The 108,779-nt window shown below is 36.9% G+C and carries 106 protein-coding genes and 1 pseudogene (1 of these 107 cut by a window edge); 72 read left to right on the top strand and 35 right to left on the bottom strand.

Going from position 1 to position 108,779, the window contains the following annotated elements; genetic code table 11:
* The 5 genes from G440_RS21425 to G440_RS0117330 form a co-directional block, all read left to right on the top strand.
* Positions 1-279, top strand: a 279-nt coding sequence (locus tag G440_RS21425) for a hypothetical protein (protein ID WP_026452453.1), incomplete at its 5' end; no start/stop codon positions are given.
* Positions 280-692: 413 nt separating this feature from the next.
* Complete coding sequence (gene parS / locus G440_RS0117345; RefSeq protein ID WP_026452452.1) at positions 693-1,205, top strand: type II RES/Xre toxin-antitoxin system antitoxin; 513 nt, start codon at positions 693-695, stop codon at positions 1,203-1,205.
* Positions 1,205-1,687 carry an RES family NAD+ phosphorylase gene (locus G440_RS0117340; RefSeq protein WP_026452451.1) on the top strand — a complete coding sequence of 161 codons (483 nt, stop codon included), beginning with the start codon at positions 1,205-1,207 and terminating at the stop codon, positions 1,685-1,687. Before parS ends, G440_RS0117340 begins: the two co-directional genes overlap by 1 nt.
* A gap of 469 nt (positions 1,688-2,156) precedes the next feature.
* On the top strand, positions 2,157-2,609 hold the full coding sequence (locus G440_RS0117335; RefSeq protein ID WP_026452450.1) for a GNAT family N-acetyltransferase: 453 nt from the start codon (positions 2,157-2,159) through the stop codon (positions 2,607-2,609).
* Between the two features lie 120 nt (positions 2,610-2,729).
* Positions 2,730-4,583, top strand: coding sequence for a MutS-related protein (locus G440_RS0117330; RefSeq protein WP_026452449.1), 1,854 nt, complete (start codon positions 2,730-2,732; stop codon positions 4,581-4,583).
* Between the two features lie 318 nt (positions 4,584-4,901).
* Here the strand turns inward: G440_RS0117330 and G440_RS0117325 are convergent, their stop codons facing one another.
* Entirely contained in the window at positions 4,902-6,173 is a 1,272-nt protein-coding gene (locus G440_RS0117325) for an alkaline phosphatase family protein (protein ID WP_034259835.1), read from the bottom strand.
* Between the two features lie 331 nt (positions 6,174-6,504).
* Positions 6,505-7,449, bottom strand: a complete 945-nt coding sequence (locus G440_RS0117315; protein WP_026452447.1) for a 2-hydroxyacid dehydrogenase — start codon at positions 7,447-7,449, stop codon at positions 6,505-6,507.
* A gap of 509 nt (positions 7,450-7,958) precedes the next feature.
* On the opposite strand from G440_RS0117315, the gene tnpA reads away from it, so the two are divergent.
* The 5 genes from tnpA (at position 7,959) to G440_RS0117285 (ending at position 13,679) form a co-directional block, all read left to right on the top strand.
* Positions 7,959-8,411, top strand: a complete 453-nt coding sequence (gene tnpA / locus G440_RS0117310; RefSeq protein WP_026452446.1) for an IS200/IS605 family transposase — start codon at positions 7,959-7,961, stop codon at positions 8,409-8,411.
* 727 nt (positions 8,412-9,138) lie between these two features.
* Positions 9,139-10,434, top strand: coding sequence for an NfeD family protein (locus tag G440_RS0117300; protein WP_034259833.1), 1,296 nt, complete (start codon positions 9,139-9,141; stop codon positions 10,432-10,434).
* 25 nt (positions 10,435-10,459) lie between these two features.
* Positions 10,460-11,290, top strand: coding sequence for a slipin family protein (locus G440_RS20315; RefSeq protein WP_084426862.1), 831 nt, complete (start codon positions 10,460-10,462; stop codon positions 11,288-11,290).
* Positions 11,291-11,895: 605 nt separating this feature from the next.
* Positions 11,896-12,891 carry a UDP-3-O-(3-hydroxymyristoyl)glucosamine N-acyltransferase gene (gene lpxD, locus G440_RS0117290; RefSeq protein ID WP_026452444.1) on the top strand — a complete coding sequence of 332 codons (996 nt, stop codon included), beginning with the start codon at positions 11,896-11,898 and terminating at the stop codon, positions 12,889-12,891.
* Positions 12,892-13,091: 200 nt separating this feature from the next.
* On the top strand, positions 13,092-13,679 hold the full coding sequence (locus tag G440_RS0117285) for a hypothetical protein (RefSeq protein WP_026452443.1): 588 nt from the start codon (positions 13,092-13,094) through the stop codon (positions 13,677-13,679).
* Between the two features lie 110 nt (positions 13,680-13,789).
* On the opposite strand, the gene G440_RS0117280 is transcribed toward G440_RS0117285, so the two are convergent.
* From G440_RS0117280 to G440_RS0117265, 4 genes are all read right to left on the bottom strand, one after another.
* Positions 13,790-14,386 carry a TlpA family protein disulfide reductase gene (locus G440_RS0117280; protein WP_026452442.1) on the bottom strand — a complete coding sequence of 199 codons (597 nt, stop codon included), beginning with the start codon at positions 14,384-14,386 and terminating at the stop codon, positions 13,790-13,792.
* Between the two features lie 95 nt (positions 14,387-14,481).
* Positions 14,482-14,901 (bottom strand): hypothetical protein, encoded by a 420-nt coding sequence (locus tag G440_RS0117275; protein WP_026452441.1) that lies wholly within the window; start codon positions 14,899-14,901, stop codon positions 14,482-14,484.
* Positions 14,898-15,305, bottom strand: coding sequence for a DoxX family protein (locus G440_RS0117270; RefSeq protein ID WP_026452440.1), 408 nt, complete (start codon positions 15,303-15,305; stop codon positions 14,898-14,900). Before G440_RS0117270 ends, G440_RS0117275 begins: the two co-directional genes overlap by 4 nt.
* 109 nt (positions 15,306-15,414) lie before the next feature.
* On the bottom strand, positions 15,415-15,765 hold the full coding sequence (locus tag G440_RS0117265; RefSeq protein WP_026452439.1) for a hypothetical protein: 351 nt from the start codon (positions 15,763-15,765) through the stop codon (positions 15,415-15,417).
* A 360-nt stretch (positions 15,766-16,125) separates the two neighbouring features.
* Between G440_RS0117265 and hpf the strand changes: the two genes are divergently transcribed.
* Positions 16,126-16,425 carry a ribosome hibernation-promoting factor, HPF/YfiA family gene (hpf, locus tag G440_RS0117260; protein WP_026452438.1) on the top strand — a complete coding sequence of 100 codons (300 nt, stop codon included), beginning with the start codon at positions 16,126-16,128 and terminating at the stop codon, positions 16,423-16,425.
* 10 nt (positions 16,426-16,435) lie between these two features.
* Complete coding sequence (locus G440_RS0117255; RefSeq protein ID WP_026452437.1) at positions 16,436-17,272, top strand: universal stress protein; 837 nt, start codon at positions 16,436-16,438, stop codon at positions 17,270-17,272.
* Positions 17,273-17,483: 211 nt separating this feature from the next.
* Here the strand turns inward: G440_RS0117255 and deoD are convergent, their stop codons facing one another.
* The 5 genes from deoD to G440_RS0117230 all read right to left on the bottom strand — a co-directional run bounded on the left by deoD (position 17,484) and on the right by G440_RS0117230 (position 20,609).
* Positions 17,484-18,185: a purine-nucleoside phosphorylase gene (deoD, locus tag G440_RS0117250; RefSeq protein ID WP_026452436.1), complete on the bottom strand. Its 702-nt coding sequence runs from the start codon at positions 18,183-18,185 to the stop codon at positions 17,484-17,486.
* Positions 18,169-18,840 carry a deoxyribose-phosphate aldolase gene (gene deoC / locus G440_RS0117245; RefSeq protein WP_026452435.1) on the bottom strand — a complete coding sequence of 224 codons (672 nt, stop codon included), beginning with the start codon at positions 18,838-18,840 and terminating at the stop codon, positions 18,169-18,171. The genes deoD and deoC overlap by 17 nt, the downstream gene beginning before the upstream one ends.
* Positions 18,840-19,142: a thioredoxin gene (gene trxA, locus G440_RS0117240; protein ID WP_026452434.1), complete on the bottom strand. Its 303-nt coding sequence runs from the start codon at positions 19,140-19,142 to the stop codon at positions 18,840-18,842. Before trxA ends, deoC begins: the two co-directional genes overlap by 1 nt.
* Positions 19,143-19,263: 121 nt before the next feature.
* A complete protein-coding gene (locus tag G440_RS0117235) occupies positions 19,264-20,130 on the bottom strand; it encodes an RsiV family protein (protein ID WP_026452433.1) in 867 nt (288 codons plus the stop codon).
* Positions 20,131-20,204: 74 nt separating this feature from the next.
* Positions 20,205-20,609: a hypothetical protein gene (locus tag G440_RS0117230; protein ID WP_026452432.1), complete on the bottom strand. Its 405-nt coding sequence runs from the start codon at positions 20,607-20,609 to the stop codon at positions 20,205-20,207.
* A 112-nt stretch (positions 20,610-20,721) separates the two neighbouring features.
* On the opposite strand from G440_RS0117230, the gene G440_RS0117225 reads away from it, so the two are divergent.
* The 3 genes from G440_RS0117225 to G440_RS0117215 all read left to right on the top strand — a co-directional run bounded on the left by G440_RS0117225 (position 20,722) and on the right by G440_RS0117215 (position 23,976).
* On the top strand, positions 20,722-21,957 hold the full coding sequence (locus tag G440_RS0117225) for a PAS domain-containing sensor histidine kinase (protein ID WP_026452431.1): 1,236 nt from the start codon (positions 20,722-20,724) through the stop codon (positions 21,955-21,957).
* 1 nt (position 21,958) lies between these two features.
* The gene (locus G440_RS0117220; protein WP_026452430.1) at positions 21,959-23,011 is read left to right on the top strand and encodes a response regulator; all 1,053 of its coding nucleotides are present in this window, start codon (positions 21,959-21,961) and stop codon (positions 23,009-23,011) included.
* A gap of 125 nt (positions 23,012-23,136) precedes the next feature.
* A complete protein-coding gene (locus G440_RS0117215) occupies positions 23,137-23,976 on the top strand; it encodes a universal stress protein (RefSeq protein WP_026452429.1) in 840 nt (279 codons plus the stop codon).
* 187 nt (positions 23,977-24,163) lie between these two features.
* Here G440_RS0117215 and G440_RS0117210 read toward each other — a convergent pair whose 3' ends face one another.
* On the bottom strand, positions 24,164-24,481 hold the full coding sequence (locus G440_RS0117210; RefSeq protein WP_342663976.1) for a hypothetical protein: 318 nt from the start codon (positions 24,479-24,481) through the stop codon (positions 24,164-24,166).
* Between the two features lie 56 nt (positions 24,482-24,537).
* On the opposite strand from G440_RS0117210, the gene G440_RS0117205 reads away from it, so the two are divergent.
* The 8 genes from G440_RS0117205 (at position 24,538) to G440_RS0117170 (ending at position 31,263) form a co-directional block, all read left to right on the top strand.
* Positions 24,538-25,383, top strand: a complete 846-nt coding sequence (locus G440_RS0117205) for a universal stress protein (protein WP_026452427.1) — start codon at positions 24,538-24,540, stop codon at positions 25,381-25,383.
* Between the two features lie 147 nt (positions 25,384-25,530).
* Entirely contained in the window at positions 25,531-26,379 is an 849-nt protein-coding gene (locus G440_RS0117200) for a universal stress protein (RefSeq protein ID WP_026452426.1), read from the top strand.
* 41 nt (positions 26,380-26,420) lie between these two features.
* The gene (locus G440_RS0117195; RefSeq protein WP_026452425.1) at positions 26,421-27,272 is read left to right on the top strand and encodes a universal stress protein; all 852 of its coding nucleotides are present in this window, start codon (positions 26,421-26,423) and stop codon (positions 27,270-27,272) included.
* Positions 27,273-27,316: 44 nt separating this feature from the next.
* On the top strand, positions 27,317-28,168 hold the full coding sequence (locus G440_RS0117190; protein WP_026452424.1) for a universal stress protein: 852 nt from the start codon (positions 27,317-27,319) through the stop codon (positions 28,166-28,168).
* 7 nt (positions 28,169-28,175) lie between these two features.
* Positions 28,176-28,334 (top strand): hypothetical protein, encoded by a 159-nt coding sequence (locus tag G440_RS21280; RefSeq protein ID WP_157418056.1) that lies wholly within the window; start codon positions 28,176-28,178, stop codon positions 28,332-28,334.
* Positions 28,335-28,697: 363 nt separating this feature from the next.
* Positions 28,698-29,288: a YceI family protein gene (locus G440_RS0117180; RefSeq protein ID WP_026452423.1), complete on the top strand. Its 591-nt coding sequence runs from the start codon at positions 28,698-28,700 to the stop codon at positions 29,286-29,288.
* A 37-nt stretch (positions 29,289-29,325) separates the two neighbouring features.
* Positions 29,326-30,621 (top strand): hypothetical protein, encoded by a 1,296-nt coding sequence (locus tag G440_RS0117175; RefSeq protein ID WP_026452422.1) that lies wholly within the window; start codon positions 29,326-29,328, stop codon positions 30,619-30,621.
* Positions 30,622-30,684: 63 nt separating this feature from the next.
* The gene (locus G440_RS0117170; RefSeq protein ID WP_026452421.1) at positions 30,685-31,263 is read left to right on the top strand and encodes a YceI family protein; all 579 of its coding nucleotides are present in this window, start codon (positions 30,685-30,687) and stop codon (positions 31,261-31,263) included.
* 140 nt (positions 31,264-31,403) lie between these two features.
* Here G440_RS0117170 and G440_RS0117165 read toward each other — a convergent pair whose 3' ends face one another.
* The 12 genes from G440_RS0117165 to G440_RS0117110 all read right to left on the bottom strand — a co-directional run bounded on the left by G440_RS0117165 (position 31,404) and on the right by G440_RS0117110 (position 42,128).
* The gene (locus G440_RS0117165; RefSeq protein WP_026452420.1) at positions 31,404-32,246 is read right to left on the bottom strand and encodes a restriction endonuclease; all 843 of its coding nucleotides are present in this window, start codon (positions 32,244-32,246) and stop codon (positions 31,404-31,406) included.
* 316 nt (positions 32,247-32,562) lie between these two features.
* On the bottom strand, positions 32,563-33,684 hold the full coding sequence (locus G440_RS0117160) for an ABC transporter permease (RefSeq protein ID WP_026452419.1): 1,122 nt from the start codon (positions 33,682-33,684) through the stop codon (positions 32,563-32,565).
* Positions 33,684-34,790 carry an ABC transporter permease gene (locus G440_RS0117155; protein WP_026452418.1) on the bottom strand — a complete coding sequence of 369 codons (1,107 nt, stop codon included), beginning with the start codon at positions 34,788-34,790 and terminating at the stop codon, positions 33,684-33,686. Before G440_RS0117155 ends, G440_RS0117160 begins: the two co-directional genes overlap by 1 nt.
* A gap of 144 nt (positions 34,791-34,934) precedes the next feature.
* Positions 34,935-35,321 (bottom strand): GxxExxY protein, encoded by a 387-nt coding sequence (locus G440_RS0117150; RefSeq protein ID WP_026452417.1) that lies wholly within the window; start codon positions 35,319-35,321, stop codon positions 34,935-34,937.
* A gap of 194 nt (positions 35,322-35,515) precedes the next feature.
* Complete coding sequence (locus tag G440_RS0117145) at positions 35,516-36,244, bottom strand: ABC transporter ATP-binding protein (protein WP_026452416.1); 729 nt, start codon at positions 36,242-36,244, stop codon at positions 35,516-35,518.
* Positions 36,244-37,146, bottom strand: coding sequence for an ABC transporter ATP-binding protein (locus G440_RS0117140; protein WP_026452415.1), 903 nt, complete (start codon positions 37,144-37,146; stop codon positions 36,244-36,246). Before G440_RS0117140 ends, G440_RS0117145 begins: the two co-directional genes overlap by 1 nt.
* A 184-nt stretch (positions 37,147-37,330) precedes the next feature.
* The gene (locus G440_RS0117135; protein ID WP_026452414.1) at positions 37,331-37,819 is read right to left on the bottom strand and encodes a hypothetical protein; all 489 of its coding nucleotides are present in this window, start codon (positions 37,817-37,819) and stop codon (positions 37,331-37,333) included.
* Entirely contained in the window at positions 37,816-38,211 is a 396-nt protein-coding gene (locus G440_RS0117130) for a hypothetical protein (protein WP_026452413.1), read from the bottom strand. The genes G440_RS0117135 and G440_RS0117130 overlap by 4 nt, the downstream gene beginning before the upstream one ends.
* Positions 38,212-38,349: 138 nt before the next feature.
* On the bottom strand, positions 38,350-39,063 hold the full coding sequence (locus G440_RS0117125) for a VIT1/CCC1 transporter family protein (protein ID WP_026452412.1): 714 nt from the start codon (positions 39,061-39,063) through the stop codon (positions 38,350-38,352).
* Between the two features lie 95 nt (positions 39,064-39,158).
* A complete protein-coding gene (locus G440_RS0117120; protein ID WP_026452411.1) occupies positions 39,159-40,043 on the bottom strand; it encodes an HlyD family secretion protein in 885 nt (294 codons plus the stop codon).
* Positions 40,044-40,260: 217 nt separating this feature from the next.
* Positions 40,261-41,517: a TolC family protein gene (locus G440_RS0117115; protein ID WP_026452410.1), complete on the bottom strand. Its 1,257-nt coding sequence runs from the start codon at positions 41,515-41,517 to the stop codon at positions 40,261-40,263.
* Positions 41,514-42,128 carry a TetR/AcrR family transcriptional regulator gene (locus G440_RS0117110; protein WP_026452409.1) on the bottom strand — a complete coding sequence of 205 codons (615 nt, stop codon included), beginning with the start codon at positions 42,126-42,128 and terminating at the stop codon, positions 41,514-41,516. The genes G440_RS0117115 and G440_RS0117110 overlap by 4 nt, the downstream gene beginning before the upstream one ends.
* A 233-nt stretch (positions 42,129-42,361) precedes the next feature.
* Between G440_RS0117110 and G440_RS0117105 the strand changes: the two genes are divergently transcribed.
* Entirely contained in the window at positions 42,362-42,994 is a 633-nt protein-coding gene (locus G440_RS0117105) for a putative periplasmic lipoprotein (protein ID WP_157418054.1), read from the top strand.
* A gap of 49 nt (positions 42,995-43,043) precedes the next feature.
* Here the strand turns inward: G440_RS0117105 and G440_RS0117100 are convergent, their stop codons facing one another.
* Positions 43,044-43,871: a universal stress protein gene (locus G440_RS0117100; protein ID WP_026452407.1), complete on the bottom strand. Its 828-nt coding sequence runs from the start codon at positions 43,869-43,871 to the stop codon at positions 43,044-43,046.
* Positions 43,872-44,092: 221 nt separating this feature from the next.
* Here G440_RS0117100 and G440_RS0117095 point away from each other — a divergent pair, with 221 nt between their 5' ends.
* The 8 genes from G440_RS0117095 (at position 44,093) to G440_RS0117060 (ending at position 51,414) form a co-directional block, all read left to right on the top strand.
* Positions 44,093-44,596: a c-type cytochrome gene (locus G440_RS0117095; protein WP_026452406.1), complete on the top strand. Its 504-nt coding sequence runs from the start codon at positions 44,093-44,095 to the stop codon at positions 44,594-44,596.
* 72 nt (positions 44,597-44,668) lie between these two features.
* Positions 44,669-45,244 carry a fasciclin domain-containing protein gene (locus tag G440_RS0117090; protein ID WP_026452405.1) on the top strand — a complete coding sequence of 192 codons (576 nt, stop codon included), beginning with the start codon at positions 44,669-44,671 and terminating at the stop codon, positions 45,242-45,244.
* Positions 45,245-45,275: 31 nt separating this feature from the next.
* Positions 45,276-47,246, top strand: coding sequence for a Sec-dependent nitrous-oxide reductase (gene nosZ / locus G440_RS0117085; protein ID WP_026452404.1), 1,971 nt, complete (start codon positions 45,276-45,278; stop codon positions 47,244-47,246).
* A 209-nt stretch (positions 47,247-47,455) separates the two neighbouring features.
* On the top strand, positions 47,456-48,067 hold the full coding sequence (locus tag G440_RS0117080) for a hypothetical protein (RefSeq protein WP_026452403.1): 612 nt from the start codon (positions 47,456-47,458) through the stop codon (positions 48,065-48,067).
* A gap of 129 nt (positions 48,068-48,196) precedes the next feature.
* Positions 48,197-48,634, top strand: coding sequence for a nitrous oxide reductase accessory protein NosL (locus G440_RS0117075; RefSeq protein ID WP_026452402.1), 438 nt, complete (start codon positions 48,197-48,199; stop codon positions 48,632-48,634).
* Between the two features lie 54 nt (positions 48,635-48,688).
* Complete coding sequence (locus G440_RS0117070) at positions 48,689-49,942, top strand: nitrous oxide reductase family maturation protein NosD (RefSeq protein ID WP_084426859.1); 1,254 nt, start codon at positions 48,689-48,691, stop codon at positions 49,940-49,942.
* A complete protein-coding gene (locus G440_RS0117065; protein WP_026452400.1) occupies positions 49,929-50,639 on the top strand; it encodes an ABC transporter ATP-binding protein in 711 nt (236 codons plus the stop codon). Before G440_RS0117070 ends, G440_RS0117065 begins: the two co-directional genes overlap by 14 nt.
* Positions 50,632-51,414: an ABC transporter permease gene (locus tag G440_RS0117060; protein WP_026452399.1), complete on the top strand. Its 783-nt coding sequence runs from the start codon at positions 50,632-50,634 to the stop codon at positions 51,412-51,414. The genes G440_RS0117065 and G440_RS0117060 overlap by 8 nt, the downstream gene beginning before the upstream one ends.
* Positions 51,415-51,585: 171 nt before the next feature.
* Here the strand turns inward: G440_RS0117060 and G440_RS0117055 are convergent, their stop codons facing one another.
* Positions 51,586-52,308 carry a Fic family protein gene (locus G440_RS0117055; protein ID WP_026452398.1) on the bottom strand — a complete coding sequence of 241 codons (723 nt, stop codon included), beginning with the start codon at positions 52,306-52,308 and terminating at the stop codon, positions 51,586-51,588.
* A gap of 291 nt (positions 52,309-52,599) precedes the next feature.
* Positions 52,600-53,013 carry a DUF6326 family protein gene (locus tag G440_RS0117045; protein ID WP_026452397.1) on the bottom strand — a complete coding sequence of 138 codons (414 nt, stop codon included), beginning with the start codon at positions 53,011-53,013 and terminating at the stop codon, positions 52,600-52,602.
* Positions 53,014-53,355: 342 nt separating this feature from the next.
* Between G440_RS0117045 and G440_RS0117035 the strand changes: the two genes are divergently transcribed.
* From G440_RS0117035 to G440_RS20840, 6 genes are all read left to right on the top strand, one after another.
* A complete protein-coding gene (locus G440_RS0117035) occupies positions 53,356-55,158 on the top strand; it encodes a hypothetical protein (protein ID WP_026452396.1) in 1,803 nt (600 codons plus the stop codon).
* Positions 55,159-56,777: 1,619 nt separating this feature from the next.
* Positions 56,778-57,170 carry a hypothetical protein gene (locus G440_RS0117030; RefSeq protein ID WP_026452395.1) on the top strand — a complete coding sequence of 131 codons (393 nt, stop codon included), beginning with the start codon at positions 56,778-56,780 and terminating at the stop codon, positions 57,168-57,170.
* A gap of 2 nt (positions 57,171-57,172) precedes the next feature.
* Entirely contained in the window at positions 57,173-58,435 is a 1,263-nt protein-coding gene (locus tag G440_RS0117025; protein WP_026452394.1) for a hypothetical protein, read from the top strand.
* 4 nt (positions 58,436-58,439) lie between these two features.
* Positions 58,440-59,348: a hypothetical protein gene (locus G440_RS0117020; RefSeq protein WP_026452393.1), complete on the top strand. Its 909-nt coding sequence runs from the start codon at positions 58,440-58,442 to the stop codon at positions 59,346-59,348.
* 362 nt (positions 59,349-59,710) lie between these two features.
* On the top strand, positions 59,711-60,268 hold the full coding sequence (locus G440_RS0117015; RefSeq protein ID WP_157418052.1) for a hypothetical protein: 558 nt from the start codon (positions 59,711-59,713) through the stop codon (positions 60,266-60,268).
* A 199-nt stretch (positions 60,269-60,467) separates the two neighbouring features.
* Positions 60,468-61,004 carry an HNH endonuclease gene (locus tag G440_RS20840; RefSeq protein WP_026452391.1) on the top strand — a complete coding sequence of 179 codons (537 nt, stop codon included), beginning with the start codon at positions 60,468-60,470 and terminating at the stop codon, positions 61,002-61,004.
* Positions 61,005-61,463: 459 nt separating this feature from the next.
* On the opposite strand, the gene G440_RS0117000 is transcribed toward G440_RS20840, so the two are convergent.
* Positions 61,464-61,646, bottom strand: coding sequence for a hypothetical protein (locus G440_RS0117000; protein WP_157418050.1), 183 nt, complete (start codon positions 61,644-61,646; stop codon positions 61,464-61,466).
* A gap of 1,309 nt (positions 61,647-62,955) precedes the next feature.
* Here G440_RS0117000 and G440_RS20305 point away from each other — a divergent pair.
* The gene (locus G440_RS20305; RefSeq protein ID WP_051285452.1) at positions 62,956-63,603 is read left to right on the top strand and encodes a DUF6266 family protein; all 648 of its coding nucleotides are present in this window, start codon (positions 62,956-62,958) and stop codon (positions 63,601-63,603) included.
* A 69-nt stretch (positions 63,604-63,672) separates the two neighbouring features.
* Here G440_RS20305 and G440_RS0116985 read toward each other — a convergent pair whose 3' ends face one another.
* Complete coding sequence (locus G440_RS0116985; protein WP_026452389.1) at positions 63,673-63,900, bottom strand: helix-turn-helix domain-containing protein; 228 nt, start codon at positions 63,898-63,900, stop codon at positions 63,673-63,675.
* A 335-nt stretch (positions 63,901-64,235) separates the two neighbouring features.
* On the opposite strand from G440_RS0116985, the gene G440_RS0116980 reads away from it, so the two are divergent.
* From G440_RS0116980 to G440_RS0116945, 8 genes are all read left to right on the top strand, one after another.
* Entirely contained in the window at positions 64,236-65,846 is a 1,611-nt protein-coding gene (locus G440_RS0116980; protein WP_026452388.1) for a type I restriction-modification system subunit M, read from the top strand.
* Positions 65,847-65,849: 3 nt separating this feature from the next.
* On the top strand, positions 65,850-68,768 hold the full coding sequence (locus tag G440_RS0116975) for a P-loop NTPase fold protein (RefSeq protein ID WP_026452387.1): 2,919 nt from the start codon (positions 65,850-65,852) through the stop codon (positions 68,766-68,768).
* Between the two features lie 3 nt (positions 68,769-68,771).
* The gene (locus G440_RS20300; RefSeq protein WP_051285451.1) at positions 68,772-69,866 is read left to right on the top strand and encodes a restriction endonuclease subunit S; all 1,095 of its coding nucleotides are present in this window, start codon (positions 68,772-68,774) and stop codon (positions 69,864-69,866) included.
* A gap of 37 nt (positions 69,867-69,903) precedes the next feature.
* On the top strand, positions 69,904-72,906 hold the full coding sequence (locus G440_RS0116965; RefSeq protein ID WP_026452386.1) for a type I restriction endonuclease subunit R: 3,003 nt from the start codon (positions 69,904-69,906) through the stop codon (positions 72,904-72,906).
* Between the two features lie 31 nt (positions 72,907-72,937).
* Positions 72,938-74,209, top strand: a complete 1,272-nt coding sequence (locus G440_RS0116960; RefSeq protein WP_026452385.1) for a PDDEXK-like family protein — start codon at positions 72,938-72,940, stop codon at positions 74,207-74,209.
* 38 nt (positions 74,210-74,247) lie between these two features.
* A complete protein-coding gene (locus G440_RS0116955; protein ID WP_026452384.1) occupies positions 74,248-75,975 on the top strand; it encodes a hypothetical protein in 1,728 nt (575 codons plus the stop codon).
* Positions 75,976-76,172: 197 nt separating this feature from the next.
* Positions 76,173-78,155 (top strand): McrB family protein, encoded by a 1,983-nt coding sequence (locus G440_RS20835; RefSeq protein WP_051285450.1) that lies wholly within the window; start codon positions 76,173-76,175, stop codon positions 78,153-78,155.
* Positions 78,145-79,410: an McrC family protein gene (locus G440_RS0116945; RefSeq protein ID WP_026452383.1), complete on the top strand. Its 1,266-nt coding sequence runs from the start codon at positions 78,145-78,147 to the stop codon at positions 79,408-79,410. The genes G440_RS20835 and G440_RS0116945 overlap by 11 nt, the downstream gene beginning before the upstream one ends.
* A gap of 47 nt (positions 79,411-79,457) precedes the next feature.
* Here G440_RS0116945 and G440_RS0116940 read toward each other — a convergent pair whose 3' ends face one another.
* The 3 genes from G440_RS0116940 to G440_RS0116930 are packed head-to-tail and all read right to left on the bottom strand — an operon-like array spanning position 79,458 to position 83,458.
* Entirely contained in the window at positions 79,458-81,050 is a 1,593-nt protein-coding gene (locus tag G440_RS0116940; protein ID WP_026452382.1) for an efflux MFS transporter permease, read from the bottom strand.
* 3 nt (positions 81,051-81,053) lie between these two features.
* A complete protein-coding gene (locus G440_RS0116935) occupies positions 81,054-82,115 on the bottom strand; it encodes an HlyD family secretion protein (RefSeq protein ID WP_026452381.1) in 1,062 nt (353 codons plus the stop codon).
* Positions 82,115-83,458 (bottom strand): TolC family protein, encoded by a 1,344-nt coding sequence (locus G440_RS0116930; protein WP_051285449.1) that lies wholly within the window; start codon positions 83,456-83,458, stop codon positions 82,115-82,117. Before G440_RS0116930 ends, G440_RS0116935 begins: the two co-directional genes overlap by 1 nt.
* Positions 83,459-83,528: 70 nt before the next feature.
* On the opposite strand from G440_RS0116930, the gene G440_RS0116925 reads away from it, so the two are divergent.
* The 3 genes from G440_RS0116925 to G440_RS0116915 all read left to right on the top strand — a co-directional run bounded on the left by G440_RS0116925 (position 83,529) and on the right by G440_RS0116915 (position 87,126).
* Entirely contained in the window at positions 83,529-84,341 is an 813-nt protein-coding gene (locus tag G440_RS0116925; protein ID WP_245574885.1) for an AraC family transcriptional regulator, read from the top strand.
* Positions 84,342-84,588: 247 nt separating this feature from the next.
* The gene (locus tag G440_RS0116920) at positions 84,589-85,350 is read left to right on the top strand and encodes a YebC/PmpR family DNA-binding transcriptional regulator (protein ID WP_026452378.1); all 762 of its coding nucleotides are present in this window, start codon (positions 84,589-84,591) and stop codon (positions 85,348-85,350) included.
* A 345-nt stretch (positions 85,351-85,695) separates the two neighbouring features.
* Positions 85,696-87,126 carry a phage tail sheath family protein gene (locus tag G440_RS0116915; RefSeq protein WP_084426878.1) on the top strand — a complete coding sequence of 477 codons (1,431 nt, stop codon included), beginning with the start codon at positions 85,696-85,698 and terminating at the stop codon, positions 87,124-87,126.
* 95 nt (positions 87,127-87,221) lie between these two features.
* On the opposite strand, the gene G440_RS0116910 is transcribed toward G440_RS0116915, so the two are convergent.
* Both G440_RS0116910 and G440_RS0116905 read right to left on the bottom strand, forming a co-directional pair.
* Positions 87,222-87,614: a hypothetical protein gene (locus G440_RS0116910; protein WP_034259816.1), complete on the bottom strand. Its 393-nt coding sequence runs from the start codon at positions 87,612-87,614 to the stop codon at positions 87,222-87,224.
* A 140-nt stretch (positions 87,615-87,754) separates the two neighbouring features.
* On the bottom strand, positions 87,755-89,809 hold the full coding sequence (locus tag G440_RS0116905; RefSeq protein WP_026452375.1) for an acetate--CoA ligase family protein: 2,055 nt from the start codon (positions 89,807-89,809) through the stop codon (positions 87,755-87,757).
* Positions 89,810-90,004: 195 nt separating this feature from the next.
* On the opposite strand from G440_RS0116905, the gene G440_RS20290 reads away from it, so the two are divergent.
* Genes G440_RS20290 through G440_RS0116880 form a run of 5 tightly spaced genes read left to right on the top strand, consistent with a single transcriptional unit; the run spans position 90,005 to position 94,853 of the window.
* The gene (locus G440_RS20290) at positions 90,005-90,436 is read left to right on the top strand and encodes a c-type cytochrome (protein WP_051285447.1); all 432 of its coding nucleotides are present in this window, start codon (positions 90,005-90,007) and stop codon (positions 90,434-90,436) included.
* On the top strand, positions 90,426-91,751 hold the full coding sequence (locus G440_RS0116895; RefSeq protein WP_026452374.1) for a cbb3-type cytochrome c oxidase subunit I: 1,326 nt from the start codon (positions 90,426-90,428) through the stop codon (positions 91,749-91,751). Before G440_RS20290 ends, G440_RS0116895 begins: the two co-directional genes overlap by 11 nt.
* Positions 91,748-92,683: a quinolinate synthase NadA gene (gene nadA / locus G440_RS0116890; RefSeq protein ID WP_026452373.1), complete on the top strand. Its 936-nt coding sequence runs from the start codon at positions 91,748-91,750 to the stop codon at positions 92,681-92,683. Before G440_RS0116895 ends, nadA begins: the two co-directional genes overlap by 4 nt.
* Positions 92,683-94,260: an L-aspartate oxidase gene (gene nadB, locus G440_RS0116885; protein ID WP_026452372.1), complete on the top strand. Its 1,578-nt coding sequence runs from the start codon at positions 92,683-92,685 to the stop codon at positions 94,258-94,260. Before nadA ends, nadB begins: the two co-directional genes overlap by 1 nt.
* On the top strand, positions 94,257-94,853 hold the full coding sequence (locus G440_RS0116880; RefSeq protein WP_026452371.1) for a thioredoxin family protein: 597 nt from the start codon (positions 94,257-94,259) through the stop codon (positions 94,851-94,853). Before nadB ends, G440_RS0116880 begins: the two co-directional genes overlap by 4 nt.
* A 25-nt stretch (positions 94,854-94,878) precedes the next feature.
* On the opposite strand, the gene G440_RS0116875 is transcribed toward G440_RS0116880, so the two are convergent.
* Positions 94,879-95,136 (bottom strand): hypothetical protein, encoded by a 258-nt coding sequence (locus G440_RS0116875; RefSeq protein ID WP_026452370.1) that lies wholly within the window; start codon positions 95,134-95,136, stop codon positions 94,879-94,881.
* 68 nt (positions 95,137-95,204) lie between these two features.
* Between G440_RS0116875 and G440_RS20285 the strand changes: the two are divergent.
* The 17 genes and pseudogenes from G440_RS20285 to G440_RS0116785 form a co-directional block, all read left to right on the top strand.
* Positions 95,205-96,469, top strand: a pseudogene (locus G440_RS20285) (acetyl-CoA hydrolase/transferase family protein).
* 113 nt (positions 96,470-96,582) lie between these two features.
* The gene (locus tag G440_RS0116865) at positions 96,583-97,011 is read left to right on the top strand and encodes an RrF2 family transcriptional regulator (protein ID WP_026452369.1); all 429 of its coding nucleotides are present in this window, start codon (positions 96,583-96,585) and stop codon (positions 97,009-97,011) included.
* Between the two features lie 104 nt (positions 97,012-97,115).
* Positions 97,116-97,550 (top strand): RrF2 family transcriptional regulator, encoded by a 435-nt coding sequence (locus tag G440_RS0116855; protein ID WP_026452368.1) that lies wholly within the window; start codon positions 97,116-97,118, stop codon positions 97,548-97,550.
* A 92-nt stretch (positions 97,551-97,642) separates the two neighbouring features.
* Complete coding sequence (locus G440_RS0116850) at positions 97,643-99,445, top strand: cbb3-type cytochrome c oxidase subunit I (RefSeq protein WP_026452367.1); 1,803 nt, start codon at positions 97,643-97,645, stop codon at positions 99,443-99,445.
* Between the two features lie 12 nt (positions 99,446-99,457).
* Entirely contained in the window at positions 99,458-100,471 is a 1,014-nt protein-coding gene (locus tag G440_RS0116845; RefSeq protein ID WP_026452366.1) for a cbb3-type cytochrome c oxidase subunit II, read from the top strand.
* Positions 100,472-100,474: 3 nt separating this feature from the next.
* Positions 100,475-100,744 (top strand): hypothetical protein, encoded by a 270-nt coding sequence (locus tag G440_RS0116840; protein WP_026452365.1) that lies wholly within the window; start codon positions 100,475-100,477, stop codon positions 100,742-100,744.
* A gap of 3 nt (positions 100,745-100,747) precedes the next feature.
* A complete protein-coding gene (locus G440_RS0116835; RefSeq protein WP_026452364.1) occupies positions 100,748-101,170 on the top strand; it encodes a hypothetical protein in 423 nt (140 codons plus the stop codon).
* A 58-nt stretch (positions 101,171-101,228) separates the two neighbouring features.
* Complete coding sequence (locus G440_RS0116830) at positions 101,229-101,525, top strand: cupin domain-containing protein (RefSeq protein ID WP_026452363.1); 297 nt, start codon at positions 101,229-101,231, stop codon at positions 101,523-101,525.
* Between the two features lie 48 nt (positions 101,526-101,573).
* A complete protein-coding gene (locus tag G440_RS0116825) occupies positions 101,574-101,915 on the top strand; it encodes a carboxymuconolactone decarboxylase family protein (RefSeq protein ID WP_245574884.1) in 342 nt (113 codons plus the stop codon).
* A 147-nt stretch (positions 101,916-102,062) separates the two neighbouring features.
* The gene (locus G440_RS0116820; RefSeq protein WP_026452361.1) at positions 102,063-102,734 is read left to right on the top strand and encodes a ferredoxin reductase domain-containing protein; all 672 of its coding nucleotides are present in this window, start codon (positions 102,063-102,065) and stop codon (positions 102,732-102,734) included.
* A gap of 147 nt (positions 102,735-102,881) precedes the next feature.
* Positions 102,882-103,334 carry a carboxymuconolactone decarboxylase family protein gene (locus tag G440_RS0116815; protein ID WP_034259813.1) on the top strand — a complete coding sequence of 151 codons (453 nt, stop codon included), beginning with the start codon at positions 102,882-102,884 and terminating at the stop codon, positions 103,332-103,334.
* Between the two features lie 36 nt (positions 103,335-103,370).
* Positions 103,371-104,090 (top strand): SDR family oxidoreductase, encoded by a 720-nt coding sequence (locus G440_RS0116810; RefSeq protein WP_026452359.1) that lies wholly within the window; start codon positions 103,371-103,373, stop codon positions 104,088-104,090.
* A 307-nt stretch (positions 104,091-104,397) separates the two neighbouring features.
* On the top strand, positions 104,398-104,703 hold the full coding sequence (locus G440_RS20280; RefSeq protein WP_051285445.1) for a hypothetical protein: 306 nt from the start codon (positions 104,398-104,400) through the stop codon (positions 104,701-104,703).
* A 4-nt stretch (positions 104,704-104,707) separates the two neighbouring features.
* Positions 104,708-105,172 (top strand): hemerythrin domain-containing protein, encoded by a 465-nt coding sequence (locus G440_RS0116800; protein WP_026452358.1) that lies wholly within the window; start codon positions 104,708-104,710, stop codon positions 105,170-105,172.
* A 160-nt stretch (positions 105,173-105,332) separates the two neighbouring features.
* The gene (ric, locus tag G440_RS0116795; protein ID WP_026452357.1) at positions 105,333-106,058 is read left to right on the top strand and encodes an iron-sulfur cluster repair di-iron protein; all 726 of its coding nucleotides are present in this window, start codon (positions 105,333-105,335) and stop codon (positions 106,056-106,058) included.
* A gap of 329 nt (positions 106,059-106,387) precedes the next feature.
* Positions 106,388-107,602, top strand: coding sequence for a hypothetical protein (locus tag G440_RS0116790; protein WP_245574883.1), 1,215 nt, complete (start codon positions 106,388-106,390; stop codon positions 107,600-107,602).
* A 122-nt stretch (positions 107,603-107,724) separates the two neighbouring features.
* Positions 107,725-108,779, top strand: the start of a protein-coding gene (locus G440_RS0116785) for a heavy metal translocating P-type ATPase (protein WP_026452355.1). Its footprint extends 1,378 nt past the window's final position; the window shows 1,055 of its 2,433 coding nt (coding positions 1-1,055); its start codon is at positions 107,725-107,727; its stop codon lies beyond the right edge, outside the window.

Below are 108,779 nucleotides of genomic sequence, written 5' to 3'. Positions count from 1 at the left end.
CATGATTTTTCCAATAGACCATACCCTGAGAAAATTCCAACATATGATTATCCATCAACCATGAAAGTGATGAAAGTATGCCAAAATGCATCCCTGCGGTGGAAGTCATATTATTGGGTATATTTAACTGCTGGACTTAAGGGCAAATACGTAGGAGTTGAAGATCAAGGAAACGGAATTTGGAGAGTATTTTATAGAGACGTATTTTTAGGTTACTTTAATGAAAATAAAATAAGAGATAAACAAGTATCAATTAGACTAAGTCAGAATCTAGTGTAAAGCATGTGACTTTAACTTTGTAAACTATGTGCCTTAACGAACAGCAAAAAAAACTACATTGCAACGAATTAACTTTGATTTGCAGCGAATATATGTTATTTCCGTTGCAAATAATGCATCGAATGAAAGCTTTTATACAACAAAAAAAGAATTGGCCTGAATTTACTTAGAACAGTTGGTTAATTCGGTTCGATTTGTGCCAGTGATTTCGGTTCAAACTGTGCCAGTTAACTTGTGTGGATATTTCAACAAAGAACTGAGGTGAAAAAGAAGCCTTTTCTTTATTATCCGAACAGCTATCCAGCATTGATGAAATCTTGGTTCTTATCAATTCCCAAACCATAAACTTATTTAAACAAAAAAAACTAGTAATTGTAGCAAAATTGCTGTACATTCACAACAAATATGTTGTTATGAGCGATAAGAAAAGTAAAATGCCGTCTAGAACCAAAGCGATGGATCCAGAAAAAAGTGTCCAAAGAGCAAGAGCCAGAAGAGCCGAAAGTCCGTATTGGAGCATAGTGGTTGCAGAAGATAAATATACTTGGAATACAAAGATGGGCAGAGTTGGTATTATTAGACAAGGATTACCTTATGAGTCAATTGAAGTGATAAGTACAAGAACAAATTTACCTGTGAAACACGTTTTGAATCTTCTGGGTGTAGCTCAAACCACCTACAATAAAAAAAAGAAAGATAAAGATTTACTTACTGGTAGAGATAGTGAAGTGATTCTAGTTCTTGTAGAATTGCTCGATTTTGGGTTAGAGGTTTTCAATAATGAAAAAGAAAAATTTCAACGTTGGTTAAAAAAACCAAATATTTCTTTAGGAGGTGTCTCACCTGAAAGTCTCTTCGATTCTTTAACTGGAATTCAAGAAGTTAGAAATATTCTAAATAGACTTGAATATGGAAATATGGCCTAATGAGAGTATATAGAATTGAGAGAGAGAAATATTTAGAAACCACTTTAAAAGGATTTGGAGCCGCATTAACAGAGGGATATCGTTGGAACAGCCTTAACACATATTTAGTTTACACTGCTGAATCTCGAGCACTTGCAACTTTAGAGGTTTCAGTCCATTTAGACCTTAGTGAAGACCTGCCACTGGACCGTTATTATGTTGAGGTTGATATTCCTGATGAAGTTGACATTTTAGAATTAAGAACAGAAGATCTACCCGATAACTGGAACATAAAACCTCCGTCTCTTGAAACACAATACATTGGTGATGATTTTGTAAAAGATAATGAAGCAGCAGTTCTTAAGGTTCCAAGTAGTATTGTTCCTCCCGAATACAATTATTTAATTAATCCAAATCATCCTGAAGCAAGAAAGATTACTGTGGTTTCAATAAAACAATTAACTTTTGATGATCGATTCAAACAGTTAAGTAAAAAACCATAATCAAAAACTAGTGCTAATCGAGAATACACTTCCACCCCTAAACAGGAACGAAGTGCGCCTCTCACACCACCGTAGCCTTCGACTTCGCTAAGGATAAATCCAGCGGGTCTCCTACCTTCTTGGTTACAGGCAAGGACGGCGTTTCGCTAATGAAACACATCGTTTATAGTATTCAATCTCTCTTAAAACCGAGGGAAAGTACATCGCCTCTACAAATGAACAAAAGACTAAGGTGTGAACAAACCTTTTCTTCATTATCCCAATACCTATCCAAAATCGCTAATTGTATTCTAGGCTTACAGATTAAGAAATTAGATCTGTAAGTTTTTTTTATAGATTTTCGGAGTGGTTTTTTTGAGTTTTAGGAATTTGCTTTACCTTTTAATCGAAAAATAGACTAAAAGTGCGTGCATAATTCAATAGAGAACACCATCGTATAAAAAGCTTACCAACTAGTGTACTTATTAAGATGAACAGATCAATAACTATTAGAGAATATAAAACCACAGATAAAGAAGAACTTCTCGATTTGATTAGACTGAACATACCTGAGTTTTTTGCGCCCGAGGAAGAAGCCGATTTTAAGGACTATTTAGAAACCAAAAGAGAGCTTTATTATGTGCTATTATTTAATGAAAAAATTGTTGGTTGCGGAGGGGTAAACTTTGAAGACAACAAAACGACAGGAATTATTAGTTGGGATGTTTTTCATCCAGAGTATGAAGGAAGATCCTTGGGTACGCAATTAATAGAACACAGAATAGGCATACTTAATTCCATTGGCAGCATTCAGAAAATAATCGTTAGAACTTCACAGGTGGCCTATAGGTTTTACGAAAAACAAGGCTTTGGGTTATTGGAAATTAAAAAGGACTTTTGGGCAAAAGGTTTTGATATGTATTATATGGAGCTTAAGAATTGATAGCTGCAAAATCAGCCCAAATCGCTAAGCATAGTAACAATTCCCTAACTGATAAATGCCATTTTATAGACTAGCTTCCACTATATTTGAATATTGAAAAATACTTCAAGCATAAAACCAATGAAGATTTACAGCGATAATATAAAAATGTACGATGCCAAATTACTGGATCTAAGTAAGGTGTTAAAACGTTTTTCATTTCTTAGGCTGTTTATTTTTGTCCTTACAATTGTTGTTCTTATTTACTTGTTCAGCATCAAGTTATTTACTCCCTTTCTTATTGTTTTGCCTATTTCAATTCTGCTCTTTGGATTGGTTATTTCGCATTATAATAAAATAGCTTACCTGCGAAAACATACTTCATTTTTAAAGAAAATAAATGAATCTGAAATTCTAAGAGGGAAATGCGATTTGGAGGAATTTGATCCCGGAGATAGGTTTATGGATCAAAACCACCCATACACCTCCGATTTAGATATTTTCGGGGAACATTCTATTTTTCAATTGATTAATAGAACAACTACGGAGTCTGGGACGATTCTCTTATCGGAATGGCTGTCTAAACCTGCTTCCAATGATGAAATACACGACCGGCAAAATGCCATAATGGAATTGTCGCAAAAATTGGAGTGGCGGCAAGACTTTCAGGCTTCGGGGATGCACTTTCAAAACAAAGAAAGCGATTATCATAAATTGCTAGCTTGGGTAAAAGCGCCGATAGTTTTACTGAAAAATCAACATATATATAAAGCAGTTGCAATTCTGCTTCCTGTGCTGATATTGCTGAGCGCCTATTTCTTTTACGTCAACTTAGAATCGCTGCAGCTGCTTATTTATTTAGCATTGATGATTATAATCCTGGTAGTTAATATAATTATCCTAAAAAAGGTAGGTTCCTTAGCCGAGGGGATCGTGGAAACTTCTACTAAGAATCTTTCAACTTTAAGAAGTTATCAGAACCTGATTCAGAAGATTGAAAGCGAAAGTTTTAATTCAAAAAAGCTAAAGGAATTACAAGCAATCGTAATACACGGCAAATATTCTGCACAGGATGAAATTAAAAAGCTAAGCAGTATATTGGAATTCTCTCAGCAAAGACCTATAAAAAAGATAGCGATTGGTGGAAATCCAGTTTATCTGATATTAAATGCTTTCCTGCTATTGGACATTCACGTGATTATTGGAACTGAAAAATGGAAATCAAAAAATAAAGCATTTCTAGAATCATGGGCGCAAGTAGTTAGCGAATTTGAGGTGATTAATAGTTTCGCAGGATTAAGTTATTCAAACCCAACCTATACATTTCCGAAAATTACCGAAAAGGACCACTATGTGCACTTTGAGGCTCTAGGGCATCCTTTAATAGATTCGGAGAAACTGGTTTGTAATGATTTTCATTCGGAAGGACAAGGAGATGTAGTTATGGTAACCGGTTCTAATATGGCAGGAAAAAGCACGTTTTTAAGAGCGGTAGGTCTCAACATCGTATTGGCATTGGCTGGCGCGCCCTGTTGTGCGAAAAATGGGAAGGTATCCAACTTACAGCTGTTTTCAAGTATGCGAACAGAAGATAACCTAAAGAGGGGAATCTCATCTTTTTATGCCGAATTGAGCAGAATAGAAAAAATGCTCAACCTGATAGAAAGTAATAACAATGTATTTTTTCTGTTGGATGAAATGTTTAAGGGTACAAACTCCGAAGATAGGCATAGAGGAGGGTTTTCATTTATCAATCAGATAAACGATCTTAAAACTTCGGGAATTATTGCGACCCACGATATTGAACTCGCAAAACTAGCCGGAAGTAAAAAATTGGTTACAAATTATAGTTTTAATAGTGAGATTAAAGACGGCGCCATGTTTTTTAGCTATAAACTGGATCCAAGTATCTGCAATGATTTTAACGCTAGTGAACTGATGAAAAAGAGTGGGATTAAAATTATAGCTGCTATTCCGAAAAAAGAAACAAGCTGATAGTATTACACCTTAAAACGATGTTGTCTTTGCCTTTTAACGATGGTCTCTGTTTCTAAACATTTTTTATTGAAATGCAACTGTCTTTTTACCTAGTGCATTTTTCAGGATGAAGTAATAAGACAAGAGAACCTTGTTATGTTAATTTCAGAACCTACAGGTAGAAATCATTTTAAATTGGACTATGCAAGCAAAAAAATCCACAAGCTTCGGAATTCGTAGATTTGTAGCTATCTGTCTGGCAGGTGGTGAAATAATTTCTGTTTTGTGTTATGCAATTTATGGACCAGTTATAACTTCACGTACAAGTACCCTCCGTCATTTTAGAATTCCTTCCAACACTTTTAAATCCCCGTCTATCTTACTATCGATATTTAGTCCTAAGATGTGCGCTATCAGTGGATAAATATTGATGTTGGTAAAACTCCCAATTTCATAGTTTTCTTTGAAAGCAGGACCCCATGCATAAAATGTAGCTTGCATTTCCGGAAGGTAATTATCAAAACCATGCTGTCCGGCACTTACGGGACGGTTCGAAAATCCAAATACTTTAGGTGGATGGGCAACTAATATAATATCCCCAATCCTATTAAGGCTATCATCTTTTTTACTATAATGCCAGCGCTTTGGTATCCTCTTCTTGAGGTACACATCATAATCTTTTGCAACTTTTTTTAATTTTCGATACGTTGGTTTTATATCTTTTTTGTTTTTGGCATAGAGCTGAGTTAAAGCGCCACCATTTGCAATAACAAACTTACTAGTATCAATAACCGTGGGGCGTCGGATTGGATGTAATGTGTCAACATTCGCCATTCCGTGGTCAGAGACAAAAATAAAATTGATGGGAAGATTTAACTGAGCGCACATTTCATTCATCTTTTGGATGGAATGATCTATAAGCTGAACAGCATCGTGGGTTTGGGAAGAATTGGTTCCATAACGATGTGCTGCATGATCCACTTCGGGGAAATAAAAGGTAATAAAATGGGGGCGTTTCCCAGGCGGCAATTCCAACCATTGTTTTAATATCTCCAATCTTCTATCAATTGGAATCGCCTCGTTATAGTTAAAATAATAAGTAGGGTCAACCCCATCAATATGGCTTTCGGAACCAACCCAATAAAAGCTAGCAGAAAGCATTTTTTGACGTTCAGCTAGCACCCACAACGGAACACCTCCATACCAGGAAGAGTCCTGCACCGCTTTTTTATTCCGAATTGTATAGAATTGATTTCTCTTTTTATCATAAAAAGTATTGGCAATAATACCGTGATGGGAAGGATACAGCCCAGTAGCAATTGAATAATGATTAGGAAAAGTTAAGGAAGGATAACTTGGCCTCATTGAAACGGCCTTGACGCCTTTAGTACTTATCTTTTTTAAAAATTCAGCATTATATTTTTCAGCAAGGTCATAGCGGAAACTGTCGGCAGAAATTAAAATGACGTAGGGCTTTTGTTGCTGTACCGCAGCGTTTTCACGCCCCGGTGTTATGTACTGGATTGTATCCTGGGCGAGAAGGTGTGAAGTTAAAAATAAAACGATACAAATAAATGATGAAACGGTTTTGATTGATTTGCTGAACATCTAAAAAAGTTTTCTGTGAAAATAAACTTACGAACTAATCACCGCAAAGCATCGAAATAAAAAGGAAAATCATTTCTTTCCCACAATTTCTTTAGATATGTTTTCCACAGACAGCTTTGTGGTTAATCAAGGTTCGGTTCTCGGCATTTATAATTGTGGTGAAAATCGCCAGCTTCGCCAAACCAATCCTTGGCAAAGAACCGTTGATTCAATATCATTTTGGGGATTAAATGCTTACACACAATTTAGATATCGATCTTTTTTGAGCTAACGTTAATCAGCCTAATAATACAGAAGGATTGAGAGTAGAAAATTGTTTTTAGTAATCAACTCAATATCCTCTTTCTATATCTACAACATCCACAAGTTCCTCTCCATTCTTCATGGCCTTATAATTGTGCACTATTTTTTTGACAGCCGATTCTGGATGAATGTTGCCGGCGGTGTGTGGGGTGATCATAATCTTTTCGTTGTTCCAAAACGAATGATTCTTTGGCAAAGGCTCTTCGCTAAAAACATCTAAAGCTGCGCCGGCAAGTTGTCCGGTTTCAATTGCTTTCAATAAATCATCTTCTACAAGCTCTTTTCCCCGGCCAATATTGATTAGATATGCACCTTGGGGTAATTTATTAAAGACTTCTACATTTAAAATACCTTCTGTTTCATTGGTTAGCGGCAAGGTGCAGATCAAGATATCTGCTGTTTTTAAAAAGTCAGCTCGTTGGGAATTTCCGTGGAAAGTTTTAATATGGTCTATATGTTTTTCCGATCGCGACCAACCGGTTACTTTAAAGTCATTTTTTAGCATAAGCTTTCCAACTGTTTCTCCGATTGACCCAATCCCCATGATGCCGATCGTTATTTCTTCCGGGCGTAGATAGGAGTGAGGTTGCCATAACATCTGTTCTTTTTGTTGTAGATAAACTGGCAATCTTCGCATATAACTTAAAGTGAGCGCTAAAACAAAATAGGCTATATCGCCGCGATGCATGGGATCGTTCGCTTTGGTAAGGATGACATTTTCGGGTAGGTTGTGATTCTTGGTAATATGTTTTATTCCAGCGGCCATTGAAGCTATGACTTTAAGCTTGGGATACTTTTCAAACGCATTTTCCGGGGGACGGAATGCCAATAGGAATTCTGTGTTTTCTCTTTCGGTATCATCTGGATAAACTTCAACGGTAATATTTGGAGCGCTTTCGCTTAAGGCATTTCTCCAAGGTTCTATCAGCTTTTCTTGAGAGCAAATAATTACGATTTTATCGGTTGTAGGCATAAAAATGTTTTTAGAGTATATAATAATTTTCAATTTAGACTTAGTATTAATCCACAATGTGTAAAAAAGTATCTGTATTTAAACAATGTAAATGTCCTACGTCAAAAGTTCTTTAGACTTTGGTCAATTTTAACTTTTAAGTAAGTTCATTACAAAGTGTGTTTTTAATAGTAAATACAAAACTTATCAAAAATCAATTTACATTGTTTAAATTTAAGGTAACTTATTTTTGAAACTAAAAGGAAGCATTATTCTTAAAATGACATACAGAGATCTATGTGAGCGATATGAGGGGGATTAACGTAGATTGATATAACGCCCTTTCAGGGCTTAGCAATTAGAGACTATAAAGGTGTAACCTCTGTTGAATTAGATGTTCCATCCTAGCCCTGAAAGGGCAGCATAGTATAACGATGGGGGCAGCCCATCCTATTAAGATAAGTATATTAATCCCTGAAGGGGCGGAATCTTCTAAGATGGGTTTAGCCATCCACTAAAACATATAACTCATGGGACAATCATTAGTTCAAAACTACATCCACATCATATTCAGCACGAAGTATCGGCAACCACTCATCCATGCCCCCGTGGAAGAAGAGCTTCACGCATACTTGGGTGGTATCTGTAATAGATTGGAATGTCAGTCTATTAAAGTTGGCGGTTACACCGATCATATTCACATTCTATGCAAGCTTTCCCAAAAAATTGCATTGATGAAGCTGCTTGAAGAAGTGAAATCACATTCTTCTAAATGGATAAAAACCAAAGGAGAGGATTACAGGAATTTTTATTGGCAAAATGGATATGGAGCGTTCTCGGTTAATCCTTCTCAGGTTGATAGAGTGATAGCCTATATCGAAAATCAACATAAACATCATAGTAAAAAGACCTTTCAAGAGGAATATGTGGAATTCTTAATGAAGTATAAGGTAGCATATGATGAGCGATATGTATGGGACTGATAATGGGGTGAATAGATATCTCGCCCCTTCAGGGCTAAGTTTTTGCTTCTTGGACTTCAACACAGGGCTGTCGCCCTGCATTGAATTATGTCGCCCTTTCAGGGCTTAGCGTCAGTTTCTTGGGCTTTACCCCAGAGCTGTCGCTCCGTGTTGCGGTATAATGCCCTTTCTGGGTTATGCAATTCGAGTCCATAAAGTTGTATCCTCTGTTGATTTAGATGTTCCAACTTAGTCCTGAAAGGGCGTCATAGCTTAAGGATGGGCTGAGCTCATCCGGTAAAGACTAACTTATATATCAAGCCCTGAAAGGGCGTAATCTCCTTAGGCTTAAAACAGTATAAAGTAGCCTATGATGATCGATATACATGGGACTGATAATGGGATGAATAGATATCTCGCCCTTTCAGGGCTTAGCGCCAGTTTCTTGGACTTCAAAACAGGGCTGTCGCCCTGTGTTGAAGTATGTCGCCCCTTTAGGGCTTAGCGCTAGTTTCTTGGACTTCAAAACAGGGCTGTCGCCCTGTGTTGAAGTATGTCGCCCCTTCAGGGCTTAGCGTCAGCTTCTTGGACTTCAACACAGGATTGTCGCCCTGCATTGAAGTATATTGCCTTTTCAGGGCTTATTATTTATTCTCGTTCAACAATGTTTTCAATAGTTCCTTCAAATTTTACCGGAATTCCAGATTACATTACTTATTTTTAAGCTAAACTTATTTGGAAGGTTAAAATGAAGTACTCCGCTATAAAAATATTCTTTATAATACTGGGCTTGGCGTTTAGCAGCTTCGTCCATGCTCAGAAGGTAGTTGTTTTAAACTTAAACGACCCCATTTATCCTTCAACAGCAGATTATATTAATAACGGACTTCAGAAAGCGGCGGATGAAAATGCAGTTTGTGTGGTAATAAAAATCAATACGCCCGGCGGGTTGATGAAGCCTACCCGAGATATGGTGGGTAAAATATTAAATGCGCCCATTCCCGTCATCTCTTTTGTTACACCTTCTGGCGCGCATGCCGGTTCTGCTGGCGCTTTTGTAGCGATCGCCGCAAACATTAGTGCGATGAGTCTGGGGTCTAACATTGGTGCTGCCCATCCGGTTTTGCAAGGCAGGATTCCAGATTCTATTATGAATTCGAAAATGACCGAAGACGCATCGGCTTTTATGCGATCTATAGCCGAACACAGAAGGAAAGACACTACGTTAGTTATGCAGATGGTTACCAATAGTCGCTCGTTTTCTGCGGAACAGGCTTTAAAAAGTAATATAATTGATTTAAAAGCAGACAATCTATATGAATTGCTTAGCAAAATTGATGAACGCACGGTTACATTAAGTTCCGGAAAAAGTGTAATCCTAAACACCGCTTCGGCGGAAGTTGAACATGTAGAAATGGGTCAGCAACTACGATTTTTAACTTTTCTTAGCAACCCTAATTTGATGTATGTGTTTTTGATAATGGGGATGATGGGCCTATTTTTTGAATTGAGCAACCCTGGTGGCTTAGTTCCCGGAATTGTTGGTGCCGTTTTTTTGATTCTGGCCGGTTTCGGCATGTCTGTTTTACCCATTGATTTTGCCGGATTGGCATTGATCATTGTGGGGATTATTCTTTTTATCTTGGAAGTCAAATTTCAGAGCTATGCCTTATTATCCATTGGTGGCATAATTTGTCTATTTTTGGGTTCTATGTTTTTAATTGACGAAACCCAATCAATAGATGTGTTTTATATTTCGTGGTCTGTGCTTATAAGTTCTGTCGTGATAATTTCGGCTTTCTTTATTTTCCTTATTTATTTTGGCATAAAAGCTCAATTTGGTAAGCGGAAAACAGGAACTGAAGCTTTGATTGGCTTAAAGGGTATTGCTATGGAAACGCTTTCTCCGGAAGGAAGAGTTCGGGTAAACGGTGAATTTTGGAATGCCGTTGCGCAAGAAGGAACTATAACAGCCAAAACTGAAATAGAAGTTGTTGCTTTTAAGGAATTTAAACTCACCGTTAGAGTGGTGCCTTTACTATAATTATCTAACTAAAAATTCAATTATTATGATACCAATTTATGTATTAATATTTTTCGGTGTTCTCATTATACTCAGCTCAATAAAAATTCTTAAGGAATATGAACGCGCTGTTGTATTTAGATTGGGACGTGTTACAAAAGGGGGAAGCAAGGGTCCTGGGCTTATTATCCTTATTCCTTTTATCGATAAAATGAAAAAAGTAACCTTGCGAACTATTGTTCACGACGTTCCCACCCAGGATATTATTTCATTGGATAATGTTACGCTGAAAGTAAATGCAGTTGTTTATTTTCGGGTAGTTGATGCTGAAAAGGCAACTATTGAAGTGGAGGATTATTTTTATGCCACCTCACAGCTTTCCCAAACGATTCTTCGGAGTGTTTTAGGTCAGTCAGAATTGGATGAAATTCTTTCTAAACGTGATAAATTAAATTTGCAGTTACAGGAAATTATCGATGCCCATACTGATCCTTGGGGCGTGAAAGTTTCAAATGTAGAGATTAAACAAGTAGATTTACCACAGGAAATGCAACGAGCAATGGCAAAACAAGCTGAAGCGGAAAGATTCAGAAGGGCAAAAGTAATTGCTGCCGAAGGGGAATTTCAAGCTTCCGAAAAATTAGCCGATGCCGCCGAAGTTCTTGCTAGACAACCCAGTGCTTTGACACTTCGTTATCTGCAAACATTATCTGAAGTTGCAGCTGAAAATAACTCTACTACACTTTTTCCTATTCCTATTGATCTTTTTAAGCCTTTTATGGAAAATATGTCAAAGAGTCCGGATGGGATTAAACAGTTAACAAAGCAAAAAAAGCAGGAGGCGGATAAAAAAGAAGACACGGATAATCAGGTTTAATAAAGCAAATGACTTTCTGAGAGGAAACAATTTTTTCTGCATTAAATATTTGAAGCTTACAGATTGAGAAATTCTATCTGTAAGCTTTTTTTATGGGTTGTTTTTTCGCTGGCGAACAACTAATCATTCATAAACACGTTAACTACACACGTTTCAAAATGAAATATCACAACCAGATTTAGCTTAAACGAGTAATGATTTGAATAATCGGATTCCGTTTTTCTATTTAATAAGCATCGAGTAGAGGAAAAGTGATTTGGAAAAGCATCACCTTAAAACCTAAATTTTAAAATAGATAGTCATTTTCAAAGAAATACTGAACAATTGTACTAAACCCAACAAAAATTCAATTATTATTGACATAATTTTTGATTCTGTTAGGAAAATTCTTTTCAAGAGAAGTTTTGCTTTCAATTATAAAGAGGGCAAATGTAAGGTCATTAATTTTTAATCATTAAAACGATGGAGAACGAAATGTGGGTTTTTAGTTATGGATGCCAAGTCAAACGGTCAAGCTTTAAGTAGATTTGATTTCAAAAACACTAACAATTTTACCTTCTTATCCTAAAAAATAGAAACAGCTAACCAGCAATAAAAAATACTACATGATATTCCACACTATAAATGAAATCAACAACATTCTAAAAGGTGAATTAATAGGAGCTACCACCCAAAAAATTGAAGGTCCAGAGGAATTGCAAAAAGCGAACAGCAGTCAAATAACCTTTATTGGAAACAATAAATACGCGAAGTATTGGCCAGATTCAAACGCTTGTGCGGCAATTGTAAATAACAATATAAAAATTGAACCTGGGGAAAACCGCGCTTTTATTAAAGTGAAAAATGCGGACTTAGCGATGGCAGAAATTTTGGAGCTATTTAATCCGACAGCCCCCGTTTTTGATGTAGAGATACATCCAACTGCGGTGGTACACGAAACCGCAAAAATTGGTGAAGGCTGTAAAATTGGTCCAAATTGCTATATAGGGAAGGATGTTGAATTAGGAAAAGGAGTGATCCTTTATCCAAATGTTTGTGTGTTTGATGAGACCATTATCGGTGATAACACTATTGTTTGGTCTGGAACCGTTATTCGCGAGCGTTGTATTATTGGAAGCAATTGTATTTTTCACACCAATGTTAGTATTGGAGCTGATGGATTTGGGTATAGACCGAGCGCTGATGGGAAAGGCTTGGTGAAAATTCCACAGATTGGAAATGTTATTATCGGGCATTATGTTGAAATCGGATCTAATTCCTGTGTTGATAGGGCAAAATTCAGCTCCACTATTATTGGTGATGGCTGTAAAATTGACAATCTGGTACAAATTGCACATAACAGTATTCTGGGCCGCTCCTGTATTATGGCTGGACATAGCGGACTTGCGGGTTCTGTTACTTTAGGCGATGGGGTAGTTATTGGCGGAAGCGCTTCAATTAAAGATCACACAACTATTAATTCTGGTGCTACCGTTGGAGCTGGATCTGGAGTTATGAATGACGTGGAAGCAGGAAAAACTGTTTTAGGCTACCCTGCACAAGATGCCAGAGAGATGCTAAAGCAATGGGTGGCAATACGCCGGTTTATAAAAAACCAATAGTTTCGGTTTATTGAAGGTCAATTGATTTTGCTTTACTTCACTTAAACGTTGGAAAATAGAAAATTAATTAATTGAATAATGTGAACTAAGGTTAGTCATTGGTAACATATACGCGATTAAAAGAATCGAATCAAACTGATTCTTATAATATTTTCCCGAAAATTCGTATCTTAAGCGTTTAAACTAAAAAAAGCTTTGCTATGAAAAAAATACTATTTATCCTCGGTTTTGCATTTGTGTTTTCAGCAACTGCACAAAATAAAATCTTGCCAAAAGATGTACAGATAAAAACTGCAGTTTTGGCGGCCCCTGAAATGTACCGCGACGGTGCTACAGTTCTTGGCTATAATCCTGAGGGAAAACTTACCACCCTACGCGAAGGCACCAATGAAATGGTATGCTTGGCAGACGATCCCAACAAAGAAGGGATTAGCGTAGCCTGCTACGGCGCCGAGCTAGAGCCGTTTATGGCAAGAGGACGAGCCTTGGCAGCAGAAGGAAAATCCAACGAAGAAAAACAAGAAGCTAGAAAAAATGAAATAGAGGCAGGAACTTTAACTATGCCGAAAGAACCATCTATGGTATATGTATTGGCTGCAGAAGAAAAAGATCTTAACCCTACAACTGGCGAACTAGAAAATAGTAAAATTCGTTATGTGCTTTACAAGCCATATATGACGGGTGAAAGCACTGGCTTACCCACAAAACCTCAAACCCCAGGAATGCCATGGTTGATGGATGCCGGAACGCACCGATCGCATATAATGATTACGCCTGCGAATAAATAGATTTGAGATGTGAGACTTGAGACAAAAAGAGGCTCACCATTTCGATAAATTATAAAAAAACCATCTTCACTTAAGAAGATGGTTTTTTGGTTTAGGATTTCTCGAGAGGCTTAAAGACTTTTTAAGAACTCCTTAAAATCGGCGCGATTATAGTCGGCCATTCCTTTGTGTGTAAAGACTAAGTCACCTTTAGAATCTATAATAAATGTGGTTGGAATACTTTGCGAATTATACATTTGAGGGATTGCGGCTGCAGGAGCATAAACTTCAAAGTCGAAAGAATTGCTATTTTTATATTGGATTGCCTTGTCAAATTTTCGGTCAAAGGAAACCATTATTACTTCAATTTTATCTGTGTCAATGTCGTTATACATATCGTTTATTCCTGGCATTTCCGCAACGCAAGGAGGACACCAAGTAGCCCAAAAGTTGATAAATATTGTTTTCCCGCGATATTGTTCCAAGGACACTGTTTCCCCCTTTGAGTTTACCAATTTCATGTTGAAATCTGCTTTGGTAACTAGTGCTTTTATTGGTTCTGCCGCTTGGTCTATTTGCTCTAAATTAGGGTTCATCACTCCTGTGGCTAATAGCCCTCGTTGTGCAAAGCCAATGACTTCAGTGTGAATTCCCGAAAAATAAATTCCGAATATTACTAGTCCCAAAAGTCCGTATTCAATGATGTGTTTTTTCAATTTTTTATTCATGATATTGATTTTTATAAGGTTTAAAATTTTGTATTCTTTTTCTGAAGTTGATTTGCCAACAACAGCTATTATGTAAATTGGTCTTTATTCTATTTCTATAATTCCAGACTTAAATAGCCTTGCTTCTGAAGTTGAAAATTATAGAGAATTCCATTTTTGACAATTTTCATATCCTTTGGAATCCTTTTGCGATCTACTTTAAATCTATTGAGTGAAAAGCCACACGCCACAATGTTTGCTCCTATCAACTGTGCTTTTTCTAGGTGAGGTTGCATAACTTCTAGGTTAGTGCTATCGCCAATTGTCTTTCCACAAACGATGATTTCAAAATTGCCGAAATCTTCGCCGTCTTGATTTGCCAGAGCCTCTGCTGCTAGTAGAATAGGTTTCAGCTGTTGTACGTTTTTTGTTAGCACAACATAATTCTGTTTATCCATTTGTTGAGCGAAGGAGTTCTGGAAGTTGCCAATTATCATAAACAGACAAAGGGCAAGTGTTGAAAAGAGTGGTTTCATGGTTCTTGTTTTTTAAAGGATTTGATATCGTTTAGGATAAAGAAAAGCAGTCCGCCAGCGATGGCAAGGTTCTTAAATAATGGTCCTAAACTGGTTATTTGCCCTACTTGAATAGTTATTGATATCGGAATGAGCACCGCGAGCAAAACTATGGCGGCCCATCGGGTTTTAAAGCCAATTAAAAAGCTAAGGCCTGCTGCCAGCATTACTATTCCCGATAGAATTACTAAGAACTCAAGATTTCCGAAAAACGTGGCAAAGCCTTTAAATTGTGCCATTTCAATTCGTTTTACGGTTTTTTCGATTTCAACCAAATGATTAAAGCCGGCGACCAAAAAAATCCCACTCACCGTAATGCGCAGCAGTTGTATAGAACGCCTGCTCACAGATATATTTGGAGTCATATATTAAGAGTTTAAAAAAAGTATGTGATTATTCGCCGAAAACAAATGAATCCAAATACTTGAATTCTATTGAATTGACTAACGAATGTGATTTAACTAAATGAAACAGTTAAACTCTTGGAGGAAGGTATAAGGGTTCTGTAAAAAGACTTAAATGAAGTGTGTCTGAAAACACGTAGTCCTTAAAGTTATCTTTCGCTAAAACAAAAGAAAGGGCAGTAGTTTTAAAATCGAAAACAGAGGTACAGATTACTGGAATCTCTAGGGAATGTACGCTTGAAAGGTCTAGTGAAAATGTGGCATCTGAATTAGCTGTGCTTTTTGAATTTTCGCAAAAAGGATGAACAACACTAATCTTTTTTCCGCTCAAAATCTGTAGTAACGCACCGGATTGGAACGCCATAAGGTTCATCAAAAAAAGACCCGCCAAAAAGAAGGCTGTTAGATTTTTTGTGTTCATCAAAGGCAAACTTAATGATTTAGTTTTGTTTTAATGTAACATTAGTTACAAAGAAAAAATTAGAGAGATAGTTTTAACTTTCTTTTAGAAATGAAAGATTCAATATTTTGTGCAAATAAAATGTGGACTAAGCTGAGTTATTTGTTCCCTATCTGAATGGTACGGAAAATAGAACACTGATTTAAAAAGTTTAAAAGTGATTTAAGTACTAAAGGAGTGATAATTTAAAATCATGTGGCAAATTTTTTCATCGGAAATTTTTTATGAAATACTCTGTGAATTCCTCGAATATGACATTCATCATTTTAAAAATCATAAATATGGGATATATTTGAAGTTAATAACCAAATCAACACTAGTATGACTATAAACATTCAATACGTGAAAATGCCCACTAGCGAGGCGATGAACGAATATGTAGAAAGGAAACTCCAAAAAATCGCTGTAAAATACGAATGGCTCATTAGAGCCGATGTAAGCTTTAAAATGGAGAATAACGTGTATGGCAAAGGTAATATATGCGAAATAGAGCTTAGTATGCCCGGACCAAAAGTATTCGCTGCTTCAAAAGCAGATACATTTGAAGCCGCGGCAAAAGAGACCATAAGCGATCTTGAAAAACAGCTTAAAAAACGCAAAGCAAAATTCACAACTCACTAAACCAATCGAGATGAAAAAAATATTAGTTCCCGTAGATTTCTCCAAACATTCCGAAAATGCTTTGGAAGTAGCTGCTTCGATTGCTAAAAAACAAAATGCCGAAATAGTTGCCCTTCATATGATGGGCCTCTCTGACGCGGTAGTTACTCGCAACCAGTCGAAGGAAGTTTTCGAAGCAATGTATTATATGCGACTGGCAGAAACCCGGTTTGCGGAACTTCTGGATAAAGATTATCTAGAGGGAATAAAAGTAACTGACGCTGTACATAACTATACCATTTTTAGTGAGATTAACGATGTAGCCAAGGAAATGGAGATAGATTTAATCGTTATGGGATCGCATGGAACCACGGGATTGAAAGAAGTTTTTGTAGGTTCTAACACTGAAAAAGTAGTTCGTACTTCTGAAATTCCTGTTTTAGTGATTAAACACCAAACAACAAATTTTAATCCGCAGCTAGGAGTTTTTGCTTGTGACTTCTTGGTGAATTCTATTGCGCCCTATAAAAAAGCAAAACGGATGTTTGATCTTCTAGGAATAAAAATGCAACCACTTTATATCAATCTTGCGGGAGATTTCCGAAATACACGGGAAATAGAAAAACGAATTCTGCATTTTATGAATGAGGCCAAAGATCCAAACCCTTTTGAGAGTTTAAATGATGTAGTGCAGTATAATGACTATTCAGTTGAAGCTGGAATCTTTGCCTACAGCCAGATAACAGGAGCTGACATTATTGCATTGCCAACACAGGGACGCCAAGGTTTGGCACACTTCTTCTCAGGAAGTATAGGAGAGGATGTGGTAAATCATTCCGATTTGCCGGTGATGACCTTTAAAGTATAGTTAATTGCTATCGACATCAATTAACGACCTAAAGCAGGAATTCTAATTTTGAGTTCCTGCTTTTTTTGTGATGAATTCAACCACGAATTGCAAGAATCTAATTTTCTGTTCAAATTATTAACTAAAGAAATAGTATTTTGGTCTTCCGTAATTTAAGGGGTTTTAAGCCTGTATGAAACCTCAATGAAAATTGAGTTTTAAACGAGCCATCTTACAAAAGTGTATTCAGCGCAATCTCAATCATCTTTGAAAAACTGCCTTCACGTTCTTCAGAAGTTGTAGTTTCACCCGTTACCAAGGAATCGGAAATCGTTAAAATAGCCAAGGCTTTCACCTTAAATTTGGCTGCGATGGTGTAAAGTCCGGCAGCTTCCATTTCTACGCAAAGCACTCCAAAGTCTGCCCATTTCTTATAGTTTTCAAAATTATCTTCATAAAACTGATCGCTGGAAAGAATGTTGCCCGCTTTTATTGGAATCTTATTTTCCTTGGCGTAAAGTGCGGCTTTAATAAGTAAATCAAAATCGGCAGTAGGAGAGTAGTCACAGTTTACAAAACGAGTGTTGTTTATACCAGAATTTGAAGAGGCTGCCATTGCTATTACAATATCACGGACTTTAATATCCTTTTGGTAGGAACCGGCAGAGCCAACACGGATTAGGTTTTTAACCCCATAATGGTTAATAAGCTCGTGACAATAAATCAAAGCGGAAGGAATGCCCATTCCCGTGCCTTGCACCGAAATTCGTTTTCCTTGGAAAGTACCGGTATAACCTAACATGCCGCGAACTTCGTTGTAACATTTGGGATTGTCAAGAAAAGTTTCTGCAATCCATTTAGCGCGCAATGGGTCGCCTGGAAGGAGAACCGATTCTGCAATTTCGCCCGGTTTGGCGTCAATATGAGTGCTCATCAACATCGTTTTTTGTGGAAGTAACTATATCGATTCCCGAAGAAGTTCCAATTCTACGCACTCCCAATTCAATATATTTTTTTGCTGTTGCGGTATCTCTTATTCCGCCCGAAGCTTTTATTTTTAGTGTGTTTCCTACTTCTTCTATCATTATTTTAACCGCTTCTTCTGTGGCGCCGCCAGTTCCAAAACCAGTGGAGGTTTTTACAAAATCTGCATTTGCGTTTTTTGATAATTGACAAGCTTTTCTTATTTCGTCATCGGTTAAATAACAGATTTCGAGAATCACTTTTAATGTGTGGGTGCCAATTGCATCTTTAACTGCGGCAATTTCATCTTGAACCTGCTTGAATAACTTTGCTTTTAGAAATCCTATGTTGAGAACCATGTCAATTTCGTCAGCGCCGTCTTTTATAGCCTGCTTTGCTTCACACACTTTAGTTTGTGTATTGGTAGCGCCCAATGGAAAACCGATAACAGCAGCAATTTTTACTTTCGAATTATTGAGTTCTTTTTTTGCAATGGGAACATAGCAAGAATTCACGCAAACAGCGTAAAAATTATAGCTTATAGCTTCCTTGCAAAGCTTGATTATATCATCGGAGGTTGCGGTGGGCTTAAGAAGCGTATGATCTATATATTGACTCAGTTCCATTAATTACCGTGTTGATTAATTATTGAAACAAGATCATTTTTTTGCAAAACACCACTCTGGCGCCAAAGCTGTTTCCCGTTTTTAAATAATAGCATTGTTGGCACACCACGAACTTGATACTGTGATGCCAACGGCTGATTTTTATCCACGTCAATCTTTACGATTTTAATTGCATCGCCCAATTCAGTTTTCACGTCTTTAAGAATAGGAGCAAGCGTTTTACAAGGGCCACACCAATCTGCATAAAAATCTACAAGCACTGGTGTTTCGGAATTTATAATGTCTTTGAAGTTACTTTTCATATCGTCAATTTTACCCCCCCAGCCCTTAAAGGGGAGCGCAGTTTGCTCTATTTTAAGGAGTATGGAAAGCTCCCTTTAGGGCTGGGGGGTGTTACAATTCTTTTCTTTCTACTCTGTTAAATCAACCGAGCAAAGGATTCTTTTTAAACTGTCTCAAAACCGGCATCAATAGTTTCAAAGGAATTTTTATTGAATAAGTTCCTGTGTAGGACGGACAGATAACGCAGTCGTCAAAATAGTATTCCACTACATTGTCGTTTATTACAAAATTATTTTTAGCATCAAAGAAATCATCTGCTGAAATAGTCCAGCAGTCATAATACATTTCACCAGAGTTTATTTTTTCATTAAGAAGATCGTTTAAAATTTCACGAAGCTCTTCTTCCGTACCCTCATTGAAAAAGTCTTCATAATTCATAAAAACGGAGCGTTCCAAGTCAAAATTCAACGATTCAAAGGTGTAGGAAGCGTGTGCTGCTCCGGTGTAGTGATTTTCTTTGTAAAACAGTACGCTTATTAATCGATCGTTTAGATTGTAGATCTTGTATTCAACGATGCGCTTTTCGTGTTCTTGTGGAATTCCTAAGGAATCGCACAATCGCTTTTCCTCCAAAATCTGTTTTTCCACTCCTTCAGCGTCCAAGTAATACTTACTGATATATTCATTAAAATTTTCAAAATGAGGGTTTATCTTTTCGTTGAGGTATGGATATTTAAAATCTAACGTGTACCCGTCGTCTTCTTTTAAAAAGGACTTAGAGATAAGAAGGTTTTCAAGTTCTTCCTTCTGGTCTTTTTTTTCAATGAGCTCTCTTCGTTTTAGGTTTAAGCTTTGTTCAATCAGCTGCAAATCCCTATCTGAAATACGTAAAGAATCAACGTTTTCTACTGAAATAGAATCACTTTCATTATCTTCTATGGCTCTTTTCGAATCATTTTTACAGCCTAAAAGAATCAATAAAATTAAAATAGGAAGAACATTTTTCATAGTTTTTTGGAGTTTGATCCATAGAATTTAGCGAACAATTCAAGAAGATAAGGTACAGTTTTTTTTCGAGGCGCTTAATCGTTTAAAAGAATTTTTAATTTGGCCAACATAATAAGCTCACTTTTATTTTTTCCAGCGAAAGAACTCGCAATAGCATCTGCGGTTTCCCAAATTAATTGTTTTCGTTCTTGTGTGAAGAGCTTTGAATTTTCTTTTTTGTAATCTTCAAAACTGTCAAAGCAGTTATTTGCTTCCAGTTGTTCATAGTCAAACCAATCAAAAACGATTTCAATTTGATGGGCGGCATCGGTCTGGAAAGGGTCTTTAGAGTCATCCAAATCTTTCCATTTTTCTAGAACCATTTTTTTTAACACATCGTATTCTACTTTCCGTACCACTTTATCTGCTGCTGCAATGGCATAAAAGAGCTCCCCCATTTTTTGGTAAAACAGCAGTGGTAGCTTCTCTACATTTTTCATAATTCATTAATTTCTAGATTGTTTTCAGAGGGTAAATCTAATTTGTTTTACTTTAAATTTATATGATAAAAATCAGTTGACAAAAACTGTTTAAAATCCTTACTTTTGGGCAATGAAGGTATTTGAGGAAAAAAAGGGGAATATTTTCAGAATTCTTTCTGAAGCAATTTCAGAAGGTATCGTTATCGTCAATGCAAAACAGGAGATCGTGACCTCTAATGAAGCGGCAGACAATATGTTTGGTTACGCCCCAGGCGAGCTTTTAGGCCAAAACCTAAAGGTATTGATTCCTCGAAAATACAGTGATACCCACCCCGTCCAGGTTAGTGAGTATTTAGGGAAAAACGATCCGCGCAAGATGGGTCATGGACGCGATCTGTACGGAAGACGGAAGGATGAAAGCACTTTTCCGGTTGAAGCGGGGCTCAATCCCTTTGAAATCTACGGCAATAGGTATGTAATGGCTTTGGTTACTGACATTACTGTTCGAAAAAACCAAGAAAACCAAATAGCTGAACTGAATACGCAGCTCGAGCAAAAAATTGAAATGCGTACGCAGGCTTTAAAGCGGAGCATCAATGAACTGGAGGAAGAGGTTAGGAAACGAAAAGACGCCGAAGATAAAATAAAGGAATCGCTTAGAAAGGAGCGCGAGTTAAATGACCTTAAAACAAAATTCCTCTCTTTAGTGTCTCATGAGTTTAAAACTCCTTTGAGCGGCATACTTACTTCCGCTACCCTTGCCGGAAAATATACCGAAACAGCGCAGCAGGATAAACGGGAAAAGCACTTAAGAACTATCCAAAACAAAGTAAAGTATTTAAATAATATTTTAAATGACTTTTTATCCATTGAACGGATAGAGGCTGGAAAAGCTACCTATAAATTTGACACTTTCCCGCTGAGCAAGGTTGTAAATGAAGTGATTTATAATGCAAATATGCTTTTAAAGGAAGATCAAAAAATAAATTATCCAAATAATATTGAAGATATTACGCTAAATTTTGATGAAAAAATTCTTGAGCTATCCCTTACCAACCTTATAAATAACGCTATAAAGTATTCACCAGAGGCTACAACTATTGATGTGGTTGTAATTCCAGAGGAAGAATCTTTAAGTATTAAAATTATAGATCAAGGAAGAGGAATACCTGAAAAAGAACAGAAATTTATTTTCAACAGATATTTCCGTGCTGAAAATGCATTACTGGATCAAGGCACTGGGATTGGACTTAATATTGTGAAAAGTCACTTGGAAAGCCTAGACGGTACGGTTACCTTTGAAAGTGAAGAAAATAAGGGAAGCACTTTCACCATCACATTTCCGACAAATAAAACCATAGAGTAAGATGAAGACAATACTTCTTATTGAAGACGACACGGCACTTAGAGAAAATACGGCCGAACTTTTGGAGCTTTCCGGTTACAAGGTTTCCACAGCACCAAACGGTAAAATTGGTATAGAAAAAGCGACTCGCGAAACCCCAAATATTATTATTTGTGACATTATGATGCCAGAAATAGATGGTTATGGAGTTTTGGAGGCTATGGCTTTAAATGAAAAAACAACCCACATTCCATTTATTTTTCTTTCCGCCCGGACCGAACATAAAGAGATTAGAAAAGGAATGGATATGGGCGCAGATGACTATCTCACCAAACCTTTTGACGAAGAGGAATTGCTAAGTGCCGTCGAAAGTCGGTTGGCGAAAGCGAGCATCCTGGAATTACGTAAATTGAACTCAGAAAATGATGCTTCGGAAGATGAAGACCGCCCTAAAAATCTAAATCAGCTTAAAAACTTTTTTTGTGACGAGGGTGAAGTTTCAAAATATAAAAAGGGAGAAAATATTTACGGAAAAGGCGATCATTCAAATAGCTTGTTTTTAATATTGGAAGGTGTTGTAAAAACCCATACTACTGATGATAATGCCAAGGAACTGATAACAGGACTTTACAAAGCAGATGATTTCTTGGGCTTTACTTCTTTTGATGATAACATACCTTATAACGAGACGGCAACAGCTGTAGAAAATGTGGAGGTTGTGGGATTGTCAAAAATGTACGTAAGGGATATTTTAAGGAAAAGTCAAGATATATCTTTGGAATTGATGAACCTGCTTAGTGATAATCTTTCCGAAATAAAACTACAATTGGTTAAAATGGCCTACAGTTCGGTCCGCAAAAAAACGGCTGCAACCATAATTCAGTTTGTGGAAATTATGAACAAAAATCATGATGCGCCTTTGCGTATTTCGCGAAATGACCTAGCTACAACTGCGGGCATTGCTACTGAAAGCCTTATTAGAACACTTTCCGATTTTAAGAAGGATGGGATTATTGAAATTGAAGGAAGAGACATTCGTATCGTAGATCTGGAGAGCCTTCGAGATATCAATTAAAAATTTGCGCTTCTATTGCGCTGTTTCTTGTTTGGAAACTTTCAAATTTTTATTTCAAAAAACTGATTTTTATCATTTTGGGGATCAAAGCTTACAGATACATTTGTCAGTAAGATTTTGCCACAATGAAGAATATATTAATTCCAACGGATTTCTCTGAAAACGCACACAATGCAATAAGGTATGCGTTGGACTACTTTGCTGATATTCCTGTAAATTTTTACATTCTCCATGTTTCGCCTAAAGAAACATCGCACACAGAAGAATATGAAGGTTTTTTAGAATCCGATTCTGACATGCAGACGCTTAATAATACTTCTTCGCAATTAAAAGAAGAAATAAACACGTGTCGTATTTCGGCAGTAAACCCAAATCATAATTTTTTTCCGATTGAAGAAGAATCCAATTTGGTAGAATCCATTCGCACGCAAATTGCTGAGTATGAAATAGATTATATTTTGATGGGCACCAAAGGGGAGTCAAAAATGAGTGGAAACGAAATGGGGAGTAATACCTGTGAAGTAATCACGAAAGTAAAATGTCCCATAATGGTAATTCCAGAAAATGCCAGGTTTAGAGGCATTAAAAATATTGCCTTTGTAACAGATTACAACTGTATATACAGGAATAAGGTAATAAGTACACTTTCTGAAACCTTAGAGCTTTATAACACGCCACTTCGTATACTCCACGTAAAGTCTCTAACTACGGGAGGGCTCACAAATTCTCAGACAGATAACAAAGGGTTTTTACACTACTTTTTTAAGGAGAAAAAGCACAGCTTTCATTTTATTGAGAATAAAAGCTTAGAAACAGGGATTCAAGATTTTGTTGAAACCTGGGAAATAAGTCTGATCTCCATAGTAGCAAAAAATTTGAATTTTATCGAAAGATTACTTCTTAAACCCGCAGTAAAAGCTGTCAGTTATCAGACTTATGTACCGTTTTTAGTGATACATGAATAGTGGTCAGTGGTCAGTGGTCAGTATTCAGTATTCAGTGATCAGTGGTCAGTAATCAGTGTTCAGTAGAAGTTTTTAAAAAAGTGGCAGTTGGCAGTTGCAGTATTCAGTAGTTGTGGATAGTGAAATTAAAAATTATAAATATTCGTGTATTCGTGGTCAACCTTTTCTATCCCTCTAGGTAAACAAATTACAAATCATGATCCCTATCTATAGGATGATCTTCATAAAAATCGTCAAAAGTCTTGTCTGTAGTGTAATCATCGTGAAGAACCTTATAAACAGTAACAATCAACAATGCCTCTCCTAAAACTGTTAGGTAAAACACCCAACTAATAGAAAAGTTCAATGATGCAAAAATTGCAACCGTTACAAGAATGACACTCGTAATCACTAAGTAAGTCATCGCATTTATTTTCATAACGTTTTTAGAAGTAAGGTACAAAACATGAGCGATTTCGCCTATTAAGGAATCCTTAAAATCAACACATTGGCTGATATTTGTCATATTTTTTATTGCTGTTAACAGGTATATTTACATATTGAAAATATAAAAGAACTATTATGCGAAAAATATTGATCCCAACCGATTTCTCTGAAAATTCGATGAACGCGGCCAAATATGCTGCGGAATTGTTTAAACATGGCCCTTCAGAAATTTATATTCTCCACGCTTTTGCAGACGAAGTTTATGATGCCAAAACACGATTGGCCGATGCGAATTTTGATGAATTAAAACAAAAAACACTGGAAAAGGCAGAAGCGAATTTGGAAAAAATGCGGAAAGATCTTTTTAGTATTTCACCAAATCCAAAACATAAGGTTTTTACAATCGCGGAATTTGGAATGTTGGTCGATTCTGTAAATGAGTGGGTGGATAAGGAAAATATTGACGTAGTAGTTATGGGGACGCAAGGGGAGACTGATGATAAAAAAATAACCTTCGGTAGCAATACGCTTCAGGTAATAAAGTATGTTAAATGTCCAGTATTGGCCGTACCGGAAGTATTTGGCGATGTGCATCCAAAAAACATTTTATTCCCAACAGATTACCTTATACCTTATAAACGCAGAGAATTGAAACTTTTGGGAACCATAGCGAAATGCTTTTCTTCTAAAATTGAGTTTCTACATGTTTCTAAATTCCCAAACTCATCCTTAAGACAGGAAGATAACAAGACCTTTTTAGAAGCTTGTTTGTCAGAAAATCGGATCAATTTCAGCCAACATTCCGGTGCCGATATTACAAAGGCTATAAACACCTGTATTCATGAGAAGCCTATAGATATGCTGATTATGGTTAACACGCGCCATTCCTATTTGGAAAATATATTGTATCAATCAACTATCGAAAAAATAGGACTTCATATAGATATTCCCTTTTTGGTGCTTCAGAATTTATCGCGTTAAAAATTTAAAAAACTTGAAATGTTCAATAATAATTTTATATCCCAGGAATATTAGATATTTTAAACCCTTCAAAACATCAGAGACGCTTCGTTTCCGTTTTTGAATCAATTGAAGGTTATATATTCCGTAAAATCAACTTTAAGACAGATGAAAAAAATATTAGTTCCCACAGATTTCTCAGATAACGCTTATTCGGCCTTATGCTATGCCGCAAAACTATACAGTGGTGAGGTTTTGCAAATTACTATTCTCCATTCATTTAGCGATGAAATTGACAAACTTACAAGTCGGGTGGACATTGGTAGGTCCGAGACTATGCGAGAGAAGTTTTACAAGCAATATGACGATGAAGGCGAACAGTTGCTGGAAAAGCTTAAACAGGATGCTCCCAAGCAAAAACACACTTTTGATGTTATAAATACCCCTGCCACTTTAGCGAAAAGCATTAATTCACTTGTGGCTTCTGATGGTTATGACCTTGTTGTTATGGGTAGCAAGGGGCGCACAGCTGCAGAAGAAGTACTTATGGGAAGCACAACTGCAAGTATCGTTAAAACACTGGACGCTTGCCCGCTTCTTATAGTACCAGAACAAGTAGAATTTTCGATGCCTACATCCATCGCTTTTGCTTCAGATTTTAATGAGTTTTACCCGCTGTCAAAGTTAAAACCTGTTACACGCTTGGTGAGACAATATAACTCCAGACTAAACATCGTTCATGTGGGATCTGAAGCTGATCTTGAAAAAAATCAAAATCAAAATCTTGAAAAATTTGAAAATGATCTTACGGAATATGAAGCTGAATTTTATTTCGTTCCCAAAAAAGATACTATCTCAAAAACGCTTTATACCTTTATGGATGAAAAGAGTATAGACTTGTTTGTTTTAATATATCACAAACACAATTTCATCAAACAGCTTTTCCGAGAGCCTGTTGTTAGTAGGGTTGGTAAACACACCTATATACCAACTTTGGTAATCCCACAAAATTATTAAACTCCTATTGAAATACTAATCCATTCATTTAAAAACGAAATATGAAAAAAAGAATATTGATACCTACAGATTTTTCACGGAATGCTTACAACGCACTTAAATATGCGATGGAAATTTACAAACGGGAATATTGTGACTTCTTTATTCTTAACACCTATTATCTTCCGGGTTATTCAAAGGAAAATTTATTAACTCCGATGCCTACAGATGAGGCGCTGGCGAAGGTTAAAGTGAAATCAGAGAAGAACATGGAACGCTTAAAAGTGAAAATGGATTTTTATGATGAAAATGAAAAACACAACTTCCATTTTTTAAGTGAATTTGGATCTTTTTTCGACGTTATGAAACGAGTTGTGGAAAAGGAAGATATCGAACTGATAGTCATGGGAACCCAGGGTGAGACAGATAATAAAACCGTTATTCTGGGAAGTAATGCCTTAAACGTGATGGAGAAAATTAGAAATTGTCCGGTATTAGCTATTCCTGCAAAGGTGCTTTTTAAAGACCCTAATGAGATTGTGTTTCCAACGAGTTTTAGAACGCACTATAAACAAAAGGAACTGGGCACTATGGTTGAAATTGCACGATTGTTAAATTCCCCAATCCGCATTTTGCACATTCAAAAAAATAAGGCTTTAACGAAGGCGCAATTGGAGAACAAGAAGCTTTTGGAAACTATTTTAGATCCTGCACCTTATACGCATCACAGGTTGTACAATATAGATTTGAAAGATGGCGTGAGTAGTTTTGTACAGAGTCGTGAAAGCGAAATGATTGCCATTGTCAATAAGAAGCATAATTTCTTTGGAAGTATTTTTTCCAATCCAATGGTGAAGGAACTTGGTAAACATACTAATGTCCCACTTTTGGCCATGCACGATTTGAGAAACTGATTTATATAAGTAATTATTTGTAAAGCAAAATTAAAGATTTGGTTATGCAAAAACATATTTTAATACCCACCGATTATTCAAAAAATGCTTTTAACGCTATTGTTTATGCATTTGAACTTTTAGCGAATGAAGTCTGTACATTTCATATTTTTCACTCCTATTTTCTAACAGGTGCGGCAAAGGGAAATTTACTTTTCCCTGAACCAGAACCGCATGAGTATGATACCGCAGCGCGATGGTCAGGCGATAGTATGGAACGATTAAAAATTAAGGTGGGACTGTTGGCCGATAATCCAAAACATACCATCCATTTTGATCATGAATTCGGAACGCTCATAGAATTACTGGAAGAGAAGATTAAGAGAGAGGGGATAGAGCTGATAGTTATGGGCACCCGCGGTGTAACTGACGACGGGGAAGTAGCATACGGCCGAAATGCGGTAAATGTAATGGAGAGTATTAGAGAATGCGCTGTTCTTGCTGTTCCTGCAAATGTCTCTTATAAAACAATAACGGAAATTGTATTCCCAACTAACTTTAAAAGTCATTTTAACAAAGTTGAAATGGAAATCTTCGTAAAGATTGCCCAGCGTAAGAATTCACCCATTCGAATTTTGCATATCGGGAAGGAAACCGATCTTTCAGAAAAGCAAAAGAAGAATAGGAAAGAAATAGAAAACTATTTTAAAGACTTGGAATACACCTATCACTGGCTTGAAAAAACGGGTGTAAAAGAAGGCGTTCTCTCCTTTGTAGCCGAGCGTAAGAGTGGGATGATAGGTTTCGTTAACAGAAAACATTGGTTTTTTGGCAGTGTTTTTTCAAACCCATTAGTTAAAAGCCTTGGTGTACATTCCAAAGTTCCAGTTTTAGCACTTCACGATTCTAGAAACTAACTGATTTATGAAGGGCCAATTTGATGTTGAGGTTCTAAAACACTCCAGAGAACGCGTGAAGTTTTCAATGGATAAACTTAAAAACTCCTTGCGAAAAAGTAGCGCGCCAGAAGCTTCGGGATACTTATGTTTGGAAAGTAAGTATTCCCAAACTCTTCAGCACTAAAGAGATTTTAGTGTAGCATTTTTTGGCTCCGCGCTTTTAAGCGGATGTTTACTTTTCCTCAATCTTTTTCAGTTGCGTTTTTCTTTCTTCTCCTATATATTATATATCAAAATAACCGAGCTATTTTGATTGTATAAACCTTACGCTTCCAATTTAGAAACATTCTACATTCAACTGTTTTTTAGCATTCGGAACAGTCCTTTTTCAGTGTTAATAGGTTCTCCCAATCCGAGTTAAAAAACCATAAAATTTCTTTTCTCCAAATATTGAAAAACACCTTGTAAATACCTGTGTTTACTGACAATTGTCATAACCTAAGAGGGCGTCAGAATTTATCTTTGTAATGAATTAAAAAGGTAGATTATGAAAACTCTAAAACAATTAAAATTAGTAATTGCAAGCCTAATGGTACTGGCTTTTTCTACACATTTTTCTGTGGCCCAAACATATCATTTAAACAATGCCTCTTCCGCATTAAAAATAGATGGTACGTCAAATATTCACGATTGGCAAATAACTGCAGAAAGCCAAGAAGGTAAGCTTGTGGTGGATTTTGAAAACGGAGATTTACTTAAAATACAGCAACTGAATTTTATTGTAAAGGCCGAAAGTTTAAAAAGTGGGAAAGGCTCCATGGACAAGAACACTTATAAGGCTTTAAATACAGCAAAACACAAACAAATAGTTTTTAAGCTAACTAATGTAAAGAGCATTGATTGCTCCAACAATAACAGCTGTAAAGTTGTTGCTACGGGAGACCTAACAATAGCTGGGATAACGAAACCGATAGACATCACTTTTGATATGAACATTGCAGAGTCTAAAATAGCCCTTTCAGGAAGCAAAACTATTAAAATGACCGATTTTGGAGTGGATCCACCAAAGGCAATGTTTGGGACAATTACTACGGGCGACTCCCTTGACATCAAATTTGAATCAAATTTCACAAAATAATACACAATAAATCTAACCCCATTTTAAAACTAATAATATGAAAAAAGCAATTAATTATTTCAGCACGGTATTACTGATACTGTTTGGATTTCAGGCGCTTGCGCAGGAAAGAGAAGCTCGTGATTTAGATAATTTTAGGTATCGAGATCAACGAGGCATTGAACAATTTGAAGCCAAAAAAGACACTGCTACTACCTTTGAGGGGGTTAAAGTACGCATAGGTGGAGCATTTGCAATCCAATTTCAAGCTTTGGATCACGAAAGCACGGGTATGCCTATGAATACTGATGGAGACCCAATTTCGTTGATTGAAATAGGTAATAATTTTAATCTACCCACTGCAAACCTAGACCTTGATGTTCAATTGTATGATGGGATATCTATGCATCTAAGAACCTATCTGTCTTCTCGTCACCATCCGGAACCTTATGTTAAGGGAGGATATATCCAAATTGATAAACTGGACTTTATAAAGAAAGGTTTTATGGAGAATGTTATGAAAGATGTTCGAATCAAAATAGGCCATATGGAAAATAACTATGGGGATGCACATTTTAGAAGATCTGATAATGCGCAAGCAATTTATAACCCATTCGTTGGTAACCTGATAATGGATGGTTTTACTACAGAAGTGGGAGCAGAGGTATATTACTTTAAACAAGGCTTTATAGGAATGTTGGGGGTAACTAACGGGAAATTGAACCAAGCCGTAGATAATCCGGATACAACAGATCCATCATTTATTGCCAAACTAGGTTATGACAGCTCTATTAATGATGATTTAAGACTTAGACTTACTGGTTCTGTCTATCACACCAATAAGAGTGCTAACGCATATCTATACAGCGCAGATAGAGCAGGGTCGAGATACTATCTAGTGATGGAGGAAGAAGGTGCTACCACTAAAAACAACTTTGCATCAGGGAGGTTTAACCCGGGATTAAGGAACGAACTTACATCGTTTATGATAAATCCATTTGTTAAATATCAAGGACTTGAGTTTTTTGGAACTTACGAAAGAGCTTCTGGAAAGGCAGATACAGAACTTGAAACAAGAAGTTTTAACCAATATGCAGCCGAACTGATCTATCGTTTCGGAAATAACGAAAATATATATGTTGGAGGTCGCTACAATTATGTAGATGGAGAAGAACTTGGAGGTACAAATATAGATATATCAAGATTCAATCTTTCGGCAGGCTGGTTTATGACAAAGAATATTTTGGCCAAGTTGGAATATGTAAACCAGAAATACAGTGGTTTCGAAGCTAACGATATCAGAAATGGAGGTAAATTTGACGGAGTTGTATTTGAAGCAGTAATTAGCTTTTAATGAAACAAACCAATGAATCAAAGGTGGAAGAAATAATTTTTTTCCACCTTTTAAAATTTTAAAATGAAGCACCGTTTTATACTATACGTATTGGTTTTTATGATCGGTCTAAAAGCATGGTCACAAAATGGTTTTGTCGCAAAAACGGTTCAAATTCTTGAGAATAGTGAGCTTTCAATTTCTGGCGATACTAATATAAGCGGGTTTGGATGTGAATTCAACACTTTTTATATGGAAGCGTATAATGAGATACGTTACAATAAAGTGGGGGATAATATCATCTTTAAAAATGCGGTTCTCTCTTTGAAAAATGAAGGTTTTGACTGCGGAAGTAAAGGGATAAACAAAGATTTTCATTCGCTACTCAATACAAAAGAATATCCAAAAATAACCTTGGAGCTAACCGAGATTAATTTGATTGACGGCGATAAAAGCAAAGCCTGTGTGAAAATCACTATTGCGGGTAAGGAAAAAGGATATATTGTTCCCATAGCTATAATTACTGAACCTACACATCGTTTTATTGGCGAGTTAAAATTAGACATTAGGGATTTTGGTCTTAAACCGCCAAAAAAAATGCTCGGTTTAATAGTTATCAAAGAGGAGATAGAAATAGACTTCAATCTTGTGGCGAAATTATAATCAGTTTAGATATTGAGCCTTAGCTCAAATCGAATTACTTTTTTTTAGCCCTTACAAACCTATATTGATGTAGTTGTTTTGGGCGAAAGCAGCTGAACCATTAGCTAGCAAATATTAAAACTGGGATAACAAGTCTCAAGTTATAAATCGCAAAGCGCCTTTATTTCGTCTAAAACTTTTTTCTTCCGTGATGGTTTGAGTCCAATTTCGTCCAGAATGGAAGGCGATTCGTAAAGTTCTTTGGTTAAAATAATTTTATTTTCAATGATTAAGTCTTTTTCGCGTTTTTTCAATTTTGTTAAGGTGGTGATAGGGTAGAGGCCATATTTGTCAACATTTTGCTTTAAGCCGTCACCTTCAGGATAATCCCAACTCAATAAATGAAGCCCCACACATTTTCCATAATCAATGGCGTCACTTGTAAAACGTGTATTGGTAACGATCCATCCCTGTTTTAAATGTGATTTCTTTTTTGCATTGTCGTTCCAACGTTTTTGGAGATCGAGGAATCTTGAATTGATATATAAAGGAACTTTAACACTACTACTGGTTCTAAAGTCGGCATGGAATTTACATTCTATTGCATAGGTATTGCCGTCTTTTTCAGCCAATACATCTACTTCGTGTGTAACGCATTCCCCTTGAAGAGTTACGCTAACTTGTGTGGTAAAACCGTGATGCTTGAGCAATGCACCTATTAATCGTTCAAACGGAAAACCCGTTGGCCCTAGATCTAAAATAGCACGTTTTAAACTGTACTTTGACGCTGAAGTACGGTTTTGTTTTTTCAACATTGAAAATGCTTTTTTGTAAATTTTTTTAGAGGAAATTCCATCGTATAGAATCGGAATAATGTTTTCCACTACTTTATCTACTTCGCTTTCAGAGGCTTTACTTCGTCTAAGTGATGTTTTTAGCTTTTCAACATCAAACTCCTCCATATCACCGTTGAATTTTTCTATTGTGATGCTTTTGTTTTCCATATTGTTTTTACTCAAATATCTATAAAACTTAGGTATTTAGGCTGTTTTTTTTAATTAATCTATTGATCTCCCAAAGACTAATCAGTTGAATTAATTGTTATGACTAAAAATTAGTGCTGCCAGGGTGTAGGTTTCGTTTAATCCACTTAAGTGCATAGGCAGATAAGAACGCCAATGGGTTAAAAAGTAGGAGCGTTATTGCAATATAGCCCAAGCGATCATTATTTTAATATTTATGAAACCAGGGTTATATTGTCTTTCACCACGTAAAAAATGCGAATCGCTTTTTCTAGAAGATATTTAATGGGATCTTTCCTCAATTTACTTTCTTATAGCTCCATACCGCCAACACATTCATTATAATAGCATACAGAAGTGTCTTTACCAGTTGGGGGAGGATATTCATTAAACCTGAGCCTTTTAATAATACCATTCTCACAATCTCCACAAAATATTTTATAGGATTGAATTCCGTAACTATCTGCGCCCATTTCGGCATGCTTTCTATAGGCGTAAACAAACCGCTCATTAAAATAAATATCACGACAAAAAACCAAGCGATAAACATAGCCTGTTGTTGGGTATCAGTAAAGTTTGAGATAAGAAGCCCCATTCCCAAGATCACTAAAATGTAAATAGAAGTGTAGGCGTAAAGGAGGAGCAAACTCCCCAACATTGGAATATTAAATATAATTTTTGCGAGGATCAGTCCAACGGTCAGCAATCCCATTCCTATTACCCAAAACGGAAATAACTTCCCAATAATAAACTGGCTCTTTCTAATTGGCGTTACATTTATTTGCTCTAAAGTACCAATTTCTTTTTCCCGAACAATATTCATCCCTGAAAGAAATAAGGTTATCATAGTTACCAATAACACTAAAATACCCGGGACCATAAAGGTTTTATAATCTAAGCTTGTGTTGTACCAAAATGATGGAATGCTCTCAATTGTAATAGGTTGCAAAGCTTTTTTTGAAGTGTTCATGATGTTCATTTTCACCTCTTTATTAAAGCTTTGTACAATTTGATTTACATAGCCACTTTCCACACCAGCCGCTGCGCCGTCAATGGCATTAATGGTAATGGATAAATAGGCAGTTTTTTCTCTTAGAAGTTTTCGTTCAAAGTGATTTGGTATTTCTAGCACCACGTCCACTTCTCCTGCTAACATCGCGGAGCTGGCCTTTTCTTGTGAAGGGAAATCGGTTAATACATTGAAATAGGTTGAGGCATTAAATTTTTCGATTAATGCGCGAGATGTTGAGGTATGATCGTAATCTATATATGCGAACTTGATGTTTTTTACTTCATAAGTGGCTGCATTAGATAGAATGATCAGTTGCAGGATGGGCAGGATAAATATAATAGGCAACATCCCCTTATTTCTAAAGATTTGCCTAAATTCCTTTTGTATGATGTACCCGATGGTCTTCATTATTCCAATCGTATTTTATATTTTTTTACACTTAACCCAATAAAGAAAATTGTCATTCCTATCAAGATTAGCGTTTCTTTCCAGATATAAGCCATTCCAACACCTTTCAGCATAATTCCTTTTATAATGATGATAAACCATTTTGCAGGGATTATATGACTGATTAATTGAAGTGGCACTGGCATACTCGATATTGGAAAAATAAACCCTGATAATAATATTACAGGAAGCATCAAGCCCATCAAGGAAATCATCATTGCGGCCTGTTGGGTCTCTGCGATTGTTGAGATTAAAATTCCTAGTGCTAATGAAGTTATAATAAACAAAACACTTTCCGCTCCCAGTAAAAACAGACTGCCTTGAACTGGCATCTTAAATATAAAAATGCTCAGTAACACGATTACAGCAGCGTTTATAATGGATAGGAAGATATACGGAACTACTTTCCCAATAATTACCTGAGAAGGTTTTAGCGGGGATACCAGCAAGATTTCCATAGTGCCTAATTCCTTTTCCCGAGTGATGGAAATTGAAGTCATCATTGCGGAAACCAGCATTAAAATAATAGTCATCACGCCAGGAACGAACATAAAAACACTTTTAAGTTCTGGATTATAAATCATTCGAATTTGGGAAATTATCTGATAATCTATTTGAACTCCTTCGTTTTTAGACTGCTGATAGTTTTGCAATATCGCATTGATATAATTGGTTACTGAATTTGCGGTATTTGGAGCAGTGGCGTCAGTTATAATTTGAATAGTAGCTTTCCGATCTCTGATTAAGTTTCTGCTGAAATCCTTTTCAAAATTCAATACTGCTTTTATTTTTCCCTTTTTAAATGCGGGTTCAATATCCGCTTCGCTGGCAATCATTTGATTTATAGTGAAGTATTTTGAAGCCGAAATCTTATTTATAATTTCTTCTGTTGTAGTATCTTTTGAATGATCCAAAATGGCGATATCTACATTGTTGATTTCATTAGTAATGGCAAATCCGAAAAGCATTATTTGGGCAATGGGCATCCCAAAAAGGATAAATAGCGACCGCCTATCTCGAAAGATATGGTAGAATTCCTTTTTTATAAAACCTATAAAACGTTTCACCTTTTGTTTGTTTCCCGCTCCCAATAACTATCGGGATCGCAGACTATCGCAGATTTTTCTGTTGATTTTTTCTGCGCAACTCAGCGAGATCTGCGGGAAAACATTTTCATTCTCTCGCTAATTTCGCAGATTATGCAGATTTTTTTATAATCCGTTTACTTTTCTAAAAATGCCTTCAGTAATATTATCTACATTGAAGTTTACCAAAATCCCCAATTTTAATTCTGTTAATTTTAAATAGGTTAATAGCTGTTTATGATGGACTTTCGCTAAACTCTCAACCGATTTGATTTCAATTATAACTTTATTATTAACTAATAAATCTAACCTAAAACCTATTTCTAATTCAACACTATCATAAATAACTGGTAGAGGAACTTGTCGCTTAACTTCCAATCCTTGCTTCTGCAATTCGAAACATAGAACCGCTTCGTAGACGGATTCTAATAATCCTGGACCTAATGCATTATATACTTGAAATATTGCTCCTCTGATTAGATAGGATATCTCGTTTTCTGTTTTTTGGTCCATACTTTACTTTTTAGTTTCCCGCCGATTTCGCAGATTATCGCGGATTTTTTCTGCGCAAATCAGCGCTCCCGATAGCTATCGGGAGCGGTAAATCATTTTCATTCTCTCCCTAATTAAGCAGATTATCGCAAATATTTTTATTATTTTTTCTGCGCAAATCAGCGGGATCTGCGGGAAAAATTGGGTAAACATTTTCATTCTCTCGCCAACTTCAAAAACACATCATTCATGGAATCCACTTTAAACTGTTCTTTTAATTTTTTTGGTGTGTCCAAGGCTTCTATTTTTCCTTCCACCATAATGGAAACACGGTCGCAATATTCGGCTTCATCCATATAATGTGTGGTTACAAAAATGGTGGTGCCTCGGTCTGCTGCTTTATAGATCATTTCCCAAAACTGTCTTCGGGTTATGGGATCAACGCCTCCTGTGGGTTCATCCAAAAAAACAATCTTTGGATCGTGTAATAAGGATACTGAGAAGGATAGTTTTTGTTTCCAGCCCAAAGGCAAGGAGCCTACTAATTTATTGCTGATATCTTCCAGCCCGAGCTCAGAAATTAGTTGCTCTCTTTTCTCCTTAATTTTCGCTCTGGATAAACCATATATACCTCCAAAAAAAGTAATGTTTTCTTTTACGGTCAAATCATCATAAAGAGCGAATTTCTGACTCATATAGCCAATGTTTTTCTTGATAGATTCCCTTTGGGTATATACATCAAAACCTGCTACGGTTGCTTGACCCGAGGAAGGTTTTGAAATCCCTATCAGCATTTTTATCGCCGTTGTTTTTCCTGCGCCATTTGCACCCAAAAATCCAAAGATCTCACCTTTTTTAACCTCAAAGCTAATTGCGTTTACAGCCTTGAAGTCGCCAAACGCTTTTGTTAACTCCTCGGCTTCTATCACATTTTCCTCTTTCATTATTTCGCTAATTCCATAAAGGCATCCTCTATATTTGGTTGAGTAGCTTCTATGCTGATATCTGTTAAGCCTGCGTTTTTCAGATACGATTTTAAATCTGCTGCTTCAAAAGAATCTCTTTTGTCGGTGTAATGCACAAACTCTCCAAACGGAAACACGCTGTACAAATGCTCGTAACCTTGAAGCGTTCTTATTAATTTGTACATATTGTCGGCGCCCACGTTATAAATTTTTTTCGGGAATTTGTTTACAATTGCTTCCGGGGCGTCAATTTCCAATATTTTGCCATCTTGGATCAATGCAATTCTGTCGCATAAAGCTGCCTCGTCCATATACGGGGTTGAAACTAAAATGGTAATCCCTTTTTGCTGTAAGCGTTTTAGCATTTCCCAGAATTCTTTACGTGAAACTGGATCTACCCCTGAAGTAGGTTCATCCAAGAAAAGCACTTTCGGTTTGTGAATTAACGCGCAACAAAGGGCGAGTTTTTGCTTCATCCCGCCCGATAGTTTTCCTGCACGCCGGTCTTTAAAAGGTTCAATCTGAACATAAATATCTTCGATTAAATCATAGTTTTCGGCAATTGTTGTTCCGAAAATGGTGGCGAAAAACGTGAGATTTTCCTCCACGGTTAAATCTTGGTACAATGAAAATCGCCCCGGCATATAGCCTACGGTATTTCGAATAGCTTGATAGTCCTTAATAACATCAAATCCGGCCACTGAAGCAGTACCAGCATCAGGAATTAACAGCGTAGTTATAATCCTGAAAATGGTGGTTTTTCCTGCGCCATCGGGACCAATGAGTCCAAATAATTCCCCAGGTTCCACATTGAACGAAATGTCCTGCACGGCTTTTAGCTTTTTATAGGATTTGCTGATATGATTTAAGGTTATGCTCATAAGTGTTAATCTGGATACATCGGATTAAAATCCGATGTTATAAGATCGGTCGTGCCTCTGGCACTAGTTTAAAAGTATGGGATTAAAATCCGATGTTATAAGGTCGGTCGTGCCGCTGGCACTTGGGTTTATAGCTTCGGATTAAAATTTGTTTTATCGGCTGTGCAATCTTCGGTTACTGATACTATTTAAAGTAATTGTAATAGCCCTCAAGATTCTCATTGATGCTTTTAGTAATTTCAGCACCTTCTTCTGCTGTCGAAACTTTTCCTAGAGCATCGATCTTCTCGATAAGTGGATGAAGGAAAACATGTAGGTTGTCGTGTGATGGCCCTTTCATGGTACATTTCTTGACAACAACGTTTTTTTCCTCGTTTAGCTTTGTAGCTAAAGTGTGATAATCTTCTACTGTTTTTTTATCGCTGGTTTTAACTAGAGTCAGCATTTTATCGACTCCTTCGGTTGTTTCTATATTGGCGTTCCATTTGTTACCGCTATCCAATTTTATCTCATTGACCCAAGCGTTACTTATTGCGGCCATTTCTTCTCCATCGTGCTCGTGAACAGCCTCAGTTGCTTCTACTGTATCAGTGTTTACGTCTTTGTTTTTGGTTTCGTTACATCCCGTTAGAAATGCTGAAACGATTGCTGCTGTTAGAATTGTTTTTTTCATGTTGTTTTAAGTTTTAGGGTTATTGGTTTCATCGGATTAAAATCCGATGTTATAAAATGTGTCGTGCCGCTGGCACTGGGTTGTTTTTCCATCGGATTAAAATCCGATGTTATAAAATGTGTCGTGCCGCTGGCACTGGGTTGTTTTTCCATCTGACTATAATCCGATGTTATAAAATGTGTTGTGCCGCTGGCACTAGGTTGTTTTTCCATCTGACTATAATCCGATGTTATAAAATGTGTCGTGCCGCTGGCACTGGGTTGTTTTTCCATCGGATTAAAATCCGATGTTATAAAATGTGTCGTGCCGCTGGCACTGGGTTGTTTTTCCATCTGACTATAATCCGATGTTATAAAATGTGTCGTGCCGCTGGCACTGGGTTGTTTTTCCATCGGATTAAAATCCGATGTTATAAAATGTGTCGTGCCGCTGGCACTGGGTTGATTTTCCTCAGACTAAAATCCGAGGGTGTAAAATGTGTTGTGCCTACGGCACCGGTTTTTTTTTGATCTACTGTTTATAATAGCTTTTTAAATATTTACCCCGAATAGATATCCTGCCAATGCAGTAATTCCCATAGCCATTGTTCCCCAAAAGGTAATTCTGATAATTGCTTTCCATGGGCTCGAGCCTCCAGTTTTAGCCGAAACTACACCTAAGATTATTAGAAAAAAGATTGCAGAACCATAAAGCGTGTATTCCATATTTTTTAATGGTAAAAATAGGGTAACGGCAAGGGGAAGAATTCCTCCGGCAATAAATGAAGCCCCAGAGGCCAGTGCTGCCTGCATAGGGTTTGCCTGGCTAATTTCATTAATTCCCAATTCATCTCTAACGTGCGCCGCTAATGCATCTTTTGCCGTAAATTCTTTTGCTACAATAAGTGCTGTTTCCTTTTTTAATCCTCTTTTTTCATAGATTTCTGCTAATCGAAGTAGCTCTATTTCTGGCATTTCTTCAAGTTCAATTCTTTCACGCTCAATATCGGCTTTTTCAATATCTGTTTGAGAGCTAACGGAAACATATTCTCCTGCCGCCATTGATAAAGCCCCTGCCACTGAACCCGCTACGGTTGCTAAAACTATTGGATCTCTGGTTTGACTTGCTGCAGCTACTCCAATTGCAATACTAGCTACAGATAAAATCCCGTCATTAGCCCCAAGAACAGCCGCTCGCAACCAATTACTGCGATGTACAAAGTGATTGTCTAAATAGTCATCTAAATTTCCTGTGCTTTCTTCCATCTTTTGCTTATTTAGTTGGTAGGTTTATTATTATTAATTTTTTCTACTTTCTACTTTCTACTTTCTACTTTCTACTCTCTACTAACCACTCACCACTACTCAGAAATCCACATTTCTGCTGGCATTCCAATCTTTAGGCTACCGTCATTTTTTACTGTGACTTTTACCGCATACACCAGGTTCACCCGTTCTTCCTTGGTTTGAATAATCTTTGGAGTGAATTCTGCTGAAGCCGAAACCCAGCTTATAATTCCTTCGTAAGCTTTCATTTCTTCTTCGGAATCAATTTTCACACTCACTTTCTGTCCGATATTGATGTTTGAAAGTTGGAGTTCACTTAGGTAAACTCGCAGCGTCATTTCTTCCATATTGGCGATTTTGTAGAGTGGTTTTCCAAAGGAAACAATTTCTCCCGGTTCTGCAAATTTTGTTAAAACCGTTCCTGCAATTGGGTTTGTAATTTTGCTTTTGGTAATTTGATCATTGATTTGCGCCACTTTTGCCTCCATGGCTTTTACCTCGTTTACAATAGGTGCGTTTTGCGTTTCCACATTTTCAATTTGTTTTTCTAAGACGTTTACCTGGCTGTTGGTCTGATCTAATTGGCGCTGTGTTGCGGCATTATCATTAAACATATTTTGGATGCGTTGTTGTTCGGTTTTTGCTGTTTCCAGTTGTTGATTCAAAACGCTTACCTGCGACCAAACACCATCTGATTTCGACGCCACCGTTTCCTTGGAGGCCAGCAGTTGTTGTTTGTTCAAATAAAGCTGAAGCGTATCAACAAGGCCTACAACCGCTCCTTTTTCTAAAACTTCCCCTTCTTCGAGATTGAAAAATTCCAGTTTCCCGTTTGCTTCAGAAGAGACCATAATTTCGGTAGCCTCAAAATTGCCGTAAGCATCAGCCTTTTCTTCGTTGGAGCAGGAGAGAAGGCTTCCTAAAAGGAATGTTGATATGAGAATATATAGTGTTTTCATTGTAAGTGTTTTTGCCACGAATGCACGAATATTTATTTGGTGTTTCGGTGGCGTGCTATATTTTATCCGTGAATTCTTTACCATTAATAATGGTTTTCGGTTTAGTCGGAATCGCTGATTTTTATTCGTGCATTCGTGGCCATCTTAAATGTTTTTGCGTTCTGCTTGATTCATTACTTTTTCTTCGTGCACCCGCCTGCCGGCAGGTAGGTTCGTTTTATTCTCCTTTAATTACTTTATAATTCGCCTTTGCAAGAGACAATTGTATCGTGCGTAGCTGCTGGTCAATTTTCGCTTCATATAACTTGTTCAATTCCGTGATATATTCTGAAGAAGTGATCGCGCCATTTTGCAACTGCGAAGTGGTTGCTTGCAACACTTTTTCACGCAGCTCAATTATTTCAGTGTCCTTATATAGCATAGCTTCATATTTATTAATATCACTTTCGGCATCTTTCAACTGCATTTTGTTATTCAATAAAAAGGTCTCTTTCTCGGTGGAAACTATTTCTTTTGAAATATTGACGGCCTGTTTTTTCTCCTTTGTTTTTCCCCAATCAAAAATGTTCCAGTTTAGTTTTAATCCAAGCATATAAAAATCCTGAAATGAATTGTCAAGCATATTCAATCCTGGATTTCCGTATCCGGCCTGTGCAAAACCTAATAGTTTCGGGTAATTACTTTTAGAAATCACTTCTTTTGAAGATTCCAGTTGCGTTTCTTGTAGGTTGAAAAGTGCCAGTTCGGGCCGTTGCGAATCAATTTCTAGCGCAACTAAAGTGTTAGGATCAATCAAGCTTATATCATTGTCTAAATTTTGGGAAATCAAGATAGAAAGGCTTTTTAAAGCTTTCTCCCTATCAAAAGTTATTTGGGACAGTTGTTGCTCTAGCTTTAATAATTCGGCTTTTAATAATTGTTCAGAAGCGGGGAGTACCGCTCCGTATTTCACCCCTGTACTTGCTTCTTTTAAGCGTGCGCCAAGCTGTTCCATTTTAGAAAGAAGTAGTTTTTCCTGTTCCTGAAAAAGGAGTACACTGAAATAATTTTGATTAATCCGTGACTTTAGCGTGTAAAGATTTACTGCAACTTGTTGTTGTTGGGTTGCTAGTTCGGCGGTTTTAAGTCTTGTGGTTGCAGCAATGTTTCCGCCATTATAAATCAATTGATTGGCGTCTATTGTTGCACGGTATTGGTCTTTGTTTGGTGGTTGGATATTTGTATTTGGAAGGTTCAATGGAAATTCAATAACATCAGATTGGTAGGTAGCCTGCGCATTTAAATGTAACTTTGGAAGTTTTTCCTTTTCTAAAATTTTGATTTCAGAATTTAGTTTTTCTTCCAACAATGTCTTCTGTTTTGCCAATGGATAGTTTTCTTCGGCTAAAGCGTAGCAGGTTTCCAAGGTGAGCGTTTGCTGTGCATAGCCCAGAAGGGGAGCGATTGCAAAAAGTATAAATAGAAACTTTTTCATTTTTTTATGGAATTGATAATAAACTCAGAAACGGCTACTTTCCGATGCTCCATTAATTGTTTAAATCCCTTGTCGTCAATATCTAAAAGTCCCTTAATTAATGGGGTTGCCACGAAAGGGAAAATATTCAGAGAAATAATATTGATAAACAGTTGTTGACCTTCAATCGGTTTTAAAATGCCTTTTTTCACCTCGTTCGCAACTTGATTATTGAATTTTTCCAGTGTCGGAAAAGCCGCATTTTTTTGTATTTTCTCGAAAAATTTCGGGTTCCGATTCAATTCTTGAATTATGAAATTAGGTAAATACGGATGCTTCGATATAAAGGAAATGTAATTGCTCGTGAAGTTTTTTACCTTTTCCTCTATCGATGAATCGTCATTTAAAACCTTGTTGAGTTCTGGTGCCAAAAGGGAGAATGCATTGCTAAACACTGCATCAAAAAGCAATTGTTTGCTGCGATAATAATAGTGAAGCATGGCCTTGTTTATACCTGCTTCATTTGCAATTTCTTGCATACGCGCACCGTCCATTCCTTTCTTTTGGAACACGTTTTTTGCCGCTTCAAGTATTTCTCCTTCAGTGTCTTGATTTTTATTCGCTTTTGCCATTGCTCTAACTTTATGGTTTAACCATTTGGTTAACAAATATAACTGATTTATCTTTACGTCAGGATTATTTGAAAAAAAATTAAAGAATATCTAAGAAGAAATCACAAATATCACTTTAGAAGCCTTTTATTCTCATAAGCTTTAGGTCATCTTTTATTATCACCCCAAATTTCTAAATGAGAACTGTATATTTACATATGCTTACTGTAATGACATTTGCTAAAATCATTTCCATGAAAAAACTATTTACGTTGTTAATTTTCGCTGTGCTGGTTTCTAGCTGTTCCAGTAGTCGGTTAGTAGATGAATATGTGAACACTGAAAACCCAAATTTTCGAGTCCATAAAGTTTTGGTTGTAGGTTTAACGCCTGATGGAGGATTGCAGCGTCAATTTGAATATAGTCTTGTGAACGCCCTAGAGGCAGAAAATGTGATTGCCGTAAAAAGTGTTGATTATTTTGAAGGCACTGTGGACGAAAACAATCAATCGGAAGAAAACTTGGCTACTCTAGAAAGCGAACTTATAAAGGCTGGTTTTAATGCGGTTCTTTTTTCAAAAGTTAAAGGGCAGGGGAGTAAAGTTACGGTCGCTCAAGCCTATAGAAACTTGACTAAATCTTTTCAAACTTTCAGTGATTACTATAATGAAAATAGAGTTATTTCAGGAAAAGAGGCTACTGAGGATTATCCTGTTTACAATACCGAAACTTCACTTTATTGTCTTTGTCCTGATAGTGATCAAGATTTAATATGGCGTGGAACTATTGATATAATCGACCCACCGGGAGCGCAAACAACCATAAGGGATTATGTAAAAACGCTTATGCGAATGTTTAAAAAGAATAATTTCCTATTGGAAAAGTAGTAAAATACCTCAATTCCAATTCCAAATCCAAAGAACCATAATCAGAAACCTATTCGCGAATCACCAATAATGGAACTTGCGAGCCGTAGCTTATTTCTGAAGTATGGGATCCAAAAATAAAACGGTTTAAAAAACTTTTGCGTTCAACCACCATGGCATGAAGCTGGATTGGGATCAACTGCTCAAAAGCATTTATCGCCATTGGAGCGGGTAGATTTTTAATTGTAAAAGTTTCGAAGTTCGTTTCCTTAAAAAATTCTTCAGCCTGCTTTCTTTGATCTGCTAGGTGAATCTTTTCCTCCTCAATCGCTAAAATTTTTAAGGACGCATTCTTTTTCTTTAATAGATTTAAAAGTATTTTGAAATTTTCCCCCGTTATGTCATACTGATAATTAAGAGACAATAAAACGGACGCTATTTTCTGGTAAATGTATCCTTCGGGCACAGCAATAATTGGACAGCTTGCATTTCGTATAATTTTTAAGGTATTGCTTCCAAATAGAACTTCCGAAGCATTCGTAGCACCATTGGTACCCATAACTATAACTTCAATATTATTACTGGCAATCACTTGATTTACGGCATCAACAATGTTGTCAAAATCTAACTTCGGTTTAAAGCTGAAATCTTCTCCTTCAGAAATTGATTTACAAAATTGAACCATTTCATCAAGCTTCACTTTATTATCGTCTAAAACGCCTTCATATACTGAAACGCCTGAAGCTCGGGAAACAACATCTGCAGTTATATAATTTGAAGGTTTTTGAGAGTTTAAAATATGAAATGTGCAGGTTTCACCTTCATAAATTTTTATGGCATACTTGATTGCGTTTTTCGAATTTTCGGAAAAGTCTGTGGGTAAAAGTATGTTTTTCATTGTTTTGTCTTTTCTCAAATGTAAATGTTCAGAATCATTACTGAACTGATTTTTGTCATAATCCAGTTGTTAAAAAGTGTTAATCTTTGCTATCGAATGTGTTATGAGATAAGATTTCAGGTTTAAAAAATTAAAGAGTAAAAAGTCTCATATATGACGAAAATCATATTCTATATGGCCCATTCAAATTAGTTTTGTACCGTAAATTAATACTAACAACTATGAAAAATGTACTAAAATCAATGGCCGCTTTAGCAATACTACTTTTGGTAAGTTGCGGTGGAAAAGAAGAAAAAAAGAAAGACGGTATCCAGATAGGTCAAAAACCTGCTGCTACTGAAACTCCAAAAGAGGCTCCGGCCTCAGACGTGAAGCCTTCACAAACGATAGACCTCACAAACAAAGGGGTTGGCCCAATCAAAAATGTAGATATTCCTGCAGAGATTGACGAGGCTATGGCTGCCAAAGGGGCAGAGATTTATAAAATGAATTGTACGGCATGTCATAAAACTGACAAGAAATTTATTGGACCAGCTCCAAAAGGAATTTTAGAAAGACGTACTCCAGAGTGGGTAATGAATATGATTATGGATCCAGAAGGGATGACCAAAAATGATCCACTTGCCAAAGCCTTATTGATGGAGTTTAATGGTTCGCCAATGGCCAACCAACATATGACGGAGGAACAGACAAGACAGATATTAGAATATTTTAGAACCCTTTAAATAGATACTTAAACAACCAACCAGCCCTTGCAGGAAGCTAACCCCTGCAAGGGTTAAAAAACCAAAACCAAAATGAAAACAACCATTAAATTGCTCTTTGTTTCGACTGCATTACTTGTGTTTTCAGCCTGTAAAAACGAAACAAACTCTGAAGGGAGCGGAACCCTAATCGAGAACCCCGCAAAAACTGATGCTTCTGCCAAACAAGGGCAGGCGTTTATTGAAGACGATGAGTCAAAACCAAACGTACTACAAATTGCTATTGGTTCGCCAGATCACAGCACATTGGTAGCAGCTGTGCAAGCAGCGGGATTGGAAAACTCCTTGGTAAATGCGGGCCCTTTGATGGTCTTTGCGCCAACCAATGCAGCTTTTGATGCTCTTCCAGCTGGAACCGTAGAAGAACTTTTGAAGCCTGAAAACAAAGAAAAATTGGCTTCCATACTTAAGCATCACGTAACTCCGGGTAACTATTCAAAGGATTTCTTGAAGAAATTCAAAAAAGTTGGACAGGCCGGTGGCGAAGATGCCACAGTGGAAGTGAAGGGTGATGACGTGTATGTGGGCGGTGCTAAAATTATAGCAAGCATCCCCGCAGGAAATGGAATTGTTCACGTAGTAGATAAAGTGATATTGCCAGCAAACTAATTTTAAACAATTTAATTTAAACAATAGAATAATGAAAAAATCAATTAATATTTTATTTTTCTTGGTTATAGCTGCTGGATTGGTTGGCTGTAACAACGGAAATGACAAAAGGAGCAGTAGCAAAGGCCAAGGCGGTCTTGCAACCAACGCTGCCGAGAGAGTATATGTTGCTCCGGGTGAACACGACGAATTCTACGCCTTTATGTCTGGAGGATTTAGTGGGCAACTTGGCGTTTACGGCTTGCCATCAGGGCGTTTGTTAAAAGTACTTCCCGTATTCTCACAGAATCCCGAAAGTGGATATGGGTACACTGAGGAAACCAAACCAATGTTGAATACATCGTACGGTTTTGTGCCTTGGGATGACTCTCACCACCCGGATATTTCACAAACAACTGGAAAGTTAGATGGACGTTGGGTGTTTATTAATGGTAATAACACTCCCAGAATCGCACGAATTGATCTGAAAAATTTCGAAACTGAGGAAATCATTGAAATTCCAAATAGTGCCGGTAACCACAGTTCATCTTTTATTACTGAAAACACAGAATATGTGGTAGCAGGAACCCGTTTCTCTGTGCCAGTGCCACAGAAAGATATGTCTATTAAAGACTACAAAGGTAACTTTAAAGGAGCGCTTACATTTATTAGTGTAGATCCAGATTCAGGAAGAATGGGGATTAAATTCCAATTGATGATGCCTGGGTTTAACTATGATCTTTCGCACCCTGGACGTGATAAGAGTCACGGATGGTTCTTCTTTACTACTTATAATACGGAAGAAGCCCACACACTTTTAGAAGTTAACGCATCACAAAACGATAAGGATTTTATCGCTGCGGTAAACTGGAAAAAAATAGAAGAATATGTAAACAACGGTGGAGGAAAAAAAGTTCCTGCTAAATATGCACATAACGTAAGAGATGAACATACCCATACTGCTACTTCTACCATGTTAGATGAAGTTCTTACCGTGAACCCAATGGATGTTCCTGGAGCTGTTTATTTCTTGCCAACTCCAAAATCTCCACACGGTTGTGACGTAGATCCAACAGGAGAATATATTATTGGTAACGGAAAATTATCTGCTGACTTGACAGTGCACAGTTTTACCAAAATGCTTGATGCTATTGAAAATGAAAAATTTGATGGGGAAGCTTATGGAATTCCAATCTTAAACTTTGAGGATATTCTTGCTGGTGTTGTTAAGCAACCAGGTTTAGGACCACTCCATACCGAATTTGATGGAAAAGGAAATGCTTATACCACGTTCTTTATCTCTTCTGAAGTAGTAAAATGGAAAGTTGGAACTTGGGAGGTTTTAGACCGCCAGCCAGTGTTTTACTCTGTAGGTCACGGGATGATTCCTGGTGGAAACTCACGGGAGCCATTTGGTAAATACTTTGTAGCCCTTAATAAGATTACAAAAGACAGATACCTGCCAACAGGGCCAGAGCTAACGCAGTCTGCTCAGTTATTCGATATAACAGGAGACAAAATGGAATTGTTATTGGATTTCCCAACCATTGGGGAGCCTCACTATGCTGCTGCAATTCCTGCAGAAATGGTTGCGCCAAACTCTAGAAAGATCTATAAACTTTCAGAGAACAAACACAAACATGCTGTTATTCAAGATAGTGATGTTAGAGTAGAGCGTGACGGGAAAGAGGTTCATATCTATATGAATATGATCCGTAGTCACTTTAACCCTGATAACATTGAAGGTGTAAAAGTAGGAGACAAAGTGTACTTCCATATTACAAACCACGAACAAGATTTTGATGTACCGCACGGTTTTGCTGTAATTGGGGCAAACACTGCCGAAATGCTTATTGTTCCTGGAAAAACTGAAACTCTAGTTTGGGAGCCTAAACAAGTAGGAGTATGGCCATTCTATTGTACTGACTTCTGTTCTGCACTGCACCAAGAAATGCAAGGCTATGTTCGCGTAAGCCCAGCAGATTCTGATATTGAATTGTCTTGGGGTCTAGGCGAAGATTAATAAGTTGTTTTTAGTTGTGAAAATACGCATTAGTGATTAATAGTATTTTCAGTAAAGACGGGGGTTGTTGATTTCCCCCGTCTTTTATAAAGATGTTAGATTCTTGACTTTAGATGTAAGAGCAAAGTTCTCAGCATTTATTTCTAACATCTCAAATCTCAAATCTCATTTCTCACCCGATAGCTATCGGGACTCAAATCTCTTTAAAAATGAAAAAAGCAGGAATAATAATGATCATTGGATCCTTGCTGTTATTGGGTCTTTTTAAATTTCCATTATGGAACATTGTATTAGGTGCGCCACAATATCCAGACCCACTAGGGATGGATATTTATATTCAAGGAATACAGGGAGTAGAAGAATTTGATATTCAAAATATTGACGGCCTAAACCATTATATTGGAATGAAGACTATTCCGAAAGCAGAGGATATGTGGGAGTTTGAAGTATTTCCATTGGTAATTGGGATAATGGTAGCACTTGGGGTCATTATCGGAATCCTTGGTTTCTTTGGCAAAGTTAGCTACAAATGGTTCCTTGGCTGGTTTGTGGTAATGTCTATACTTGGAATTATGGGAATGTATGATTTCAACTTATGGCTAATAGAATACGGAACTGATCTTGATCCAAAAGCCATAATGAAACTTGAAAATTTAGATGGTACCCCGATGACTTATAAACCACCTTTGCTTGGTTACCAAAAAATGCTCAACTTTGATGTCGATTCTTGGCCAGCAACAGGAGCCTATATGATATTTGCGGGAATGTTGCTTACAGTAGTAGCCTTCTTTGTTGGTAAAAAAGAATGGAAATCAAAATAAAAAATAATTAATGCTCCTTCCCCTTGCGATCCCGATAGCCATCCAGAGAAGCAATCAGGGGAAGGAGGATTAATAAACGTGTCAACGTTTTATTGAGACCAAGGGGCAAATCCTTAAATTTTTGAAACTATGAAAATCATAAAACTATTACTTATTTCATTGTTGTTTACGGCCTGCAATGTGAGTCCGCAAGAAATACAATACGGCTCAGATGCGTGCCATTTTTGTGATATGACCATTGTAGATAGACAGCACGCCTCACAATTGGTAACTGCCAAGGGGAAGGCTTATAAATACGATGCCATTGAGTGTATGGTCCATTCGTTACAAGATGAGTTTAAGGACACGGAAATGGCGCATTATTTAGTAGCAAACTTTTATCAACCAGGTGATTTAATTGAAGCTGAAAAAGCTTCCTATTTGGTGAGCAAACAATTGCAAAGCCCTATGGGCGCTAATCTTTCAGCCTTTTTAGACAAAGAAGCTGGTAGAAAGGCCCAAGAAAAATTCACGGGTGATGTTTACACTTGGAAAGAAATCCAAGATCACCTAAGACTTAAAAAATAACAATAATAATAGATAATAGTAATAAATAACGGCAATAGATAATAATAATCTATTTTGAAAAACAAACATTATATATTCTCCCTTTTAATCCTATTGCTATCCATCACAAATGTATGGTCAAGCACCATAACAGTATGCTCCACGTGTAGCGTCAAAACCATTCAAGAAGCGGTAAACCAAGCTTCGGAAGGTGATACCATTTTGGTGAAAAAAGGAATTTATAAGGAAGCCAATATAAAAATTGACAAAGGCATCACTTTAATTGGTGAAGATCTGCCTACAATAGATGGAGAAGAAAAAGGAGAAATCATAACCATTGGCGCAGATAATGTTACCTTGGACGGGTTTAAGATCATCAACGTTGGCGTTAGTTATACCACAGATTATGCTGCGGTAAGAGTTGTAAACAGCGAAGGTTTTACCATTCAGAATTTGGAGTTGGAAAAACTTTTCTTCGGAATTTATCTGCAAAAAGCCAATAATGGAAAAGTACTGAACAACAAGGTTAGGGGAGAGGCCGTAACCGAATTCAATTCAGGAAATGCAGTTCATTTATGGTATTGTAAAAATGTTGAGGTACGCGGGAATGATGTCCAAAATGTCCGCGATGGAATTTACCTTGAATTTTCAGATAATATAACCATCGATGATAACTTCAGTAAGAACAATGTCCGTTATGGTCTTCATTTTATGTTTAGTAATAATAATACGGTCACCAACAATGTATTTGAAACCAATGGCGCCGGAATTGCCTTGATGTTTTCAAAATTTATGAAGGTGGAAAATAATATTATTAAGAAAAACTGGGGCACGGCAGCCTACGGTTTACTGTTGAAGGAAGTAAACGATGTGGATCTCAAAAACAACATCTTTCTTGAAAATACGGTTGGCATCACGGTTGAAGGAAGTAACCGACTCGTGTACTCCAACAACGATTTCACAAGTAATGGCTACGCAATACGAGTGAAAGGTGCGTGCTACGCCAATCAAATAATAAAGAACAACTTTTTATATAACTCATTCGATATTTCCTATAATGGAAGAATCAACGACAATAAATTTGATAACAATTACTGGAGCAACTATACGGGTTACGATCTAGACAAAAACGGAATAGGCGATGTGCCCTTCCGTCCGGTAAAATTGTTTTCATATATAGTGAACCGCACCCCGGAAACCATCATTTTACTGCGAAGTCTTTTTATAGACATCATAGATTTTTCTGAAAAAGTTTCCCCAGTATTCACACCAGACGATTTATCGGATGAAAATCCAAGAATGAAACTCATAGACCATGATAGAAATTAAGGATTTACATAAAAAATTCGGAAAGAACGAGGTGCTAAAAGGTATTGATCTTTCCATTGGTGAAGGTGGAATCTTCTCCATTCTAGGACCCAATGGTTCTGGAAAAACCACGCTTATAAAATCAATTTTGGGAATGGTGATACCCGATTCAGGTGAAATTTTGATCAACGGAAAATCCTTAAAAAACGATTTTAAATACCGCGATAAGATTGATTACTTGCCACAAATTGCCAACTTCCCAGGAAACTTAAAAGTGAATGAGCTTATTGCCATGATCAAAGACTTAAGAGCTGGTAAAGCTACCAATGACGAGGAGCTGATAGATTTATTTAAGTTGCAGCCCTTTCTCAATAAAAGATTGGTAAACCTTTCAGGAGGTACAAAGCAGAAAGTAAACCTCGTGCTTACGTTTATGTTTGATAGCCCCTTGGTAATTCTCGATGAACCTACCAGCGGCCTGGATCCTATTTCACATCTGCGATTGAAAAACTTGATTTTTGCTGAAAAGGCCAAAGGAAAAACCATTCTTGTAACCTCACATATTTTAAGTTTTGTAGAAGAAATTTCCGATGAGATCGTTTTTATTTTAGAAGGTAAAATTTATTTCAAAGGAACAATTCCAGAACTAAAATCCAAGACCGAACAACTTGATTTTGAACACGCAATAGCCTCCATTTTATCCGCTAGTTATGCTTAAGATACTAAAATACAGTTTTTACGATTTAATGCGAAGCCGTTGGAGCTACGTATATTTCTTGTTCTATTTGCTACTAGGCGTTGTGCTTTTATTTCTTAACAACGACCTGTCCAAAGCAGTGATAACCTTGATGAATGTTATCATCATTCTAGTGCCGCTTATCGGAACCATTTTCGGGGTGATGTATTATTACAACTCCCGTGAGTTTACCGAACTGCTGTTAGCACAACCCGTAAAAAGAAGTTCTATTTTCCTAGGACAATATTTCGGAGTCGCCACCTCTTTGGCAATGAGCTTGATCATCGGCTTAGGCTTGCCCTTTGTGTTCTACGGAATTTTCAATAGCAGCGCTATTTGGGATTTTACCCTACTGCTAATAACCGGTGGTTTCCTGACCTTTATTTTTACAGCTTTGGCATTTGTAATTGCCCTTTCCAACGAAAATAGAATCAAGGGTTTTGGTTATGCCATCTTGCTTTGGCTGTTTATGGCGGTAATCTATGACGGTATCTTTTTAATGTCGCTTCTGTATTTTGAAGATTACCCACTGGATAAATTTTCCTTAGTCGCCACGATGCTGAATCCAGTGGATTTATCACGAGTATTGATTCTTTTAAAACTGGATATCTCAGCCTTATTGGGATATACTGGGGCAGTATTTCAAAAATTCTTTGGAACTAGTTTTGGATTGATTCTATCCTTTGTAATGTTGGTTGTTTGGGTTGTAGTCCCTACTTTCTTTATTTGGAGAATTGCTAAGCGGAAGGATTTTTAGTGGGTTTAGCTTTGTAGTTTTGACAATCTATTAGTTGTGTGTTTCATTATCTAATTTAGCCAATAAAAACTGAATAGATAATCCGCGAGTCGCAATAGCTATCGGGACTTGTAGGTAGGGGAGAATCAAGCAATTTATTAAACGCGAAGGCTTGGTTATTGCTCTTAATTTTTACTTTTCAATTTCAAAATATTTCATTAATTCCATATAATCATCTTGTGCAGATAGGCAGGTGTCGGTCAAATATTCTTTTATTTTTGGATATTCAGATAAACCTCTGTAATAGAAAAACTTAAATTCATCGGCTATTATATATGGAACAACGTTATTCTTTAGGCATTCCTTAAACATTATAAGTCTTCCAACTCTTCCATTTCCGTCTTGAAATGGGTGTATTTTCTCAAATTCATAATGAAAGTCTATAATATCAAAAATTTCAATATTATTTTTTTCATTATAATTTTTCAATAATTTAGTAATGTGTTTTTCTACCTCCTTAGGTTTGGATGTTTCAACTCCTCCAACAATATTGGGTTTTAATTTATATGCTCCAACTTTAAACCATTCTTTTTTTGAATCAGAAGTGTTGAATTTTAAAATTTTATGAAATTCCTTTATGTGTATTTCTGATAGAGGTTCTTTTGCTATTTTAAGCATATAATCAAAACATTGGAAGTGATTTACTGTTTCAACAATATCGTCAATGTTTGCGGTGTTTTCTCCTTCTTCCGTAAAGAAGGTATTGGTTTCATAAATATATCTTGTTTGTTCTTCAGATAATTTACTGCCTTCAATTCTGTTTGTATTGTAAGTAAGCCTTATTTGGGTTTTATGATAAATCCCACCTTTTAGATTGCTCGATTTTTCTTCTTGTAATGTTTCTAAAAGTTTCATTCTTGTAGTTAAATTTTAATAGCGAAGATACTTTTTTCTTCTTACTTTTTTTTTGCGTTATCCTTATCAAATTACGGGCTACGTTTAGTATAACCGCAGTTACGGGTTGATATGCATTAATTTTCGGTTTGGCACTAAAGTTAGCAATTACGCGTGGATTCGGACGCAGTCGAATCCGCCGTAACTGCGGTTATACCTTGTTGGCAACTGGCTTTTATTCTTTCTGCAATTCATTCCAATTCCTTTTCCTCCGAGTTTAGTTTTTATTTCTTAAAATTGATTTTCGCTTATTTACAGTTCTGATTTTTCTTTAGGCCATTTCCAAGCATACCAAACAATTAAAGCAGTAATAATACTCTCTAAAAATGCTAAAAACACGTAAAATAAGTACCATTCATTAGTCGAACTTATTCCTATTACCACCATCATTATCGTAAATAGTATTCCAAATAAAATATTAAGAATTCGGTTTATTTTTGGTTTAAGGAAAATTGAAGCTGCAACCATTAGAGATGGAATCGCCAAAATTATTGATGCTATTAATAATGTGGTTGGATTATCCATAATATTATCGCCCGAAATTAAACTATTAACTTTATCAGGCGTATATAACTCAAAATAATCTCCATATAAGTAGCAGAAAGTTGCGGAAGCCCACAATGAAGCAAGTTTGATTTTGATGTTTACTTTTTGGTTTTCTAACATATTGGTTTGGTCGTTATAGTTTATAAATTCTATCTATTCAAAGGGTTGCCTCGGTTTTTATAAAGTTCGTTTTTTTTCAGCTTGTTGCCAACATCTGGATAAACACCACTGTAGTATTTACTCATACTATATCATAAACGGTTTATCATCAAATATAACACAAAAACCAATTAACTGTACTTTCAGCAATAATCTTCTCTTTCGTTATCCAATTATTTGAAGTTTCAGAAAAACATCCCAAATTTAAAATAAAGATTAAAAAGTATTGTTTATGACTTAAGTCATATTATAACGAATTTAGATTCCTCACATTTACAACTTTTCAATCTAAATTCCATTCAAATGCAGATTACAAGCCCGCACAGTTTCCATATTCCCGTAATGGGAATCGCTTTTACGATCGATTCACCTATAAAAGTTGCTCATTTCGGTATCAATTCTACCCTTTCCATTATTGAAGATAATTTAATAGAGGTAATGCGAAAATATTACTACCAGCAAAATAACGAGACTTATGTTCCTATCTCCCCAAAGGAAGCAGATTCGCGTGCACGTAGAGTTACAGACTACCTCAATTTGATGCAACGGATTGTATCTTCCAAAATGGAGAAACTGAAAACTTCTGCCTTTGAAACAGGTTCAGATATCGTCAAGTATTTTGAAATGCTTCCCGATAATAGTATGTTGAAAGAGAAATATCACGAATGGTTTTCACTTTCAGATCCTGAAGAAAAGGAAACTGCTGAAAAACTATTGCTGGAAAGCCTTGTTCCCGGTGCTATCGAGGTTAATATAATGACCAAAGTGGACAAGGAGCAATTGGACAAGCAGAAACAACCCATAGAAAATGGATCGGATGCCCTCACCGCTTTAAAAGGATATGCGGATTGTGAGTTAAGCAATTCGTCCTTGGTACTTTCCGCTGGAATGAATCCGCGACTGTACAATTATATGGAAGGCTTTTCAGCTTTTGATGCCTACGAATTGGGTGGTTTTCATAAGAAGGTCATCATCAAGGTGAGCGATTATCGTTCCGCCTTAATTCAAGGAAAATATCTGGCTAAAAAAGGAATTTGGGTCAGTGAGTTCCGCATTGAATCCGGACTTAATTGTGGTGGCCACGTGTTTGCAACCCAAGGCTTACTGATGGGACCAATCCTACAGGAATTTAAAGAGAAAAAACAAGAATTGCAGGATAGCCTTTTTGAACTGTATATTCCTGCAATTAGGGCAAAGGGAAAGCCTAGCTTCGATAAACCCCATCCTATAAAAGTTACCTTTCAAGGCGGAATTGGAACCAACGAAGAAGACACTTTGCTACATAAGCATTATCAAGTGGACGCCACCGGGTGGGGCACTCCGTTTTTATTATGCCCAGAAGCTACAACGGTTGATGATAATACCCTGGAACTATTAGCAAAATCCAAAGAGAATGATGTTGTACGTAGCAAGGCCTCCCCTTTGGGAGTGGAATTCAACTACTTAAAAAACACCACCGCGGAAAAGGAGCGACTAGGAAGAATTAACAAAGAAAAACCCGGCAGCCCCTGTACCGAAAAATTATTGGAGTCGAATACAGAATTCACCGAAACCCCAATATGTACCGCTTCCACCAAATATCAAAAACTGAAGTTGGAGCAGTTAAAAACCTTGGATCTTCCAGAAACAGAATACAACCAACAAGTAGAAGATGTTCTTGCCAAAGAGTGTCTGTGCATTGGTTTAAGCAACGCCGCCCCTTTAAGTTATGACGTACCCTTCTTAAAAAAACTAACGGCAGTCACAATTTGTCCGGGCCCCAATATTATAAACTTTTCCAAAACAAGAAGTCTTCGCGAAATGACCGACCATATTTACGGCCGGAACGATATTGTGCAAAACCCTAATAGAGCTTCCATGTTTGTTACGGAATTAAGGCTTTATATCGATTTCCTTAGAAAAGAGATCGGACGAAATACGTCCCCTACCACGCGTGACTTTAAAGCTTGGGAAAAATTCAGCCAGAACCTTTTGGATGGCATTGAGCATTACCGCGATTTGGCATCAAATTACATTATAGCCAGTAAGGTGCAATTTGAACAGGATTTGGAAGATGCTAAAATAACGGTTTCACGCCTGCGGGAGTCTCAGTTGGCGATTGGGTAGGGATTGGATTGAACAGTTCCCAAAATTAAGGCAGCACCGCGATTCATGCTTCAACCTTTTCGGCTTATAATAGACGTATAAACGCTTTTATTCCTTTCGTTTGGAAATGAACCCGGAGGGTTCAAATATCTATAGACACACAGCCGTAAAGGATAGTGCGACCCCAGAGGGGTCGTATTTTGGATGTAACAATAATTCTATAAATATAAATTAAGGCCCAATTAAAAAGATAAAATTCTGTTGAGCCAAAGCTAACAGGCATCCAAAACATTTTTTTTAAATAGCTTGCTATTAAATTGACCATCGAGATTTAACAACTAAAAGGTATGGGTAATCAATTTAATCTACTTGTCAACCTATTAAAGATGAGGGATATCATCTAGCTAATTTCAAAAATTCTTAAACGCTGCGTTCTTAGCGCCTTTGCGGTAAAATAGGAAATAAAAGGTATGCTTCATCAGTCTAACCTAATTGTCAACCTATTAAAGATGAGGTCTATCATCTAGCTAATTTCAAAAATTCTTAAACTCTGCGTTCTTAGCGCCTTTGCGGTAAAATAGGAAATAAAAGGTATGCTTCATCAGTCTAACCTACTTGTCAACCTATTAAAGATGAGGTTTATCATCTAGCTAATTTCAAAAATTCTTAAACTCTGCGTTCTTAGCGCCTTTGCGGTAAAATAGGAAATAAAAGGTATGCTTCATCAGTCTAACCTAATTGTCAACCTATTAAAGATGAGGTTTATCATCTAGCTAATTTCAAAAATTCTTAAACGCTGCGTTCTTAACGTCTTTGCGGTAAAATAAGAAATAATAGGTATGCTTACTCAATCTAACCTACTTGTCAAATTATTAAAGATGAGGTCTATCATCTAACTAAATTCAAAATTCTTAAACTCTGCGTTCTTAGCGCCTTTGCGGTAAAATAGGAAATAAAAGGTATGGGTAATCAATCTAACCTAATGTCAACCTATTAAAGATTTAATCTTACGTCTTATATTTTTTAGTCCCGTTAGCTTTCTGGACGGCCTGTCCGCCGTTGGAGGGTCTTAAGTCTTTATCAGACACGACTAATAAATATATAATCCCTTCGGAATTGGTTCTAAGAAGGCGATTGTCAACCCAACTCAAGCTTTATCCTTTAGAAGTTTATTGTATTCACTTCACTTCCAAGCGCGCTCCCATTTAAAAGTTTTTCAAAAAAAAACGACCAGATTACGGAATCCCGTAAAATATCTCCAATGAGATGTCTTAGGTTTGTCTAAATGGAAATGCCGAAAACCGAGAGAGTAGGCAAAAATTTAAATAAATTCTTATGGCTTTAAAATGGTTTCAATGTAAAAATTGTGCAATTGCAATTAAAAAAGATTCTACCCCAAGCACATTGGGATGTTCCACAAAATCATCTCATAGATGGTCTAGGTTGGGTGATGTGGGAGATATAAATTACAACTGCAAAAAATGTGGCACAGTCGTCCAGACAAAATCAACTCCTTCAACTTTAGGATGCCCTCAAGCTTCAAGTCATTCTTGGAGTAGGTTATAAAACTAGAATTCAATTTGAAGTGAATTACAACTTTTGAACAGATTTTTTAATTAAACTAACTAACCGAAACCATTATGATTACAACCGAACTAAGAAGTCATTTTTTACGCTTATACCAAATAGCCTTTTCTGATGATAATTTTGATGTTTTAGAAATGCAGATGCTATATAGGTTTGCTGAAGACCGTGGATTTTCACGGGAGCAATTAAATGAGGTTTTATTAAACCCATCACACGATTCCTCAATTCCAAAGTCTTTGGAAAAAAGAGTTGAATATTTATATGATCTGGCGATTATGATTTGGGCCGATGAAAAAATCACAGAGGATGAGTATATAACACTCAAAAAATATTGCAGAAAATTTGAGTTTATGGAAGACAATATCACTGAACTGGCTGACTATTTATTAGACAGTGCTAAGAAAGGTTTGCCTAAAGAAGAAATCATCAAAAATATAAACGCATAACTATGGCTGCAATTAATAATTTATTCAAACTAAAAACCAAGGAAGCTACTAAGCTAATTGAAGATGAGACGCAAGAAGCTAGAGAACAGATAAGAATTACCTATTACCAAAGTGGATATGGGGCATCTATAAAGGCGAGTGGAAACCCAACCACCTTCCGTGTAGCATTACATAACCTGTTTAACAGCTTTGAAGAGTTGTGCAGAAAACAATTGAATGAACAGCAACGTTTAAAACAACCCTATATTGAAGCCCAAGAAAAACAAAAAACGGAATTCAAAAAAAGGGAAACCGCATTATCAATATATGAAGATTCAAAAGTAGGTTTAGAGAATGACATTGATAAACATAAATTTGAAATTGTAGATGTAAAACAAAACCCTGAAAAATATGGAATTGACTCAGACAAACGCCCAAAAGCCCAGTTTTATATCGGTCTTTTTCTTTTACTGCCTATAACAATTTATCTTTTCGTGTTTTATATTTCCGCATCTTACTCGGGATTCTTTAAAGATTTTGAAACAGGGAGTCTTACAGCTGCAATCTTCGATGCGAATGCACTAAGTAAAGCTATAGGCGATGGTTGGCTGGAAGCAGTTTTTGTAGGTACAATCCCTTTCGTTTTTATGGGGCTGGGCTATTTAGTGCATATGTTTCAAAAAACAAAAGGCTGGCAGGCTTATATAAAGTTAGCAATGCTTTTCCTTTTAACCTTTGTGTTTGACTTGATTCTGGCTTACTTAATAGAAAAGAAGATCTTCCTATTTGACGCGGTACTTGGCGAAAAATTCACACCAATGGATGCCTTACAGAGCGTTAATTTCTGGGGAATAATATTCGCCGGCTTTATAGTTTATGTAATATGGGGGCTAGTGTTCGATTTTGTAATGAAAGAGCATGAAAACGTGGATAAAGTAAGGGCGTTTATTAGGGCAAAACAAGAGGAAATTAAAAATACAGAGAACAAAAAAAATGAATTAATAGCTCAAATAGAAGGCATTAAGAATGATATTTCCAGCATAAACGGAGCCATCTCTGAACTTCAATCTAAAATCGATGGATTTATCTTTCCAGTGAAGGAATATCTCCATTATCACTATCAATATGTTGAAGGCTGGTATCAAGCAATTAATTCCGAATTACAATTCCCTATCAAACAGTTAGATGAACTGCACATAAAATGTGAAGAAGTAGCAAAAACGCATCTTGAAGTTTTAAATCTGAATAATATGGAGTTTCAAAATTTAGTATTCGAAAAAAATTAATACAATGAAAAAAATATACACTACAATTCTAGTTTTTTCCGCAATGGCTCTTTTGGTTTCTTGTGCGGATGTTAAAAAGGAAAATCAAGAAGCAGTAGCAACTACAGATGTTGTTACCAAACGCGGAAAAGGTGATGATTTAAACATTAGTTTCCTTTTAGATCTTTCAGACAGAATAAATCCAAAAAAATATCCAAATGAATCCATGCAGTATTATTTGCGTGACGTGGGATACATAAAATCTGTTTCAGAGGCATTTGACAGTCATTTAAGGACTAAAAAGGTAAGGGAAATGAATGATAAGATTCAAGTGTTTTTTGATCCGGAACCTAAAAATCAAAACATAAACTCTATTTCCAACGACCTTCGCTATACCGTAAAACGTGAAAATGCTTCTATAGAGCTTTTGGATAAAATTAAATACACCTATGCCAACAAGCCATTAGAGATTTATGATCTCGCCATAAAGGATGACCATTATGTAGGCTCAGATACGTGGAAGTTTTTCAAAACAAAAGTGAAGGATTTCTGTATTGAAGATAATTTTAGAAATATTTTGATCATTCTAACAGACGGGTACATCTATCATAAAGACACTAAAATGAACGAAGGGAATCTAACTACATATATAACCCCCCAAGTAATTAGAACCAATAGACTGAATGATAAAGCTTGGAAAGACAAGATGGTTGAAAAAGAATTTGGTTTTATAGCTGCAACAAAAGGTCTTGAAAACCTGGAAGTTCTGGTCCTTGGCTTAAATCCTGACTCAAAAAACCCTTATGAAGAAGAGGTGATTAGAAAATACTGGAGTGACTGGTTTGATGCTATGGAAGTAGGGCGTTATGATATTAAAACTGCTGGCTTGCCATCAAATATGGACAAGATCATAAAAGAGTTTATTTTAAAATAATGTTTATCTTTTATGATGCTGTAGAGTTCTAACACGTTCCAAAGACACTTTAGACTCGTCTTTATAGAGTTTTAATCTTTTAGAACAATGATGCTGGCAAACCTGATAAAAATCGCCCTAGTAATCTTCCCTCTAGGCCACTGATAAATTTAGGATTATTTGGGCAAATGTGCTCTTACTGCGGATTACCGTAACTTCAGGATGTTGGATTGTAGTATGTTTGATGGCTGAGGGATAAGATGATGTAAAATGTCGGTTGTCGGTTCAGCGCGGGAGTTTGAATCGAATGGAACTTGGTATTGCCACTTGACGCACTCGCAAAAAAAGGAGAAATAAAATTTTATACTAATAAATACAATAAGATGCTTTATATACTCAGAGGAGAAATTTATCGGGAAAAAGGAAAAACCCACGAAACAGTAAAGATTTACAAAGAATTTAGAAATGATAATTTAATAGAGGCAAGAGAAGCCTGTTTTAGTGCCTATCAAAGTTACATGGATGTCTTTCTACAGGGTCTTGGGAAAGAATATATTTCACATAATCAGACGTTAAGATATTTTAAAGATTTTATTAATTCCTATCAGGGACAAACCAAATTAGGATTTCCTTATAATGATTTAGCCATGGGTATAAGCATTTCTTTTGTGCCCGATGATACTATTGAGTATCAAAATGATAACATTATAATTGACAACAAGAAAGAAAGTGTGGTTATTTACAAAGATGAATTTACCATTCACGGATTGGAAAATGAAGGAGATAACGATTTCAACAGCATCTACTTAAGGAACTTAAAACTTGAGCTCGAATTTTACAAAAAGAATAATTTCGAAATCCGAAATGAACTAGATGGATTGGCAAAAATTATACAAACCCCTATTGATCATCATCAATTAGAATTTATGAGGCAGTTATAAGGAAAGCTGGATGTGATGTCTAAGCTTCGTGTGGTGGGAATCAATATGAATGTCTCGGAATTTGGGGGGAGGTACCAGTTTGGGATAGCCACGCGAGTCTCCCGAATCGTCGGGAGCGTGGGATCAGGGAGTTTGGGATTGTAGTAGGCGATGCAATCGCATGGAAGCGGGGATCAATTATTAAAAAAAACGAAAACATATGAATAATAAAGTATCAAACATTGACAGGTTAATAAATTCTGTAGGGACAGAAACCTTTATAAAGTACTTCGAAAAATTTGCTACATCAAGCAGAGATGAATTAATGGCATTATTTGATATTAATAATGAAACTTGGAAAGAAAATAGCAAAGGACAAAAAGCTAGTAATGGTAAAAGGATTTTTGAAGAAAATCTCGAATTAGAAGCTTTGGAGCATATTATTCTAAAAAAGAAGGAAAATAATATTCCTAATGGTTCTTGGGTAAAAGAACGTGCGAGAGAAATATATAGGAGTTATAATCCATCAAGCGAAATACAATCTGAAGTGATAAAACTTTCCCGCACGGAAAAGGAAATACTCGTTAAGTATAGACTTCAACAAGGGAAATTCAGAAAAAGCCTCTTACTTTATTGGGAGGGTTGTTCAATAACGGAATGTAAAAACAGCGCTCTTTTAATAGCTTCACATATTAAACCATATTCAGAGTCAGATGATTACGAAAAGTATGATACAAATAACGGATTACTACTATAACCTACATTTGATAAACTTTTTGATCGTTATTTAATTTCATTCAAAAATGACGGTAGTATTTTATTGTCTCAAAGCCTCGAACAAACAGATTTGGCTAGTCTAAAAATCACAGGAAATGAAATTCTACAACTGAATAAAATCACACCAACAATCCAGAAATATTTAGAACATCACAGACAAAAATTTGAAGATAAAGAACAAAACAACAGCTAAAAATCTTAACCTCAGCGAAAAATAGATTGGCCTCCATCTCTTCGGTACTTTTTCTCTTGCTCTGTCGCGCCTGAGAAAACACTCAGGATCTTAGATTTGGATTGTTATGTATTAGAAATAGGAGATGGAGGTGCCGGTGACTTTTGGGGTTTAAAAAAGGCATCGGCTATAATTAGGCATCTGCTTTCATTTGCTGCTTCTTTGGATAGGCCTTGAAATATGGTTTCAAGTTTCAGGTTTCTTGTTTTAGGTTTGGGATAACCTCATCATTTCTTCTAAGAGGTTTTCTGTGGTTTGGTCTTTTGTTAGGTGCTTTAGGGTGTCTTTTGAGTTTTTCGTCATTTTATATGCTGTGCTCCCAGTCATACGTAGGTCTTCGAAGGTTTTAATAGTGGTTTCCAAGGCGACAATGTTTAATAATCTTCTCATTTGATTGGAGTTTAAATGAGGGGTTCTTGTCTTTAGGAAGGTACTAAAATATTTTATGTATTTCATAGACTGGGATTTGTTCCAAAATTATGGAATATTTCCAATTTCAGGCATGCTGGTTTGGATAAAATTTTTCAAAATTATATAGATTGTTTGGAGAGATGGATTCTTACCTGGTCTACTATAAAAATATGGGATTGTTATTTTTTATGTTGTACAAGGGGAGGAGGTTGATTAGTTATTTTTATTTTTTTCCCAAAAAATGGAGAATAAAAAATTAAACACTACCAAAATAACTATTTAACCTTTATGACCAAATGACTTAGGAACCCTTTACCTCTGTCAATTGTTAAAATACCCCCCAAGATAAATCTTATATTTGGGGATTTGATACAAACCTGTCCAGAATGCGGAATCCCGTAAAGAAGAAAATATAGTTTCGATTATTCTCACCCAACATTTTTATTAAACTTGAAAGAATAAAAATATAAATGCGTGTATAGAGAAAAAGTAATGTTGTATAAATTGTGAATTAGAAATGTGATAGTTACAACAATCGTCGACTCCACAAAATATCTCTTCGAATATAGACTTCATTTGATTTAATAAAAAATGAACTAACTCCTCCTACCAAACTCGAAAAATTTCCAGACTCATTGAACTGTGGAATTTATTTGTTTTTTATCATTTGGTATTTTACGTCTTTCCTTGAGTGTTTTCGAAAATTCTGCGAAATCTACCGAAGGGTATTTCATCTTTTTTAGCTACATTATTTTCCTTTTAACCCTTCATCTAAAAACCCATCCATGTTTTACTCTCATTCGACACTTGTTCGAACGTTGTTCGAATAAACGGCTCGTATTCGAAGCAGACACGAACGAGTCTCGAACAAGACTCGAACAAAGACTTAAAAAGCCTGATTTGGTTTGCGGGGAAGTTAGAGTCAAAAATGGGTAAAAAGAGGGCAAAAACATTTTTAAGAAAGCAAAGCGCAGCAAAGACTGTCAAAGCTGACCAATAGATATTAAAATGTGTTTTTATTCTGGATAAAAAATGATGTTTATTTTAAAAAGGTTTTTAAAATTGAAGAAAATCGACCAAAATCTAGATTGGGTTGTTATTAGCGTTTTGTAGGAAACAAAAGCTGTCCTAAATTCGGCAAAAGTTGTCAAAAATCTCCTTAAACTTGTTTTAAACAATCAATGTTTATCAAAAACGATCAATGCTTCTATCTGTTTGTTTATCAGTATTTTGTGTTCTATTTTAGCCTTGATATTTTAACTGAATGTTTAATTTAAATTTTAGGACCATGGGAAAAATACCTGATGGAATTTTCGGAGGTTTCTCCGGAAGAGTAGGAAGAGTAGTGGGGTACAACTGGCGCGGGGAAGACATGCTGCGCAAAGCCCCCAGAAAACGAGCTAAGGACTCTGGCACTGTAAAGCAACTGGAACAACGTGAGAAGTTTGCTTTGGTAATAAAGTTCTTAACACCCATTCAAGAAGTGGTGGGTGCGTATTTTGGCAACAAATACAGATCTAGATCACGTTTTAATCTAGCGACTAGTTACAATCTTATCAACGCGGTTATCGCGGTCCCGGGAGGTGGCTTTGCGTTAGATTACTCCAAGGTGCTCCTTAGCAAAGGAGGCCTTAGAGGCATGGAAAGTGGAACAATAGCTGCACAGCCGGGAAGTGTATTGGAACTAAACTGGACAGACAACAGCGGGCAGGGCTCCGCAGCCGATGATGATTTGGTGTTGGTAGTTGTGTATTCCGCTACCCAGGAATTGTTTCAAATTTTTAACCCTGCTGCGCTGCGAAGTGAAGCGACCGTACAGCTGAACTTACCTACTTATTTTAGTGGCGAAGAGGTGCAAGTATGGGGAACTATGGTTTCTGCAGATAGGAAAGCAAAGGCAATAAGTTCCTATATGGGGACGGCCAATGTGACCTAAGAAAAAAGTGGTTTAATTAAAATGGCGAGGAGCAATCCTCGCCATTTTTCTTCTAGACAGTCAAGACTGTTATGGGGTTTGCGGTTTAGGCTTTACCATTCTGTCCTTTAGCATCTTTTTAAGAGCTTTTGGTTGATAAAAACTAGAACCCCCAACTTTTGAATGCGGCAATTCCCCATTTCTGCGTAACCTGGCAATAGTAGGCTTACTCCACCCAAACATTGCCATTACTTCTTCTTCTCTAAGAACGATTTTCTTGATCCAATCTGCTCTTAATTTGTTTCTTTTTGCATCCATATCTATATAATTTAAGTTTAACGAGCTTGAAAAACTAAAATAATCAATATCCTCCGATTAAAAAACAGGAAAAACCCTGTAATTTGTTGATTTGCAGTTATTTGTTGTTTTTTCTTTAGGTTTTACCATAGTAATCTTACAGATTTTTATAGAAAAGTTGTTTAAGAAGAGCCTGATAAATGCTTTTTTAAATGATTTTCTTTATGTTAAAATACTCTTAAGATAAATGCTATATTTGAGACTGCATTTAAATTTCTTGCAATTGCGGAATCCCGTAAAGGAATGAAATTGTATTACTTTATATTTGAAAAGATAACAACAACCAAAAAAACTAAATGACAAAAATCACCCCCAAAGCTGATATTAATTTTGAACAGGAACTTTGGAAAGCAGCAAACGAACTTCGTGGCGCTGTTGCTGAAAATCAATATAAAGATTACGTCCTTCCTTTAATATTTTTAAAACATATCTCGGAGCGCTATGAGATACGAAAGGAAACACTATTAAAACTTCTTAACGATCCCGAATCTGATTACTACACGCTGGATAAGGAAGAGCGCAATTATGTATTAGAAGATCCAGACGAATACCTTTCCAAAAACACCTATATCATCCCCAAAGAAGCAACTTGGCAATTTTTGCAGGACAATGCAGAGCAGGATAATATAAAAGCGTTGGTTGACGATGCTTTTGATGTATTAGACAAGACCCTTGCTGACTTTCGTCCAGACTTAAAGGGAATCTTGCCACGTATATTTGTAAAAAGTCAACTGACGGCCAAACAAGTTGCGGGATTGATAAATCTCTTGGCAAACCCAAAGCTTTCTCAAAAAGAAAATCCTGAAAGTGATATCTTGGGAAGGGTCTATGAATATTATATTGGCAAGTTTGCAATTGCCGAAGGTTCTGGTGCAGGGCAGTTTTTTACTCCAGGCAGTATTGTACGGCTAATGGTAGAAATGATAGAACCTTATGAAGGAAAAATATTCGATGCCGCTTGTGGTTCTGGTGGTATGTTTGTGCAGAGCTTAAAGTTTTTGGAAGCTCACGGAGGCGATAAGCGAAACATTTCCATTTACGGACAGGAACGCTATGATGGTACACTTCGGCTTTGCAAGATGAACTTAGCGCTGCGCGATTTATCATTTGACGTGCGTCTTGGTGACTCATTATTACAGGATAAATTCCCAGATTTAAAAGCCGATTTTATTATAGTAAACCCACCGTTTAACGTAAGCCAATGGCATCCTGAAGACCTACCAGATAATGATCCACGATTATTCGGACCCAAAGAAGATTTTACCACAGATGGCAACGCCAATTATATGTGGATGCAAACCTTTTGGAGCCATTTAAGCGACACGGGAACGGCTTCTATCGTTATGGCAAATGGAGCAATGACCAGTAATAACCGAGGCGAAAAGAACGTGCGTGAGTTTATGGTTAACAACAGTATGGTAGACTGTATTGTACGCCTACCAGACAAGTTGTTTTTAACCACTGGAATTCCTGCTTGTATTTTTATACTTAGCAAAAACCGGGATGGCAAAGATGGCAAGCACCGTGAACGAACGAATGAGATTCTTTTTATAGACACCAGTAAAATGGGAACTATGGAAAGCCGAAAACTCCGCGTATTTACCGATGAAGATATTGAAAAAGTAACCGACGTTTACCACAATTGGCGCAACGTCATTGCGAGCGGAGTGAAGCAATCTGCCGCATACCAAAACATTGACGGCTTCTGCTACAGCGCCACCCTTGCTGAAGTTCAAAAACAAGATTACAAACTCACCCCTGGAATCTATGTTGGAAGCGAGGCAGTGGAAGACGACGGAATACCCTTTGAAGAAAAAATGGAGGGTTTAAAAACTCAGTTGAAAGAGCAATTTATTAATGGAAGTGAATTGAAAGAAAAGATTTTGGAGAATTTTAATAAGTTCTAATTTATGGCACAAAGAGATACATACAGCCACATAAAAACAGAACTTGGTGTTTCACCTATTAAGTATAATATTGCTTTGGCTTCAATTAATTCCAGAGGAAGTTTAGGCGAATTAAACCTTTTTGTTTTAGAGGAACTAGGTTATCATCCTTACGAAGCAGAAAAAATCGATGTGTCAAAAGGTTATTACCTTCTAAATAATAATAAAAACAAACCATTGCTTTTTATTGTAACAGTTGGTAATGATGAATTCTCTGGAATTGCTCTTCAAAGAAATTTAAAATTAGCATTAGAGGAGAATAAATCATTTTTAAAATCAAAAAAAGTATGGGTGCCATTAATGGGAACAGGCGTAGGTAAGCTTGAATTTGTTGATAGCTATGATACTATAGTCGGTGTTTTAAAACAATTTAAAAATATACATTTCACTATTGCAATACCTGATGATAATAGGGGTATGGAGTTTATTAAAACATTTGAAAGCTACAACTTACAATACAAAAACGATATAGAAAAAAGTGAAGAACTAAGACCTTCTTCAGGTGAAAGCTTTAATTTTAGAAATGAGGAATTTACAACAAATGTTGAATCAAGCGAAAGCAAAATAGATGATAATGAATCCTCAAAATACTCTTCTTCTGAAGTAATAAAAGGTAGGTATCCAGAAGAAAAGAAAATTTATTCAGAAAAATCAAAAAAGGAAGAACCACATTCAGAGGCAGAAGTAAAAAGTATAACCACAATCGCAGGTTTAATAAGTGATGCAGATTCAGGTGACGATTATCTTGATATCTCAAAAGATATAAATGCTTTTGCAAAAGTAATTTCAGCAAAAAGTTTCAGACCACCTTTAGCGATTGCTCTATTAGGTAAGTGGGGATCAGGGAAGAGTTTTTTTATGCGAAAATTAAAGGAACGAATACAGGACCTTTCTAAAATTGATAATACCCAAAATGCTTACTGTAGTGGTATTGCTCACGTTCATTTTAATGCTTGGTCTTATATGGATTCTAATTTGTGGGCAGGAATTATAACTAGGATTTTTGAAGGTTTACAGGAGTACATTACTAATGACACTAAGGCTAGCAAGGACAAAAAAGATATTGAAAAAGAGCTCACAAAAAAACTTAACATCTCACACGATGAAATTACAGATTTAGAATATCAAAAAAAGAGTATTGATAATAAAATAAAAACTTTAGAGTCCCAAAAAGATAGAGCGGAGGAATCGCTACAAGGGAAAATTAATGAGATAAAAGGCAAATCAATAAAATCGGTTTTATATCAATTAGATGCTTCATTTAATATTTCAGAGAAAGTTGCAGATGCTTTAGCATCAAATAATTCTTTCAACAGTTCAACTGAAAAATTTGGTGAAATAGTGCCAAAAGAATATTGGCAAAACCCAACAGAGTTATACAAAAAAGTAAAATCTAAATACACTTTTATTAAAACCTTCTTTGAAGGAGCAAGTTGGAAAGCTAATTTAGTTTGGTTGTTTCTAATTTTAATATTTGTTATAGCAGTTAAAGGTTTCGTATTCATGGTTACTTATGTTTTAGGAAATACAGATTTTACAATAACTACCAAAGCTTGGTATATTATTACCATAATTGGTGGTTTTGTTATTAGAAATATTCAAACATTTAAACATCTACAGCCTCTAATTTCGTCATTTTGGAAAATCAAGGAAGATTATGAGCTACAGAAAAGAGAAGTTATTTTTAAAGTCAATCAAGAAGAAAAAGCTTTGAAGTTTGAAATCGACAACTATAAAACCGAAATAGTAACGCTTAATAAACAAATTTCTCAAGCCAAGCAAACTAAACTCGACATAGAATATCGATTAGAAAATACATTAACAACAGAAGCTCTTTTCAATTTTATTGAAAAAAGATCAGTAAGTGATGATTATAAAAAGCATTTAGGTATTGTTTCCGTAATTCGAAAAGATTTTGAAATATTGAGTGAGTTATTTAGCGGCCATCAAGAGGAATTAATTAAATCAAAAGAATCTGAAGAATTTAAAAAGAAATTCAGTAACCCATTAGAGCGAATTATTTTATATATAGACGATCTAGATCGTTGTTCAGATGATCGGGTTGTTGAGGTTCTTGAGGCAGTTAATTTACTCATGGCGTATCCATTGTTTGTAGTAGTGGTTGGCGTAGATCCGCGTTGGGTTAAAAATGCATTAACTAAGAAATATAGCTTACAATTTAATAATGAAGAGAACTCTAATGATTTTGAAAATATAGAGCCGTCTGGTTATTTGGAAAAAATATTCCAAGTCCCTTTTCAGCTAAAATCTGCTACCAATAAAAGCGTAAAACATATGCTTAAAACTTTAGCCGAGTCACAGCCGGAATCTGAAATAATTGAGGACAACCTAATTTACAATGAAGTAGAACATTCTTTTGGTTATCTTAATAAAGAAAACAGGGTATTAGACAAAATTGAGCCAGATGAATCTAATATACCTGAGTTTATTCAAAAGGAAACAATAGAATCTCTAAAATTTTCAGATAAGGAAATTGAACTTTTACAGAGTATGTCTGATGTTTTAGGAACCAACCCAAGGGCTTTAAAACGTTTTGTGAACATATATAGAATAATCAAAGCACACGAAGACTTTAAATATTCAAATGAGGCAGAGGATGGTGAGTTGTTAGCTGTAATGTTTTTAATTGCTTTGCCTTTAGGGAAGTTTCGAAAACTTGTAAAACCCTTTGAAGAATGGCTTAATAATCCTAAAAATATTGAAAAGGAATTGCAGTCTTTTACTGATGAAAACCATGATGATTTAAGGTATCTTTTACTAAAAACGATTGATGATAACGATCTTGTTCTTATAAATCAGAAAGTAAAAATCTTTAAAAAACATAATACGTTCATTAAACGTTTTACATTTAATAATTTATAGACAATGTCCCAAAACTGGAAAACATATAAACTTGGAAAAGTATCCACTTTACAAAGAGGATTTGACTTGCCTAATCCTAAAAGAATACATGGAGATTATCCCGTGATCGCTGCTTCAGGATTTAGTTCTTGGCATAATGAATTTAAGGTTAAAGGTCCTGGTGTTACAACTGGAAGATCAGGAACTCTTGGGCAAGTATTTTATGAGGAAGGAGATTATTGGCCTTTGAATACTGCTCTTTGGGTAAAAGATTTTCATGGTAATAATGCGAAATTCATTTATTATTTCTTACAAACTTTAAATTTTGAATTGTTTAATTCCGGTACTAGTGTCCCAACCTTAAATAGGAATGATGTTCATAGTTTGGACGTTCAAATCCCATCTCTCCCCGAACAAAAAGCAATAGCCCAAATCCTTTCCGACATAGACGATAAAATAGAAAACAACCTGGCTATTAATAAAACCTTGGAAGAAATGGCAATGGAACTTTATAAACATTGGTTTGTAGATTTTGGACCGTTTAAGGATGGGGAGTTCGTGGAAAGTGAGTTGGGAGAAATTCCAAAAGAATGGATGGTGAAACGATTAGACCATATCTTAGACATAAAATATGGAAAGGCTCATAAAAAGCTTGCCGACGGAAAATATCCAGTTTACGGTTCAGGAGGTATAATGAGATATGTAGATCAATATTTATATAACGAAGAGTCAATTTTAATTCCAAGAAAGGGAACTTTGAGTAATTTATTTTATTTAACTGAACCATTTTGGTCAGTTGATACAATGTTCTATTCAATAATTAAAGAGAAATATTTCGGTAAATACACATTTCACTTTTTAAAAGTAACTGACTTGGCAGGAATGGATGTAGGTTCTGCAATTCCAAGTTTAACAACTGAATTATTAAATAGAATAAAGATTTTAGTTCCCGATATAGATCAAATTAAAATATTTGATGAAACGGTAAATAGATACTTCAGTAGTATAAAAGCTAACATTGAAGAGAATCAAACCCTAACCCAACTCCGCAACACCCTATTGCCAAAATTGATAAGTGGCGAAGTACGATTAAAAGAGTTTGAGCCAGTGAACGCATAAATGGAATTTGAAAAATGATTGTTTTGCAATAACGAATATGACCAAAGAAGCAACAATAGAACAAGCCGCCATAGATTGGCTTACAGATTTGGGGTACACCCATAAACTGGGTACAGGCTTGCCACAGAATAATACTGAGGTGGTGCTTAAGGAACCCTTATTGGCGTTTATTGAAAAGCAATACCCGAATATACCCCAAGAGATTCAAGCGCTTGCTGTTGCAGAACTCACCAATAATGTAGGCGCAGATTTAGACCATCGCAATCGTGACTTTCACCTAAAGCTTACCAAAGGCAAAGAATATGCTTACGAAGATGTGGATGGCGAGGAAAAAGCGGTTCATATTTATCCTATAGATTTTGAAAACCCTAAAAATAATGCCTTTTGGGCAGTAAATCAGTTTAGCATTACGGGCAAAAACAAACGAAGACCCGATATTATCATTTATATAAATGGCTTGCCGCTTGTAGTCTTCGAACTTAAAAACTGGTATGACGATACTACCAACCTAAAAGAAGCTCATAACCAGATAGGGCATTATATAAAAGATATTCCTGTTTTGTTCGAGTACAACGCCATCACCGTAATCAGCGATGGCAACGAGGCGCAACACGGAATGTATAGCTCGGGTATGGAATGGTACGCAGCTTGGAAAAGTATAAATGGGGTTGATACCGTTCAGGAAGACGACTTTCAGATGCATACCCTGCTCTTTGGGCTTTTCCCAAAAGATAGATTGCTAAACTATATCAAGAACTTTATTTTTCATGAAGACCACAACGGCACTTTAATAAAAAAAGGCGCCAAGTATCACCAATTCTTTGGAGTTGCCTTTGCTGTAGAAGCAGCCAAGAAATCCGTTCGTCCTTTTGGAGATGGTCGTATTGGCGTAATATGGCATACACAGGGAAGTGGTAAAAGTATGAGTATGGCAATGTACACTGGAATTCTACGAAGTTTGCCAGAATTGAAAAACCCTACCATAATCGTACAAGTGGACAGAAGCGATTTGGATATTCAGCTCTATGAAAATTTTGTATTGGCAAAAGATCTAGTAGGAGATGTACAGCACGCCGAGAGTACCGATCACCTTCGAAGATTGCTTTCGGTGGGAGCTGGAGGCGTAATCTTTACTACTATTGAAAAGTTCCGTTTAAAACAATCCACCGACGAAAAACTTGGTGAGTTAGAGCATCCCACACTTAGCGAACGCGAGAACATAATTGTAATGGCAGACGAGGCACACCGGACCCAATATGGTTTGTTGGATGGGTTTGCAAGTAATATGCGCAAAGCCTTACCCAATGCTTCCTTTATCGGTTTTACGGGTACGCCCATAGATAGCAAAGATGCGGACACCGTTGAGGTTTTTGGAAACCTAATTCACGTTTACGACATAAAACAGGCTGTTGATGATAACGCCACCGTAAATATCTTTTATGAACCGCGTTTGGCAAAACTCCATTTATGGAATGAAGCCATTGATAGCGATGTGGACGAAATAGCTGAATCGGCAGAAGATGACCCTTCCTTGCGTTGGGCTGCGATTGAAGATGCAGCAGGTTCCGAAGACCGTGTAAATAAAATTGCCGCAGATATCTTACGCCATTATACCACCCGAACCGATACGTTGGAAGGAAAGGCAATGGTGGTATGTATGAGCCGTAGAAATTGCGTCAAGATGTATAATGCGCTTACTGCTTTGGAAGGCTGTCCTGAGGTTGCCGTTATTATGACCGGAAACATAAGTAAAGATCCGCTTTCGTGGAATGAGCATATTCGTACCAAGGATGCTACGGAAGGGATGAAGAAACGCTTTAGAACCCCAGATGATCCATTGCAGATTGTAATTGTACGCGATATGTGGCTTACTGGTTTTGACGCCCCTTGCGTGCATACTATGTATGTAGATAAGATAATGAGAGGCCATACGCTAATGCAGGCCATAACGCGTACTAATAGAGTTTTCTTCGATAAACGAAACGGAGTTATAGTGGATTATATCGGGATTGGCGATAACCTAAAAACTGCTACCAGCAAATACACCCAAGAAGGAAGAAAGGGGAAACCCACAATCGATATGGAGCAAGCGTTAGAATTGTTCTTCAATCAGATTGAAAAGTGTAAGGTATTTATTCCGCAGGATATAGATTATAGTCATTGGAAGGCCTTGCGAGATGGTGATAAATTGCTTTTAGTAAAACGAGCCATTAACGTTATTATTAAAAGCGATGAGGATTCCGAAGACTTTATGAAAGCGGAAAAATCGCTTACTAGTTTGCTGAGTATTGTAAAAAGTCAACCAGCCATACAAGACTTCGCCATAGATGTTTTGTTTATGCAGCACGTTTCCAAAGCGGTGCGAAATGCGAAATCAGTTACTTCCAGCAGAAACGACCGAAAAGAAAAAGTAAAGGAGTTAATCAGCCAAAGTATAGACAGTGAAGATATTGTAGATGTTTTCGCAATGGCAGGAATTGAAAGAGCTGATATTTCCATTTTAGATGAAACTTTTCTCCTAGGAGCCAAACAGGAAAAAGACGGATTGGCACTAAAAATAGAATTGATTAAAAACATATTGAAGGACGAGATAAAACTTAGACTTCATAAAAACATAAAGAAATATACTTCCCTAAGAGAAGAGCTGGAAAAGGTGATAGATCGCTACCATTCCAATGCCCTCGACTCCTACGCAACTATTGCTGAACTAATATCCCGCGCAAAGGACCTTCAGCAGGAAGACGAGCGCAAACAATCATTAGGCCTGACCGATGAGGAATTGGCTTTTTATGATATTCTAGCCGCTAAAAAAGATATAATCAAGGAAGAAGGGCCGATACAGGATATCGTTCACGGAGTAGTAAAAGCCGTAAAGAAAAACCTGCAGCTAGACTGGACCAAAAAGGAAAATGCAAAAGCGGCAATTAGATTGGCAGTAAAAAAGGAATTGCGCGGGAAGATATCTATCTCTGAGCTTAATGAGATAATGCAGGAAATAATGTTGCAGGCTGAGGGGCAATTTGGGGAGTGGAGTGCTTAGGAATTATAGAAATACTTAACAATAAAAATAGATGAACGAAAGTACGATTAAAGAAAATCTCGATCCCTTTTTACAGGATGTTGGAGCAATAACGAATCGACATAAAGAAATATCAAAGGAAAAAGGAGAAGACTTCAATCTATTCAGTATTATGGGAATGGAGTCAAATGAAACATACACACACTCTGCAATCATTGCAACACTTCTTGATCCGAGGCAGAATCATTATAAAAAAGATTTTTTTCTTGATAAATTCTTAAAGATTATCGGTTATAAATTTGATGGGAAGGATTTAAATAATACAACTGTAACTCAGGAATTTCATTTAGGTAAAATCGATGAGAATTACGAGAGAGGAGGATTTATTGATATCCTTATAAGATTTGATAATGGGAAAACAATTGCACTAGAGAATAAAATCTATGCAAAAGACCAAAGAAAGCAACTTTATAGATATAGCAAATACAACGAAACAAAAACAATATTGGTCTACTTGAATCTTTATGGTAATGAACCCACTAAGTATAGTTACCATACCCTAAAATTGGAAACTATACAAAAAATTAGTTATAAAGAAGATATTATTAGTTGGCTAACTGAAAGTAGAGAATTATTAAAAAAAGACTCTATTCTTTCTTTATCACTCAAACAATACATATTACTATTAAAAAAACTTACTAAAACTATGGACAAAACACGTGAGAAAGAATTGACATCAAGTATTTTAAATAATTATGAAGCTGCTCAATATGTTCATAGTAATTTTGATAAGCTTATTTATAATGTTCGAGAGTCTTTTAGACAAGCTGTAATACGAAACTTACAAAATGTATTGATTGATAGAAATTATAGGGTAGTAAGCGGAAATGCATCAGATTATCATTATTCTCAGATTTGGATCGAGTTAAATAAAACGAAAGATTTAAGTATGCGTTTTGGTATTGAATCATTTAGTGGTAAAGGAAATGAAAATGGTAAAATCTTTATTGGTATTTTCGATAGATTAACTCAAGAAATTAATATTGATTTTGCAAATGAGGAGTCTGATAAATATTTAAGTAAATACTGGCCAGTTATTAGGTTAATTAGAACCCCTAAGGGCAATTCACTTCATCTAAATAGCGGTGATTTACTTCAAAAATTAAATGATGAAAACTCCCAGACATTTAAAGATTTACTTGAAGAGACAGTTTTACAGGTTATTAAATTTATAAATGAATATACGACGGTCGTAGAGGAAATTGAAAGTAACAGAGCTAATGGTATTGAAAATATTTTAAATGACGAACCAAATCAAATCTAATATTTAAAATCATGTAAATACATATCGTGAGTGGAATTATGCCTTTAGAAGAAAAAAAATATGATGTTGAATCCAATAATGATTGGGCTAAAGATGTAAAAGGCAATCATCTTTATATCGATAATGCAATTAGTGGTCGTAAAGGTTATTTCTGTATTGGATGTGATAAGGAAATGGAGGCAGTTAAGAAAAAAAAGAATCTCAATCATAGGTCTTTCTTTAGACACGTTCCCGTTGACATCACGAAAGATGAAACACCCTGCACTTTTAGCAATAGACAATATAGAGAACTTTTAGCAACAGATATTCTACAAAGGCTAAAACTCATAAAAGTACCAAGTGTTTATAAATATCCTCCAAAAGGAGAAGATGGAACACCCATGCTTTTAGAAAAAGCAAAATTCGTAAAAGCACATAAGGTAAAATCCCAACTTACTTTTTATGAAGATGATGAAGGTGCAGTAAAGTTTGGCAAAAATGCAGATGTAGAAAATAGATACTTATTAATAAGACCTGATGTGGTTTTTTTTGATGTAAATGAAAAGCCAATTTTATTAATAGAATTAGTAATAACTCATAAAGTAAGTGCTGAGAAAAAGATAAAGTTACGACGATTAGGTATTGATACCATCAGCATTATTGTTCCTAAATCTTCAGAACAAGACATTGAAGATAATTTTAATTCAACACAACGCATAAAATGGGAATACAATGAAAACGAAGCAAACACCACTTACGAAAGAGTTTCCTTTAGAACTTCAGAAGGAATATTGGAATTTGATGAAGACCAAAGAAGAATTTTTGATGAAGATATCAGTTGCCGCAAGGCAAGACTTAATAACACGTTACGAACTATTAAAAAATTCCTACAGTCAAAATCGTACAGAGGAGCTGAACAACACCTTGAATCTGAAATATCAAGAATTGAGAAAGCTACAAGAGGAGAGCAAAAGAGATTGGGAGAATTGGAAGGAGGAATTGATAAAGAAGTACGAAAACAATTTACAGATCAAAACATCAACCTTGAAAGACAGGGAGGAAAGCTTGTTGATAATGAAAGTAGATTTCGAGAATACTTTAATGATTTGGAAGCAAGATATAATTCAAAAAAAGGAAAGCTTGAAACAGAGCAAGCAGGAATTGATAGCGATAAAAGAGAGGAGCTCGAAAATGGATGGACTGAGGCAACTGTTACAGATAGATTTGAATCAGATAGGGAAAAGTTACGAATTGAATTTGAAAAATTTACAAAAGAATTTGGACAGCTTATCCAAGCAAAAGAAGAATCTATCTCAAGATTATTACAAGAACAAAACGAGCTCGTTACAATCCATAAAAACCTTGAAAGAGAAGAACTTGGTAGCTTTACAATTAGAAAAAACGAGATTAAAGAACGAATTGGAATTCAATTTAGAAATAGAAAAGAAAAATTATCAGAAGCTTATAGCGAGGAAGAACGAATTATTGCAAGATTACGAATCGAAGAGCAAACCCTATCAAGAACGTTTGGAAAACTTGAAAAAGAAGAACAACAAAGTTTTGATAGAGAAGAAGCTGTTCTTATTGAAGAGGAACAGCGATCAGAAAGAGCAATTTTTGATCAATTTCTTGAAGAATTCAGAAGTTCCCCCAGCCAATTTCCCAAACGAATTAAGTATGTATTGGAAGCACAGCGAGTGGGACACGATTACAAAGATGCTCAACGCCAAGAAGAATTCTATAAACGAGCACGAGAGTTTTTTAAAAAGGGAACTTGGAAAGAGTAATAAATCTTTAGAATGGTTTTTAGAAAAGTTTGATAGAGAAATTGAATCTACCAATATTTAAATAGAATAAGTGGATAAAATATAGACAGTATTATAGAATGGAAACTATGATTGATAACGACAAGAAGCCATAAGAATATGTGCTCGAAATTAAGAGGTGTGAATAAAGCAAATCAAAAGATTTAATAAATAGCAACATGATTGATTATAAAGAGTACGAAAAACAAGTATATTCTTGGCTACAAGAAAAACATACAAATGATCCGAGTTTTACTTTTTCAGTAAGAATGAAAGGCTCAAAGGGTGCTGAGAGTGACTATTTTGTTGGAACAAAAAGATCAAATTATTTTGCTACTACACTTTGGACCATACCTGTTAGTTTTCCTGGATCTTCAGGAGATGCAATTAGTATAATATTTGGTTCCAAGGATAACTATTTTGGCTATAATTTTGAGTTTAACCAAACGAAATCACCTCATGACGATCAAAATAAATGGGCTCTTGAGCTTATTTCATTAATAAAAGATTCAGCAATTAAAAAAAAATTGAACTTTTCTTATGACAGTCCAGACCACAATAAAATGCTTAATTTCAAAATAGCTCCAAGACAAAACAGCTATACTTCTATTGATGCCATGTTAGAGGATATAGATAAGGACTTAGAAATAATAATGCCAATTGTAGATTCTGCTATTCAGGAAATTAAAAGAAAAAATCCTGAATTTGTTTCACATAGAATTACTTTGTCTGAATTCAATAGAATGCAAAGTAATTTAGGAAAACGTTTTTCAAAATATAATAATATTAATATTTCTGACGATGAACCTAAGATTATCAGTCATAATATTGCCTCTAATAATGAATTACCTAACGATAAAAATAGGAAACCTTTAAATCAAATCTTGTATGGACCACCTGGAACCGGAAAAACATTTGAAACAGTTAGCTTGGCTGTAAAAATTATTAACCCAGATTTTTATAACGCGAATAAGGGGAATCGAAAGTCAATAAAGGAGGAATACGATCGTCTATTAATAAACAATTGGAGCGAAGGCGGTGGACAGATTGCCTTTTGTACTTTCCATCAAAGTTTTTCCTATGAAGACTTCGTTGAGGGTATTAAACCAGAGATTATAAATGAAAAAGATATTATTTATGTGGTGCAGAAAGGGATTTTTAGGTCCATTTGCGATAAATCACGCACGGGCTCAATAAAATCTGGCGATTTTGATGCTATTGTTACGAGATTAAAAAATGATATACTTGATAATGGCCCTATTACCTTAACAACTGACCGAGGTAATAAATTTGATGTCAATTATACTGGGCAGACAACCTTTCGCATTCGACCGCACGAGTCAAATGTTGAAAACCCACAATATCCGGCCGCAATAGAAAATATTCGTATGCTATATGAAGGAGCTCCTCTCACGGATCTTTACAATCCTTCGTATGTAAAGGGAATTTTGGAACATTTGTACAGAAATTATCATCTCCCTAAGTTCTCTGAAATTAAAAATAATGACAAACCTTATGTGTTCATCATTGATGAAATCAATCGGGGAAACGTATCTGGAATTTTCGGTGAACTAATTACTCTTATTGAACCCGACAAACGTACTGGAGCAGAGGAAGCTTTGGAAGTAATGCTTCCCTATTCCAAACAGAAATTTGGTGTACCCAAAAATTTGTATATAATAGCCACCATGAATACCGCCGACCGTTCAGTTGAAGCACTGGACAGCGCGCTGAGAAGAAGGTTTAGTTTTAAGGAGATAATGCCAGAGCCCTCTTTGCTTACAGATATAGAATTTGACGAATTTAACCTCGAAGAAGTACTCCTTACCATCAATGAGCGTATCAAGTTTTTATTGGACAGAGATCACACTATTGGACATTCTTACTTTATGAACGTGGAAAGTGGAGATACGCTAGCATTGGAAGAGGTTTTTAAGAATAAAGTGATTCCATTACTCCAAGAATACTTTTACCACGATTACGAAAAAATCGCCCTTATTCTTGGTGCTGGTTTTGTTACGGTAAAAACCAATCACGTTATTAAATTCCCAAGCTTTGACGGTATAAACGAACCTGACAATGTAACGCTTTGTGAATTAGTCAAGGATATAGATGACATTGAAGAAGCTGTTAGTCTACTTTTAAACAGAAATGCGCAATAAGCCAATACAGGTGTTTGAGCATCAGACTCTTTACTATGGTAGAGAGTATAAGGGTGTGGCCTTTACCCAAAAACATTTTGAAGCCTTGGCAAAACTGAATATGCTGCACGATAACAAATATTTCATCCTTGTTAACAAAGGCATTAAATTTTCGCAATATGTGGGAATCATTCAAATAGATACTCTTACTATAGAGATCTTACCAAAAGCGGATAAAGCTATTGAGAACACTACAGTTTGGCGGAACGTACTTATTGAAATGCTTCGCGTTACCCGAAAACTAAAAGTTAATCAAGTAGGGCAAGCAGATGTTAACAAACAGAATATCCACTTATTGGATATTTATTTTGATTGGTTTATGCGCGAAGTGGAAATCCTTATTCGGCAAGGCCTGATTAAACGCTATTACAAAGAAACCAAAAACGTAACTGCTTTAAAAGGTAAATTGGAGTTTGCCGGTCATATTTCCAAAAATCTGATCCATAAAGAACGATTTTATACCACCCATCAAATTTATGACAAGGATCACGAAATCCATCAGATATTAAATCTGGCGTTAATGGTTATTGAGCAGTTGAGTAAAGGCAGTTATCTCTATGCAAAATGCAAACGGGTTCAATTAGATTTCCCCGAAGTATCAGCGATAAAATGTAGTGGAACAACTTTTGATAAATTAAAACTCAACCGCAAAAGCCAGCCTTACGAAAAAGCTCTGGAGATTGCTAGATTGATTATTTTAAATTATGCCCCCAATATCTCTTCCGGTTCCGAAAGAATGTTGGCATTGCTCTTTGATATGAACAGTCTTTGGGAAGAGTATATACTCGTGCAATTGAAAAAAGCCTGCATAAATACAACGTACACTGTTACAGGGCAGCAATCAAAAAACTTTTGGGGCAACATGAGTCTCCGTCCTGATATAGTCATCAAACAAGCTGATTGCACCAAAGTTATCATAGACACCAAATGGAAACAAATTGAAGGTAATAAACCTTCCACCAATGATCTTCGGCAGATGTATGTTTATAACGATCACTGGAATTCCAAATTCTCAATCCTCTTATATCCTGGCGCACATCAATCCGATATCTTCCACCGTCCGTTTCACTTTCCCGACCATTCTTGTGGGATTTTAAAAATCAATGTTTTGAATGAAGATGGAAAATTGGATCAAAGAATAGGGGAGCGGTTGGTGGAAGCTTTTGAAGGGGTGGGGTTTTTGGATAAGGATCCTGCTACTACCTCATTAATTTAAAAAAAACATAACCACTACAGTAGTGGCCACTATTATCCACCTTCCTTTTATACCGGAATAAGCTTGGCGCCTATTTTCTGAAGATGAAAATGGAAACGCGGAACCAGAGCGATAAGCAGCATAACAAAAAATATAAATGCGCTCATATAGGTGTAATAATCCCGAACAAAAAGAAGGTTTGCCTGTTGCGCGACATTTTTTCCAAGCATTTTATTAGCGCCTACCCTTGCTTGTAGATCGGTAGCTCCGTTGCTTAGAAGCAGACTTTCATAAGTTTGCATCCTATCGTTAAGCTGTGGATTGGTTTGTTGAATTTGATTGGCAAAACTGTGTAAATGCACACTATTCTGCTGCAGGCCCAGAAATGAAATTAAGGCCAAGCTGGTGGTAAAGGTAGCAAAGCGAAAAACCACCCCCATGACCGAAGCAAAAAAGGCGATTTTCTGGGGGACGGCACTCACATAAAAAAGTACGATAGAAAGTATAAGGGTTCCATTTCCAAAACCCTGCAGGAATAACGGGATCAATAGATCACTGATTTCCGCTTGGCTGCTTAAAATGGAAAGCATATACAGGTGAAATCCCAAAAGTGCCCCAAACCCGGTGAGCCAGACGAGGCGAATGTTTGTTCCGGTTAATATAAATCTGGCGGTCAATGCTGCCCCGATAATTATTCCCAACCCATTGATGAGCATAATATATCCTTTATGATACACGTCCAGATTGACGCTGTTGGCAAAAAATCCGTAAGAGACACTGAGATCACCTTTCCCCAGGTAAAAGGCAATCAATAAAAGCATCCCGATTCTAAAATTCCGATATTTATAAATACTTAAATCTATATAAGGCCTGTGCAATTTTACCTGCCGGAATATAAACAGACCCAACAGTATTATAAAGGCCAAACTGAGCAAAGTGATTCGCAAACCTTTAAACCAATTGTAATATTGGCCATAAAGAAGGATGTAAGCAAACAATAAAAGACTGCTTACATAGAGGACAAAACTTTTCCAATCAACATTTACCAAGGGGATTTTTCGTTGTTTCCTCAAATCCAAATCAGGACTTAGAATGATAAACATCAAGATGATTCCTGGCAGAAAAAGATAGATCTTAAAGATGAAGATCATATTAAAATTGAAATTGGAAAACACATAAGCATCCAAGATATAGGCAAAGGGTAGGGTAGAAAACAAAGTGGCATAAAGGGTGGCATAACCCAGAACCCTACTTCTCTGTTGCTGGAACTGGGCAAACAGCAGATTAAAGAGGATACCAATAAATCCCAAGGACAGCATTCCTCCAATAAATCGGAAAACAAGAAGTATGCTAAAGCTCGTAGCATTGTATAAAACGATATTCACCAGAATATAGATAATACTTACTATGGCCAAATAAGGTTTAGAGGAAAGTGAGTTAAAGAAACGTTTTTCCAAGGGAAAGGCTCCGGCGATTGCCAGATAATAAACCACGACGGAATAGCGGATATCAATGGAATCTACGCCATAATAGCTCATGGCACTTTGCATCCCGCCCATATAGATTCCCATTACGGAGGCAACGGGTAAGAGAGTGATGAAAATGGCAAGAAAAATAAGCCATTGAGGCACCCAACTTTTAAAGATCCGTCTATTCTGCATAGGTTATGATTTTGGAATTGATACCTCGGCATTCATTCCTGCTCTCAACTTAACAAGTTTCTGTTTGTCTTCGGTAATTTTGATGCGCACTGGAAAGCGTTGGGTGATCTTTACAAAATTCCCCGTGGCATTATCCGGAGGAAGGAGAGAGAATTGGGAGCCCGTTGCTGGGGAAAGGGATTCTATTTCCCCCTGGAATGTTTCGCCGGGAAAAGCATCTACGCTTATCTTCGCCTTTTGACCTTCGTGCAGATTTGCTATCTGCGTTTCTTCAAAGTTGGCCAGAATCCATTTCCCCTGATTCTCATCAACTATAAATCCTAAGGTCTGTCCTTTTTTTACGAACTGGCCTTCCTGCAAGGTTTTTTTGCCCATAAACCCATTGGAGGGCGCGGTAATTACGGCATACTTAATTTCGAGTTCCAGACGGTCCACGGCAGCTTTTTTCTGTGCAATACTTGCTTCGGCAACGGCAATCTGGGCAGAGGCATCATTGGTTTTATTTTGGGAGACACTAAGGGAGTTTTTAATGGCTTCAAAGTTGGATTCGGCTACCGCCAATTGAGTTTTTATATTTTCAAATTTCTGTTGCGTCACTGCTTCCCCTTCATATAATTTTTTATAGCGTTGAAATTCTTGCTGCTGTTGCCACAGCTCTGCCTTGGCTGCGTTTATTTTTGCCTGGCTTACGCTGGCATAACTGTGCGCGGTATTTACATTGCTTTTCATGACTTCCAATTGAGCCTCACTTGAGGCTAGGTTGGCTTTGGCCTCTGCTATTTGCACTTTGGTTTCCTCGCTATCCAAGATGACCAAAGTATCTCCTTTCTGCACTTTTTGATGATCTCTATAGCGTATCTCCTGTACATAACCACTGGAACGGCTTAAAATAGGATTGATGTATTCCTGCACCTGGGCATCGTTTGTTTCTTCATAATTCCAAAAATGAAAAACCTTTACCAAACCCCAGATCAATAGGACCACAAGAATGATCAGTGCAATGAGGTAAGTCATTTTTACAGTGAACCGATCTATTTTTTCGTATTTCTTTAATTTTTCGCTCATTAGAGTTTTCCGGTTATATTTAATAATTCGTAGTAATGTATTTTTGCCATTATCTGGCTGTTGACCAATTCAAACTTAGCTTGCAAAAGCTGGTCGTCTGCATCCAGTAAGTCCGTCAATAGTGATAATTGATTGAAATAGGTCTGGTTTACAATTCTATAATTTTCCTTTGCCTGTTCTATATTCATCTTAGCAACCTCAATTTTCTGTAAGTCTTCCTGAAAATGTTTATAGGCAGCGGTGATTTTCTTCCGAAGATTATCTTCCAGATGCTGTTTGGCCAGTTCTTGTTTTTCCACGGCAATCTTGGCCGCGACTTCCTTATGCTTGTCGTGATAAATATTGGAAATATCATAAGTGAGCTTTATGCCTGCCATTCCCAATAAATAGGGTGAGGTTTCATAAGGATAGAGCTTGATCTGCGGATAGGAATAGGAATATTCCCCAAAAACTCCCAGCTTGGGAAGTTTTCCAGTTTTCATTTCTTTTTCTTCCAGTGCTTTTATTTCAATCTGTTTTTTGGCAATTTCTTCCTGTGGGGAACCTTCTACCGCTTCCTTAATATTTATTTGAAAATCTCGCCCAGGTAAAGTAAATGCAAGACCATCAATGGGTTTAATGGGTTGATCATCGGGATAACCAATGAGAATATTAAGAGATTGGCGGGCCAGGGCTACATTGTTTTCCATTTCCATAAATCGTGTGTTTTGGCGTGAAAGCTGAAGCTGCGCCCGTAAAAGATCACTTTTTAAAACCACCCCATTGTCATAGAGTTTTGTAATCTGATCAAGTAAACGGTCATTGCGATAGATGTTGTTTTTAACCAATTTCTCAAAAGCCATAGACCGCTGCATATCCAGATAGGCTTGGGCCACCTTATAATGGATTTGGGAGGAATTTTCCTCTTCCAGGATCTTTAATAAATCTTCTTTTGTTTCCGCTTTTTGTAGATGCAATTTTGTTTTTCCGCCATTGTACACATTGAAGTAAGTTTCGATTCCCGCATCATAGGAGGTATGATCTTCCAAATGAATAAAGTCGGCATCATTGTTTATCCCGTTGTTAAACACTGGAATATTGGAAAGCTGTCCGTACTGCCCGTGAATCCGAATTTTAGGAAGCCATTCATTTTTTGCATCCAAGACGCCTTCCTTGCCCATCCCGGTTTCATAGTGTTTTATTCTTAATTCCTTACTATGGGCATTGGCTCCTGTCCAAGCTTGTTCAAGGCTTAAGGAAATGCTATCCTTGGTGATTTCCTGCCCCTGTACCTGTGTTGAAAAAACCACCAATAGTAGCAGAATCAGTGATTTAGGGAGTAATTGAGTATTGGAAACTTTCATACTGCAAATTTCCGACAATAAACCAAGGCTTATTTTCAATATTTAGACAATTATTTTATAATTTAAGCCAATGGAAAATAAACTGGACAGTACTGTATTGCATCCATTCCTACAGAAAGTTGATGAATACCCGGAGGCCATCTTTATTCATCATACCAGAATAGAGGAGAAGCTGTCCATGCACAGTCACCAAAAGCATCAAATGGCCTATGTGGAAGGAGGCGTGGCTTTTCTAAACACCCAAAAAAATTCCTATTTCTTTCCCGCCAGACATTTCATCTGGATTCCTGCGGGTCTGGAACATCAGGTAGCTTCCCGCACCTCGGTAAAAATGGCGCATAACTTTTTTTTCCCGGCAGATTTGTTTCCACCAAACGACCGCTTGCAAAGAGGAGGGATTTTTCCAGTGACAGACTTACTTAAGGAAATGATCTACCATTGTGAGGATTGGACAGGTAATATTATGGCAGCTGATAATACCAAATATGAGTTTATGATTGCCTTTAGGAATATTGTTATAGAAGCTGCCACCAACCCGCTTCCCGTGGTATTGCCGACGACAAAAAATGAAAGGTTACGCCCTGTTTTGGTGTATATCCACAGGCATATCGATCAACCTTTGTATCTGGAAAATGTGGCTGCCGAATTTGGCTATAGTCCGCGAACCTTATCGCGATTGTTCCAAAAAAATATCAGCACTTCCTTTCTTCAATACATTAAGCTTACGCGCGTTATAAAAGGTATGGAGCTTCTTTTGCAAACAGATCTCTCCATCAGTGAAATTGCCTATAGCACGGGCCATAGCAGTTTGGCTGCCTTTAGTTATGCTTTTCAACAAATAGTGAACAGATCTCCCACAGAATTTAAAAAGCAGAGTTTGTGAGGGGTTTTGAATTTTTCATTGAATGGAAACTATTTAATTTCGGTCCCCTTGTACAGGTTTGCAACTTTAAGCCTTTCCAATTTTTATTTAAATTTTCGTTACATCATTTGTATCTCTTGATGCCAAGCAAATAAGAATGAAATATCTATATCAGGAGGATTCTCCAACCTCCGACGGGCCTCGGAGTCCTTTACTTTCTGCTCTGCCCAACAATGGCTATCTTTGGGTGAAATAAAAGATTTAAGTTTTGGCTGGACATAGTAAATGGGCAAATATCAAGCGCCGGAAAGGAGCGCAGGACAAAAAACGTGGGAAGGAATTTACACGGGCAATAAAGGAGATTTATGTTTCCATAAAGGAAGGGGGAAGCGGGGATCCAGACGCCAACGCCGCCTTGCGCAATGCCATTGTAAACGCCAAGGGAGTCAATATGCCCAAGGACACCATTGAACGCGCCATTAAAAAAGCCGGTGGTGATGACGCAGAGAATTATGAGGAAGTATCCTTTGAGGGATATGGGCCTCACGGAATTGCCTTTTTTGTGGAATGCACCACCAACAATACCAATCGTACGGTAGCATCTATACGATCTATTTTTTCCAAAAACAACGGCAGTCTCGGCGTAAATGGTTCTGTAGAATTTATGTTTGAGCGAAAAAGCGTTTTTACGATAGAAAAGGAATCAATCCCGAAACCTTTGGATGAGTTGGAACTGGAGCTAATAGATTCCGGCGCGGAGAAATTTGAGCTGGAAGAAGGTTTTTTGACCATTTATGCCGATTTTACGGATTTTGGCAGAATGTCAGAAGCTTTGGAGAAATTGGGTGTCGAGGTGGTTAATTCCAAACTAGACCGAATCCCTATGAATACTATTGAGCTCTCTGTAACGGACTCAAAAGAGATTTTAGATCTGGAAGAAAAGTTCGAAGAAGATGAGGATGTCCAAAACGTCTATCACAACCTGGAAATCTCCGAAGCATTGATTACTGCTATGGAGGGTGAAATATAAAAATCTTTTTACAGGCTTCCTTTTGTGGAAATTCTCTTCATTATTTTAATATAGGATTTCTCATAGAAGTTTTACCATAAGATAACTTTCCCGTCCTGTGGCAATATTTTTCTCCAAAGTTAATAACTCAGAAAGGAGGGCTTATAGAAGAACGACAGATGTATAAATTCTTAAAACGCATTGATATCTTTTCGTATAAATAAATTGTTCGTATATTTTATGCCCCCTTCAACTTAACCATAAAATTTTATGATGAACAAATCTTGCGCCCTTAGCCTTGCTTTCTTTCTTATTTTTAATACTGCGCTGTTTTCACAGGTGAAATCTAAAGCGAATAAGACCAACATGAAAAAAATCGAGAGAACTTCAAAAGTAAAAACCCGTATTTCGGGATTAAACGATGATTTTTCACCTCCCACAGTTATGCAGGTTGAAACGGCCATTCCAGCCTTTATCGGATTTACGGAAAAAGGTCCTAGTACGCCTACAAAAATTAGTTCTATGGCGGACTATAAAAGTAAATTTGGTGGCCCTTCCAATGATGAAATAGGAGAATTCGAAATAGCGAATGACGGAACCGTCGCTTCCCCAGAAATTAAATCCACTCCCGCATACAGGATGTATTATATGCTCGAAATGTTTTTCGCCAATGGTGGGAAGGATTGCTTTATCGTTTCCGTAGGAAATTATGAAGACAGCTCGCAAAATGATGCGATGGAGAAGGGGCTCCTCCTGCTCAATAATGAAGAGGTGCCCACCTTAATCGTTTTTGCCGATGCCTATAGCCCCGAAATCAATGAAGATCCAACAGAACTTTACAAGGCAGCGCTGATGCAATGTGCTGATAAAATGAACCGATTTCTCATTTGTGATGTAGCGGAAATCGATGCTAATATTACAAAATCAGCCGAGCAATTCCGAACCGCTATAGGTACAGAAAATCTAAAATATGCTGCGGCTTATTTTCCGCCCTTACAAACAAGCCTAAAGTACAAGTATTCAGAAGATAAGATTCGAGTGAAACTAAATAAGAGCCCAATGACGGTGGAGAGCGCGAGTAAGATTATGGTACTAAGACATACAGAACAATCAATTTCGGACGATCCCAATAGAAGGGAGAAATCCTTATATCATGCGGAAAATGGAAAATACAAAAAGCAATACCAAGAAATAAAAACCAGTATAGATGCTAAAAACCTGGAACTATTGCCAAGTGCGGCCGTGGCAGGTGTTTATGCCAGAACAGACGCTGCCAGAGGCGTTTGGAAAGCTCCGGCGAATGTTTCCCTTAACAAAGTAAAAGCGCCAAGCCTTAAAATTGATGCTGCCCAACAGGAAAATCTGAATGTAAGCAATACGGGAAAATCGATTAACGCTATTCGTGCTTTCAGTGGCAAGGGCGTTATGGTATGGGGCGCTCGTACTTTGGCCGGAAATGATAACGAATGGAGGTACATCCCTGTAAGACGACTGGCGAATATGATAGAACAGTCTGTAAAAAATGCTACAGCGCGCTTTGTTAATGAGCCTAATGATGCTGAAACTTGGATAAGAATAAAGGCGATGACGGAAAATTACCTCACCACGCTATGGCGATCAGGAGCCCTGGCAGGTGATAAACTTGAAAAGGCTTTTTACGTAAGAATAGGGGTAGGTGAAACCATGACCGCTCGCGATGTACAAGATGGAAAAATGATTCTTGAAATAGGAATAGCGGCAGTACGACCGACAGAGTTTATTAGGCTGAAACTCACACAAGAAATGAGCAACAACTAATATAAACACAGGCAATATGCTTGCTAAAGCACCAAAGAACGCTTATCTATGATGCCAGTTTAATCCGTACATAAATCAAGTGCTTTTTCAAATGGTCACGCCTGTTTATCTGTATACCTATAGAGAAGTACTGCAAATACTAACGTAAATAAAATCCTAAAAATCAAGGCAACTATAGTGCGGTTTTCAAAAAGTCCGCCCGTGTGGATGTGGACATAAGATAAAGTAAGGGCGTAAAAAAGAAGAAGGGCTACAGAGAGCATCGCCCAAAAAGCCCATTTATAAGAGTTTGTAAATCCGTAGGCAGCAAGTAAATATAAAAACCCGGCCGTTAGATTGGTCTTTACCACAAAAGGAATATAGTTGCCTACTTTTGCACGAATATCAAACAAGTCGAAAAGCACAGAACTGCTCATAAAAATGGTAACTAAAGCAAAAGCAACTAATACAATTGCAATAACATTTTTGATTGTTTTATTTTTCTTCATACCTCTAATTTTAACTGTTTTTTTCGCAATACCATTCGACTAGTCACTATATTTTTCTACTTTCTACTTTCTACTTTCTACTTTCTACTTTCTACTTTCTACTTTCTACTTTCTACTCTCTACCGGCTACCAGCTACCGTCTATCCAATCTTTATCCGCGCATCCACCGCAGTAATCGCTCGTTGTGTTCCAATAAGCGGATTAATATCCATCTCGATAATCTCTGGCGCAGCTTCTACCAGTGCTGAAAGCCGCTGAATAATTTCAACGAATATTTTTTCATTAGCACCCTTTTGTCCGCGGGCACCTTGGATGAGCTTATAGCCTCTCAGAGATTGCACCATTTCTTTTGCTTCATTCTTGGAGATGGGGCTTAATCCTGCGGCAACATCGTTTAGCACTTCGATAAAAATTCCGCCCAAACCACATAAAATAGTATGGTTAAATCCTGGTTCTTTCAGTACGCCAACAAACAATTCCAGACCCGCTAATTGTGGTTGTACCATAACTGCGGTGGCAGTATCGATAGCCATTAATTGATCGAAAGTTTCGGCAGCTTCGTCTTTGTTGGCAATATTCAATACCACGCCTTGAGCATCCGATTTGTGAAGTGGGCCAACCACTTTCATCACAACAGGAAAATCCATAGATCCCATTGCGGCAAGGAGTTTCTCCTTTGAATTCTCAACAATTTCTTGAACTCGTGGAATTCCAGCTGCATCCAGTAATTCGACAGTTTGTTGGGGGGAAAGGTATCCTTCGGAAGCAGAATCTATTAAAGCTCTAATGGTCTCCACATCAATTTTTGGCAGGGAAACTTTTTGGGATTGGGGTTCGGGCGTATTATAAACCTGCGCCAAGGCTTTCCCTAAAACTACTTCATCCGGAAAATGAATATGTCCTTTCTTTAAAAAGGATTGGATTTCTCTTTGGGCATTAACTACTGAAGGCAAAACCGGGAAAATGGGTTTGTTACAGATCTCGAGCTTTACGCTTAAAACGTTGTAAACATTTTCAACGTTGAATAAACCCGCACTTCCAAATACCACGACCATCGCATCTATATTATCGAATTTATGTTCGCAGTAGTCGATGATAATACCTAATTGCTCTGCGGTTCCCGTCGCCAAAAAATCTATGGGATTGGCAATGGAGGAACCAGGATATAAGAAGGATTTTAGCTTTTCGGCATCGGGGCCGGATATTTCGGGAACTTTAAGTCCGCCCTTTGAAAGTTGATCCGCAAGCATTACCGCCGAACCACCAGCGTGGGTGATAATGGCGATATTTTTCCCTTTTAATTTTTTATAGTTGAAAATTGCTGCCACGCTTAACAATTGTTCACGGCTGCTGCAATACACAATTCCCGCTTTGTGGAAAAGTGCCCGCACCGTCATATCACTACTGGCAATCGCTCCGGTATGCGAAGTTGCGGCACGACTTCCTTCAGCTGTACTTCCTGCTTTGATAGCAGCAATTTTAGCTCCTTTTTTGATAAGGGAAGAAGCGTGTTTTAAAAGCTTCTTTGGATTGGAAATAGTTTCTAAGTAGAGTAATTTAACCAAAGGATCAGTTTCCGGATTGAAGTGTAAATCCATATATTCCAAAATATCTTCAACCGTTGTCTGAGCTGCGTTTCCAGTTGAAAACACATTGGCAAAAGTAACGCCCAAAGCCATTCCAGCTTCCATAATAAAAACTGCTGTGGCACCAGAACCTGAAATAAGATCACATCCTTTGGGGTTGAACGGCGGCACTGGCGCGGTAAAAACTCCTTTATAATCTTCGGTAATAACGCCGATACAGTTTGGACCGATCAAACAGCCGTTTACACTGTTTACAGTTTCCGTAATTTCTTCTTCCCATTGTTTTCCCTGTTCATCACCTTCTCCAAAACCTGCGGAAATTATTATAAATGCCTTTGTATTTTTCTCTTCTGCCAAAGTTTTAATGGTCGCTGGACAATACTTTGCGGCAATAGCGAGAATGGCAAGATCTGTTTGCGGAATTTCTTCAACGGAAGAATAACTTTTAATTCCCTGTACTTTTTCCTCTTTTGGGTTTACAACGCTCAACTTTCCTTTAAAACTACCGGAGATTATGTTTTTCAGCATATTGCCGCCGGGTTTTTTAGTGTCGTTGGAGGCACCTATTACTACAATGCTCTGGGGTTGAAGGAGTTGTTTATTGATCATTATCATCGGGAATGAGGGGGTAAAAGTAAAATTTGTTCTAGAGGGTGGGTATGATAAAAATCATATTTGAATAAATGTACAAAATGATAGCTTGATTATTTCCAAATAATAAGATACATTTATCTTAAACTTGATATTTGTCATATTCTAGTCTGTCCTGTTGAAATATTTTTACACCAATATTAGCATCTAAAAATGATCACTAATTCAAAGCCCTACATTCTAAGCATTGCAATCTTGATTCTCCTTTTTAGTGTTTACAATTACATTGTTTACAACACAGAAGGTTATGTTGCAGTAGAAAAATTATCGCCAGTGGCAGTAGAAGGTCAGCAGCTGTTCCAAAGCAATCGTTGCTGGTCCTGTCATCAATTATATGGCTTGGGCGGCTATTTGGGGCCGGATCTTACCAATGTCTATTCTGAAAAAAATAAAGGTCCATTGTATATAAAAGCATTTTTAAATAGTGGGGTAAAGAGCATGCCACAGTTTAATTTTTCGGAACAAGAAAAACTTGCTTTGGTGGAATATCTCAAACAAGTGGATGAAACCGGAATCTACCCTAACTACAACGCCAAAATTGAAGCTACAGGCTGGGTGAAAATTAAGTATAGAAATGAAGAGTAAACTCCCTATTTATTTTCTCCTATTTGCAATGCTCGCCTTGTTTTTGGGAATGTTCTTCGGAATGACTGCCTCGTTTCAATACTTAATGCCCGAATTTATCAAGGAATATGTTCCGTTTTCCAAATTGCGACCTTTTCACGTTACTTCAGTTATTTCTTGGATTGTACTTTCAGCGACGGGATGTATTTATTTTTTCCTGACTTATGTTGAAAAGTTTAAGATTTTTTCACCTTTCTTGGTCAAACTGCATTTTATAATTTTCCTTCTAACGGGAATCGCAATTTACTTTTCATTTGCTTTTGATTATACCAAAGGCAGGGAATACTTCGCTTTTTATCCGGTTTTGATGATTCCTATTTTATTGGGGTGGGTCCTCTTCGGAATAAATTATTTTAAAACACTTTATAAAAATGTAAAAGGATGGCCAGTGTATTATTGGATGTGGGGCACTGGAATTGTTTTTATGTGTTACCATCTAATGGAAGCACATTTTTGGCTGTTCGACTTTTTTAGACTGAACTTTATCAAGGATTTTTCAGTACAATGGAAATCAACTGGCTCCTTTACCGGCTCGTGGAATATGTTGGTTTACGGAATTTCGATTTATTTGATGTCCAAAATAAAGAAAGACAGCAATGTCGCCACCAATAAAATGGCCTTTTTCTTTTACTTCCTCGGACTGACAAATTTGATGTTCGGCTGGGCGCACCATACTTATTTAGTGCCTACCCAACCCTGGATTCGCTATGTGGCCTATGGCATCAGTATGACTGAGTGGATTGTATTGGCGTCGATTATCTACAACTGGAAACGCTCGGTTTTAAAAGTTGAAAAGGAAAACCATCCCATGGCATATCGTTTTCTACTAGCCACGGATTTATGGATTTTTATCAATATTATCATTGCCTTGCTGTTTTCTATTCCCGCTATAAATTACTATACCCACGGCACCCATATTACGGTTGCACATTCAATGGGAACTACCATAGGTATTAACACCACCATTCTTTTTTCAGCATTGTTTTTTATAGCCCATCATCTTTACCCAGATTTTGAAACTGATAAAAAGTGGGTTAAACGTGGATTTATTTCCTTTAATATTTCACTCTTTATTTTTTGTGTTTCGCTATTTATTGCTGGTGGAATGCGAAGTTATTGGATGTATGTTTCAAAAGAAGGTTCGTTTTCTGAAATGCAGGATTCACTGATTCCATATTATATTTCATTTTTCGTATTTGGAATAGGCATTTTTGTTTCTCTGCTGGTTGTGGCGTTGCCGATTTTTAAATTATTTCTTCAAAAAATTAAAGTATAAATACCGTGGACTTACATCAAAAGATAACTGAACTGAAAAAACAGAAAAATGCCGTTATCCTCGCGCATTATTATCAAGTGTCCGAAATTCAGGAAGTCGCAGATTATGTGGGTGACAGTTTAGGACTTTCGCAAAAAGCGGCAGAAACCGATGCTGAGATAATCGTTTTCGCTGGAGTTCATTTTATGGCAGAAACCGCTAAAATATTAAACCCAAACAAAAAAGTGTTGTTGCCAGATTTGATGGCGGGATGTTCTTTGGCAGATTCTTGTCCGCCAGATGCTTTCCAGAGATTAGTGGAAGCGCATCCAGATCACCTGGTTATAACCTATGTTAATTGTTCTGCGGAAGTAAAAGCCTTGAGTGATATTATCTGTACCTCTTCCAATGCTGAAAAAATTGTGAATTCTGTACCGAAAGATGTGCCGATTATTTTTGCGCCGGATAAGAACTTGGGAAAATATATTCAGAAAGTAACCGGAAGAAAAATGTTGCTTTGGGACGGCGCGTGTATTGTGCACGAAGCTTTTTCTATGGATAAACTCCTGAAGATTTATAAAGAAAATCCTGGTTCCAGAATTATAGCACATCCTGAAAGCGAAAGCCATATTTTGGAAACTGCGACTTATGTGGGTTCAACTGCTGGAATGATTGATTATGTAAAAAAATATCCTTTGGAAAAATTTATAGTTGCTACGGAAGCTGGAATTCTTCATAAAATGCAACAGGAAGTGCCAGAAGCCATATTGATTCCCGCTCCTGTAGACGAAGACAATACTTGTGCGTGTAGCGAATGTGCATTTATGAAAATGAACACTTTGCAAAAACTATATGACTGTTTGTTAAACGAAAATCCGCAGATAGAAATTTCCGAAGAAATACGAAAAAAAGCCATTTTGCCCATTGAGCGAATGCTTGAATTATCAAAATAATGATGGAAACCAATTTCTTAATTATCGGTTCTGGGGCAGCGGGGTTGACACTTGCGGTAAAACTTGCTGCGAAATTTCCAAAGAAAAAAATTACAGTTGTTACCAAAGCCCACCAATCGGAGTCCAACACTAAATATGCCCAGGGCGGGGTGGCGGCGGTTTTTGATTTAAAGGGAGATTCCTTTCAAAAACACATTGAAGATACACTGATTGCTGGCGACGGACTTTGCGATAAGGAAATCGTGGAAATGGTAATCAAAGAAGGCCCACTTCGCCTAAAGGAATTAATGGAATGGGGTGCTAATTTTGACACCAATGAAGATGGAGAACTTTCCCTGGGTAGGGAAGGAGGACATTCCAAGTTTAGGGTGATTCATCATAAAGATACCACAGGCAACGAAATTGAGCGCGCGCTTTTGGAACGCACCGAGCAATTGCCGAACATTACAATTCTAGCGCATCATTTTGCGATAGATTTAATTACCGAACATCATTTTCCCGAATTAAAAACCGATGAAACCTCTTGTTATGGAGCCTATGTTTTAGACCAAATTTCGGGAAGTATTTTTCCTATAAAAGCAGATTGTACCATCTTGGCCTCGGGTGGAATGGGACAAGTATACGGCCACACTACAAATCCCGCAGTTGCTACAGGTGATGGGATTGCAATGGCCTACCGGGCAAAAGCTCGCATTGAAAATATGGAGTTTATCCAGTTTCATCCCACGGCGCTTTACGATGGGAAAAACGGATCTTCTTTTTTAATTTCTGAAGCCATACGTGGTTTTGGAGCCTTTATTCGGAATAAAAAAGGGGAGCGGTTTATGTTGAATTACGACCCTCGCGGGGAATTGGCATCGCGAGATATTGTTTCTCGAGCAATAGATTCTGAAATAAAAAAATCTGGGGAAGAGTGCGTTTATCTGGACTGTACCCATCTAGATATTGACGCATTGAAACTACATTTTCCGAACATATACGAAACCTGTTTGCAGAAAGATATAGATTTGGAAAAAGACTGGATTCCCGTAGTGCCAGCCGCGCATTACTTATGTGGTGGTGTGGCGGTGGACGTGGACGGCAAAACCTCAGTAAAAAATCTATTTGCCTGTGGCGAGTGTTCTTACACAGGTTTACATGGCGCCAATCGTTTGGCATCCAATTCGTTGTTGGAAGCTTTGGTTTATGCCGACCGAATTTTTAAATACATTAGTAAGAACCTACCTTTGCGAACGACTATCTCAATTGCTGAATGGGATGATACAGGTACGCTTTTGCTGAGGGAATCAGAAAATATGCAAGAGAAAACAATTGAATTACAACAAGTAATGAGAAGATTTGCCGGCGTGGTTCGAAATAATACTGATTTAAATGAAGCCTCACTTCAACTTGAAAGATTATATACTGAAACAGAACTATTATATCAAAAATACAAATTGAACACCGTTCTTTGCCAACTTCGAAATATGGTTAATGTTGCACATTTGATAATTCAGCAATCCTTGATTAGAAAAAAAAACCGCGGTGGATATTATAATGAAGATTACAATAAAATAAACATAAAAGAAATAATATGAAAACGTTAATAGAAAAATCGATAGCAAAAGCAGTGGATTATACCCAGTACAACTTGCTTTTTAAACAATTAGTGGAAGAAGGTAGAACTACTGGCGAGCAAACCCAAGAGAAAATTGATTATACGAAATTGAATTTGAGTCGCACGAAGCGGTTGGATAAAACGGCCAAAATTTTTGAAGAAGCGACTGAGGCTTTTAAAAATATCTCCAGTGAACAAACTTGGTTAGTAATCAGTGAACCTTGGTGTGGCGATGCTGCACAAACACTTCCTTTTTTAAACAAGATTGCGCAGCTTTCAGAATACATTGAACTTAAAATAGTACTCCGCGATGAAAATCCAGAGCTGATGGACCAGTTTTTAACCAATGGTTCGCAGTCTATTCCTGTAGTGATCATGCTAGATTCAGATATGAATGTGATTCAAACTTTTGGCCCACGCTCTAAAGCTGCAACAAAGTTGGTTAGCGATTACAAAGCAGAACATGGAGTAATTGACGATGCCTTTAAAGAAATGCTACAAGTTTGGTATAATAATGATAAAGGTGTATCGATTATAAATGATGTTTTGGAAACGCTGGAGGTAAAAGCGTAATAATAAAGGACGATTTGACCCACGACTAACGGGAACCAGGACTAAAGGGAGCCACGACTATTTGACCTGTGATACTTCGACTTCGCTCAGTAACCGCCGCGTTGTGAAACGATCCAAGAAAGAGATCGTATTCAAAATAAACTTTTCTCAATACCTTGTGGTTCAAACCGTCGTGGTTCCAATCATCGTGATTCCAACCGTCGTGGTTCATCTCGTCATTATTCAACCCGTCAATTTCTCCAAAAACCTGACTAATATCATTTATAAAACCTAACAGTTTCACAACCTTTGCTTAGTATAATTAAACACCCACCCTGGGTTCTCCGCCGCAGCGGATTAAGGGGGCTAATCATGCAAATCGTTTCCGCTCAAGAAGCTGTATCCATAGTAAAATCAAATAATCGCGTGTTTTTTCAGGGCGCAGCAATGACGCCCAATTTGTTGATAGACACCTTATGTGAAAGCTATCGCGAACTGAAAAATGTTGAAATTGTCCAAATTCATACGCATGGAGAAGAAAATACACCATGGCGCCCTATACCGAGGCTTTCAGCCTTGCCAGTTGTTTTGTTGGTGATAATACTCGGAAAGGTGTAGACACGCCGCACGGTGACTATATTCCAGTTTTTTTAAGTGAAATCCATTGGCTGTTTAGAAGAAATATTCTTCCTCTAGACGTGGCTTTTATTCAGGTTTCTCCGCCAGACAAACATGGGTATTGTTCTTTGGGACTTTCCGTAGATGTTACTTTACCGGCTATCCAAACTGCAAAACGAGTTGTTGCTTTAATAAACCCGAATGTTCCAAGAACCCATGGCGATGGCATTATTCATATAAATAGTATCGATTTTGGAGTGGAAATAAATACGCCAGTTTATGCTACCACAATAGGCGAGCCTTCTGAAATAGAGGCTATAATCGGTAGAAATATTGCAGAATTGGTGGAAGATGGAGCTACCTTGCAAATGGGAATCGGCAATATTCCAAACGCAGTACTTCACAATTTGGGCAATCATAAAAGACTGGGAATCCACACCGAAATGTTTAGCGACGGGATTCTTCCTTTGGTTGAAAAAGGAATTATCACAGGCGAAGAAAAACAGATAAAAACAGGGAAAATTGTTACTTGTTTTGCGATGGGCACCAAGAAATTATATGATTTTATTGACGACAACCCAAATATCCATTTTAAGGAAGCCGCTTATACCAACGATACTGCAATTATTAGACGGAACCCAAAGGTAACCGCCATTAACAGCGCAATTGAAATAGATTTAACCGGGCAAGTCTGTGCAGATAGCATTGGGATGTATCAATATTCTGGAGTTGGTGGACAGATGGATTTTATTCGTGGTGCGTCACTATCAGAAGGAGGGAAGCCTATTATTGCCATGCCGTCTATTACCAATAAAGGTATTTCCAAAATCACTCCATTTTTAAAAGAAGGTGCAAGTGTTACCACAACCCGAGCCCATGTTCATTATGTGGTTACGGAATACGGTGTAGTAAACCTCTTCGGAAAAGGATTGGAGCAGAGGGCCAAAGCCCTTATTTCCATAGCGCATCCAGATCATCGGGAAGCATTGGAGCGAGAAGCAAGAAAAAGGTTTCATTAGGCGTTTATTCCCTCTTTTCCGGCTCTTTCAATTTTGAAAAGAGCCTCTATACTTTAAGATTTATTTATCTTTTAAGTAGCTGGAATTATTTAAATTTGAAGAAAACAAATATTATGTTTTCCAAAGCTTGTGAATATGGAATTAGGTCAGTGCTTTTTATTGCAGAACAATCTGAACAAGATAAGCGTCCTAATATTTCTGAAATAGCCAAAGCCGTAGATTCTCCAGAGCCTTTTACTGCCAAAATTTGTCAGCAACTTGCACGAGCAAAAATAATCTTGTCGAAAAAAGGTCCGAATGGAGGTTTTTATGTGGAGAAGGATTCTACACTTACCCTGGCAGATATTGTTGAGACTATAGATGGAGCTTCTATTTTTAATGGCTGCAGTTTGGGCTTGCCTGAATGCTCCTCAGAACATCCTTGCCCAGTTCACGATCAATTCCAAGATGTTCGGGAAGGTCTTAAAAATATGTGCGAAAACACAACCGTACTTCAGCTTGCTGAAAAACTTCGAAATGGGGAGACGTTTTTAAAACTATAATTTTCTTACCTTCAATTTCTCTTTAATTTTTCTAAAATATTTATTTCTGATAACTTTATCATAAATAGGAATTTTCCATATCTTTGCAGGACCAAACACAAATTATGTTTTCTAAAGCCTGTCAGTACGGAATAAAAGCTTCGGTGTATATTGCATCGCAGTCTGAAATGGGCAATCGCGTAAGTTTAAAGGAGATAGCCTCCGGCATCAATTCTCCAGAAGCATTTACCGCAAAAATTCTTCACCAATTGGCAAAGCAGGATATTTTAACGTCGCTTAAAGGTCCTACTGGTGGCTTTGAAATTCCGAAAGGAAGAGCAGAAAAAATAAAGCTAAGCACCATAGTTTCTGCTATTGATGGCGATTCCATTTATATGGGGTGCGCCTTAGGGTTTGACCGTTGCGATGCGCTACAACCTTGCCCGATGCACACCAAATTTGTGGCTGTGAGAGAGAGTCTTAGAGAAATGTTGGAAAACACAAGTCTCCATGAATTGGCAAACGGACTTGATATTGGAATGTCCTTTTTAAAACGATAAAAATTTAATCCTATTTCGGACAAAGATGTCATAAATAGAAAATGCAAATAATCCATAAAGTAAAAAGCAAATATTAAAAACAAATGAGAAAAATGAATTGGTTAATAGTATTGGTTCTAGGAATCCTCCCTCAGCTTGCAATTTCGCAAAATAAAGGTAGTATCTCTACGGAAAACTGGATGTCCAGTCCTGGAATCATTGGCACTTTTGTTTTGATTGCCATTGTGATGGTGGTTGCAGCAGTAATTCTATTGGTGAAACTAAACTCCTATATAGACACGCTAAAACAAAAGCAGCACGATAAAAACAAAATGGCTTTCGATGATGAAATCATTGCCATGGAGGAAGGAGAAATAGACTCTATTCTCGAAAAAAGAAAAGCTGCACTTACTTATAAGTTATCTGGTGATGAATTGGGAGGAGAAAATGAGGCCGTAGATGAAAAAGGCTTAGTTCACCATATAGACAACAAGCCAAACAATGCGTTTTTTGATGAGAAAAAGAAAACTACGTTAAGCATTGAAACTCCTGAAGCGCTAAAGAAAGTTGTAATATATTATGTAGCTGCAGCAGCCTTTTGGTTGGTTTTAGGAACTACTATTGGTCAATATTTAGGAATGAAATTTGTCTGGCCTGAAATGGATCATCAGTCTTGGCTATCTTTTGGTAGGTTACGACCTGTACATACTAATATGGTGTTTTGGGGGTGGTCTTCGCTGGCAATGATCGGCTTGGGGTATTTCGTTATAGCAAGAACTTCAAATACAATAATTCACAGCTATAAACTTGCCTGGACCGGTTGGCTACTTATTAATGCAACCATCATATTGGGAAGTTTATTCCTTATGGCCGGTATCAATAATGGAGGCGGGGAGTACCGTGAATATATCTGGCCTATTATGCTTCTTTTTGCCATCGCATTGATAATTACATTTATAAATTTCTATAAAACCGTTGCCAAACGTAAAATTTCAGAAATTTATATATCGAACTGGTTTATTCTAGCCGCTTTAATTTGGACCATAGTCTTGTCTATTATTGGTTATTTACCTTTTTACCAAGATGGCTTAGGCGAGACTGTAATTCAAGGATATTATATGCACCAAGGTGTAGGAATGTGGTTTATGACTTTCACATTAGGACTGGTTTATTATTATTTACCATCTTCTCTTAACAAACCAATTTATTCATATTCATTAGGAGTCTTGGCTTTCTGGACACAAATGTTGTTTTATACGATGATAGGAACGCACCATTTCGTGTTTAGTCCATTACCTTGGTGGCTACAAACTGTGGCGATTGTGTTTAGTGTAGGAATGGTGATTCCAGTAGTTGCTGGAACAACAAACTTCTTGATGACGATGCGCGGTAGTTGGAATCATATTACAAAGAGCTATGTCTTACCCTTCTTTTTGGTTGGAACCATTTTTTACTTTGTTGGTTCGATGCAGGGAAGCCTACAAGCCTTTCGATTTACGAACTTCGTTTGGCACTTTACCGATTTCAACGTAGCACATAGCCATATGACGATGTACGGAATTATCGCCTTCTTTTTATGGGCTTCTATTTATGCGATTATACCAAAACTGACCGGAAAGGAGCCACCACAAGTCTTGGTTGGAGCACATTTCTGGATGGCATTTTTGGGACTTTTTGCTTATATGGTGTCCCTAATGGCAGGTGGAACTTACAAAGGGCTAAGCTGGATTGAGGGCAACGCTTTTATTGAATCGGTCATTCTTATGAGACCTTATTGGGTATGGCGTGCCATTGGTGGTTCATTAATGCTCCTTTCGCATCTGGTTTTTGTCTATAACCTCTATTATATGGTGAAAAACTACCGGAAAGTAGAAGTTGAAGTTAAGTCGAAAAAAGTAGAAGATATAACTGTTTAATAAGATTAAAAAATGCTGAATTTTCACAAAGAACATAAAAATTTAGTGCTTACGGCAGGAGTCGTATTTATAGCATTGAGTATCATGATAGCAATACTTCCTGCGTTTCAAATGCAGGAAACGGAACCCATTCCAGACCAAAAACCGTTAACTGCGAATGAACGAAAAGGACTTGAAATCTATGTTTCCGAAAACTGTATGGCCTGCCATACCCAACAGGTTCGAAATATTGAAATGGATAATATGTGGGGTAGCCGCCCGTCAATTCCTTCAGATTATTTTTACAGTAAGAAACGATTGGATGTTTGGAGGCAGTCGCCTTCTCTTTTGGGAAGTGAGCGCACAGGACCGGATCTTACCAATATAGGAAATCGCCAACCTAGTGAAGATTGGCACTTATTACATTTATACAATCCAAGAGCGGTAGTTTCAGAATCTGTGATGCCATCATACCCTTGGTTGTTTAGAGAAGTTGATAGTACTTTGGTTGGAAAGGACCAAAAGACTATTGCGGTTCCAAAGGAGATTTTTAACCAACCTGGAACAAAAATAGTTGCCACAGAAGATGCCATGTTTTTGGTAGATTATCTAAAATCGCTAAAACAAACGGAATTGCCGGGAGGTAACGTAAACGACTTTATTCCTGCTTTGAAAAAAATCCAGACTGGCGGAATGGGTGGCGATAAAGCTACAGGTGGTCTTGATGGTGAAAATTTATTTAAGCAAACCTGTGCTGCATGTCACCAAGATAATGGAAAAGGGATAACAGGTGCATTTCCACCATTGGCAGGTAGCGATATTGTTAATGATAAAGATCCTGAAATGTTGATAACAATTGTGCTGCAAGGCTATGATGCCCTTCCCAATTATGGTGTAATGCCACCGTTTGGAGATCAATTAACCGATGCTGAAATTGCAGCCATCACAACACATGAGCGCAGTAGTTGGGGTAACGACGCACCAGCCGTAAAGGAAGAGGATGTGAAGAAGATTAGAGAAATGGTGAAAAACGAATTAAATCAATAAAAGATGAAAAAGATACTATCAGTTTTCACGGTCTTGTTTTTTTTAGGAAATCAATTGAGCTGGGCCTGTGATGTGTGTAAAAAGAATCAGCCAGCTGGCTTTGAAAATATAACTCACGGTGCCGGTCCTTCGGGAACCCTGGATTATGTAATTATTTGGACGGGTGTAGTTATTGTAGCCGCAACCTTAATCTATAGTCTGAAATATTTAATCAGACCTCAGGAAAACAATCCAGATCACATAAAGAACATCGTTAAAAATGAAGGATTTTAAATTATGGAAGATAACAGAATCATAAAAATTTTTTTGGATGAAGACCCAAAACCATTTGCGTCTTTTGCACCGCCAGTAAAAATTGTTTTAGACACAACCAAAATCCCAGACGGGAAACACACTTTAAAAATTGTGGCCAAATCGTCTAATGGAATAGAAGGTATTCGCGAAGTCCCGTTTGTAGTGCGTAACGGACCCTCTATTTCGGTAGTGGGTATGAAGGATAACGAAACGGTGGACACGCAAGTACCGCTTATAATTAATGCATACGGAAGTGAAACAAAAGATTTCTTTGTTATTAAAGGTTCCGAAACGCCAAAAGCAATTCCTGCTTGGGTTTGGGCCTTGTTAGTGGGGGTTATAGGTTACGGATTGTTCTATATCATAATGTATTGGAGTCCGGAATTGTATAAATCTTTCTTTTAATGAATGCTTTTGAATTGGGAAAAAGTTAGCATAAATTGAAATCTAAAATTTAACTGCTATGGAAAGTCCAAATAAACCCGAAATGTCGCCACTTAGCAAGGGCGAAACATTTAAAACACTGAATATAACCGCCAAAGCTGGCATGGAAATGCCTCTTTACCATAGTACTCTGGAAGCAGTAATTGTTGTTTTAAAAGGGGAGTCCGTTTTAAAAATGCCCGACGGAAACCATAAGCTTTCCAAAAACGCCACCTTTATTATTCCGGCGATGGTAGAACACAGTTTAAAGATTAATGAAGATTTTCACGCAATTGCTATTATGGAAAATAGTTCCGCAATTGAGTTTAAACGCTAGAACATTTAGCAGAAATCTCATTTAAATGATACTAATTTTAAAAAATGAATGATGAATAATACAGATATGTTTCCGAATAAAACCCGCGAATTAGCTGAGAAGAAAGCTGCATTGGCACCACAGAATGTTGAAGCTTGGAGAAATTTCAGCAAAACAGTATTTCAAGCTGGAGCCCTTGATGAAAAAACAAAACAACTTATTGCGGTTGCCGTAGCGCACGTTACGCAATGCCCCTATTGCATCCGCGCTCATACGCCACAAGCTATGCGCAAAGGAGCGAGCAAGGAGGAAATAATGGAAGCTATTTGGGTAGCTTCAGAAATGCGCGCAGGAGCAGCTTACGCCCACGCAACACTTGCAATGGAAGAAATGGAGAAGCATAGTAAATAGAAAATTCCAAAACCCAAAATTCAAATCTCAAACTCCAAAAATTTAATGAATTAAGTTGGGTTTTTTGGAGTTGCGAAATAGAAATAGATTCATACAAAAGCGCGGTTGTTATGAAGTTGTTTTAAAATTAATTAAACAAGAATAGCTATGAAAAATGAACCCGTTAAAATTAAATCAATCGAACACGTTACACACGATGTGTTGCAGATTGTTACCGAAAAACCTTTTGGAGCCGATTTTACTCCCGGTCAAGCCACTGAGATCTTTATTGACAAAGAAGGCTGGCGAAATGAAGGTAGACCTTTTACATTTACTTGTCTGCCGAAGGATGATCATCTTCAGTTTACCATAAAAACCTATCCGGAGCGGAAAGGTGTCACCAATGAACTACTCAGTTTAAAAGCCGGAGACAGCTTAATAGTAAATGATATTTTTGGTGCTATTGAATATAAAGGTGACGGCACTTTTATAGCAGGTGGAGCAGGAGTAACACCATTTATTTCCATATTTCGTGATTTAAGGGAAAAGAAAAAACTGGGAATCAATAAATTGATTTTCTCCAATAAGAAAAGGGATGATATCATTCTGAAAGAGGAATTTAGTAATATGCTTGGCGCAAATTTTATCAACATTCTTTCTAGGGAAAAGACAGATGAATACGCCTACGGACAGATTTCAGAAGACTTCTTAAAGCAGAATATGGGGCCATCAGGTTCGTATTTTTATCTATGCGGCCCACCACCAATGATGGAGGCTGTTGAAAAACAGTTGGCAAATTTGAAAGTTCCGGCGGATAGAATTGTAAAAGAAGCGTTTTAGCTATAGCACAGACCTGCCTAGCCCACGGGCAAGGTTGCACAAAGAATCACGAAGTTTCACGGAGAATCAAGTGAAAATATTAGTGTTTCCAGAAAGTATGATATGCTCATTTTATTTCAATAGTATTGAAAATAATAATTTATAGTTATGTCACTTAAAAGATTGGATTACAACCAAACAGATCCCAAAGCCATAAAGGGAATGTTGGAACTTGAAAAATACGTTGCGGGTTCGGGACTTGAATTAAGCCTTTATGAGCTCGTAAAACTTCGCGCCTCCCAGATTAATGGCTGCGCGTATTGTATAGATATGCACTCTAAGGATGCGCGGAAAGCTGGGGAAACCGAGCAACGACTTTACGCACTATCGGCCTGGCGGGAAACATCTTTTTATTCCGAACGCGAGCGCGCTGCCTTGGCCTGGACGGAAGCAATGACCTTGATTGCTGAAAATGATATATCCGATTCACTTTATAATGAAGTTCAAAAACATTTCAGTGAAAAGGAACATTTGGCCTTGACGATGGCCATTGTTGCCATCAATGGTTGGAACCGATTGGCGATCGCTTTCCGAAATGAGCCAGGAAGTTATAAGCCGTAAAAGAAATTTTTATTGACATTTTAAGAATACCATCGTATGAATATTTCAAATAAAATAGCAATGGTTACGGGAGCCAGTAGTGGCTTGGGAGCAGCTATTTCTAAAGCCTTAGTTGGAGCTGGCGCCACCGTTTTCGGACTTGCAAGGAACGAAACGAAACTTCAAGAGCTTCAAAATAGTATTGGAAGTAAGTTTATCTATGTGAGCTTAGATATTACGGATGAAAAGGCTCTAAAAGGATGGTGTGCCGAAACTTTTTCCGAAGACAAATCTCCTGACATTCTTGTCAATAATGCTGGTACAGGCTCCTTCGGAAAGATTGACGAAATGCCTTCCGAAGAATGGTATAAAATGATAAATACCAATTTAAATGGAATGTATTGTATCACTTCAGAAGTGGTGAAACTTATGAAGCTTAAAAAGGAAAGTGCACATATAGTAAATATCGGTTCTATTCTCGGAATCACCACGCGTGCAGAAGGAGCGGCTTACTCGGCAACTAAATATGGAATAAGTGGTTTTAGTGAAGCACTTTTTAAGGAATTAAGAGGAGATAATATTAAAGTAACTTGCTTAAATCCCGGTTCTATTGATACAGGATTTTTTAAAAGTTCCGGAATAGCGTCACATCATAATATGCTTCAGGCAGATGATATAGCTTCAACGCTTATGCATATTCTCAAGACACCAGATAATATGTTGATAAGCGAAATGACCGTTAGACCACTAAACCCGAAAGCACCGGAAAAGAATTGACATAGGACGTAGGACTAGTATAAGGTATAAAGTAGTTGGATTATCAGTTGATTAATTTTGTGCGAATAAGTATTTGACTAAACCATGATGTACTAATTTGACAAGGCATTATAAACTGACTAAAAGTCTGTTAAATTCGTGAAATTCAAAACTTTGCCAATTGGGCATCCGTTTTTAACAATTGAGGTAATTTGTGTAAGCTAGTGTCATTCGTGGCAGTACTTTAAGCCAAAGTGAAAGTCGTACTTCTTACGTCAATAAGTCCTACGTCCTTCTAAATAAATGATCATTTTTTAAATCTATATAAATGGGCTATATTCATCGTTTTCTCACATTTTTTCGAAAGAAATCGAAAGAAGAAGTGGAAGTAGTCTCCAAAAAAGAAGGAGCGGATAAAAACTGCCCTTTTTGTTGGGGCTATCAAGAATATGATGATAAAACCCGTTCCATGCCCAAGGATAAACAGATTGATGTAAAAAATCATATAGATAAACATGTGAAAGTGGGAAAATTTATGGTGGAGCATGTTGATGGATTTAAAAACAAAAAGAGAATTGTGGAACGTTGCCCAGAATGTGGCGGCAAACGAATAAAATATAAAGAAAACCTCTAAATCAATGGAAAAGAAAAAACCTATTAAACGTCATGAAGCTTTAAAACCTTTAAGCAGACAGCATCATTTTGGATTATTGTTTAGTTGGAAACTCCGTAAAGGTTTTGGTAAAAATATTGAAATTGAACGAATTCAAAAATATGCGAAGTGGTTTTATGAACACGAAATAAAACCCCACTTTAAAGATGAGGAAAAATATCTTTTTCCTATAATGGAGGAGGGTAATGAATTGGTTGAGCGTGCATTAAAAGAACATCGACGTATAAAACGCTTGTTCCATGACACCAAAGATCCTGAAAAATCACTTCATCGTTTAGAGGAGGAGTTGGATGCCCACATCCGTTTTGAAGAGCGGGTACTTTTTAACGAAATCCAAAAAGTTGCTACGGAAGCCCAATTGGAGAAAATTGAAGAAATACACAGTGAACTGGAAAAAACTCCAGATTATTCGGATCCTTTTTGGGATTAATAAGTCTTTTTTATTTCATGCTCTAAATTTTTGATAGTTAGCTAATTTAAAATGTGTTTTAATTTCTGACAAAAATGTCATTATATGATTTAAGTCATAAGATTTTCATTTTTTTCTGCTGAAATTTGCTTCATTAATATTCATTATAACTTTAAAAATCATGACAACACTACAAGAACGTACCGTAGCCGATGTGGTTACAGAAAACATAAAAGCCGCGCACATATTCAAAAAACACGGCATTGACTTTTGCTGTGGCGGCGGAGTAAGTATCACAAAAGCTTGTGAAAAAGCAAAAGTGGATCCTTCAGTTTTACTTGCGGAATTAGTAAATCTAGACAATGCACCAGACCGTGCCTCAGATTATAATAGCTGGAAACTGGATTTCCTTGCAGATCATATCATAAACGTACACCATCATTATGTAGAGGAGAACAGTCCGTTGCTTTTACAATATTCAAAACGAGTAAATCACGTTCACGGACATCATTATACCGAGCTTGCAGAAATAGAAGCCTTAGTGTTACAAGTCGTTCAGGCAATGGCAGCGCACCAAAAGAAAGAAGAATTGATTTTATTCCCTTTTATTAAGAAATTAGTAAAAGCTGAGCGTGAAGGTACTGAGGTTCCACCAATCCATTTTGGAAGTGTAGAGAACCCGATCGCTATGATGGAGGAGGAGCACGAAGAAGCTGGTGAAATTATGCGTAAAATGGCTGAATTAAGTGATAACTACACACCACCACAAGGAGCTTGCAATACCTACCGCGCATTTTATGCCAAGTTGGATGAATTTGAACAAGATCTTCACCACCACATACACTTAGAAAACAATATTCTTTTCCCAAAATCATTGAGTTTAGAAAAGAAATTAAAGAAAAACTAAAAGTATAAAAGGGTTTAGGAGTCAATAGATCTGTTGTGTAAAATTAATTGACTTCTTTAGCCAATCCTGAAGTTTCAGGATTATTCCTGATTAATAATTTTAAGAGTGTTGCTAATTTAATATTCCGTGAATGATTATTCGGGAATATTTGTGAAAATAAAAGCACCTAAGTCCCTTTTACATTATTCGTGCATTCGTGGCCTATATTTTGGCGGACTTTGTGCTTGCCCCCATATTTTTATTTAATTGGTTTTTATTGCAGTTCGGAAGTTTGACAACTTTGAATGTTTGATGTCAAACTCCGAACTGTTTTTTTGTAATTTTACAGCTTGATTGATCTAAAAAAACATATTGGCATCGCCGTTGCCTATTTTTTGATCGTGGCGTTAATGGGCCTCGTGCTGAGGTTTTACATGGTAACCTCTCTTCCCATAAATTATAAGTTTCTGCTTCATGCACATTCCCATACGGCACTCTTGGGGTGGATTTATTTAGGCTTGACCACCTTGATCTATAAAATTTTCCTTTCGGAAGCACAGAAACCGAAGCTTTACAAACGTATTTTCTTCTTTACAAATATTTGTATTCTTGGAATGATTGTAACATTTCCGATCCAAGGATATGCGCTATATTCCATTATTTTCTCAACGCTTTTTTTGTTTGCCTCCTATTGGTTTGCGTGGTTCGCGATAAAGCATATTCCATCTCACTTTAAAAAGCGTTTTTCCTGGAAACTGATAAAAACTTCACTTTGGTATCTGGTTTTTTCCAGTATTGGTCCCTGGGCTATTGGCGGGGTGATGGCAACACTAGGGCCGGAGTCTATTTGGTATAAAACCTCCATATATTTTTACCTTCACTTTCAATATAATGGCTGGTTTATCTTGGCGTTATTGGGAGTTCTCTTCTATATCCTTGAGGAAAAAGGGATCGAATTCAATCGAGAGAAACTGAAATCTTTTTTCCTGCTTTTAAACTTCGGTATTATCTTTACGTTGTTTCTTTCAGCACTCTGGTTTGTGCCGCCCAAAGTTTTTTATGTTATGGGATTGATAGGAACCATTGCACAGTTACTAGCGTTTTATGAACTTTATATATTACTAAAAGCTAATTTTAAGGTTTTAAAACATGCTTTCTCGGAACGTTCTTTTTTTCTTCTGAAAATAGCTGGAGGTTTAGTGATCGTAAAAATATTGATGCAGGTGACTTCGGCATTTCCATATATGGCCAATTTGGCATTTCAGCTTAAAGATTTTGTAATTGGCTATTTACACTTGGTATTTCTAGGGGTTGTCATTACAACAATGATGGCTTTCCTAAATTATTTCAAGCTGCTCAATATTCCCAAAAGCTTTCTGTGGTTATTTCTTGTAGCCTTCGTCACTACGGAAACGCTTATATTCTACAAAGCCGTGGCTTTATGGCTTGGGCTTCCATTTTTTCAGGATTATTATATCTATCTCGCCTTTTTAAGTTGTCTCTTTCCTATTGCTGTGGGAGTTTTATTTTTTAAACAGATTAAAAGTATATATCTTTCTGCCTAAATTACAGCTTTAAATTTAATTTTTCAAAATTTTATTTAAAGTTTAAAGCTGATAAATGTCATTTTAACTTCAATAAGGTTTTGTAATATTTGCTGCCGTAATAATGAGCAAATATTAGATTAATGGTAAACTGTTTCCATTGTGGAGATGCGTGCTTGGATGTTGAGATTACGCACGATGATAAATCTTTTTGTTGCCATGGCTGCAAAACGGTTTACGATATTCTTCACTACAACGACCTAAGTTATTATTACGATCTTGAAAAAACCCCAGGTACTTCTCCTCTGGAAATTGCTGGGAAATACGACTTTTTAGATAACGAAGCTATAGTTGAAAAACTACTGGAGTTTAACGATGGAAAAATGCAGATTGTTTCCTTTGTTATTCCTTCAATTCACTGTAGCAGTTGTATTTGGATTCTAGAAAACCTCAATAAACTTAATCCTTCGGTAAAAACATCTCAGGTAAACTTCCCCGAAAAAACCGTTCGAATCACTTTTACAACGGAAACGTTGGGTACCGACAAACAGGAGAATACCTTAAAAAACCTAGTTATTTTACTGAGTAGAATTGGCTACGAACCCTATATTTCGCTGGATGACTCTAATAAAAAGGAAAAGGACGTCAACCGAAGTTTAATCTATAAATTAACCATTGCAGGTTTTGCATTCGGGAATATCATGTTCCTTTCGCTTCCAGAGTATTTTGAAGATTCGGAATTTTGGTTGGATCAGTTTAAACCATTCTTCCGCTGGTTGATGTTTGCTTTTTCGCTACCGGTGGTTTTTTATTCGGCAAGTGGCTATTTCACTTCTGCATATAAGGGACTTCGCTCTAAAATATTAAATATCGACGTTCCCATTGCATTGGGAGTAGCGGTTCTTTTTATACGCAGTACTATTGATATTGTTATGGATTGGGGTACTGGTTTTTTTGACAGTCTTACGGGCTTGGTTTTCTTTTTGCTTCTCGGGAAATATTTTCAGCAGAAAACATATAGCTATCTCTCTTTTGAACGCGATTATAAGTCCTATTTTCCAATTGCCGTTACGCGACTTTTTAAAAATGAAGAAGGAAAAATTGTTGAGGAACAGGCCGAAGTTTATACAGTTGAAAAAGGCGACCGATTATTAATTCGGAATAACGAAATACTACCTGTAGATGCAATCTTGATCAA

Source organism: Aequorivita capsosiphonis DSM 23843 (assembly GCF_000429125.1).
Lineage (GTDB): Bacteria > Bacteroidota > Bacteroidia > Flavobacteriales > Flavobacteriaceae > Aequorivita > Aequorivita capsosiphonis.
The sequence above is the reverse complement of the archived record's forward strand: the minus strand, read 5'-3'. Positions and strand labels throughout refer to the sequence as shown.

What these genes read in the sequence shown, in the direction of transcription:
- parS (WP_026452452.1), top strand. Translation starts at nt 693, where the DNA reads ATGAGCGATAAGAAAAGTAAAATGCCGTCTAGAACCAAAGCGATGGAT.
- G440_RS0117340 (WP_026452451.1), top strand. Translation starts at nt 1,205, where the DNA reads ATGAGAGTATATAGAATTGAGAGAGAGAAATATTTAGAAACCACTTTA.
- G440_RS0117335 (WP_026452450.1), top strand. Translation starts at nt 2,157, where the DNA reads ATGAACAGATCAATAACTATTAGAGAATATAAAACCACAGATAAAGAA.
- G440_RS0117330 (WP_026452449.1), top strand. Translation starts at nt 2,730, where the DNA reads ATGAAGATTTACAGCGATAATATAAAAATGTACGATGCCAAATTACTG.
- G440_RS0117325 (WP_034259835.1), bottom strand. Translation starts at nt 6,173, where the DNA reads ATGTTCAGCAAATCAATCAAAACCGTTTCATCATTTATTTGTATCGTT.
- G440_RS0117315 (WP_026452447.1), bottom strand. Translation starts at nt 7,449, where the DNA reads ATGCCTACAACCGATAAAATCGTAATTATTTGCTCTCAAGAAAAGCTG.
- tnpA (WP_026452446.1), top strand. Translation starts at nt 7,959, where the DNA reads ATGGGACAATCATTAGTTCAAAACTACATCCACATCATATTCAGCACG.
- G440_RS0117300 (WP_034259833.1), top strand. Translation starts at nt 9,139, where the DNA reads ATGAAGTACTCCGCTATAAAAATATTCTTTATAATACTGGGCTTGGCG.
- G440_RS20315 (WP_084426862.1), top strand. Translation starts at nt 10,460, where the DNA reads ATGATACCAATTTATGTATTAATATTTTTCGGTGTTCTCATTATACTC.
- lpxD (WP_026452444.1), top strand. Translation starts at nt 11,896, where the DNA reads ATGATATTCCACACTATAAATGAAATCAACAACATTCTAAAAGGTGAA.
- G440_RS0117285 (WP_026452443.1), top strand. Translation starts at nt 13,092, where the DNA reads ATGAAAAAAATACTATTTATCCTCGGTTTTGCATTTGTGTTTTCAGCA.
- G440_RS0117280 (WP_026452442.1), bottom strand. Translation starts at nt 14,386, where the DNA reads ATGAATAAAAAATTGAAAAAACACATCATTGAATACGGACTTTTGGGA.
- G440_RS0117275 (WP_026452441.1), bottom strand. Translation starts at nt 14,901, where the DNA reads ATGAAACCACTCTTTTCAACACTTGCCCTTTGTCTGTTTATGATAATT.
- G440_RS0117270 (WP_026452440.1), bottom strand. Translation starts at nt 15,305, where the DNA reads ATGACTCCAAATATATCTGTGAGCAGGCGTTCTATACAACTGCTGCGC.
- G440_RS0117265 (WP_026452439.1), bottom strand. Translation starts at nt 15,765, where the DNA reads ATGAACACAAAAAATCTAACAGCCTTCTTTTTGGCGGGTCTTTTTTTG.
- hpf (WP_026452438.1), top strand. Translation starts at nt 16,126, where the DNA reads ATGACTATAAACATTCAATACGTGAAAATGCCCACTAGCGAGGCGATG.
- G440_RS0117255 (WP_026452437.1), top strand. Translation starts at nt 16,436, where the DNA reads ATGAAAAAAATATTAGTTCCCGTAGATTTCTCCAAACATTCCGAAAAT.
- deoD (WP_026452436.1), bottom strand. Translation starts at nt 18,185, where the DNA reads ATGAGCACTCATATTGACGCCAAACCGGGCGAAATTGCAGAATCGGTT.
- deoC (WP_026452435.1), bottom strand. Translation starts at nt 18,840, where the DNA reads ATGGAACTGAGTCAATATATAGATCATACGCTTCTTAAGCCCACCGCA.
- trxA (WP_026452434.1), bottom strand. Translation starts at nt 19,142, where the DNA reads ATGAAAAGTAACTTCAAAGACATTATAAATTCCGAAACACCAGTGCTT.
- G440_RS0117235 (WP_026452433.1), bottom strand. Translation starts at nt 20,130, where the DNA reads ATGAAAAATGTTCTTCCTATTTTAATTTTATTGATTCTTTTAGGCTGT.
- G440_RS0117230 (WP_026452432.1), bottom strand. Translation starts at nt 20,609, where the DNA reads ATGAAAAATGTAGAGAAGCTACCACTGCTGTTTTACCAAAAAATGGGG.
- G440_RS0117225 (WP_026452431.1), top strand. Translation starts at nt 20,722, where the DNA reads ATGAAGGTATTTGAGGAAAAAAAGGGGAATATTTTCAGAATTCTTTCT.
- G440_RS0117220 (WP_026452430.1), top strand. Translation starts at nt 21,959, where the DNA reads ATGAAGACAATACTTCTTATTGAAGACGACACGGCACTTAGAGAAAAT.
- G440_RS0117215 (WP_026452429.1), top strand. Translation starts at nt 23,137, where the DNA reads ATGAAGAATATATTAATTCCAACGGATTTCTCTGAAAACGCACACAAT.
- G440_RS0117210 (WP_342663976.1), bottom strand. Translation starts at nt 24,481, where the DNA reads ATGACAAATATCAGCCAATGTGTTGATTTTAAGGATTCCTTAATAGGC.
- G440_RS0117205 (WP_026452427.1), top strand. Translation starts at nt 24,538, where the DNA reads ATGCGAAAAATATTGATCCCAACCGATTTCTCTGAAAATTCGATGAAC.
- G440_RS0117200 (WP_026452426.1), top strand. Translation starts at nt 25,531, where the DNA reads ATGAAAAAAATATTAGTTCCCACAGATTTCTCAGATAACGCTTATTCG.
- G440_RS0117195 (WP_026452425.1), top strand. Translation starts at nt 26,421, where the DNA reads ATGAAAAAAAGAATATTGATACCTACAGATTTTTCACGGAATGCTTAC.
- G440_RS0117190 (WP_026452424.1), top strand. Translation starts at nt 27,317, where the DNA reads ATGCAAAAACATATTTTAATACCCACCGATTATTCAAAAAATGCTTTT.
- G440_RS21280 (WP_157418056.1), top strand. Translation starts at nt 28,176, where the DNA reads ATGAAGGGCCAATTTGATGTTGAGGTTCTAAAACACTCCAGAGAACGC.
- G440_RS0117180 (WP_026452423.1), top strand. Translation starts at nt 28,698, where the DNA reads ATGAAAACTCTAAAACAATTAAAATTAGTAATTGCAAGCCTAATGGTA.
- G440_RS0117175 (WP_026452422.1), top strand. Translation starts at nt 29,326, where the DNA reads ATGAAAAAAGCAATTAATTATTTCAGCACGGTATTACTGATACTGTTT.
- G440_RS0117170 (WP_026452421.1), top strand. Translation starts at nt 30,685, where the DNA reads ATGAAGCACCGTTTTATACTATACGTATTGGTTTTTATGATCGGTCTA.
- G440_RS0117165 (WP_026452420.1), bottom strand. Translation starts at nt 32,246, where the DNA reads ATGGAAAACAAAAGCATCACAATAGAAAAATTCAACGGTGATATGGAG.
- G440_RS0117160 (WP_026452419.1), bottom strand. Translation starts at nt 33,684, where the DNA reads ATGAAGACCATCGGGTACATCATACAAAAGGAATTTAGGCAAATCTTT.
- G440_RS0117150 (WP_026452417.1), bottom strand. Translation starts at nt 35,321, where the DNA reads ATGGACCAAAAAACAGAAAACGAGATATCCTATCTAATCAGAGGAGCA.
- G440_RS0117145 (WP_026452416.1), bottom strand. Translation starts at nt 36,244, where the DNA reads ATGAAAGAGGAAAATGTGATAGAAGCCGAGGAGTTAACAAAAGCGTTT.
- G440_RS0117140 (WP_026452415.1), bottom strand. Translation starts at nt 37,146, where the DNA reads ATGAGCATAACCTTAAATCATATCAGCAAATCCTATAAAAAGCTAAAA.
- G440_RS0117135 (WP_026452414.1), bottom strand. Translation starts at nt 37,819, where the DNA reads ATGAAAAAAACAATTCTAACAGCAGCAATCGTTTCAGCATTTCTAACG.
- G440_RS0117130 (WP_026452413.1), bottom strand. Translation starts at nt 38,211, where the DNA reads ATGGAAAAACAACCCAGTGCCAGCGGCACGACACATTTTATAACATCG.
- G440_RS0117125 (WP_026452412.1), bottom strand. Translation starts at nt 39,063, where the DNA reads ATGGAAGAAAGCACAGGAAATTTAGATGACTATTTAGACAATCACTTT.
- G440_RS0117120 (WP_026452411.1), bottom strand. Translation starts at nt 40,043, where the DNA reads ATGAAAACACTATATATTCTCATATCAACATTCCTTTTAGGAAGCCTT.
- G440_RS0117115 (WP_026452410.1), bottom strand. Translation starts at nt 41,517, where the DNA reads ATGAAAAAGTTTCTATTTATACTTTTTGCAATCGCTCCCCTTCTGGGC.
- G440_RS0117110 (WP_026452409.1), bottom strand. Translation starts at nt 42,128, where the DNA reads ATGGCAAAAGCGAATAAAAATCAAGACACTGAAGGAGAAATACTTGAA.
- G440_RS0117105 (WP_157418054.1), top strand. Translation starts at nt 42,362, where the DNA reads ATGAAAAAACTATTTACGTTGTTAATTTTCGCTGTGCTGGTTTCTAGC.
- G440_RS0117100 (WP_026452407.1), bottom strand. Translation starts at nt 43,871, where the DNA reads ATGAAAAACATACTTTTACCCACAGACTTTTCCGAAAATTCGAAAAAC.
- G440_RS0117095 (WP_026452406.1), top strand. Translation starts at nt 44,093, where the DNA reads ATGAAAAATGTACTAAAATCAATGGCCGCTTTAGCAATACTACTTTTG.
- G440_RS0117090 (WP_026452405.1), top strand. Translation starts at nt 44,669, where the DNA reads ATGAAAACAACCATTAAATTGCTCTTTGTTTCGACTGCATTACTTGTG.
- nosZ (WP_026452404.1), top strand. Translation starts at nt 45,276, where the DNA reads ATGAAAAAATCAATTAATATTTTATTTTTCTTGGTTATAGCTGCTGGA.
- G440_RS0117080 (WP_026452403.1), top strand. Translation starts at nt 47,456, where the DNA reads ATGAAAAAAGCAGGAATAATAATGATCATTGGATCCTTGCTGTTATTG.
- G440_RS0117075 (WP_026452402.1), top strand. Translation starts at nt 48,197, where the DNA reads ATGAAAATCATAAAACTATTACTTATTTCATTGTTGTTTACGGCCTGC.
- G440_RS0117065 (WP_026452400.1), top strand. Translation starts at nt 49,929, where the DNA reads ATGATAGAAATTAAGGATTTACATAAAAAATTCGGAAAGAACGAGGTG.
- G440_RS0117060 (WP_026452399.1), top strand. Translation starts at nt 50,632, where the DNA reads ATGCTTAAGATACTAAAATACAGTTTTTACGATTTAATGCGAAGCCGT.
- G440_RS0117055 (WP_026452398.1), bottom strand. Translation starts at nt 52,308, where the DNA reads ATGAAACTTTTAGAAACATTACAAGAAGAAAAATCGAGCAATCTAAAA.
- G440_RS0117045 (WP_026452397.1), bottom strand. Translation starts at nt 53,013, where the DNA reads ATGTTAGAAAACCAAAAAGTAAACATCAAAATCAAACTTGCTTCATTG.
- G440_RS0117035 (WP_026452396.1), top strand. Translation starts at nt 53,356, where the DNA reads ATGCAGATTACAAGCCCGCACAGTTTCCATATTCCCGTAATGGGAATC.
- G440_RS0117030 (WP_026452395.1), top strand. Translation starts at nt 56,778, where the DNA reads ATGATTACAACCGAACTAAGAAGTCATTTTTTACGCTTATACCAAATA.
- G440_RS0117025 (WP_026452394.1), top strand. Translation starts at nt 57,173, where the DNA reads ATGGCTGCAATTAATAATTTATTCAAACTAAAAACCAAGGAAGCTACT.
- G440_RS0117020 (WP_026452393.1), top strand. Translation starts at nt 58,440, where the DNA reads ATGAAAAAAATATACACTACAATTCTAGTTTTTTCCGCAATGGCTCTT.
- G440_RS0117015 (WP_157418052.1), top strand. Translation starts at nt 59,711, where the DNA reads ATGCTTTATATACTCAGAGGAGAAATTTATCGGGAAAAAGGAAAAACC.
- G440_RS20840 (WP_026452391.1), top strand. Translation starts at nt 60,468, where the DNA reads ATGAATAATAAAGTATCAAACATTGACAGGTTAATAAATTCTGTAGGG.
- G440_RS0117000 (WP_157418050.1), bottom strand. Translation starts at nt 61,646, where the DNA reads ATGAGAAGATTATTAAACATTGTCGCCTTGGAAACCACTATTAAAACC.
- G440_RS20305 (WP_051285452.1), top strand. Translation starts at nt 62,956, where the DNA reads ATGGGAAAAATACCTGATGGAATTTTCGGAGGTTTCTCCGGAAGAGTA.
- G440_RS0116985 (WP_026452389.1), bottom strand. Translation starts at nt 63,900, where the DNA reads ATGGATGCAAAAAGAAACAAATTAAGAGCAGATTGGATCAAGAAAATC.
- G440_RS0116980 (WP_026452388.1), top strand. Translation starts at nt 64,236, where the DNA reads ATGACAAAAATCACCCCCAAAGCTGATATTAATTTTGAACAGGAACTT.
- G440_RS0116975 (WP_026452387.1), top strand. Translation starts at nt 65,850, where the DNA reads ATGGCACAAAGAGATACATACAGCCACATAAAAACAGAACTTGGTGTT.
- G440_RS20300 (WP_051285451.1), top strand. Translation starts at nt 68,772, where the DNA reads ATGTCCCAAAACTGGAAAACATATAAACTTGGAAAAGTATCCACTTTA.
- G440_RS0116965 (WP_026452386.1), top strand. Translation starts at nt 69,904, where the DNA reads ATGACCAAAGAAGCAACAATAGAACAAGCCGCCATAGATTGGCTTACA.
- G440_RS0116960 (WP_026452385.1), top strand. Translation starts at nt 72,938, where the DNA reads ATGAACGAAAGTACGATTAAAGAAAATCTCGATCCCTTTTTACAGGAT.
- G440_RS0116955 (WP_026452384.1), top strand. Translation starts at nt 74,248, where the DNA reads ATGCCTTTAGAAGAAAAAAAATATGATGTTGAATCCAATAATGATTGG.
- G440_RS20835 (WP_051285450.1), top strand. Translation starts at nt 76,173, where the DNA reads ATGATTGATTATAAAGAGTACGAAAAACAAGTATATTCTTGGCTACAA.
- G440_RS0116945 (WP_026452383.1), top strand. Translation starts at nt 78,145, where the DNA reads ATGCGCAATAAGCCAATACAGGTGTTTGAGCATCAGACTCTTTACTAT.
- G440_RS0116940 (WP_026452382.1), bottom strand. Translation starts at nt 81,050, where the DNA reads ATGCAGAATAGACGGATCTTTAAAAGTTGGGTGCCTCAATGGCTTATT.
- G440_RS0116935 (WP_026452381.1), bottom strand. Translation starts at nt 82,115, where the DNA reads ATGAGCGAAAAATTAAAGAAATACGAAAAAATAGATCGGTTCACTGTA.
- G440_RS0116930 (WP_051285449.1), bottom strand. Translation starts at nt 83,458, where the DNA reads ATGAAAGTTTCCAATACTCAATTACTCCCTAAATCACTGATTCTGCTA.
- G440_RS0116925 (WP_245574885.1), top strand. Translation starts at nt 83,529, where the DNA reads ATGGAAAATAAACTGGACAGTACTGTATTGCATCCATTCCTACAGAAA.
- G440_RS0116915 (WP_084426878.1), top strand. Translation starts at nt 85,696, where the DNA reads ATGAAAAAAATCGAGAGAACTTCAAAAGTAAAAACCCGTATTTCGGGA.
- G440_RS0116910 (WP_034259816.1), bottom strand. Translation starts at nt 87,614, where the DNA reads ATGAAGAAAAATAAAACAATCAAAAATGTTATTGCAATTGTATTAGTT.
- G440_RS0116905 (WP_026452375.1), bottom strand. Translation starts at nt 89,809, where the DNA reads ATGATCAATAAACAACTCCTTCAACCCCAGAGCATTGTAGTAATAGGT.
- G440_RS20290 (WP_051285447.1), top strand. Translation starts at nt 90,005, where the DNA reads ATGATCACTAATTCAAAGCCCTACATTCTAAGCATTGCAATCTTGATT.
- G440_RS0116895 (WP_026452374.1), top strand. Translation starts at nt 90,426, where the DNA reads ATGAAGAGTAAACTCCCTATTTATTTTCTCCTATTTGCAATGCTCGCC.
- nadB (WP_026452372.1), top strand. Translation starts at nt 92,683, where the DNA reads ATGATGGAAACCAATTTCTTAATTATCGGTTCTGGGGCAGCGGGGTTG.
- G440_RS0116880 (WP_026452371.1), top strand. Translation starts at nt 94,257, where the DNA reads ATGAAAACGTTAATAGAAAAATCGATAGCAAAAGCAGTGGATTATACC.
- G440_RS0116865 (WP_026452369.1), top strand. Translation starts at nt 96,583, where the DNA reads ATGTTTTCCAAAGCTTGTGAATATGGAATTAGGTCAGTGCTTTTTATT.
- G440_RS0116855 (WP_026452368.1), top strand. Translation starts at nt 97,116, where the DNA reads ATGTTTTCTAAAGCCTGTCAGTACGGAATAAAAGCTTCGGTGTATATT.
- G440_RS0116850 (WP_026452367.1), top strand. Translation starts at nt 97,643, where the DNA reads ATGAATTGGTTAATAGTATTGGTTCTAGGAATCCTCCCTCAGCTTGCA.
- G440_RS0116845 (WP_026452366.1), top strand. Translation starts at nt 99,458, where the DNA reads ATGCTGAATTTTCACAAAGAACATAAAAATTTAGTGCTTACGGCAGGA.
- G440_RS0116840 (WP_026452365.1), top strand. Translation starts at nt 100,475, where the DNA reads ATGAAAAAGATACTATCAGTTTTCACGGTCTTGTTTTTTTTAGGAAAT.
- G440_RS0116835 (WP_026452364.1), top strand. Translation starts at nt 100,748, where the DNA reads ATGGAAGATAACAGAATCATAAAAATTTTTTTGGATGAAGACCCAAAA.
- G440_RS0116830 (WP_026452363.1), top strand. Translation starts at nt 101,229, where the DNA reads ATGGAAAGTCCAAATAAACCCGAAATGTCGCCACTTAGCAAGGGCGAA.
- G440_RS0116825 (WP_245574884.1), top strand. Translation starts at nt 101,574, where the DNA reads ATGATGAATAATACAGATATGTTTCCGAATAAAACCCGCGAATTAGCT.
- G440_RS0116820 (WP_026452361.1), top strand. Translation starts at nt 102,063, where the DNA reads ATGAAAAATGAACCCGTTAAAATTAAATCAATCGAACACGTTACACAC.
- G440_RS0116815 (WP_034259813.1), top strand. Translation starts at nt 102,882, where the DNA reads ATGTCACTTAAAAGATTGGATTACAACCAAACAGATCCCAAAGCCATA.
- G440_RS0116810 (WP_026452359.1), top strand. Translation starts at nt 103,371, where the DNA reads ATGAATATTTCAAATAAAATAGCAATGGTTACGGGAGCCAGTAGTGGC.
- G440_RS20280 (WP_051285445.1), top strand. Translation starts at nt 104,398, where the DNA reads ATGGGCTATATTCATCGTTTTCTCACATTTTTTCGAAAGAAATCGAAA.
- G440_RS0116800 (WP_026452358.1), top strand. Translation starts at nt 104,708, where the DNA reads ATGGAAAAGAAAAAACCTATTAAACGTCATGAAGCTTTAAAACCTTTA.
- ric (WP_026452357.1), top strand. Translation starts at nt 105,333, where the DNA reads ATGACAACACTACAAGAACGTACCGTAGCCGATGTGGTTACAGAAAAC.